This is a genomic window from Palleronia sp. THAF1 (assembly GCF_009363795.1).
In the GTDB taxonomy this organism is placed as follows: domain Bacteria; phylum Pseudomonadota; class Alphaproteobacteria; order Rhodobacterales; family Rhodobacteraceae; genus Palleronia.
Genome location: NZ_CP045420.1, coordinates 775,598 through 887,607 on the forward strand (window position 1 = coordinate 775,598; position 112,010 = coordinate 887,607).

Annotated in this window: 114 protein-coding genes, 3 tRNA genes and 2 pseudogenes (2 of these 119 running past the window's edge); 48 read left to right on the forward strand and 71 right to left on the reverse strand. The window is 62.4% G+C overall.

Annotated features, from left to right (window positions below):
• From FIU81_RS03875 to FIU81_RS03895, 5 genes are all read right to left on the reverse strand, one after another.
• Positions 1-448 carry the 5' portion of a 5-oxoprolinase subunit B family protein gene (locus FIU81_RS03875; RefSeq protein ID WP_124111970.1) on the reverse strand. 281 nt of this gene lie to the left of the window's left edge, so 448 of the gene's 729 nt are visible here — the first part of the coding sequence; the start codon lies at positions 446-448; its stop codon lies beyond the left edge, outside the window.
• Positions 449-492: 44 nt separating this feature from the next.
• Positions 493-1,155: a spermidine synthase gene (locus FIU81_RS03880; protein WP_124111971.1), complete on the reverse strand. Its 663-nt coding sequence runs from the start codon at positions 1,153-1,155 to the stop codon at positions 493-495.
• The gene (locus tag FIU81_RS03885) at positions 1,152-2,042 is read right to left on the reverse strand and encodes a DMT family transporter (RefSeq protein ID WP_124111972.1); all 891 of its coding nucleotides are present in this window, start codon (positions 2,040-2,042) and stop codon (positions 1,152-1,154) included. The genes FIU81_RS03880 and FIU81_RS03885 overlap by 4 nt, the downstream gene beginning before the upstream one ends.
• 195 nt (positions 2,043-2,237) lie before the next feature.
• A tRNA-Ala gene (locus tag FIU81_RS03890) sits at positions 2,238-2,313 on the reverse strand.
• Positions 2,314-2,404: 91 nt separating this feature from the next.
• Positions 2,405-2,734, reverse strand: coding sequence for a TIGR02300 family protein (locus tag FIU81_RS03895; protein WP_124111973.1), 330 nt, complete (start codon positions 2,732-2,734; stop codon positions 2,405-2,407).
• A gap of 125 nt (positions 2,735-2,859) precedes the next feature.
• On the opposite strand from FIU81_RS03895, the gene FIU81_RS03900 reads away from it, so the two are divergent.
• Together FIU81_RS03900 and FIU81_RS03905 are read left to right on the forward strand one after the other, a co-directional pair.
• The gene (locus FIU81_RS03900; RefSeq protein ID WP_254695986.1) at positions 2,860-3,534 is read left to right on the forward strand and encodes a M48 family metallopeptidase; all 675 of its coding nucleotides are present in this window, start codon (positions 2,860-2,862) and stop codon (positions 3,532-3,534) included.
• Positions 3,535-3,565: 31 nt separating this feature from the next.
• Complete coding sequence (locus tag FIU81_RS03905) at positions 3,566-4,234, forward strand: GntR family transcriptional regulator (RefSeq protein ID WP_124111975.1); 669 nt, start codon at positions 3,566-3,568, stop codon at positions 4,232-4,234.
• 62 nt (positions 4,235-4,296) lie between these two features.
• Here the strand turns inward: FIU81_RS03905 and FIU81_RS03910 are convergent, their stop codons facing one another.
• The 16 genes from FIU81_RS03910 to FIU81_RS03985 form a co-directional block, all read right to left on the reverse strand.
• Positions 4,297-4,710, reverse strand: coding sequence for a BLUF domain-containing protein (locus FIU81_RS03910; protein WP_124111976.1), 414 nt, complete (start codon positions 4,708-4,710; stop codon positions 4,297-4,299).
• Positions 4,711-4,842: 132 nt separating this feature from the next.
• Entirely contained in the window at positions 4,843-6,231 is a 1,389-nt protein-coding gene (gene lpdA, locus FIU81_RS03915; protein WP_124111977.1) for a dihydrolipoyl dehydrogenase, read from the reverse strand.
• Between the two features lie 24 nt (positions 6,232-6,255).
• Entirely contained in the window at positions 6,256-6,651 is a 396-nt protein-coding gene (locus FIU81_RS03920) for an MAPEG family protein (protein WP_124111978.1), read from the reverse strand.
• Positions 6,651-6,902, reverse strand: a complete 252-nt coding sequence (locus tag FIU81_RS03925) for a hypothetical protein (RefSeq protein ID WP_124111979.1) — start codon at positions 6,900-6,902, stop codon at positions 6,651-6,653. Before FIU81_RS03925 ends, FIU81_RS03920 begins: the two co-directional genes overlap by 1 nt.
• Before the next feature lie 11 nt (positions 6,903-6,913).
• Positions 6,914-7,225 (reverse strand): hypothetical protein, encoded by a 312-nt coding sequence (locus FIU81_RS03930; RefSeq protein WP_124111980.1) that lies wholly within the window; start codon positions 7,223-7,225, stop codon positions 6,914-6,916.
• Positions 7,222-7,443, reverse strand: a complete 222-nt coding sequence (locus tag FIU81_RS03935; RefSeq protein ID WP_124111981.1) for a hypothetical protein — start codon at positions 7,441-7,443, stop codon at positions 7,222-7,224. Before FIU81_RS03935 ends, FIU81_RS03930 begins: the two co-directional genes overlap by 4 nt.
• A gap of 24 nt (positions 7,444-7,467) precedes the next feature.
• Positions 7,468-9,084: a 2-oxoglutarate dehydrogenase complex dihydrolipoyllysine-residue succinyltransferase gene (odhB, locus tag FIU81_RS03940; protein WP_124111982.1), complete on the reverse strand. Its 1,617-nt coding sequence runs from the start codon at positions 9,082-9,084 to the stop codon at positions 7,468-7,470.
• A 4-nt stretch (positions 9,085-9,088) separates the two neighbouring features.
• Positions 9,089-12,058, reverse strand: a complete 2,970-nt coding sequence (locus FIU81_RS03945; protein WP_124111983.1) for a 2-oxoglutarate dehydrogenase E1 component — start codon at positions 12,056-12,058, stop codon at positions 9,089-9,091.
• A gap of 85 nt (positions 12,059-12,143) precedes the next feature.
• Positions 12,144-12,671 (reverse strand): DUF805 domain-containing protein, encoded by a 528-nt coding sequence (locus tag FIU81_RS03950; RefSeq protein ID WP_124111984.1) that lies wholly within the window; start codon positions 12,669-12,671, stop codon positions 12,144-12,146.
• A gap of 142 nt (positions 12,672-12,813) precedes the next feature.
• Positions 12,814-13,695 carry a succinate--CoA ligase subunit alpha gene (sucD, locus tag FIU81_RS03955; RefSeq protein WP_124111985.1) on the reverse strand — a complete coding sequence of 294 codons (882 nt, stop codon included), beginning with the start codon at positions 13,693-13,695 and terminating at the stop codon, positions 12,814-12,816.
• Positions 13,696-13,726: 31 nt separating this feature from the next.
• Complete coding sequence (locus tag FIU81_RS03960) at positions 13,727-14,020, reverse strand: hypothetical protein (RefSeq protein ID WP_124111986.1); 294 nt, start codon at positions 14,018-14,020, stop codon at positions 13,727-13,729.
• Positions 14,020-15,213 (reverse strand): ADP-forming succinate--CoA ligase subunit beta, encoded by a 1,194-nt coding sequence (gene sucC, locus FIU81_RS03965; protein WP_124111987.1) that lies wholly within the window; start codon positions 15,211-15,213, stop codon positions 14,020-14,022. Before sucC ends, FIU81_RS03960 begins: the two co-directional genes overlap by 1 nt.
• Before the next feature lie 131 nt (positions 15,214-15,344).
• Entirely contained in the window at positions 15,345-16,262 is a 918-nt protein-coding gene (locus FIU81_RS03970) for a hypothetical protein (RefSeq protein WP_124111988.1), read from the reverse strand.
• A gap of 105 nt (positions 16,263-16,367) precedes the next feature.
• The gene (locus FIU81_RS03975) at positions 16,368-17,198 is read right to left on the reverse strand and encodes a putative nucleotide-diphospho-sugar transferase (RefSeq protein WP_172971390.1); all 831 of its coding nucleotides are present in this window, start codon (positions 17,196-17,198) and stop codon (positions 16,368-16,370) included.
• Between the two features lie 5 nt (positions 17,199-17,203).
• Positions 17,204-18,166: a malate dehydrogenase gene (mdh, locus tag FIU81_RS03980; protein ID WP_124111990.1), complete on the reverse strand. Its 963-nt coding sequence runs from the start codon at positions 18,164-18,166 to the stop codon at positions 17,204-17,206.
• A gap of 151 nt (positions 18,167-18,317) precedes the next feature.
• Positions 18,318-19,130 carry a PRC-barrel domain-containing protein gene (locus tag FIU81_RS03985; RefSeq protein WP_124111991.1) on the reverse strand — a complete coding sequence of 271 codons (813 nt, stop codon included), beginning with the start codon at positions 19,128-19,130 and terminating at the stop codon, positions 18,318-18,320.
• Positions 19,131-19,257: 127 nt separating this feature from the next.
• On the opposite strand from FIU81_RS03985, the gene FIU81_RS03990 reads away from it, so the two are divergent.
• A complete protein-coding gene (locus FIU81_RS03990; RefSeq protein ID WP_254695987.1) occupies positions 19,258-20,013 on the forward strand; it encodes a sulfite exporter TauE/SafE family protein in 756 nt (251 codons plus the stop codon).
• Here the strand turns inward: FIU81_RS03990 and FIU81_RS03995 are convergent.
• Entirely contained in the window at positions 20,010-20,324 is a 315-nt protein-coding gene (locus FIU81_RS03995; RefSeq protein WP_124111993.1) for a hypothetical protein, read from the reverse strand. The genes FIU81_RS03990 and FIU81_RS03995 overlap by 4 nt on opposite strands.
• A gap of 183 nt (positions 20,325-20,507) precedes the next feature.
• On the opposite strand from FIU81_RS03995, the gene FIU81_RS04000 reads away from it, so the two are divergent.
• The 11 genes from FIU81_RS04000 to FIU81_RS04050 all read left to right on the forward strand — a co-directional run bounded on the left by FIU81_RS04000 (position 20,508) and on the right by FIU81_RS04050 (position 27,660).
• Entirely contained in the window at positions 20,508-21,341 is an 834-nt protein-coding gene (locus FIU81_RS04000; RefSeq protein WP_124111994.1) for an HpcH/HpaI aldolase/citrate lyase family protein, read from the forward strand.
• Complete coding sequence (locus FIU81_RS04005) at positions 21,338-21,892, forward strand: NnrU family protein (protein WP_124111995.1); 555 nt, start codon at positions 21,338-21,340, stop codon at positions 21,890-21,892. The genes FIU81_RS04000 and FIU81_RS04005 overlap by 4 nt, the downstream gene beginning before the upstream one ends.
• Positions 21,893-21,896: 4 nt before the next feature.
• Positions 21,897-22,097: a DUF1737 domain-containing protein gene (locus FIU81_RS04010; protein WP_124111996.1), complete on the forward strand. Its 201-nt coding sequence runs from the start codon at positions 21,897-21,899 to the stop codon at positions 22,095-22,097.
• Positions 22,094-23,122 (forward strand): MaoC family dehydratase, encoded by a 1,029-nt coding sequence (locus FIU81_RS04015; protein WP_124111997.1) that lies wholly within the window; start codon positions 22,094-22,096, stop codon positions 23,120-23,122. Before FIU81_RS04010 ends, FIU81_RS04015 begins: the two co-directional genes overlap by 4 nt.
• 159 nt (positions 23,123-23,281) lie before the next feature.
• On the forward strand, positions 23,282-23,665 hold the full coding sequence (gene sdhC, locus FIU81_RS04020) for a succinate dehydrogenase, cytochrome b556 subunit (protein WP_124111998.1): 384 nt from the start codon (positions 23,282-23,284) through the stop codon (positions 23,663-23,665).
• A gap of 12 nt (positions 23,666-23,677) precedes the next feature.
• Entirely contained in the window at positions 23,678-24,049 is a 372-nt protein-coding gene (locus FIU81_RS04025; protein ID WP_124111999.1) for a succinate dehydrogenase, hydrophobic membrane anchor protein, read from the forward strand.
• 13 nt (positions 24,050-24,062) lie between these two features.
• Positions 24,063-25,865, forward strand: a complete 1,803-nt coding sequence (gene sdhA / locus FIU81_RS04030; RefSeq protein WP_124112000.1) for a succinate dehydrogenase flavoprotein subunit — start codon at positions 24,063-24,065, stop codon at positions 25,863-25,865.
• Positions 25,866-25,910: 45 nt separating this feature from the next.
• A complete protein-coding gene (locus FIU81_RS04035) occupies positions 25,911-26,285 on the forward strand; it encodes a hypothetical protein (RefSeq protein WP_124112001.1) in 375 nt (124 codons plus the stop codon).
• Positions 26,273-26,554, forward strand: coding sequence for a hypothetical protein (locus FIU81_RS04040; RefSeq protein ID WP_254695988.1), 282 nt, complete (start codon positions 26,273-26,275; stop codon positions 26,552-26,554). The genes FIU81_RS04035 and FIU81_RS04040 overlap by 13 nt, the downstream gene beginning before the upstream one ends.
• Complete coding sequence (locus FIU81_RS04045) at positions 26,509-26,862, forward strand: hypothetical protein (RefSeq protein ID WP_254695989.1); 354 nt, start codon at positions 26,509-26,511, stop codon at positions 26,860-26,862. Before FIU81_RS04040 ends, FIU81_RS04045 begins: the two co-directional genes overlap by 46 nt.
• A gap of 18 nt (positions 26,863-26,880) precedes the next feature.
• Entirely contained in the window at positions 26,881-27,660 is a 780-nt protein-coding gene (locus FIU81_RS04050; protein ID WP_124112002.1) for a succinate dehydrogenase iron-sulfur subunit, read from the forward strand.
• Positions 27,661-27,732: 72 nt separating this feature from the next.
• Here FIU81_RS04050 and FIU81_RS04055 read toward each other — a convergent pair whose 3' ends face one another.
• Complete coding sequence (locus tag FIU81_RS04055; protein WP_124112003.1) at positions 27,733-28,044, reverse strand: H-NS family nucleoid-associated regulatory protein; 312 nt, start codon at positions 28,042-28,044, stop codon at positions 27,733-27,735.
• A 114-nt stretch (positions 28,045-28,158) separates the two neighbouring features.
• The gene (locus FIU81_RS04060; protein ID WP_124112004.1) at positions 28,159-30,126 is read right to left on the reverse strand and encodes a methylmalonyl-CoA mutase family protein; all 1,968 of its coding nucleotides are present in this window, start codon (positions 30,124-30,126) and stop codon (positions 28,159-28,161) included.
• Positions 30,127-30,269: 143 nt separating this feature from the next.
• On the opposite strand from FIU81_RS04060, the gene FIU81_RS04065 reads away from it, so the two are divergent.
• From FIU81_RS04065 to FIU81_RS04085, 5 genes are all read left to right on the forward strand, one after another.
• A complete protein-coding gene (locus FIU81_RS04065; RefSeq protein WP_124112005.1) occupies positions 30,270-31,652 on the forward strand; it encodes a 1-acyl-sn-glycerol-3-phosphate acyltransferase in 1,383 nt (460 codons plus the stop codon).
• Between the two features lie 108 nt (positions 31,653-31,760).
• Positions 31,761-33,035 (forward strand): crotonyl-CoA carboxylase/reductase, encoded by a 1,275-nt coding sequence (ccrA, locus tag FIU81_RS04070; protein WP_124112006.1) that lies wholly within the window; start codon positions 31,761-31,763, stop codon positions 33,033-33,035.
• A gap of 328 nt (positions 33,036-33,363) precedes the next feature.
• Positions 33,364-34,077, forward strand: coding sequence for a helix-turn-helix transcriptional regulator (locus FIU81_RS04075; protein ID WP_124112007.1), 714 nt, complete (start codon positions 33,364-33,366; stop codon positions 34,075-34,077).
• Positions 34,078-34,162: 85 nt separating this feature from the next.
• Entirely contained in the window at positions 34,163-34,741 is a 579-nt protein-coding gene (locus FIU81_RS04080; RefSeq protein WP_124112008.1) for an acyl-homoserine-lactone synthase, read from the forward strand.
• A 36-nt stretch (positions 34,742-34,777) separates the two neighbouring features.
• Positions 34,778-36,319, forward strand: a complete 1,542-nt coding sequence (locus FIU81_RS04085) for an ATP-dependent DNA helicase (protein ID WP_124112009.1) — start codon at positions 34,778-34,780, stop codon at positions 36,317-36,319.
• Here the strand turns inward: FIU81_RS04085 and FIU81_RS04090 are convergent.
• The 13 genes from FIU81_RS04090 to FIU81_RS04150 form a co-directional block, all read right to left on the reverse strand.
• Positions 36,300-37,046, reverse strand: a complete 747-nt coding sequence (locus FIU81_RS04090; protein WP_124112010.1) for a TIGR02186 family protein — start codon at positions 37,044-37,046, stop codon at positions 36,300-36,302. The genes FIU81_RS04085 and FIU81_RS04090 overlap by 20 nt on opposite strands.
• On the reverse strand, positions 37,043-37,948 hold the full coding sequence (locus FIU81_RS04095; RefSeq protein WP_124112011.1) for a sulfite exporter TauE/SafE family protein: 906 nt from the start codon (positions 37,946-37,948) through the stop codon (positions 37,043-37,045). Before FIU81_RS04095 ends, FIU81_RS04090 begins: the two co-directional genes overlap by 4 nt.
• A 69-nt stretch (positions 37,949-38,017) precedes the next feature.
• On the reverse strand, positions 38,018-38,824 hold the full coding sequence (locus tag FIU81_RS04100; RefSeq protein ID WP_172971391.1) for a purine-nucleoside phosphorylase: 807 nt from the start codon (positions 38,822-38,824) through the stop codon (positions 38,018-38,020).
• Position 38,825: 1 nt separating this feature from the next.
• Positions 38,826-39,791, reverse strand: coding sequence for an ABC transporter permease (locus FIU81_RS04105; protein WP_124112012.1), 966 nt, complete (start codon positions 39,789-39,791; stop codon positions 38,826-38,828).
• Between the two features lie 3 nt (positions 39,792-39,794).
• Positions 39,795-40,904, reverse strand: a complete 1,110-nt coding sequence (locus FIU81_RS04110) for an ABC transporter permease (RefSeq protein WP_124112013.1) — start codon at positions 40,902-40,904, stop codon at positions 39,795-39,797.
• Positions 40,904-42,490 (reverse strand): ABC transporter ATP-binding protein, encoded by a 1,587-nt coding sequence (locus FIU81_RS04115; protein WP_124112014.1) that lies wholly within the window; start codon positions 42,488-42,490, stop codon positions 40,904-40,906. Before FIU81_RS04115 ends, FIU81_RS04110 begins: the two co-directional genes overlap by 1 nt.
• 63 nt (positions 42,491-42,553) lie before the next feature.
• Positions 42,554-43,555, reverse strand: a complete 1,002-nt coding sequence (locus FIU81_RS04120; RefSeq protein WP_124112015.1) for a BMP family lipoprotein — start codon at positions 43,553-43,555, stop codon at positions 42,554-42,556.
• Between the two features lie 138 nt (positions 43,556-43,693).
• Positions 43,694-44,101 carry a GNAT family N-acetyltransferase gene (locus FIU81_RS04125; RefSeq protein ID WP_124112016.1) on the reverse strand — a complete coding sequence of 136 codons (408 nt, stop codon included), beginning with the start codon at positions 44,099-44,101 and terminating at the stop codon, positions 43,694-43,696.
• Positions 44,098-44,721, reverse strand: coding sequence for a tRNA (adenosine(37)-N6)-threonylcarbamoyltransferase complex dimerization subunit type 1 TsaB (tsaB, locus tag FIU81_RS04130; RefSeq protein ID WP_124112017.1), 624 nt, complete (start codon positions 44,719-44,721; stop codon positions 44,098-44,100). The genes FIU81_RS04125 and tsaB overlap by 4 nt, the downstream gene beginning before the upstream one ends.
• The gene (locus FIU81_RS04135) at positions 44,714-45,274 is read right to left on the reverse strand and encodes a NifU family protein (protein ID WP_124112018.1); all 561 of its coding nucleotides are present in this window, start codon (positions 45,272-45,274) and stop codon (positions 44,714-44,716) included. The genes tsaB and FIU81_RS04135 overlap by 8 nt, the downstream gene beginning before the upstream one ends.
• A gap of 70 nt (positions 45,275-45,344) precedes the next feature.
• Positions 45,345-46,061 (reverse strand): DUF1624 domain-containing protein, encoded by a 717-nt coding sequence (locus FIU81_RS04140; protein WP_124112019.1) that lies wholly within the window; start codon positions 46,059-46,061, stop codon positions 45,345-45,347.
• Positions 46,061-46,513: a universal stress protein gene (locus FIU81_RS04145; protein ID WP_124112020.1), complete on the reverse strand. Its 453-nt coding sequence runs from the start codon at positions 46,511-46,513 to the stop codon at positions 46,061-46,063. The genes FIU81_RS04140 and FIU81_RS04145 overlap by 1 nt, the downstream gene beginning before the upstream one ends.
• Positions 46,514-46,625: 112 nt before the next feature.
• Positions 46,626-47,483, reverse strand: a complete 858-nt coding sequence (locus tag FIU81_RS04150; protein WP_124112021.1) for a branched-chain amino acid aminotransferase — start codon at positions 47,481-47,483, stop codon at positions 46,626-46,628.
• A 176-nt stretch (positions 47,484-47,659) separates the two neighbouring features.
• On the opposite strand from FIU81_RS04150, the gene FIU81_RS04155 reads away from it, so the two are divergent.
• The 4 genes from FIU81_RS04155 to FIU81_RS04170 all read left to right on the forward strand — a co-directional run bounded on the left by FIU81_RS04155 (position 47,660) and on the right by FIU81_RS04170 (position 53,133).
• A complete protein-coding gene (locus FIU81_RS04155; protein WP_124112022.1) occupies positions 47,660-48,826 on the forward strand; it encodes an acetyl-CoA C-acyltransferase in 1,167 nt (388 codons plus the stop codon).
• The gene (locus FIU81_RS04160; protein WP_124112023.1) at positions 48,823-49,581 is read left to right on the forward strand and encodes an SDR family NAD(P)-dependent oxidoreductase; all 759 of its coding nucleotides are present in this window, start codon (positions 48,823-48,825) and stop codon (positions 49,579-49,581) included. Before FIU81_RS04155 ends, FIU81_RS04160 begins: the two co-directional genes overlap by 4 nt.
• On the forward strand, positions 49,578-50,774 hold the full coding sequence (locus FIU81_RS04165; protein ID WP_172971392.1) for an acyl-CoA dehydrogenase family protein: 1,197 nt from the start codon (positions 49,578-49,580) through the stop codon (positions 50,772-50,774). Before FIU81_RS04160 ends, FIU81_RS04165 begins: the two co-directional genes overlap by 4 nt.
• 127 nt (positions 50,775-50,901) lie before the next feature.
• A complete protein-coding gene (locus tag FIU81_RS04170) occupies positions 50,902-53,133 on the forward strand; it encodes a calcium-binding protein (protein ID WP_124112024.1) in 2,232 nt (743 codons plus the stop codon).
• Between the two features lie 3 nt (positions 53,134-53,136).
• On the opposite strand, the gene FIU81_RS16655 is transcribed toward FIU81_RS04170, so the two are convergent.
• The 6 genes from FIU81_RS16655 to FIU81_RS04195 all read right to left on the reverse strand — a co-directional run bounded on the left by FIU81_RS16655 (position 53,137) and on the right by FIU81_RS04195 (position 58,501).
• Complete coding sequence (locus FIU81_RS16655) at positions 53,137-53,307, reverse strand: hypothetical protein (RefSeq protein WP_172971393.1); 171 nt, start codon at positions 53,305-53,307, stop codon at positions 53,137-53,139.
• Between the two features lie 4 nt (positions 53,308-53,311).
• Positions 53,312-54,439: a YeeE/YedE family protein gene (locus FIU81_RS04175; RefSeq protein ID WP_124112025.1), complete on the reverse strand. Its 1,128-nt coding sequence runs from the start codon at positions 54,437-54,439 to the stop codon at positions 53,312-53,314.
• Between the two features lie 19 nt (positions 54,440-54,458).
• Positions 54,459-55,382: a sulfurtransferase gene (locus FIU81_RS04180; protein ID WP_124112026.1), complete on the reverse strand. Its 924-nt coding sequence runs from the start codon at positions 55,380-55,382 to the stop codon at positions 54,459-54,461.
• 188 nt (positions 55,383-55,570) lie between these two features.
• A complete protein-coding gene (locus tag FIU81_RS04185; RefSeq protein ID WP_124112027.1) occupies positions 55,571-56,347 on the reverse strand; it encodes an ATP-binding cassette domain-containing protein in 777 nt (258 codons plus the stop codon).
• Complete coding sequence (locus tag FIU81_RS04190; protein WP_254695990.1) at positions 56,344-57,408, reverse strand: ABC transporter permease; 1,065 nt, start codon at positions 57,406-57,408, stop codon at positions 56,344-56,346. Before FIU81_RS04190 ends, FIU81_RS04185 begins: the two co-directional genes overlap by 4 nt.
• Positions 57,409-57,478: 70 nt before the next feature.
• Positions 57,479-58,501: a sugar ABC transporter substrate-binding protein gene (locus FIU81_RS04195; protein ID WP_172971395.1), complete on the reverse strand. Its 1,023-nt coding sequence runs from the start codon at positions 58,499-58,501 to the stop codon at positions 57,479-57,481.
• Between the two features lie 214 nt (positions 58,502-58,715).
• On the opposite strand from FIU81_RS04195, the gene FIU81_RS04200 reads away from it, so the two are divergent.
• Positions 58,716-59,915, forward strand: coding sequence for an ROK family transcriptional regulator (locus tag FIU81_RS04200; RefSeq protein WP_124112029.1), 1,200 nt, complete (start codon positions 58,716-58,718; stop codon positions 59,913-59,915).
• Here the strand turns inward: FIU81_RS04200 and FIU81_RS04205 are convergent.
• A complete protein-coding gene (locus FIU81_RS04205) occupies positions 59,912-60,580 on the reverse strand; it encodes a GNAT family N-acetyltransferase (protein ID WP_124112030.1) in 669 nt (222 codons plus the stop codon). The genes FIU81_RS04200 and FIU81_RS04205 overlap by 4 nt on opposite strands.
• On the reverse strand, positions 60,577-61,143 hold the full coding sequence (locus FIU81_RS04210; protein ID WP_124112031.1) for a GcrA family cell cycle regulator: 567 nt from the start codon (positions 61,141-61,143) through the stop codon (positions 60,577-60,579). The genes FIU81_RS04205 and FIU81_RS04210 overlap by 4 nt, the downstream gene beginning before the upstream one ends.
• 169 nt (positions 61,144-61,312) lie before the next feature.
• Between FIU81_RS04210 and FIU81_RS04215 the strand changes: the two genes are divergently transcribed.
• The 3 genes from FIU81_RS04215 (at position 61,313) to argF (ending at position 64,426) form a co-directional block, all read left to right on the forward strand.
• The gene (locus FIU81_RS04215; protein ID WP_124112082.1) at positions 61,313-62,098 is read left to right on the forward strand and encodes an ABC transporter permease; all 786 of its coding nucleotides are present in this window, start codon (positions 61,313-61,315) and stop codon (positions 62,096-62,098) included.
• Between the two features lie 178 nt (positions 62,099-62,276).
• A complete protein-coding gene (locus FIU81_RS04220; protein WP_124112032.1) occupies positions 62,277-63,452 on the forward strand; it encodes an aspartate aminotransferase family protein in 1,176 nt (391 codons plus the stop codon).
• A 68-nt stretch (positions 63,453-63,520) separates the two neighbouring features.
• Positions 63,521-64,426, forward strand: coding sequence for an ornithine carbamoyltransferase (gene argF / locus FIU81_RS04225; protein WP_124112033.1), 906 nt, complete (start codon positions 63,521-63,523; stop codon positions 64,424-64,426).
• 189 nt (positions 64,427-64,615) lie between these two features.
• Here argF and FIU81_RS04230 read toward each other — a convergent pair whose 3' ends face one another.
• Together FIU81_RS04230 and FIU81_RS04235 are read right to left on the reverse strand one after the other, a co-directional pair.
• Complete coding sequence (locus FIU81_RS04230) at positions 64,616-67,396, reverse strand: [protein-PII] uridylyltransferase (RefSeq protein ID WP_254695991.1); 2,781 nt, start codon at positions 67,394-67,396, stop codon at positions 64,616-64,618.
• Positions 67,383-68,552 (reverse strand): penicillin-binding protein activator, encoded by a 1,170-nt coding sequence (locus tag FIU81_RS04235; protein WP_124112035.1) that lies wholly within the window; start codon positions 68,550-68,552, stop codon positions 67,383-67,385. Before FIU81_RS04235 ends, FIU81_RS04230 begins: the two co-directional genes overlap by 14 nt.
• 87 nt (positions 68,553-68,639) lie before the next feature.
• On the opposite strand from FIU81_RS04235, the gene rsmI reads away from it, so the two are divergent.
• The 3 genes from rsmI to gshB all read left to right on the forward strand — a co-directional run bounded on the left by rsmI (position 68,640) and on the right by gshB (position 71,011).
• Positions 68,640-69,494, forward strand: a complete 855-nt coding sequence (rsmI, locus tag FIU81_RS04240) for a 16S rRNA (cytidine(1402)-2'-O)-methyltransferase (RefSeq protein ID WP_254695992.1) — start codon at positions 68,640-68,642, stop codon at positions 69,492-69,494.
• On the forward strand, positions 69,491-69,997 hold the full coding sequence (locus FIU81_RS04245; protein WP_124112037.1) for a YraN family protein: 507 nt from the start codon (positions 69,491-69,493) through the stop codon (positions 69,995-69,997). Before rsmI ends, FIU81_RS04245 begins: the two co-directional genes overlap by 4 nt.
• A gap of 63 nt (positions 69,998-70,060) precedes the next feature.
• Positions 70,061-71,011 (forward strand): glutathione synthase, encoded by a 951-nt coding sequence (gshB, locus tag FIU81_RS04250; RefSeq protein ID WP_172971396.1) that lies wholly within the window; start codon positions 70,061-70,063, stop codon positions 71,009-71,011.
• Here gshB and FIU81_RS04255 read toward each other — a convergent pair.
• Positions 71,008-72,519, reverse strand: a complete 1,512-nt coding sequence (locus tag FIU81_RS04255) for a YifB family Mg chelatase-like AAA ATPase (protein WP_124112038.1) — start codon at positions 72,517-72,519, stop codon at positions 71,008-71,010. The genes gshB and FIU81_RS04255 overlap by 4 nt on opposite strands.
• A gap of 48 nt (positions 72,520-72,567) precedes the next feature.
• On the reverse strand, positions 72,568-73,251 hold the full coding sequence (locus tag FIU81_RS04260) for a glutathione S-transferase (RefSeq protein WP_124112039.1): 684 nt from the start codon (positions 73,249-73,251) through the stop codon (positions 72,568-72,570).
• A gap of 214 nt (positions 73,252-73,465) precedes the next feature.
• Between FIU81_RS04260 and FIU81_RS04265 the strand changes: the two genes are divergently transcribed.
• Genes FIU81_RS04265 through FIU81_RS04295 form a run of 7 tightly spaced genes read left to right on the forward strand, consistent with a single transcriptional unit; the run spans position 73,466 to position 80,681 of the window.
• Positions 73,466-74,344, forward strand: coding sequence for an RNA polymerase factor sigma-32 (locus tag FIU81_RS04265; RefSeq protein ID WP_124112040.1), 879 nt, complete (start codon positions 73,466-73,468; stop codon positions 74,342-74,344).
• A complete protein-coding gene (locus tag FIU81_RS04270; protein ID WP_254695993.1) occupies positions 74,341-75,144 on the forward strand; it encodes a ChaN family lipoprotein in 804 nt (267 codons plus the stop codon). The genes FIU81_RS04265 and FIU81_RS04270 overlap by 4 nt, the downstream gene beginning before the upstream one ends.
• Positions 75,145-75,186: 42 nt before the next feature.
• Positions 75,187-76,380 carry a bifunctional phosphopantothenoylcysteine decarboxylase/phosphopantothenate--cysteine ligase CoaBC gene (gene coaBC, locus FIU81_RS04275; RefSeq protein ID WP_124112041.1) on the forward strand — a complete coding sequence of 398 codons (1,194 nt, stop codon included), beginning with the start codon at positions 75,187-75,189 and terminating at the stop codon, positions 76,378-76,380.
• The gene (gene dut, locus FIU81_RS04280; protein ID WP_124112042.1) at positions 76,377-76,838 is read left to right on the forward strand and encodes a dUTP diphosphatase; all 462 of its coding nucleotides are present in this window, start codon (positions 76,377-76,379) and stop codon (positions 76,836-76,838) included. Before coaBC ends, dut begins: the two co-directional genes overlap by 4 nt.
• Complete coding sequence (locus tag FIU81_RS04285; RefSeq protein ID WP_124112043.1) at positions 76,838-77,863, forward strand: HesA/MoeB/ThiF family protein; 1,026 nt, start codon at positions 76,838-76,840, stop codon at positions 77,861-77,863. The genes dut and FIU81_RS04285 overlap by 1 nt, the downstream gene beginning before the upstream one ends.
• A gap of 48 nt (positions 77,864-77,911) precedes the next feature.
• A complete protein-coding gene (locus FIU81_RS04290; protein ID WP_124112044.1) occupies positions 77,912-79,930 on the forward strand; it encodes a M3 family metallopeptidase in 2,019 nt (672 codons plus the stop codon).
• A 4-nt stretch (positions 79,931-79,934) separates the two neighbouring features.
• Positions 79,935-80,681, forward strand: coding sequence for a hypothetical protein (locus FIU81_RS04295; protein ID WP_124112045.1), 747 nt, complete (start codon positions 79,935-79,937; stop codon positions 80,679-80,681).
• 47 nt (positions 80,682-80,728) lie between these two features.
• On the opposite strand, the gene FIU81_RS04300 is transcribed toward FIU81_RS04295, so the two are convergent.
• Complete coding sequence (locus FIU81_RS04300) at positions 80,729-82,441, reverse strand: bifunctional sulfate adenylyltransferase/adenylylsulfate kinase (protein WP_124112046.1); 1,713 nt, start codon at positions 82,439-82,441, stop codon at positions 80,729-80,731.
• 232 nt (positions 82,442-82,673) lie between these two features.
• Entirely contained in the window at positions 82,674-83,678 is a 1,005-nt protein-coding gene (gene trxB / locus FIU81_RS04305; RefSeq protein ID WP_124112047.1) for a thioredoxin-disulfide reductase, read from the reverse strand.
• A gap of 144 nt (positions 83,679-83,822) precedes the next feature.
• Between trxB and FIU81_RS04310 the strand changes: the two genes are divergently transcribed.
• On the forward strand, positions 83,823-84,323 hold the full coding sequence (locus FIU81_RS04310) for an Lrp/AsnC family transcriptional regulator (protein WP_124112048.1): 501 nt from the start codon (positions 83,823-83,825) through the stop codon (positions 84,321-84,323).
• A gap of 3 nt (positions 84,324-84,326) precedes the next feature.
• On the opposite strand, the gene FIU81_RS04315 is transcribed toward FIU81_RS04310, so the two are convergent.
• The 4 genes from FIU81_RS04315 to lgt all read right to left on the reverse strand — a co-directional run bounded on the left by FIU81_RS04315 (position 84,327) and on the right by lgt (position 88,023).
• Positions 84,327-85,037, reverse strand: a complete 711-nt coding sequence (locus FIU81_RS04315; protein ID WP_172971397.1) for a Hint domain-containing protein — start codon at positions 85,035-85,037, stop codon at positions 84,327-84,329.
• A gap of 294 nt (positions 85,038-85,331) precedes the next feature.
• Positions 85,332-86,087, reverse strand: a complete 756-nt coding sequence (pgeF, locus tag FIU81_RS04320; RefSeq protein WP_124112050.1) for a peptidoglycan editing factor PgeF — start codon at positions 86,085-86,087, stop codon at positions 85,332-85,334.
• Positions 86,084-87,142 carry a class I SAM-dependent methyltransferase gene (locus FIU81_RS04325; RefSeq protein ID WP_124112051.1) on the reverse strand — a complete coding sequence of 353 codons (1,059 nt, stop codon included), beginning with the start codon at positions 87,140-87,142 and terminating at the stop codon, positions 86,084-86,086. Before FIU81_RS04325 ends, pgeF begins: the two co-directional genes overlap by 4 nt.
• On the reverse strand, positions 87,139-88,023 hold the full coding sequence (lgt, locus tag FIU81_RS04330) for a prolipoprotein diacylglyceryl transferase (RefSeq protein ID WP_124112052.1): 885 nt from the start codon (positions 88,021-88,023) through the stop codon (positions 87,139-87,141). The genes FIU81_RS04325 and lgt overlap by 4 nt, the downstream gene beginning before the upstream one ends.
• A 91-nt stretch (positions 88,024-88,114) precedes the next feature.
• On the opposite strand from lgt, the gene FIU81_RS04335 reads away from it, so the two are divergent.
• Complete coding sequence (locus FIU81_RS04335) at positions 88,115-88,369, forward strand: accessory factor UbiK family protein (protein WP_124112053.1); 255 nt, start codon at positions 88,115-88,117, stop codon at positions 88,367-88,369.
• Here FIU81_RS04335 and lipB read toward each other — a convergent pair.
• Entirely contained in the window at positions 88,366-89,043 is a 678-nt protein-coding gene (lipB, locus tag FIU81_RS04340; protein ID WP_124112054.1) for a lipoyl(octanoyl) transferase LipB, read from the reverse strand. The genes FIU81_RS04335 and lipB overlap by 4 nt on opposite strands.
• A gap of 98 nt (positions 89,044-89,141) precedes the next feature.
• Between lipB and FIU81_RS04345 the strand changes: the two genes are divergently transcribed.
• The 6 genes and pseudogenes from FIU81_RS04345 to FIU81_RS04370 all read left to right on the forward strand — a co-directional run.
• A tRNA-Leu gene (locus tag FIU81_RS04345) sits at positions 89,142-89,227 on the forward strand.
• Between the two features lie 208 nt (positions 89,228-89,435).
• Positions 89,436-90,536, forward strand: coding sequence for an ABC transporter ATP-binding protein (locus tag FIU81_RS04350; protein ID WP_124112055.1), 1,101 nt, complete (start codon positions 89,436-89,438; stop codon positions 90,534-90,536).
• Between the two features lie 80 nt (positions 90,537-90,616).
• Entirely contained in the window at positions 90,617-91,762 is a 1,146-nt protein-coding gene (locus FIU81_RS04355; protein WP_124112056.1) for an extracellular solute-binding protein, read from the forward strand.
• A gap of 100 nt (positions 91,763-91,862) precedes the next feature.
• Positions 91,863-92,153, forward strand: a complete 291-nt coding sequence (locus FIU81_RS04360; RefSeq protein ID WP_124112057.1) for a DUF1330 domain-containing protein — start codon at positions 91,863-91,865, stop codon at positions 92,151-92,153.
• A complete protein-coding gene (locus tag FIU81_RS04365) occupies positions 92,150-93,898 on the forward strand; it encodes an ABC transporter permease (RefSeq protein ID WP_124112058.1) in 1,749 nt (582 codons plus the stop codon). The genes FIU81_RS04360 and FIU81_RS04365 overlap by 4 nt, the downstream gene beginning before the upstream one ends.
• 3 nt (positions 93,899-93,901) lie before the next feature.
• Positions 93,902-94,762, forward strand: a pseudogene (locus FIU81_RS04370) (ABC transporter permease); the annotation flags it as partial.
• Positions 94,763-94,823: 61 nt separating this feature from the next.
• Here the strand turns inward: FIU81_RS04370 and FIU81_RS04375 are convergent.
• Genes FIU81_RS04375 through FIU81_RS04410 form a run of 8 tightly spaced genes read right to left on the reverse strand, consistent with a single transcriptional unit; the run spans position 94,824 to position 101,420 of the window.
• Positions 94,824-95,132, reverse strand: coding sequence for a putative quinol monooxygenase (locus FIU81_RS04375; protein ID WP_124112060.1), 309 nt, complete (start codon positions 95,130-95,132; stop codon positions 94,824-94,826).
• 34 nt (positions 95,133-95,166) lie between these two features.
• The gene (locus tag FIU81_RS04380) at positions 95,167-96,093 is read right to left on the reverse strand and encodes an AEC family transporter (RefSeq protein ID WP_124112061.1); all 927 of its coding nucleotides are present in this window, start codon (positions 96,091-96,093) and stop codon (positions 95,167-95,169) included.
• Positions 96,090-96,887 carry an MBL fold metallo-hydrolase gene (locus FIU81_RS04385; protein ID WP_124112062.1) on the reverse strand — a complete coding sequence of 266 codons (798 nt, stop codon included), beginning with the start codon at positions 96,885-96,887 and terminating at the stop codon, positions 96,090-96,092. The genes FIU81_RS04380 and FIU81_RS04385 overlap by 4 nt, the downstream gene beginning before the upstream one ends.
• On the reverse strand, positions 96,884-97,663 hold the full coding sequence (locus FIU81_RS04390) for a TatD family hydrolase (RefSeq protein WP_124112063.1): 780 nt from the start codon (positions 97,661-97,663) through the stop codon (positions 96,884-96,886). Before FIU81_RS04390 ends, FIU81_RS04385 begins: the two co-directional genes overlap by 4 nt.
• A gap of 3 nt (positions 97,664-97,666) precedes the next feature.
• On the reverse strand, positions 97,667-98,779 hold the full coding sequence (locus FIU81_RS04395) for a DNA polymerase III subunit delta' (RefSeq protein WP_124112064.1): 1,113 nt from the start codon (positions 98,777-98,779) through the stop codon (positions 97,667-97,669).
• 10 nt (positions 98,780-98,789) lie between these two features.
• Positions 98,790-99,410, reverse strand: coding sequence for a dTMP kinase (tmk, locus tag FIU81_RS04400; RefSeq protein ID WP_124112065.1), 621 nt, complete (start codon positions 99,408-99,410; stop codon positions 98,790-98,792).
• A complete protein-coding gene (locus FIU81_RS04405; RefSeq protein ID WP_413816222.1) occupies positions 99,407-100,585 on the reverse strand; it encodes a D-alanyl-D-alanine carboxypeptidase family protein in 1,179 nt (392 codons plus the stop codon). The genes tmk and FIU81_RS04405 overlap by 4 nt, the downstream gene beginning before the upstream one ends.
• Positions 100,586-100,619: 34 nt before the next feature.
• A complete protein-coding gene (locus FIU81_RS04410) occupies positions 100,620-101,420 on the reverse strand; it encodes an SPOR domain-containing protein (RefSeq protein ID WP_124112067.1) in 801 nt (266 codons plus the stop codon).
• A 155-nt stretch (positions 101,421-101,575) separates the two neighbouring features.
• On the opposite strand from FIU81_RS04410, the gene FIU81_RS04415 reads away from it, so the two are divergent.
• The 3 genes from FIU81_RS04415 (at position 101,576) to FIU81_RS04425 (ending at position 104,573) form a co-directional block, all read left to right on the forward strand.
• Positions 101,576-101,665, forward strand: a tRNA-Ser gene (locus FIU81_RS04415).
• 191 nt (positions 101,666-101,856) lie between these two features.
• Positions 101,857-102,816, forward strand: a complete 960-nt coding sequence (locus tag FIU81_RS04420) for a DNA-methyltransferase (RefSeq protein ID WP_216644277.1) — start codon at positions 101,857-101,859, stop codon at positions 102,814-102,816.
• Entirely contained in the window at positions 102,816-104,573 is a 1,758-nt protein-coding gene (locus FIU81_RS04425) for a DGQHR domain-containing protein (RefSeq protein ID WP_124112068.1), read from the forward strand. The genes FIU81_RS04420 and FIU81_RS04425 overlap by 1 nt, the downstream gene beginning before the upstream one ends.
• Before the next feature lie 71 nt (positions 104,574-104,644).
• Here FIU81_RS04425 and FIU81_RS04430 read toward each other — a convergent pair whose 3' ends face one another.
• The 7 genes and pseudogenes from FIU81_RS04430 to ggt form a co-directional block, all read right to left on the reverse strand.
• Positions 104,645-105,193 carry a recombinase family protein gene (locus tag FIU81_RS04430; protein WP_124112069.1) on the reverse strand — a complete coding sequence of 183 codons (549 nt, stop codon included), beginning with the start codon at positions 105,191-105,193 and terminating at the stop codon, positions 104,645-104,647.
• A 644-nt stretch (positions 105,194-105,837) separates the two neighbouring features.
• The gene (locus FIU81_RS04435; protein ID WP_124112070.1) at positions 105,838-107,256 is read right to left on the reverse strand and encodes a hypothetical protein; all 1,419 of its coding nucleotides are present in this window, start codon (positions 107,254-107,256) and stop codon (positions 105,838-105,840) included.
• Between the two features lie 189 nt (positions 107,257-107,445).
• The gene (locus FIU81_RS17140) at positions 107,446-107,865 is read right to left on the reverse strand and encodes a tyrosine-type recombinase/integrase (RefSeq protein ID WP_124112086.1); all 420 of its coding nucleotides are present in this window, start codon (positions 107,863-107,865) and stop codon (positions 107,446-107,448) included.
• A 37-nt stretch (positions 107,866-107,902) separates the two neighbouring features.
• On the reverse strand, positions 107,903-108,835 hold the full coding sequence (locus tag FIU81_RS04445) for an IS5 family transposase (RefSeq protein WP_124109948.1): 933 nt from the start codon (positions 108,833-108,835) through the stop codon (positions 107,903-107,905).
• A 23-nt stretch (positions 108,836-108,858) separates the two neighbouring features.
• Positions 108,859-109,725 carry a DUF6538 domain-containing protein gene (locus FIU81_RS04450; RefSeq protein WP_172971399.1) on the reverse strand — a complete coding sequence of 289 codons (867 nt, stop codon included), beginning with the start codon at positions 109,723-109,725 and terminating at the stop codon, positions 108,859-108,861.
• A gap of 341 nt (positions 109,726-110,066) precedes the next feature.
• Positions 110,067-111,122: pseudogene (locus FIU81_RS04455) on the reverse strand (IS5 family transposase).
• A gap of 104 nt (positions 111,123-111,226) precedes the next feature.
• Positions 111,227-112,010 carry the end of a gamma-glutamyltransferase gene (gene ggt, locus FIU81_RS04460; protein ID WP_413816234.1) on the reverse strand. The gene runs 1,019 nt beyond the window's last position, so only the last 784 of its 1,803 coding nucleotides appear in the window; its start codon lies beyond the right edge, outside the window; it ends in the stop codon at positions 111,227-111,229.

Below are 112,010 nucleotides of genomic sequence, written 5' to 3' on the forward strand. Positions count from 1 at the left end.
ACTCGCCCAGATAGGCTTGCCCCGGTGCGAAGCCCAATGCCAGCGCTCGCAGGGGTTCCGCGCACAGCTCGGCGATGGCGGTCTCGGGCGAGACGCCGGCAAGGCGGGCGGCGTCGGCCAGATCGGGGCCGAAGGGGTCTTCGAAGCAAGCGGGGATGGTGAAGAGGCGGCCTCCCGTGGGCAGGGTGGCGTCGGTCCAGTCGCGGCTGTGGGCCAAGGTTTCGGCGCGCGAGGCGAGATCATCGTAGCGTGCCTGACCGGGATCGAAGGACAGGAATGCGGAGGCAAGCGAGGTTGCGACCTCGGTGACGCCCTCCCAGTTTTCCGCCCGCAATGCCGCCCCGTAGGCTAGGGCCGCCCGATTCGCGGCCTCGTCCAGTCGGTCGGAAAAGCTGACCAGCAGGCCGTCGAGGCCAAGGGGGGTAAAGCGGGGAAATGCGTCTGCCATGATCCGATGTGGGGGCGGGACGCGGGGGATGTCAACGCGCCGCGTCAGCTGCGGCGGGCCAGCCAGATCGTATGCTTTGGCCCGCGTTTCGAACGGCCTGCGCGCACGGTCTCGATCGTCACATGGAAGCCCGCATCGCCCAGCCGCCGCGTGAAGGCGCGATCGGGCGCGGCGGACCAGACCGACAGGATGCCCCCCGGCGACAGGGCGGCGTAGGCGCGCGCCAGCCCGACGGCGGAGTAAAGCGCATCATTGCCGGGGCGGGTCAGCCCGTCGGGGCCGTTGTCGACGTCGAGCAGGATAGCGTCGTAGGGGCCGTTGCGCATGGCGTCGGCGACATCGGCGATGGAAAGCGTGGTGCGCGGGTCCGACAGGCAATCGCCGAACACCAGGGCCATGGGGCCGCGCGCCCAGTCGCCCAGTTCTGGCACGATCTCGGCTTGGATGATCTGCGCGTCCGGGGCCGCGGTGCGCGCGGCGCGCAGGGTGAAGCCCATGCCCAACCCACCGATCAGAATGCGTGGGGCGGGACGGTTCAGCGCGGTCAACGTCAACGTCGCGAGCGCCTCTTCCGAGCCACCCAGACGGCTGTTCATCAACTCGTTGCCGCCAGCGATTCGAATCGAGAATTCATCGCCGCGCCGCATCAGCCGTAGAGTGTCTCCATCAGGGGCCGTGGCCGTTGCAAGCTGCTCCCAGGGAATCATGCGCTCACACTCGCGGTCCGACGCGTGGACCGGATTTCCAGAATGGCCGCTCCAATGACCAGCGTGCCGCCGGCGATCTCCAATCGGCCCAACACCTCTCCGGCCAGCAAGGCGCCCGATACCGCGCCTACAACAACTTCCGACATCAGCAGAATACCGGTACGCGTTGGCTCCAAGCGGGCCGTGGCCCACATCAAGGCAGCCATTGATGCCGCCCACCACAGTCCGCCCGCCGCCAGGCCCCATCCGGCGATTGCACCGACGTCCGGGGCTGTAGGGATCGGTGCCAAAAGCGGCGCCAGCACCAAGGCCGCTGCGCAGCCGCCAAGGGCGAAGACGAACCCCGCTTCGATGGCCGGGATGCCTTCGCTGGTGCGGATGCCGGTGGATGAGATGGACCATAGGACGCCCGAGGCCAGCGCCATCCATTCGCCCACATTGCGCGGCAGGGGCAGTTGGCCGTCCGCGCTTAGAATGATCCCGAGGCCCAGAAGCCCCATGACGATGGCGACAAGACGTGCCGGGGAATTGCGCCATCCCATGATGTAGCGGCCGATCAGGGCGCTCCACACGGGTGTCAGGAAGAACAGCAGGATAATAATCGCGACACGCCCGTACACGAAACCGATCGAGTAGAGGACGAAGGCGGCCCCACCCAGCGCGGTGAAGGCCATGGTGCGCAGGGTTGCGCGGCACAGGGTGCGGCGGCGATACAGAGCCAAGGGGCTCAGCAGCAGGGCCCCGATGGCAACGGCGACGAGCGTACCCCACGCGCCTGAAAGCCCCGCCTGTTCCAGCTGACGGACGGGCAGCCAATAAAGACCCCACATCGCGCCGGTCGCGACGACGATCAGGCTGGCAAGGGATTGCGTGTTTTCGGCTTTCATGGGGGCAGGCCGTATCGGACGGCAGACGCTGCGGAAAGCCCCTGTGGCATGATGCGTGGGTCAGGAACGACGCAGCGCGTCGTGTGTGTGCGGCGACGGCGAGCGGTGTGGGACAATTTTAACCGGGTGCCGCACACGTTTGCGGGGCAAACGCTGTCGCGCACTCATCCTTCAAATCTCTGATTTGCAAGATGTTGGTGGACCCTAGCGGGATCGAACCGCTGACCTCCTGCATGCCATGCAGGCGCTCTCCCAGCTGAGCTAAGGGCCCTTTGCACGTGCCTATGTGGCGCGTGCGGTGTCTCTAGAAGAGCCGCCGGGGGCGTTCAAGCGGAAAATCCCGCTTTCCCGGCGGCAATCTATCAGTCGTCGGACTTCTCGTCGGCGACGTCGGCAATCTCGTCCAGCGAGACGTTGTCATCGTCGTCGTCATCTTCGTCCAGCACATCGTCGGCGACCGCCAGATCGGCGTCCTCGTCATCGTCGAGCACGACGTCTTCATCGTCCTCCACCTGGTCCTTCTTGGCGTTCTTGTCCGCCTTGTCGGCCAGCATCGTGCGGTTGCTCTTGCCGGTATCCAGCGGCACGACCTCGCCGGTGTAGGGCGAGACGGGCGGATTGCGGTTGAGGTCATAGAAACGCTTGCCGGTGGTCGGGCATACGCGCTTCGTTCCCCATTCTTCCTTGGGCATGGAACCCTCTTTTTCGGTGATTTCCGGAACCTGCGTCCCCTGCCATAGCGGCTTTGGGGTGTCAAAGGCTTTCGCCAGCCGGGGGGCAACGCTAGACGAGTGATATGGGAACGGGATCGCATATAGTGAAGAGGCTGGACGGAGAGCCTCCGCTGGACATTCTGTGCCGGGTGTCTGCGCGCGCGCGGCGGATCAGCTTGCGGGTGTCATCGCTGGACGGGCGCGTGACGCTGACGCGACCCCGATTCGTGTCCGAGGCCGAGGCGCTGCGGTTTGCCGAAACGAAGGCCGATTGGCTGCGTGCGCAGACGGGGCGTGTGCCTGAAGGGCAGTCGGCTGTTCTGGACGGTACGGTGCCAGTAGGCGGCGTATCGCATGGCATCATCGAAGGGCGGCCCGGTCTGGGCGACGGCGTGCTGCGTGTGCGGACGGGGCGCGCGGTGGGACCGCAGGTGGCGGCTATTCTGCGAGAGACGGCGCGGGCGCGACTGGCCGAGGCGGTGGCCCGCCATGCGACTGCGCTGGGCCGGGTCCCGGGACGGCTGACCCTGCGCGATACGCGGTCGCGTTGGGGGTCGTGCAATCACAAGGGCGACTTGATGTTCTCGTGGCGGCTGGTGATGGCCCCGTGGGAGGTGCTGGATTATGTGGCTGCGCATGAGGTCGCGCATCTGGAGCATATGGATCACTCGGCGGCCTTCTGGGAAGCCTGTGCGCGCTTGCGGCCCGATTGGCGGAACCAGCGCGACTGGCTGCGTGCCCATGGCGCGGCGCTTCACGCGTGGCGGTTCGACGATTGACGGCTGACGGGCCAAGGCGTCAGATACGTCCATGCTGATGCAAATTCGCCCCGATCCCGTGCCCGGCGCCAAACTGGCCGCCCATGACCGCGTTTATCGCCATCTGCGCACGCGGATCATGCATGGAGAGATCGCGCCTGGCCATGCGCTGACCCTGCGAGGCATCGGGCTGGATTACGATGTGTCCATGACCCCCGCGCGAGAGGCCGTGCGGCGATTGGTGGCCGAAGGGGCCCTGTCGCTGTCGTCCTCGGGGCGTGTGACGACTCCGCTTCTGACGGCGGATCGGATCGAAGAGCTGGCCGCGTTGCGCGCGCTTCTGGAAGTCGAATTGGCCAGCCGCGCCTTGCCGCGCGCGCATTTGGCGTTGATCGACCGGATGGAAGCGCAGAACGGTCTGCTGGCCCAGACGATCGCGAAGCACGACGCAGTGGGCTACATTCGCCAGAACCTCGAATTCCACCGGATGCTGTATCTGCGGGCGCAAGCGCCTGCGATCCTTGCGATGGCAGAGACGGTCTGGCTGCAACTGGGGCCGACGATGCGCAAACTTTATGGGCGTTTGAACCGCACCAGCGTGCCCGGTGGGCATCGGCAGATCGTGGCGGCTTTGAAGGCTGGTGACGAGCCGGGCCTTCGATTGGCGGTGCGGGCGGATGTCACGCAAGGGCTGCGACTGATCCTGGCCGGCGAGAGTTAGGGGCTCTGCCCCCGCCGCCTTGCGGCTCCCCCGAGGTATTTCTGGAACGATGAAGCCGGGGGTCAGTCGGCGGCTTGCATGGTGGCCAGATCGCGCAGGGGTGGGAAGAACGCTTCGATCTCGGCGGCTGTTGCGCGGTCGACCGCACCGTCGGCGACCTGCTTCTGGGTCCAGATCCAAGAGACAGCGGGATCGTGCAGCATGGCCCATTCGCCGAACATGCGTTCCGGGATAGTGCCTTCGACGCGCATGCGCATATTCAGGTGCCGGTCATCGCGAGCGATCCGTGCCAGAGCGTCCTTCACCGCAGGCTCGGGGCCTTCTAGCCATTGCAAGTAGATGTCGGCCCGACAGATCAGCGCGCCCGAAATGTCGTCGCGGGCGTTCGCGCGCTGTGCGTCCAGCAGGATGGCATGAAGGATGCCCGTGTCGAAGCCGAAGGGCTGCGATGTGTAGATCGCGCGGTAGACGCTCATGGTCCGGCTCCTGTTGTGGCATTCCCGGAATGATATCACGCTCGTCGGGGGCGGAGCGACGGAAATCCACAAGCGCGAATTGTGCGGCGGGTCGTGTCACGCCCCCCGCATCATTCTGTTGCCCGGCCCCAATCAGGAGTGGATCGGGCCATCTCCGCAGGCGAGGGCTGCTTCGCGGACCGCTTCGGAGTAGGTCGGGTGGGCGTGGCAGGTCAGGGCCAAGTCTTCCGCTGCCGCGCCGAACTCCATCGCGACGCAGATCTCATGAATTAGGTCGCCCGCCATTGGGCCGATGATGTGCGCGCCAAGGATACGGTCGGTTTCCTTGTGGGCGAGCAGTTTGACGAAGCCGTCGGCGGCGAAGTTTGCCTTGGCGCGACCGTTGCCCATGAAGGAGAACTTGCCGACCTTGTAGGGCGTGTCGTCTTCCTTCAGCTGCTCTTCGGTACGGCCCACGTTGGCGACCTCTGGGTGGGTGTAGATGACGCCGGGGATCACGTCGTAGTTCACGTGACCCGCCTTGCCCGCAAGGACTTCGGCGACGGCCATGCCTTCGTCTTCGGCCTTGTGGGCCAGCATCGGGCCGGTGATCGCGTCGCCGATGGCGTAGATGCCGTCGATGCTTGTTTTCCAGTGATCATCGGTCGTGATCTGGCCGCGCTCATGCATGTCGGCGCCCAGATCGGACAGGCCCAGACCGTCGGTGAAGGGCTTGCGACCGGTCGCCACCAGCACGACATCGGCGTCGATTTCCGACTCCGCATCGTCCTTCTTGGACTTGTAGGTGACCTTGGCTTTCTGGCCCTTCACCTCGACGCCTTGTACGGCGGCGCCAAGGATGAACTCCATCCCCTGCTTGGCGAGGATTTTCTGGAAGGTCTTCTGCACTTCGCCGTCCATACCGGGCGTGATGGTGTCGAGATATTCGACCACCGTCACTTCGGCGCCCAGACGGGAATAGACAGAGCCCATCTCCAGCCCGATGACGCCCGCGCCGATCACGACCATCTTCTTGGGGATCTTGCTCAGGGCCAGCGCGCCGGTGGAGGAGACGACGATCTTCTCGTCGATCTCGATGCCCGGCAGGGATGATGGCTCGGAGCCCGTTGCGATGACAATGTTCTTCGCCTCGTGCACCTCGTCGCCGACCTTGACCTTGCCAGCCTTGGGGATTGATCCCCAGCCCTTGAGCCAGTCGATCTTGTTCTTCTTGAACAGGAACTCGATGCCCTTGGTGTTCTGGCCGATGGTGTCTTTCTTGTAGTCCTGCATCGCGTCCCAATCGACGGATGGCGATTTGCCCTTCAGGCCCATCTTGGCGAAGTTATGCTCAGCTTCGTGCAGCATATGTGTGGCGTGCAGCAGGGCCTTCGACGGGATGCAGCCGATGTTGAGGCAGGTGCCGCCCAGTGTGTCGCGCCCTTCGACGCAGGCGGTTTTCAGGCCAAGCTGCGCGCAGCGGATGGCGCAGACGTAGCCGCCGGGGCCGGAGCCGATGACGATGACATCGTATTGGGACATGGGGGTTCCTCGGGTGCGGATAAGTTAGAAAAGCGTCGAAACGATCATGGCGAAGGTGGCGGCGAATCCCGCCATCCAGATGAAACTGCGCCACGGCCGCCAGCCTAAAGCGTAGGCGGGGATATAGGCGATGCGGGCGATCAGGTAGATCCACGCGCAAAGGGCGGTGAAGCCGTTGGCCTGGCCGGACACGGTGACAAGCACGACCGCGCCGGTGAACAGGATCAGCCCTTCGAAGTGGTTGTCCATCGCGCGGCCGAGTCGGGACGTGCGATCCGACAGGCTGCGGCTGGGTTCGCGGTCCCGTGCGGACATGGTGTAGCCGGGGCCGAGTTCGCGGTTCGCCGGAACGGCGTAGAGGACGAATTGCACGCCCTGCAGGATCAGCGCGAGCGCGAGGACGGTGAGTTCAGCAGCCATCAGACGGTCGCCAGAAAATGGGCGTCGAGGCCGTCGATCTGGCTGGCCAACGCGGATTTCTCGGCCAACCATGCCTCGGCTCGGTCGCGGTCTGTCACGCCGTAGAGCGCCCAGACGGATTTGGGAGAATCGGCTTCTTCCCAGAGCTGCAGTTGAGACAGACCGGCGGCATCGCGGCGCTCGCGGCTCGCGGCGTGGGCATCTCGGAAGGCGCCGGCGTCGTGGGTGTCGTAGCGGATCAGAAGTTGCATGGTCGTACCTTTCAGGTGCGGCAGATCAAGGGCGCGGCAAGCAGCGTGTCTGCAAATCGCGCACCTTGCGATGCCGTCTGCGCCTCGATCTCGGCGCGGGGGCGGTTCGCCCAGCGGCAGCCGGGTTGCAGGTTGGCTTTCGCAAGGGCGATACGGGCCTCAAGGCTGCGCGGCTCTCGCGGGTCGAAGAGGAACAGATGCCAGCGTGCTCCGTTCCCTGCTGTTTCTGTGGAGGCCGTGTGCCGGACAGAGACGTTTTGCTGCGGCACCACGGGGGCGACGCAGGCGGCGAGGAAGGGAAGAAGCAGAAGCGCGCGCTTCATTCCTGAGCCTTCCGCTTCCGAAGACGCCACGCCAGAAGCAGAACAGCCAGCATCACGACGCTGTAGAAGGCGACCAACTGCCAAAGCCAGGGATGCGGCTCTGCCGACCACGACTGGTAGACGAAAGCCAGTCCGACCACCACGACAACGCGCAGCGCCCAGCGCGATAGGACGGATCGAAGATCAGAGTTTGTGAACATCGAAGTTCTCTCCATCATTCCACGCCAGGCGCGTTGCAGCCCTTACAGGTCCATCAGCAGGCGACGGGGGTCTTCCAACGCTTCTTTCACGCGGACAAGGAAGGTGACTGCGCCTTTGCCATCGACGATGCGGTGGTCGTAGGACAGGGCGAGGTACATCATCGGGCGCGCCTCGATCTTGCCGTTCACGACCATGGGGCGATCTTGGATCTTGTGCATGCCAAGGATGCCCGACTGCGGCGGGTTCAGGATGGGCGAGGACATGAGCGAGCCGTAGACGCCGCCGTTCGAGATGGTGAAGGTGCCGCCCTGCATGTCGGCCATGGACAGCTTGCCGTCGCGGGCCTTCTTGCCCATGACGCCGATCTGTTTCTCGATTTCGGCGAAGGACATCGAATCCGCATCGCGGATGACCGGCACGACAAGGCCCGTCGGCGTACCGGCGGCGATGCCCATGTGGACGAAGTTCTTGTAGACGACAGTGTCGCCGTCGATCTCTGCGTTGACCTCTGGCACTTCTTTCAGGGCGTGGCAACAGGCCTTGGTGAAGAAGGACATGAAGCCCAGCTTCACATCGTGCTTCTTCTGAAACAGGTCCTTGTACTCGTTCCGAAGGGCCATGATTTCGGTCATGTCCACCTCGTTGTAGGTGGTCAGCATGGCGGCGGTGTTCTGCGCGTCCTTCAGGCGGCGCGCGATGGTCTGGCGCAGACGCGTCATCTTGACCCGCTCTTCGCGGTCCGCATCTTCGGGCTTGGAGGCGGGGCGCGGCGCTTCCTTCTTGGGTGCCTCGGTCTTGGGAGCTGGGGCTTTCGCACCGCCGTCGAGCGCCTTTTGCACATCTTCCTTCATGATCCGGCCATCTTTGCCGGTGCCGGTCACCTGATCGGGCGAAAGGCTGTTCTCGGCCATCAGCTTCTTGGCGCTGGGTGCATCCTCGCCGTCGCCGGAAGACGTGCCGCCACCTTGCTGCGCGGGATCTTCGGTGGTTTCAGGCGTGCCTTCGTTGGCGGAATGGGCCGAACCCGTGCCGCCGCGTGTCATCACGGCCAGTTGGCCGCCCGCTTCAACGGTGTCGCCTTCCTGCGCCATGATCTTGGTCAGCACACCAGCGGCAGGGGCGGGCACTTCGACAGAGACCTTGTCGGTCTCCAGCTCGGCCAGCATCTCGTCGGCCTCGACGGTGTCGCCTTCCTTCTTGAACCATGTGGCGATGGTGGCTTCGGAGACGGATTCGCCCAGCGTGGGGACCATCACCTTGACCTCTTCGCCGCCGTCGGCACCGCCATCATTCGATCCGCCGTCATCCGCTTCTGCCGCAGGTTTTTCGGCATCTGCGCCGGAGTAGCCGCCCTGTTTTTCGCTCTCGGCCTCTTTCGGCTTCGTCTCTTCTTTCGGCTTGGTCTCTTCCGGTCCGGCGTTCCCGGCCTCGGCAATGTGGGCCAGCAGTGCGTCCACGCCGACCGTCTCGCCTTCCTCGGCCACGATCGAGTCCAGCTTGCCAGCGGCGGGAGAGGGGACTTCGACGGTGACCTTGTCGGTCTCCAGCTCACACAGCATCTCGTCCTGCTCGACCGTGTCGCCCGGTTGTTTGAACCAGGTGGCGACAGTGGCTTCGGTGACGCTTTCGCCCAGCGTGGGCACTCTGACTTCGGTCATTGGTTTATCCTTCGAGTCCCAGGGCGCTGTTCACCAGCGCCGCTTGTGTGGCTTTGTGCTGCGAGGCAAGGCCGGTGGCCGGAGAGGCCATTGCGATGCGACCGGCGTATTCGGGGCGGGTGTGCTTGGCCTTGATGCGGCCCAGCACCCATTCGATGTTCGGCTCTACGAAGGTCCAGGCGCCCTGGTTCTTCGGCTCTTCCTGACACCAGACCATCTTCGCGCCCTTGAAGCGCTCCAGCTCTTTGACAAGGCTGTGGGCCGGGAACGGGTAGAACTGCTCCAGCCGCAGGATGTAGGTGTTCGTCAGCCCTTCGGCGTCGCGCTTCTCCAGAAGGTCGTAATAGACCTTGCCCGAACACATCACGACGCGTTCGATCTGGTCGTCCGGTGCCAGTTCCAGCGTCGAGTTGCCCTGCTGGGCATCGTCCCACAGCACGCGGTGGAAGGACGATCCGGTCTGGAACTCTTCCGCGCGGCTGACGGCCATCTTGTGACGCAGTAGCGATTTCGGCGTCATCAGGATCAGCGGCTTGCGGAAACTGCGGTGCAGCTGGCGACGCAGGATGTGGAAGTAGTTGGCAGGCGTCGTGCAGTTGGCGACGATCCAGTTGTCCTGACCGCTCATCTGCAGGAAGCGTTCCAGACGGGCGGACGAGTGCTCTGGCCCTTGTCCTTCGTATCCGTGGGGCAGCAGGCAGACGAGACCGGACATGCGCAGCCACTTGGCCTCGCCGGAACTGATGAACTGGTCGAACATGATCTGCGCGCCGTTGGCAAAGTCGCCGAACTGCGCTTCCCACAGGGTCAGCGCGTTGGGTTCGGCCAGCGTGTAGCCGTATTCGAACCCTAGAACCGCATATTCCGACAGCATGGAGTCGATGACTTCATACTGGCTTTGGCCTTCGCGGATGGTGTTCAGCGGGTAGTGACGTTTCTCGGTCTTCTGATCGACCAGCGCGGAATGGCGTTGGCTGAACGTGCCGCGGCCCGAATCCTGACCCGACAGGCGTACCGGGTAGCCTTCGGTCAGCAAGGAGCCGAAAGCCAGAGCCTCGGCCGTGGCCCAGTCGAAGCCCTCGCCAGACTTGAACATCTCTTTCTTGGCTTCCAGCAGGCGACCGACCGTCTTGTGAAGGTTGAAGCCGTCGGGAACGGTCGTCAGCGCGGTGCCGATATCGGCCATGGTCTCTTCAGAGATGGCCGTCTTGCCGCGCTGGTACTTCTGGCCTTCCTTGTCCAGGTGCGACCACCGCCCGTCCAGCCAGTCGGCCTTGTTGGGGCGATACTCTTTGCCGGCCTCGAACTCCTTGGACAAATGATCCTGGAACTGGGATTTCATGTCCTCGATCTCGCCTTCGGGGATCAGCCCGTCTTTGGCGAGACGCTGGGAATAAAGCGTCAGCGTGGTCTGCTGTTTCTTGATCGTCTTGTACATCGCGGGGTTCGTGAACATGGGCTCGTCGCCCTCGTTATGGCCGAACCGGCGGTAGCAGATCATGTCGATGACCACGTCACGGCGGAACTTCTGGCGGTATTCCGTGGCAACCTTGGCGGCGTGCACGACCGCTTCGGGATCATCGGCGTTGACGTGGAAGATCGGCGCTTCGACCATCAGCGCGATGTCAGTGGGGTAGGGCGATGTGCGGCTGAAGGCGGGCGAAGTGGTAAAGCCGATCTGGTTGTTCACGACGATGTGGATCGTGCCGCCGGTGCGGTGGCCACGAATGCCCGACAGCTGCAGGCACTCGGCCACGACGCCCTGGCCTGCGAAGGCCGCGTCGCCGTGCAGCAGGATCGGCAGAACGCTGGTGCGATCCTTGTCGCCGTGCTGGTCCTGCTTGGCCCGCGCCTTGCCCAGAACAACGGGGTTCACCGCCTCCAGGTGTGACGGGTTCGCGGTCAGCGACAGGTGAACGGTGTTGTCATCGAACGAACGGTCCGAGGACGCGCCAAGGTGATACTTCACGTCGCCAGAGCCTTCGACGTCATCGGGCTTGAAGCTGCCGCCCTGAAACTCGTTGAAGATCGCCCGGTACGGCTTGCCCATCACGTTGGCCAAAACGGACAGACGGCCCCGGTGGGGCATGCCGATGACGATATCCTTCACACCCAGCGCGCCGCCGCGCTTGATGATCTGCTCCATCGCAGGGATCAGCGCCTCGCCGCCGTCCAGCCCGAACCGCTTGGTGCCCATGTACTTGACGTGAAGGAACTTTTCGAAGCCTTCGGCTTCGACCAGCTTGTTCAGGATGGCGCGGCGGCCTTCCTTGGTGAAAGAGACTTCCTTGCCGTAGCCCTCGATCCGCTCTTTCAGCCAGCCGGCCTGCTCGGGATCAGAGATGTGCATGTACTGCAGCGCGAAGGTGCCACAGTAGGTGCGCTTCACGATGTCCAGGATCTGGCGCAGCGTGGCGACTTCAAGGCCCAGCACCTTGTCGATGAAAATTTTGCGGTCCAGATCGGCCTCGGTGAAGCCGTAAGACTTGTAGTCGAGCTCTGCGTGGTAGTCCTTTTCCCGCAGGCCCAGCGGGTCGAGATCGGCGATCAGGTGGCCGCGGATGCGGTAGGCGCGGATCAGCATCAGCGCGCGCACGGCGTCCAGAACGGCATTCCGGACCTGCGTTTCGCTGACCGCCGCTCCGGTGGACTTCGCCTTCTCCGCGATCTTCTCGGCGATCTGCTTGCCGTCGGCGCCAGCTTCGGGCGCGCTGGGCCATTGGCCGTCGAGCGCATGCGTTAGCTCGTCAGCGGGCTGCGGCGGCCAATCCGGGCGCGCCCAGCTGGGGCCTGCGGCCTCTGCCATGGCGGCGTCTCCGGCCACGTCCATTTCGTCGAAGAAGGCGCGCCATTCGGCGTCGACCGATCCCGGATCCTCGGCGTAGCGCGCCTGCAGGTGCTCCAGATACTCGGCGTTGTGGCCCTGCATGAAAGAGGACGCAGCGAAGCCGTCGTTGCCAGATTGGTCAGTCATCGTGTCACCTCATGCGGGTTGGGTGCGTATGTGTTGCCGCAAGCCTGTTCGGACAATGGGCGGAAATCAAGAATGGTGGGCCTGCTCATGCCTTGCCCTCCGGCACTGGGCCGTAGGCGTTTGCGGAAGGCTCGGTCGGGCGGGCGAGCCACCAGATCACGATCAGCGGAGAGACGAAGAAGATGATCAGCGCGACTCCGATCACCAAGGCCGATCCGCCCGCGATCAAAGCGCCGAAGTCGCCGGCGAGCAGCGGGGAGAAGCCGCCCAGAAGTCCGGCGAATGTGACGATCCCGACCATGACGATCATCGGATACAGAAGGAATAGGCCAGAGCGTCCGGTGTCATGCATGCGACGCCAACCTGCAGAGAGCGACGGGATCAGTACGATCAGGCCGAACAGCGATCCGATGGGGCCGTTGTTGCTGGCGACGACTGTGCCTTCGCCGGTCGCGACGACGTCGATCCCGAAGAGTGCCTGATCGATCAGCCCGGCGGCGAAACTGCCCAGGATGATGAACAGGATGAAATACCAATATTCCCTGCGCCGGGCGCGGCCCGAAAAGATGAGGTACTTCGAAAAGCACGTCCGGACGGCGGATGCGAAGGTCATCGGCACTGGCCGCGCCAAATGCGGCACGCCCGAAGCGCTGGGCGTTCGGGCTGCGGAAACTGGTTCGATTTTATCGAGCAGCGCATGGTCTGCGTCCGTAAGTCAAGGAAGGGGGCGCCCGATCGGGCACCCCCGGTTGGTATCAGCCAATGGCCTTCAAGACGGCTTCGCCCAGACCAGCGGGGCTGTCAGCGACCACGATGCCGGCTTCCTGCATCGCGGCGATCTTGCTGTCGGCGTCGCCTTTGCCACCGGCGACGATGGCGCCAGCGTGGCCCATGCGGCGGCCCGGAGGGGCGGTGCGACCGGCAATGAAGCCTGCGGTCGGCTTCCAGCGGCCCTTTTTCTTCTCGTCGGCGAGGAACTGAGCGGCTTCTTCTTCGGCCGATCCGCCGATTTCGCCGATCATGATGATGCTGTGCGTTTCATCGTCGGCCAGGAACCATTCCAGGACGTCGATATGCTCGGTGCCCTTGATCGGATCACCGCCGATACCGACGCATGTGGATTGGCCAAGGCCCACGTCGGTGGTCTGCTTGACGGCCTCATACGTCAGGGTGCCCGAACGAGACACAACGCCGACCGATCCACGCTTGTGGATGTGGCCGGGCATGATGCCGATCTTGCAGGCGTCGGGCGTGATGACACCGGGGCAGTTCGGCCCGATGAGAACGGTCTTCGATCCATTCAGTGCGCGCTTGACCTTCATCATGTCCAGCACCGGGATGCCTTCGGTGATGCAGCAGACCAGCGGGATCTCTGCGTCAATGGCTTCAAGGATCGAGTCGGCGGCGAAGGGGGGCGGCACGTAGATCACGGACGCATTCGCGCCGGTCTTGGCGACGGCTTCGTGGCAGCTGTCAAACACCGGCAGATCAAGGTGCTGTTGCCCGCCTTTGCCCGGCGTCACGCCACCCACCATCTTGGTGCCGTAGGCAATCGCCTGTTCGGAGTGGAACGTGCCTTGGCTTCCGGTAAAGCCCTGGCAGATCACCTTGGTGTTTTCGTCAACGAGAATGGCCATGTGTGGCTCCTGTAGTCGTGTCTTGCGCGGGTCAGAAAAGCTGTTCGCTTTCGTCCGCGGCCATGTCGAGAAGGCGGACGAGCACTAGGCCCGCGCCCATCATCAAAAGGGTGCGCCCGACCGAACCGGTCAGGTTCGACGGCAGCACCTTGGCGATGCCGTCGCGGGTGATGCGCGCCGCCCGTCGTGCTCCGCTGTCACGGTGCGCGACGTCGGGCTTGTCGGGCAGCGACAGCGCGTCGGGTTCGACCCGGCGCAGCAGCAGACCCGCACCGATCAGCGCGGCACCGATCAACATCGGAGAGGTCTCGGGTGCGATGCGCATCAGCCTTTGACCGCTTTCACGATCTTCTCGGCTGCGTCGCCCAGATCGTCGGCGGCAATCACGTCAAGGCCGGAGTTCTCGATGATCTCCTTGCCCTTTCCGACGTTCGTGCCTTCCAGTCGGACAACCAACGGCACCTGCAGGCCGACTTCCTTCACGGCGGCAACGATGCCTTCCGCGATCACGTCGCAGCGCATGATGCCACCGAAGATGTTGACCAGGATACCTTTGACGTTCTGATCGCTCGTGATGATCTTGAACGCTTCGGTCACCTTTTCTTTCGTGGCGCCACCACCGACGTCCAAGAAGTTCGCAGGCTCGGAGCCCTTGAGCTTGATGATGTCCATCGTCGCCATGGCAAGGCCCGCGCCGTTAACCATGCAGCCGATTTCGCCGTCGAGCGCGATGTAGTTCAGGTCATACTTGCTGGCCTGAAGCTCTTTGGGGTCTTCTTCCGTTTCATCGCGCAGGGACGCGATGTCTTCATGGCGATACATGGCGTTGCCGTCGAAGCCGACCTTGGCGTCCAGCACCTTCAGGTTGCCTTCGGGCGTAACGATCAGCGGATTGATTTCCAGCTGTTCCATGTCCTTCTCGACGAAGGCTTGGTAGAAGATGCCCATCAGCTTGACGCACTGCTTGACCTGCTGGCCTTCAAGACCCAGCGCGAAGGCGACGCGGCGGCCATGGTAGGCCTGATAGCCGGTGGCAGGATCAACGTCGAAGGACATGATCTTGTCGGGCGTGTTCGCCGCGACCTCTTCGATGTCCATGCCGCCTTCGGTCGAGCAAACGAAGCTAATGCGGCTGGTCTGGCGGTCTACCAGAAGGGCCAGGTACAGCTCACGCGCGATGTCCGAACCGTCTTCGATGTAAATGCGGTTGACCTGCTTGCCCGAGGGGCCAGTCTGGTGCGTGACCAGCGTGCGGCCCAGCATCTTCTTGGCCTCGTCAGCGGCCTCTGCCACCGATTTGGCCAGACGAACCCCGCCCTTTTCGCCGGCGTCGGCTTCTTTGAAGCTGCCCTTGCCGCGACCGCCTGCGTGGATCTGAGCCTTCACGACCCACAGGGGGCCGTCCAACTCTCCGGCGGCTGCCTTGGCGTTTTCCGCCTTGGTGACGATACGACCGTCGCTGACCGGCGCACCGTAATCGCGCAGCAAAGCCTTGGCCTGGTATTCGTGGATATTCATCTGGGACTCCGACTGGCTCCGTTCACGACTGACGTGCCAGTTAGCTGCACCATCGGCAATGAAAAGGACGTTAAGATCGGCGGATGGGCGCTAACAAACGCATTTTGTGATCACACGCTGCGCGGCAGTGATCACAAAGGGGTGCCGTCCTTCAGGTGGATACGGATCTTTCGGCGCAGCTGCCGCAATTTCCAGTTGTCCACTTTCTCGCGATGGGCATCCAAAGCCTTCATGGCCAATGCGCCGTGCCCGCGTCGTGTCGCATCTTCGAGCATCGTCACGACCCATGGGATAGAGGCATGGCGCGCGCGCATCAGTTGGCTGAAACGCGCGGTGTCCAGCGATCCGTTCAAACCGGCTAGCGCCACTGGCTTCAGTACGTCCATCCGGTGCAGGGCGGGGGGCACCTTGTGGGTCAGGTAGGCTTGCGGCAGCAGACGCACGTTCGGCCCGGTCAGACGCGCGGCATGGGCGGCGTCCTCTGGAACGGTCGGGTCGTAGACGACCTGCACAACACTGGCCTCGGCGATCCCCTCCGCCGCATCTCGGTATGGGCCGGACCAGTCGGTGAAGCGACGCACGAAGCTGTAGCGGCCTTCGAAAGGGACCAGGTCATCGGCCAGAGAGGTCTGCGGCGCGAAGGCGAAGACCGTTGCCCCCGGGATCAACCGCGCGAAGGTCAGTGCGCCGAAGCCGCCCATGGACGCGCCATATAGACTGGTGGCGGGATATTGGGCGAACAGCCCATCGTTCGCGACCCGCTCCATTTCGGTGAAGAGGCTTGCGTCGCGGTACCAGTCCTTGCGCTTGGCCAGAACACCCAGAGCGCCCCATCCCTGCGCCCGGATCAGGGGCTCGCCGAAGATGCGGCGGGGGATCACGTCGACCGTGGCGAGGTTGTCGAACCCGATGACCAGTCGCTCCCTGCCGGGTAGATAGGCGAGCACATGATGCTCGGTCTCGCGCCAGAAGCCACCGCTGGCGTCGACGTCTTCGCGCAGCCGCTCGAACCCGGTGTCGTAGATGGGCACGTTCAGTCCGTCGGGCATCTGCGCTTTCCTTGCAAGTGCCCGGTTTCTAGCGCACCCGGCGCGTATCCGTCCATGCGTTTGCGCGCAACGGTTCAGGCGTCGCGCAAACTGACGACTGGAACGTCAACGGTGGAAGAACCGTCCACGGATCAGTGATGTCCTTGCGTGCAGAAACCCAAGAAGCCCGCGCTCGAACAGCGGCCTGACCCCGCGCGGGGTGCCGCCGAGCGTGCGGTCGGCGGCGATCAGGCGAGTCAGCTGGGCAGCGCCAGCGGGTCCCAGCAAATCGCGCGCGCTGGCCACCGGAGCCTTGTTCTTTCGAAAGCTGGCATGAAGGCGCGGCGAATGCAGGATGCGCGGAGCGGTGGTGTGGTCGGACATGACGTTCAGCGAGCGCAGTCCCATGAGGTTGTATTCTTCTGGGAGTGTGGCAATGCGCAGGTCGGAGTCGAACAGCAACCGGCGGAGCATTGGCTGGTCGCGATTGAAATCGTCGGCGCGCAAAATCGCTACGACGTGATTCCAAAACGCGACCGTTGGATCCGAGCGTAGCGTGACGATAACGCCGCTGTTGTATTGCGGGAAAGCGGCGGGCAGAGGCGCACGCCACGTTTCGGTCGCGTGCTCGGTATTGCGATAAGGATCGTGCGCCATGGCGACGTCGAACCGATCCAGAACATCAAATGCATCCGTGGGATCAGCAACGACCAGCGTGTCTGCATCCAGATAAAGCGTACGTTCGAACCGGCTGTCGCGCAGGGCCGCGAACTTCGGACGGAAGAAGTCGTCGGGCAGGGTTTGGACGCGGTCGAAGGCGTCTTCGCTAGCGTTCGGCGTGTCGGTAAAGATATCGATGAGAAGATCGGGGCAAACCGCGCGAAGGGACCGGGCGGACTGTGCCGCAAGGGCTGTATAGTCCGGCCCGGTCGTCGCGTAGATGGCGCCCCGATCCAAAGGGATTAGCTCAAAGAACTGTCGATGCCCTTGCAGGCGGTGACGAGGCCCTTGACGGCCTCGACCGAGCTGTCGAACATGGCCTGTTCGTCCTTGGTCATCTTGATTTCGACGACCTTCTCGATGCCGTTCGCTCCAATGATGGTGGGCACTCCGACGTAGAAGCCATCAAGGCCGAACTGACCGTCGCACCAAGCGGCGCAGGGCAGCAGGCGGCGCTGGTCCTTGAGGTACGATTCGGCCATCTCGATAGCGCTGGTCGCGGGGGCGTAGAAGGCCGATCCGGTTTTCAGCAGACCGACGATCTCTGCGCCGCCGTCACGCGTGCGCTGCACGATGGCGTCCAGCTTTTCCTGCGTGGTCCATCCCATCTTCACCAGATCGGGCAGCGGAATGCCGGCGACGGTGGAGTAGCGGGTCAAAGGAACCATGGTGTCGCCGTGACCGCCCAAGACGAAGGCGGTGACATCCTTCATGGACACGTCGAATTCAAGGCTCAGGAAGTGGCGGAAGCGGGCGCTGTCCAGCACACCGGCCATGCCGCAGACCTTGTTGTGGGGCAGGCCCGAAAATTCACGCAGGGCCCAGACCATCGCGTCGAGCGGGTTGGTGATGCAGATGACGAACGCGTCGGGAGCGTGGGCGGCGATGCCCTCACCGACGGATTTCATGACCTTCAGGTTGATGCCCAGCAGGTCATCGCGGCTCATGCCCGGCTTGCGCGGCACACCTGCGGTGACGATGCACACATCGGCGCCCGCGATGTCGGCGTAGTCCTGCGTGCCGGACAAGCGCGCATCGAACTTCTCGGACGGGCCGGATTCGGCGATATCGAGCGCCTTGCCTTCGGGCGTGCCCTCGGAAATGTCGAACAGGACGACATCGCCCAATTCCTTAAGGGCAGCGAGATGGGCGAGCGTTCCGCCGATCTGGCCTGCGCCGATAAGCGCGATCTTGGGTCTGGCCATGGAAATCTCCATTGGTTGCTTGGTCGCGCGGAGGGTTACGCGGGCCTCACCGCAGAGGCAAGGTCCGGATACAAAAGCGGCCGCCCCCGCTGAAGGGGGCGGCCGGAGCCGGACAAGAACGCGTCCGACACTGGATACATTCGAACGCCAATCAGTTGTTGTTGGTCTCGGCGTCGATTTCCTCACCGGCGTTTTCGGCAGCATCGCCAGCTTCTTCAGCCGCGTTGTCCATGGCTTCGCCGGTCTCTTCGGCTGCGTTCTCCATGGAATTGCCAGCATCTTCAGCGGCATTTTCGGTCGCCTGAGCCGCATCATCAGCGGCTTCGCCGGTTTCTTCGGCAGCGTTGTCCATCGCGTCGCCGGTCTCTTCAGCGGCGTTCTCCATCTCGGCGCCGGCTTCCGCAGCGGCAGCCTCGGCTTCGTTCACCACAGTGCTGTCGAATTCAGGAGCGTTTTCGATCTGCTCCTGCGTGGCGTTGATGACGAGGAAGTAGTCAGTAGCGTCGTCACCGTCCTGCACGATTTCGATCTGATCCATGTTCACCAGAACGTCACGCTCGCCGATGCCCAGAAAGCCGCCTACGCCGAGGATCGCGTAGTCGATCTGGCCGTCCTGTGCGCCCATCAGCAGGTCGTTCACTTCGCCAAGATCGTTCCACTCCTGATTCACGCCACCGGAGTCGCCCATCATGATCTCACCTTCGGTGGAGTAGATGCGCTTGCCAATGAAGTCGGATGCGAAGATTTCCAGAGCTTCCTGGTCTTCGTAGGTGCCGAACGGACCTGAATCGCCGCTCATCTGGCTATCCGAAGACATCTCTGTGTCAGACGACATTTCGGTATCCGAAGACATCTCGGTGTCGGACATCTGTCCGTCGCTGCCTTCGCTCGTGTGCGACTCGGCGAAAGCCACGCCGGAAAGCAGCATGGTTGCGATTGCGGTGGTGGAAAGAATATTCTTCATAACTCACTCCTAGACATTTTTGCGCGTCTCTCGCGCTCTGCCTGCACAATCGCCAGCCCGCTCAGTTGTTCCTGTCTCCTGCGCGAAATTTCGGCAAATAATGATCGGAACCTTTCGGAGAGCCGCCTTGGACCCCTTTTCCGTCCAGATCTACGCCGCAGCCATTCCTGCGGTTCTTGTCGCGGGTATATCGAAGGGAGGTTTCGGGTCGGGGGCCGCTTTCGCAGGTGCGGTGATCCTGGCGCTGGCCGTAGAGCCGCCGGTGGCCCTGGCCGTCATGTTGCCGCTGTTGATGGTCATGGATGTGACGGCGCTGCCCGCCTATTGGCGCAGATGGGATCCGGTGGCGGCAGTGGCGCTGTGCGCGGGGGCGGTGCCGGGTGTCATCGTGGCCGGGCTGGTGTTCCGCAGCGCCGATCCTGACACGCTGCGCATCCTGATCGGCGCGGTGGCGCTGGGGTTCGTGGCGTTTCAACTGGCGCGGCAGTCTGGGGTGCTGGACGTGTCCGGGCTGCCAGCGGGACGCGCGGCGGGCTGGTTCTGGGGTTGCGTGGCGGGGTTCACCAGCTTCGTCAGCCACGCAGGCGGGCCGCCCGCCGCCGTCTATCTGCTGTCGCGCGGCCTGACGAAAGAGACCTATCAGGCGACGACGGTCGTGGTCTTCTGGATCATCAACATGATGAAGATCGGCCCCTACGCATGGCTCGGGGCCTTTTCAGCCCAGACACTGTGGTTGGACCTGACGCTGATCCCGGTCGCTGTGGCCGGGATCGGCCTGGGTGTCTGGTTGCACCGGCGCGTGGCGTCGGAGTGGTATTTCCGTGTGACCTACGCGCTTTTGGTCGTGACGGGCACGAAACTGATCTGGGATGGGCTGGCCTAGGCCGGATCGCCCGTCAGGGCCGGCTCATCCACCGTCTCAAAATGCTCACCAGAGGCGACAAGGCAGCTGATGCCGTCGGGCCGGGTCATCACGACGGTCCAGCTTCCGCCTTCCGATGCGAAGGTTTCCACCACGAACCCATTGCCTGCCAAGCCGATGCTGCGCCGGCTTTCACCGTATTTCTTCGCAAGGTGGGCCAGCACCACGTCGCGCGGGGCGCAGCGTGCGCCTTCGGCTTTCACGGGCAGGGTCGCAAGGGCGAGGGCGATGGAAAAGACGAGCAGCGCGAGTGTTACCATATTGCGGATCATCGGCGTGGCCTCCTGGGGCATGGATCGGATCATGCTCCAAGATCGGCTAAGATAGCGTTAATCACGTAAAGCCGCCGCGCGGTGGGCCGCCGTCTGCCGCAACGCGGCGAAAACGGGCTTGCGGGATCGTGCCGGGACGTGGCACTCCACGACACATTATTACCCACTCATGCGGAGGCGCGCATGCGACCCTGGCGATCGGTTCTCTATATTCCCGGCTCTAAGGAGCGTGCGCTCGACAAGGCGCGCGGACTCGACGTCGATGCGATCATCTTCGATCTGGAGGATGCGGTCGCCGTGGCCGAGAAGGACGCCGCGCGCGAAACCCTGTCGGCGGCGCTGCGCGGTGGGGGCTACGGCAGTCGCGCGCGCATCGTGCGGATCAACGGCTTCGATACGCCGTGGGGCGCCGACGATCTGGATGCGGTGGCAGAGCTGGAGCCTGACGCGATCTTGCTGCCCAAGGTGAACAGCGCGGACGACATTCGCGCGCTGGACGGCAAGCTTCGGGGCGATACGCGCATCTGGGCGATGATGGAAACGACGCACGGCGTCTTCAATGCCGCCGAGATCGCCTTGGCTCCGAAGATGCAGGGCTTCGTTCTGGGCACCAACGATCTGGCCGCCGAGATCGGCTGCGAAACGGGCGGTGATCGATTGCCCCTGATGATGGCGATGCAGACCTGTCTGGCCGCCGCGCGCATGGGCGGAATCGCCTGTGTCGACGGCGTGTTCAACGCTTTCAAGGATGAAGGCGGTTTGCGTGCCGAATGCGAGCAGGGCCGCAGCTTGGGCATGGACGGCAAGACGCTGATCCACCCGGCGCAGGTCGCGATCTGCAACGAAGTCTTCACACCTTCGCCGGACAAGGTCGAGTTGGCGCGCCGCCAGATCGCAGCGTTCGAGGAGGCAGAGGCCAAGGGGCAGGGGGTTGCCGTTGTGGATGGCAAGATCGTCGAGAACCTGCACGTGGCAACAGCGCGCAAGACATTGGCGAAAGCGGGGGTGAACGCATGATCGTTCTAATCCTCGGCGTCGCCCTTTGGGTCGGCGCGCATCTGTTCAAACGCCTGGCCCCCGATGCGCGGGCGCGTCTGGGCAAACCGGGCAAGGGCGCGCTGGCCTTGGCGATCGTCGTTTCAATCGTTCTGATGGTCATCGGCTACCGCATGGCCGACGGCGCGGTGTTCTGGGGCCGCAGCCCCGCGATGGTGGGCATCAACAACCTGCTGATGGTCGTGGCCTTCTACATCTACGCGTCGGGCATGGCGAAGTCGCGGCGCAACTGGGTGGGGCATAAACTGCGCCACCCGCAGTTGATCGGCTTCAGCCTGTGGGCGTTCGCGCATCTGCTGGTGAACGGCGATGTGCCGTCTTTCATCCTGTTCGGCGGCCTACTGATCTGGGCGCTGGCGGAAATGACGCTGATCAATCGCGCGCAGCCCGACTGGACGCCGGTGCCTTACGGCGGGAAGAAGAAAGAGATCTCGGTCGCGGTTATTACGGTGGTGATCGTCGTGATCGTGATGCTGATCCACAATTGGCTGGGCGTGCAGCCCTGGGGGTGATGGGATGATCTACAGATTATTGACCGGCGATGATACGTCGGCCTTTTGCCATAAGGTGTCCGACGCTCTGGCGAAGGGGTGGGAGCTTTATGGCGATCCGTCCTACGCCTACGATGCGCAGGCGGGCGTCATGCGCTGCGCGCAGGCCGTGGTGAAGCATGACCACGCGCCCTATGCGCCGGACATGAAGCTGGGCGCGCAATGAGCAAGACGAACGCAGGCTACTTCTTCGAGGATTACCGCGTCGGCCAAGTGATCCGCCATGCCGTCCCCCGCACCGTGGCAGAGGGCGAGCGCGCGCTGTACCACATGCTCTACCCAGCGCGTCACGCGCTCTATTCGTCGGACGTGTTCGCCGCCGATTGCGGTTTGGAGTCCAGTCCGCTGGACGATCTGATCGCCTTTCACATCGTTTTCGGCAAAACGGTGCCGGACGTGTCGCTGAACGCCGTGGCCAACCTTGGCTACGCCGAGGGCCGATGGCTGGCCCCGGTTTGGCCGGGTGATACGTTGCGGTCCGAGTCGGAAGTGATCGGGTTGAAGCAGAACTCCAACGGTAAGTCCGGTGTCGTTTACGTGCGTACGACGGGCCTGAACCAGAATGACGAGCCGGTGCTTAGCTACGTGCGTTGGGTCATGGTGCGCAAACGCGATCTAGATGCGCCCGCGCCCGAAATGGTTGTGCCGGAGCTTGCAAAGACCGTTGCCGCAGGCGATCTGACCGTGCCGGGCGGCCTGGATTTCACCGACTACGACTTCGATCTGGCCGGAGAGCCGCACCGTTTGGGTGACTACAGGGTGGGTGAAGTCATCGACCACGTGGACGGCGTCACCATCGAGGAAGCCGAGCACATGATGGCCACGCGGTTGTGGCAGAACACTGCGAAAGTGCATTTCGACGCGACCCACCGAGAGGATGGCAAGCGCTTGATCTACGGTGGGCACGTGATTTCTATGGCCCGGGCACTGTCATTCAACGGCTTGGCCAATGCACAGATGATCGTGGCGCTGAACGGTGGCGCGCATGCCAATCCGTGCTTCGCGGGCGACACGGTGCGCGCGTGGTCCGAAGTTCTGGATATCGCTGAAACCGATGCCCCCGGCGTCGGCGCGATCCGGCTGCGGCTGGTTGCGACCAAGGGCGCGGGCGAAGGGCTACGGGGCGAGGACGGCAAATATCTGCCACATGTGCTGCTCGACCTAGATTACTGGGCGTTGATGCCGGTGTGATCACTGCGCGGTCAACTGTGATCACAATTGCCATGTTAGCGCCTGCTGCGACACCGCGCGCGGCGTGTTGCCCGTGACACGCGCTCAAAAACCTTTAACTAGATTTCAACAGAACCCCGCCACAGACGGGGCCAGCCGACAGAAAGAGGGATCGCCGCCATGGCAGACGTGAACCGGGGCAACCGCCCACTTAGCCCGCACATCGGTATCTACCGTCCGCAATTGAACTCGATCACGTCGATCATGACGCGGATCACGGGCAATGCGCTGATCGTAGGCTCGCTGCTGATCACGTGGTGGCTGGTCGCCGCCGCCGCAGGTCCGGACGCTTTCGCGACCGCCGACGCGGTGTTGACCAGCTGGTTTGGCGATCTGATCATGTTCGGCTCGCTCTGGGCGCTGTGGTACCACCTGCTGGCCGGTCTGCGGCATCTTTACTGGGACACGGGACGCGGCTTCAATCTGGACCAAGTAGCCATTCTGGGCTGGGGCGTCATCGGCGGCTCTGTCGTGCTGACCATCCTGACCGTGCTGATCGTCTGAAGGAGCGCATAGATGTCTTATACTACCGCAAGAAAGCGCGCCGTCGGACTGGGATCGGCGAAATCCGGGACCGAGCATTACTGGAAGACGATCCAGTCCTCTGTCGGTCTGTTGATCCTTGTTCCGCTGTTCATCTTTACCTTCGGCTCGATCCTTGGATCGTCGTATGAAGAGGTCATCGCCTACTATTCGCGCCCGTTCCCCGCCATCGTCGCCGCTTTGACGATCGCCGTGGGCTGGCTTCACTTCAAGAACGGCGCGCAGGTGCTGCTGGAAGACTACTTCCGCGGCATGACCTACAAGGTATCGCTGATCGTCGTTAACTGCATTTCCTACGCCGCCTTGGTCGCCGGGCTCTACGCCCTCGTCCGGCTGGCGCTGTAAGGGGGACACCAAGATGGCTGCCTACGAATACAAGACACATAACTACGACGCGATCGTCATCGGTGCGGGCGGGTCCGGCCTGCGGGCGACGCTGGGACTGGCCGAGCAAGGTCTGCGTACCGCTTGCGTGACCAAGGTGTTCCCGACCCGCTCGCACACTGTTGCGGCGCAGGGTGGCATTGCAGCCAGCCTTGGCAACATGGGCCCGGACCACTGGCAATGGCACATGTACGACACCATCAAGGGGTCGGACTGGCTGGGCGACATGGACGCGATGGAATACCTCGCGCAGGAAGCCCCCAAGGCCGTGTATGAGCTGGAGCACTATGGCGTGCCGTTCAGCCGCACCGAAGAGGGCAAGATCTACCAGCGCCCCTTTGGCGGCCACACGACGGAATTCGGCGAAGGCCCCCCGGTGCAGCGCACCTGCGCCGCCGCCGACCGCACGGGCCACGCGATCCTGCACACGCTGTACGGTCAGTCGCTGAAGCAAAAGGCCGAGTTCTTCATCGAATACTTCGCCATCGACCTTCTGATGAGCGACGACGGCGTCTGTCAGGGCGTGCTGGCCTGGTGCCTCGAAGACGGCTCCATGCATGTGTTCAACGCCAAGCAGACGGTGCTGGCGACAGGCGGCTACGGTCGCGCCTACTTCAGTGCCACCAGCGCCCACACCTGCACCGGCGACGGCGGCGGCATGGTCGCGCGCGCCGGTCTGCCCTTGCAGGACATGGAGTTCGTGCAGTTCCACCCGACCGGCATCTACGGCGCGGGCTGCCTGATCACCGAAGGCGCGCGGGGCGAGGGCGGTTACCTTACGAACTCTGAAGGCGAGCGGTTCATGGAGCGCTACGCGCCCACCTACAAGGACTTGGCCTCGCGTGATGTGGTCAGCCGCTGCATGACGATGGAAATCCGCGAAGGTCGCGGTGTCGGCAAGGACAGCGATCACATCCACCTGCACCTGAACCACCTGCCGCCCGAAGCGCTGGCAGAACGGCTGCCGGGGATTTCCGAGTCCGCCAAGATCTTCGCCGGCGTCGACGTCACGAAAGAGCCGATCCCGGTGCTGCCGACGGTCCATTATAACATGGGCGGCATTCCGACGAACTACTGGGGCGAGGTCCTGTCTCCCACCGAATCCGACCCAGACCGCGTTGTGCCCGGCCTGATGGCCGTGGGAGAGGCTGGCTGCGCTTCGGTCCATGGCGCCAATCGCCTTGGCTCCAACTCGCTGATCGACCTTGTGGTTTTCGGTCGCGCTGCTGCCATCAAGGCAGGCGAAGTCGTGGACCGTGGCGCATCGCCCGCGCCGGTGAACACCGCGCAGGTCGAAAAGGCACTGGATCGCTTCGACGGCCTGCGTCACGCCAAGGGCGAAACCCCGACCGCTGAGCTGCGTGCTCAAATGCAAAAGGCGATGCAGGACGACGCTGCCGTCTTCCGCACAGACGAGACGCTCGCGCAGGGTGTCGAGAAGATGTACGATGTCGCCGGCAAGATGGACGATATCCAAGTCACGGATCGTTCGCTGATCTGGAACACCGACCTGATGGAGACGCTGGAGCTGACGAACCTGATGCCCAACGCTCTGGCCACCATCGTGTCTGCCGAAGCGCGCAAGGAAAGCCGTGGGGCCCATGCCCACGAGGACTATCCCGACCGCGACGACGAGAACTGGCGCGTTCACACCCTGGCGCGGGTTAACGGCAAGGTCGAGCTCGACTATCGCCCCGTCCACGTGAACCCGCTGTTGGGCCACAACGAAGGCGGTATCGACCTGGACAAGATCAAGCCGAAGGCGCGCGTGTATTAACTGGCGGTCGCACGATCTGCGGCGCTAAGGGAAAGGAACGATCCGATGGTCCGACTGTCCACGATCTGTACGATTGCCACGCTGGCTGTGGCGCCGCTTGCGGCATCCGCTGGTGGCTATTCCGGCGCTCCGACCTGCGACGAACTTGCCGCTGCGGGTCAACTGCATGCAGGCGTGAGGTGCACGCGTGGCACCGGGGTCTATCAGGTCGAGGCGGCGCAGCCCGGCACGGTCGTGGACGGTGTGATGGTTCAGCGACAGGGCTTTTTCTACACCCTGTTGCGCCACGTCCCGGCGACAGAGGTCGTGCGCGGCCGTCGCTGCCCTTATCCCCATCGCGCCTCTGACTCGGTGTTCTCTGGTGGTGCCGGTTACGTGATCAAGGATACCGTGAGGGCGCGCATCGGATGCGTCTATTGATGTTTGCAGTCTCGATGGCCGCGGCTTCGGTCGCGGGGTGCGCCCGGCAATCCATGTCGCCTGAGCGGGCTGCGCTGATCTGTGCGGATCGTGCGAACCTTGCGGACCGTCCGCGCGGTCGCGTGGGGATCGGTGCGGGAAGCGGTGGCATATCCACGAATGTGGGTCTGACCGTCACGTCCGATTTCCTGCTGCGCCGTGATCCGCAGGACGTGTATGACGCGTGCTTCATCGAAAAGACTGGCTTTCCGCCGATGGCTGCACGATGAAGGCGTTGGCGATCCTTCCGGTCTTGGCCCTGTCAGCCTGCGTGGTGCCCACGACGCAAGACATTACGCGCAACGCGGCGAAGTCCACGGTGAACCGCGTCGTCGTCAGCCGTTTTCCCGGTCTGCCGGTCGAGCCGTCGATTAACTGCATCGTCGACAATGCGACGCAGGGAGAGATTCTGGGCCTTGCGTCCGACTCGGTCACTGGCCCGACAGAGGCCACGATCCAGACCGTTTTTTCCATCATCCGACGCCCGGCTACGGTGCAATGCCTTGCCACCAGAGGCGTCCCCGCCCTTTTGAACTAGTCCGAACCGGAGAGACCCATGGTCGAACTCACGCTTCCCAAGAACTCGAAGATGCGCACTGGCAAGACCTGGCCTAAGCCCGACGGTGCGACGAATCTCAAGCAATTCGATATTTACCGCTGGAACCCAGACGACGGTGAGAACCCGCGCGTCGACACGTATTTCGTCGATCTCGATGGATGCGGCCCGATGATGTTGGACGCCCTGATCAAGATCAAGAACGAGATCGATCCCACGCTGTCGTTCCGACGCTCTTGCCGCGAGGGCATTTGCGGGTCCTGTGCGATGAACATCGACGGCGTGAATACGCTGGCCTGTATCTACGGCATCGACGAGGTGTCGGGCGTGGTGAAGGTCTATCCGCTGCCGCACATGCCGGTGGTGAAGGACCTGATTCCCGACCTGTCGCATTTCTACGCCCAGCACGAATCGGTCATGCCGTGGTTGGAGACGAAATCGAATGTTCCCTCGGACGAGTGGAAGCAATCGGTGGACGATCGCAAAAAGCTCGACGGTCTGTATGAATGCGTGATGTGCGCGTGCTGTTCGACGTCTTGCCCCAGCTATTGGTGGAACGGCGACAAGTATCTTGGACCGGCGGCTTTGCTGCACGCCTATCGCTGGATCGTGGACAGCCGTGACGAGGCAACCGGAGAGCGGTTGGATGATCTGGAAGATCCGTTCAAGCTGTATCGCTGTCACACGATCATGAATTGCGCGCGGACCTGCCCGAAGGGCCTCAATCCCGCGAAGGCGATCATGGAAATCAAGAAGCTGATGATCGAACGCGCCGTCTAACGTATCAATTTGTCTCAATAAAAAACGCCGCGCTCCCTAGAGGAACGCGGCGTTTTTTGTTGGAAAGACATATCAGATTTCGAAGTCGGATGCGTCCTTGCCGTTGGCGATCGCTTCCTTGAACCACGCGGGCTGACGACCGCGGCCCGACCATGTCTGGCGCGGGTCTTCGGGATTGCGATACTTGGCTGGGTTCTTTTTGCCGGACTTCTTCTGCGTTGCGGTCAATTCATCCAGGCTGAACCCCAATTCGCGAGCCGCTTTTTCGGCGGCGGCACGCGCCTCTGCTCGGCGGCGGTCATCAAGGCTGGCGATCGCGCGGTCGACATCCGCTTTCATCGCCAGCAATTCATCGCGGGACATATCTTCTAGGTTCTTGGCCATTCCATACCTACGTTTGAACTATAGGCGCGCAATTGATGCCAAGTTTGGAAAGATTGCAATAGCTGATCGCAATCTTGATTTTTGAGGCAGCGATTACCTGCCCAAATAGACAGGTTATTGAGCCGCTACGGATTGAGGATCGGCAAGCGTAACGATATCCGCCATGATCCGGTTCATCTCGAAATCCTTTGGCGTATAGATACGTGCCACTCCTTTGCGGCGCAGCAATTCGGCATCTTCTTCCGGGATAATGCCACCGACCAGAACCGGAATGTCCATGCCCTCGGCCCGCAATCGGTCCATCAAATCGCTGACCAGTGGGATATGGCTGCCGGACAGGATTGACAGGCCCAGCACATGGGGCTGTTCCGCGCGGGCGCGTTCGACGATCTCTGCGGGGGTCAGGCGAATGCCTTCATAGCTGATCGCCATGCCGCAATCGCGGGCACGGGCGGCGATCTGTTCGGCGCCGTTGGAATGGCCGTCCAGACCGGGTTTGCCGACCATGAAGGACAGCCGCCGCCCCAGCTTGGAAGAGACCGCGTCAACCTTCTCACGCAAGTCATCCAAATCCTGAGTCCGGTTCGACATGGCGGACGCCACGCCAGTCGGTCCTCGAAATTGTCCGAAAGCTTGGCGCAACACGTCGCCCCATTCGCCCGTTGTGACGCCTGCCTTCGCAGCCTCGATCGATGGCGGCATTATGTTGGTGCCGTCCTTCGCGGCCCGGCGCAGGGATGCCAGCGCCGCCTCCACGCGGGCGTCGTCACGCTTGGTTTTCCATTTCGACAGGCGCGCCAGCTGATCCGCCTCTGCCTTGGGATCGGCGACCATGATCGCTTCTGGTCCACTGGTCAGGGGCGAAGGCTCTCCGCTTTCGTAGCGGTTCACGCCGATCACCGTAGTGGTGCCGCCTTCGATTCCACTGATCCGGTCGGCGTTGGCTTCGACCAGCCGGGATTTCATGTACTCGATGGCATTCACCGCACCGCCCATGGCGTCGATCTGCGCCAATTCAGCCAGCGCACCTTCTTTCAAATCGGCCACCTTTCGTTCGATGGCGGGGTTGCCGTCGAAGAGGTCGTCATATTCCAGAAGGTCCGTCTCGAACGCGAGGATCTGTTGCATCCGCAGAGACCATTGCTGATCCCAGGGGCGGGGCAGTCCCAAAGCTTCATTCCAAGCGGGCAATTGCACGGCACGGGCGCGCGCGTTCTTCGATAGGGTGACGGCCAGCATCTCTATCAGGATGCGGTAGACGTTATTCTCTGGTTGCTGCTCGGTCAGGCCAAGGCTGTTCACCTGCACGCCATACCGGAAGCGACGGTAGCGCGCGTCTTCGACTCCGTAGCGGTCGCGGCAGATATCGTCCCACAGGTCGACGAAGGCGCGCATCTTGCACAGTTCTGTCACGAAGCGGATGCCCGCGTTCACGAAGAAGCTGATGCGGCCGACCATTTCGGGGAAATCTTCTGGTGCCACCTTGTCCTTCAAGTCATCGAGCACGGCGGTGGCGGTGGCCAAGGCGTAGGCCAGTTCCTGCTGCGGCGTCGCGCCGGCTTCTTGCAGGTGGTAGGAACACACGTTCATCGGGTTCCATTTGGGCAGATGCTGCCGGGTGTAGGCAGCCACGTCTGTGATCATGCGCAGGCTTGGCGCGGGCGGGCAGATGTAGGTGCCGCGCGACAGGTATTCCTTGATAATGTCGTTCTGCACGGTGCCCTGCAGCGCCGAGATATCCGCGCCCTGTTCCTCTGCTACCGCGATGTAGAGCGACAGCAGCCACGGCGCCGTGGCGTTGATCGTCATCGAGGTGTTCATCTGGTCCAGCGGAATGTCTACGAAAAGCGCGCGCATGTCGCCCAGATGCGCGACCGGCACGCCGACCTTGCCGACCTCGCCCTTCGCCAATTCGTGGTCACTGTCGTAGCCGGTCTGAGTGGGCAGATCGAAGGCGACGGACAGGCCGGTCTGCCCCTTGGCCAGATTGCCGCGATATAGCGCATTGGACGCTGCGGCGGTGGAGTGGCCGGCGTAGGTGCGAAAGAGCCAGGGCTTGTCTCTTTGGGGCGTGTCGGTCATTGCGGGACTTTCCAAAACTTCGCTTTACGCTGGTCTATACGCAACAATCTTGCGTGTCCAGATGCTGCATGTGCGAAAGGGCGGCAAGGCTCGGATCATGTGAGGCTTCCCCCAAAGCGGTCTTTGCGGCAAGGCTGTCAGCCATGTTCGACACCGTGACCCTTCCTGTATGGCTTTTTGCACTGATCATCCTGTTCGCAGCGGTGACCGCGCTGAGCCATGTGTTCATCCCGCCGGTTCGCTGGTTCCTGCGGCGGCGGCTGGAGCGGGCGGTGACCCGCCTGAACGAGCGTCTGACGGTCCCGATCCACCCGCTGAAGCTGTTGCGGCGGCAGGACATGATCTTGCGTCTCTCCTACGATCCGGTGGTGCTGGAGGCCGTGGCCCAGCACGCACGGGAAGAGGGCATCCGCGAAGACGTGGCCCATTCCACCGCCAAACGCTATGCCCGCGAGATCGTGCCGTCGTTCAGCGCGACCGCCTACTTCGGCTTTGCCACGCGTGTCGCGCGCTGGCTGTCGACGCGGTTGTACGACGTGCATGTCACGCGCGCTGAAGGGGGCGAGACACGTCCAGACGAAACGGTGGTCTTCGTGATGAACCACCGCTCGAACATGGATTACGTGCTGGTGACCTATCTGGCCGCCGACCGATCCGCCCTGTCCTACGCGGTGGGCGAATGGGCGCGCATCTGGCCGATCTCGCGGCTGCTGCGGGGGATGGGGGCCTATTTTATCCGGCGCCGCTCACGCAATCCGCTCTATCGTCGGGTTCTGGCGCGTTACGTGCAGATCGCGACGGCAGGTGGCGTGGCGCAGGCGATTTTCCCCGAGGGCGGGCTAAGCCTGAACGGCGCGGTCGGCCCAGCCAAGCTGGGGTTGTTCAGCTACATCGTCGACGGCTACGTGGAAAACGGGCGCGAGATTGCCTTCGTGCCGGTGTCGCTGAACTACGACCGGGTGTTAGAGGACAACATCCTCGTCTCTGCCGACCGTGCCGGGAATCGACGCTTCCGGGGATCCTTCGTGACCGGATCGGCCTTCGTATTGCGCTGGTTGTGGCGGAGGATGACCGGCAAGGTGCGACGCTTCGGCGTGGCCGCCGTCAGCTTCGGCGCCCCCATCCGGCTCAGCGATTTCGGCGCGACGCCGGATACCAAGGCTCTGGCGCGGCAGGTCATGGGTGCGATCGCTGCGAACGTGCCGGTGTTGGCCGCGCCCATGGTGGCGGCGTCCGTGCTGGGCGGGGCCCGGACGCGCGATACGGTCGTGGCCGATGTGGCGCGGATGCGAACCGAGCTGGAGGCGCGCGGTGTCCCGGTCTGCATTCCCGAGGAGCAGACAGAGGATGCCGTGGACCGCGCGCTGTCTCTTTATGTGTTGCGCCACGTGCTGACCCTGACGGACGGGCAGATCGCGCTTTTGGATCGCAGTGAGACGATCCTGCCGTTCTACGCGGCCTCGGTACCAGAATTGAATGCTGCGGCGCAGGAAGTTCGGCCCGAACCCGACGTCACCGGGACATAAAGTTACAAAATCGGGCCTTAGGTCTATTGCAATGTTTCGCGGTCCCCCGTAATTCGGTGGGGACAATTCACGCCGCACTGCGGCGCGCGATGAAGGAGTGCGATGGCCATGGCTGCAGATACTATGACGGCAACCGCCGAGAAGGACCTTTACGACGTGGGTGAAATCCCGCCGCTGGGCCATGTGCCCGCGCAGATGCACGCCTGGGCGATCCGGCGTGAGCGGCACGGCGAGCCGGAGGAGTCGTTCCAGCTTGAAACCGTCGCGACACCGCGCCCCGACAGCCACGAGGTTCTGGTTCTCGTGATGGCCGCAGGCATCAACTACAACGGCGTCTGGGCAGGTCTTGGTATTCCAATCAGTCCGTTCGACGTGCACGGTGCGGACTTCCATATCGCCGGATCGGACGCGTCCGGGATCGTCTGGGCCGTGGGCGACAAGGTGAAGACCTGGAAGGTCGGCGACGAGGTCGTGATCCACTGCAACCAGGACGACGGCGACGACGCCGAGTGTAACGGCGGCGACCCGATGTTCTCGCCCACGCAGCGCATCTGGGGCTATGAGACGCCCGACGGCAGCTTCGCGCAGTTCACCTGCGTGCAGGCCCAGCAGCTAATGCCGCGCCCCAAGCACCTGACGTGGGAAGAATCGGCCTGCTACACGCTGACGCTGGCCACCGCCTACCGGATGCTGTTCGGCCACCACCCGCATGAGCTGAAGCCAGGCCAGAACGTGCTGGTCTGGGGTGCGTCCGGCGGTCTGGGATCCTACGCAATCCAGTTGGCGAACACCGCTGGCGCGAACGCGATTGGCGTGATCTCGGAAGAGGACAAGCGCGACTTCGTCATGGGGTTGGGCGCGAAAGGCGTTATCAACCGCAAGGACTTCAACTGCTGGGGTCAGATGCCGACGGTGAACACCGACGAATACAAGGCGTGGTTCGGCGAGGTACGCAAGTTCGGCAAGGCGATCTGGGACATTACCGGCAAGGGCATCAATGTCGACATGGTGTTCGAGCACCCCGGTGAGGCAACATTTCCTGTGTCCACCTTCGTCGTGAAGAAGGGCGGTATGGTCGTGATCTGCGCCGGCACCACCGGCTACAACCTGACAATGGACGCACGCTATGTCTGGATGCACCAAAAGCGCATCCAAGGCTCGCACTTTGCGCATCTCAAGCAGGCGGCCAGCGCCAACCAGCTGATGGTCGAACGCCGCCTCGATCCCTGCATGTCAGAAGTGTTCGAATGGGATCAGATCCCAGCGGCCCACACCAAGATGCGCAAGAACGAACACAAGCCGGGCAACATGGCCTGCCTTGTCTCGGCGCCGAAAACCGGACTGCGCACCATCGAGGACGCGATAGAGGCGCGCCGCGGCTGACGCGCCTCCTCAAAACTGAATTGAAGCGCAACGGCCCGCCCTTCGGTGGGCCGTTTTGCATTCAGCACTCCCCACATATGGTGAGGCGACTTTCAATGAGCCTGGTATAGTCTGGATTTTGAAGACGCTGAGTAAGATTTTGTTAACCTTTCCTCTGAAAGTTGTCTCATGGAACGTGAATGGATGGTGCAGGTCCTCAAGGACCTTCGGGCTTTTGCTGAACTGAACGGGATGCAGTCACTTGCTCAGAAACTCGACGAGGCAAGCGACGTGGCCGACCGGACCCTGCGGGTGACGGACGAGCCGAAAGGTATGGGACACAGGCGATATGGCGCGGAGCCGAGAAGCACTGATAGAGAAGTTAGGCGCGATCACTGATCGGCGCGCGCTTGCGGATGCCATCTCGGGTCTGACCGAAGACTTCGAGACGGATCACGTTGTCTATCACTCTGTCAGTCACATAGGCGAGGAATTTGCCGCAGCGACGTACTCGCCCGAATGGCAAGATCACTATGAGGACGCAGGCCTGACGCGGATTGATCCAGTGGTCCGAGGGTGTCTGCAAAGCTACGGCCCGGTGCACTGGGAACAACTGGATTGGGACGCTTCTGTCGCGGCCAGCATGATGTCGGACGCCATCGATGCGGGCGTTGGGAATCAAGGTCTTTCCCTTCCGATCCGGGGGCCGGACGGCCAGTTTGCCGTATTCACCCTCAGCCATCGCACCAACGATGGCGCGTGGCAGCGACAGATGCAGGACCTTATGTCCGATGCGATCCTCGTGTCGCATTTCCTGAACCAGAAGGCGCTGGAACTGGTGGATGGGGCCGGAGGTCACATCGTCGGTCAACTGTCGCCGCGGGAAAGCGATGTGCTGTCGCTTTTGGCCGTTGGGCAAACGCGCAGTCAGGCGGCTGACACCCTTGGCATCTCTCCCCATACCGCACGCGTTTATATCGAAAGCGCGCGCCGCAAGGTCGGTGCGATGAACACGTTGCACGCCGTTGCGCGTGCGCAGTCACTGGGTCTTCTGTCGCTGTAACTTCGCGTTAACCCCGGCGCGCGCCTCGTTGCCGGGGCGCTTACCCCCACACCCCCAGTCTGCCCCCATCCAAACGGGGGCAAACATGATCCACATTTTCGACGGGGCAGAGATCAATCGCCGCCCGGCACTGCGCGACGACATGTTTCGGGACCGCGCTACGCAATTCGTTGAACGCAATGGCTGGAATATCAACGTCGATGCGTCGGGTCGCGAGATCGACCAATACGACCCTCTCGGTCCAACTTATATCGTCAGTGCCGACGGTGATCGACACTTGGGTTCGCTTCGATTGCTACCCACCACGGGCCGCACGATGCTGGCAGAGATTTTCCCTGACATCGCACCCCCGAACATGGCCCGTCCCGGCTGGGTCGAATGCACGCGCTACTGTATCGCGCCGGGTGCGCCGCGCCATGTTTCGGCGGCGCTGTTCCTCGCCACGCTAGAGCTGGGTTTGCAGCGCGGGTGGCACGGCTCGCTAGGGGTCTACGACCTGCGGATGATGCGCATCTACGCCCGTCTGGGCACGCCCGGTCGGATGCTGGGACAGCGCGGCACGGGCCGGGACGCGATTTGCGTTGGCGAATGGCGGTTCTTGCCGCATCTGGTCGATGTTCTGGCACGCCGCGCTGGAGATGAGCGGATCATGCGGGCCGCCTGACCTTTCGGGCGTCGGGCGGACCCGCTAGAAGGCGGCATGACCGAGACCCTTCCCACCCTGTCAGAAGACCAAGCCCGCGCCGAAGCACGTGTCATCGACATGCTGCGTGGTGCGGGCATCGATCTGGAGGAGGGTCGGATCACGCCGCTGTCTGAGGGCAAATCACAGGTTATGGCCGTCACCGGCAAGGCGGGGTCGGGCAAGACGTTGCTGATGGCCGCGCTTTACCGCGCCATGAAAGAGGCGGGCGTCGAGATCGTGTCGGGCGACTACGAATCCCGTCGCAAGAAAGACCGGCGCACGCTGGCGATCCTTGCGCCCACGAACAAGGCGGCAAGTGTTCTGCGCAACCGTGGCGTGCCGGCGACCACGATCCACCGCATCCTCTATACGCCAGTCTATGCGCCGGAATACGAGCGTATCGCCGAATGGCTGTCCGGGCAGGGAGAGCGGCCGGAGATCGAGGTCGAAGGCCTGACCGATGAGGCGCTGGACCGCGCATATGCTGCGTTTCAACAGATGAACTCGATCCCGGCGGCACTGGCGACCGCCGGTTTGCGGGGGTCTGACTTCATTACCGGCTGGAAGCGCCGCGAAGAGCCGCTGGATATCGGGATGGTCGACGAATCGTCGATGCTGGATAAGAAACAATTCGAGGATTTGCAGGAGATTTTCCCCTCTCTGCTGCTATTCGGCGATCCGGCCCAGCTTGCCCCCGTGCAACAGTCCGGCGAAATGGTTTTCGATCGCCTGCCCGAAGGCCGCGTTGCGAACTTGTCCCGCGTTCACAGGCAAGACGCCGACAGTCCGATCCTCGATCTCGCGCACGCCTTGGCTGATCCGGACCTGACCTTCGAAGCGTTCGAGCGGATGGTGTCGGAGGCGTCCGCCAAGGATGATCGCGTCGTGACGGCAGGGCGGGTCGAGGCGGCTAAGATGGCGCGCAGCCCCGTTCTGGTCTGGCGCAACGCCACCCGCATCCGCCTGATCCACGCCTTCCGCAACGCCTATGGCGCCCCCGCCGATGCGCTGCTGCCGGGCGAGCCGCTGATTTGCGACGGAATCGAACTGCCTCTGAAGCACCGCAAGAAGCGCATCGACCTTGAAGCGCGCGGCCTGATCAAAGGCGCTCAGGTCATCTACATGGGGCCGGGATCGAAGCCCGGTTTCAGCAAGATGCACGTGGTCGGCGCCCCCGATCCGCGGGTGAACGTGGCCAGTATCGTCAAGATCGAGATGCCGGACGAGGAAGAGCCGTTCATCCCCTTCGCCGCGCGCATGGGGGCCACGTTCCTGCACGGTGCGGCTTGCACGATCCACAAGGCGCAAGGCTCACAATGGCCAGAGGTTCAGGTCTTCGCAGACGATATCCGCATCGCCGCGCGCATGGGCCGGAACGAGGCTGGACAGCCCTTGTGGAAGAGGCTGGCCTATGTGGCGATCACGCGCGCCGAGGAACGGTTGTTCTGGGTCCAGCGCGCCATGCTCGCCCGCCCGACAGAGGCGCTGACCACCGACGATCTGCCCAGCACGCCGCAGCCGCTGAAGCTGGAAACCTCTAGTTCTGAAGATACCTGAACGCCGCCGACGCGCTCCACCCGGCCGCGATGGCGATGGCCAGCGACATCAGCGCGTAAAGCAGCGCCTGCTCATGCGCCATGCCGTACAGGAATTTCTCCAGCCCGACCTTCTCGACGTAGATCGTTTCTGACGCCTGCGACACGACTTGTCCGTCGCGCGTCAAAAACAGGCGCGCGGTGTAAATTCCGTCCACAAGGTTGGCAGGGAGTTCAACAGAGGTGTCGAACAGCGTGTCTTGTCGCAGGGTCACGGCATTCTGGTTCACTTGATAGAGGTCCGCCTCTTCGCGGATGCGGACCACGGCATCGGTGAAATTGGACCCGTCCTGGACCCCAAGACCGACTGACCGGATGGCCCGGTTGATGGTGATGCCGTGGCGCAGGTCAGCGGTTTGCGTCAGCACAAGGCTTAGCGGGCCGGTGGTGTTCACTGCATAAAAGCTTGGGGCCGCGTCGATCCTGACGCCTTCGGTGTTGATCCAGATCGGTCCGACGCGGGACTTGCGGCGCACCGTCAGCGGCGTTTTCGGACCTTCGACGGTGATGATGATGTTCAGGTCGCCCGGACCCAATGGGCCAGTGCGCTTGATCGCGCCGAAGATCAGGATCTCGGACCCGTCGAAATTGGCGCTGATATTGATGCGGCTTGTGGAAAGCCCGGCCACGAGGTCCTGCGCCTTTGCGGGCAGGGCCAGCGCCATCAGAAGAAGCACCCAGCGGATCATGCGGCACCGATGGAATAAAGCTCGGCCGGGCGCAGCAGCAGATCCAGACCCAGCTTGCCGCAGACCGCCAGCACAAGGATTGCGAGCGCGATGCGCAACTGTTCAGCGCGCAGATAGGTGCCCAGCTTTGCCCCGAATTGCGCGCCGACCACGCCGCCGACGATCAGCATGACGGCAAGCAACAGGTCCACCGTGTAGTTGGTGGTAGCGTGCAGGATCGTGGTAAAGGCGGTGACGAAGATGATCTGGAACAGCGAGGTGCCGATGACGACCTTGGTGGGCATCCCCAATAGATAGATCATCGCAGGCACCATGATGAACCCGCCGCCGACGCCCATGATCGCCGCCAATACGCCGACCAGAAGGCCGACCAATAGCGGCGGAAACACCGAGATATACAGGCCCGAGGTGCGGAACTTCATCTTCACCGGCAGCGCATGGACCCAGTTGTGCTTGCGCCGCGGCGCGCGTTTGCCGGACCGGGTATTGCGGATTGCGTTCAGGCTTTCCACGAACATCAGGGCGCCGATGATCCCCAGGAACAGCACATAGGATAGACGCACCAGAAGATCGACCTGGCCGAGCTCTCGCAGCAGGTTGAACACCCAGATGCCAAGGGCAGCGCCGATCAGGCCGCCGACCAGCAGCACGGTTCCCATGCGGAAATCCACGGTCTTGCGGCGCACATGCGCCAGCAGCGCGGAAAAGGACGCGGCGACGATCTGGCTGGCAGAGGTGGCAACGGCGACGGCAGGCGGGATGCCTACGAAGAACAGCAGTGGCGTGATCAGGAACCCGCCGCCCACGCCGAACAGCCCCGACAGCAGACCTACGACACCGCCCAGTCCCAGCAGAAGGAACAGGTTCACCGACACCTCGGCGATGGGCAGGTAGACTTGCACCGGCGCGTACCTCTGTTCAGTTGCCCGCCGCCAGCCCATCGGCCTCGTTTGCGGGGTAGTCAAGCCACGCTACAACGCGGGCAGCGCCGCGCGAAGGATCGTTTCCAGCTTGTTCGCCCCCAGCGGGGCCATTTCCTTGGTGTGCGCATGGCCGATCTGCTCGTCCGACATGCCGGCGGCCATGTTCGTGATCGCCGAAATCGCGGCAACCCGAAGGCCAAGGAACCGCGCCAAGATCACCTCTGGCACCGTCGACATGCCGACCGCATCCGCGCCCAGCATCTTGATCGCTCGGATCTCGGCGGGCGTTTCGAACGAGGGGCCAGAATACCACGCGTAGACGCCTTCGTGCAGGTCGGTGCCGGTGTCCTTCGCGGCCTGCGCGAGCGTCGCGCGCAAAGTCGGATCGTAGGCGTCCGTCATCGGTACGAAACGATCGTCCGTCGGCTCTCCGATCAGGGGGTTCAGGCCAGAGAAATTGATGTGATCCGTCAGCAGCATGACGGACCCGGTAGGCATATCGGGCTGCATCGACCCAGCGGCGTTCGTAGCCAGCAGGGTCTTAGCGCCAAGGGCAGCCAACACTTCCAGCGGAAACCGCATCGCGGCGGCGTTGCCCTGCTCGTAGTAATGCGCGCGGCCGCCCAGAACGGCGACGCGCCGCCCCTCCAGCGTCCCGAGAACCAGCTTCGGCGTATGCCCAGAAACACCAGCGTGCGGAAAGCCGGTTAGGTCGTCATAGGGGATTGCGGTGCCGTCGACCTTTTCGGACAGGTGCCCAAGGCCCGAGCCTAGGATCATCCCGAACTCGACCGGCGCGCTGCCCGCACGCTCTTGGATGGTTTGCGCGAGATCGCGCGCCGCTTGACTGATCATGCTAGCGCTCCTTCACGTAGGGTTCGCCGCCCGCGCGGGGCGGCGTGGCACGGCCCACGAAACCCGCCAAAATCACGACTGTCAGGATGTAGGGCAGGGCAAGGACGAAAGCATTGGGGATTTCGATGATGCCGAAATCGAGAGTCGAATAGCGGTTCGATACGGCCTGCAGGAACCCGAACAGAAGGCAGGCGAACAACGCATACCAAGGGCGCCATTTCGCGAAGATCAGCGCCGCCAAAGCGATGAACCCACGTCCTGCCGTCATGTCGCGGGTGAACCCGGCGGCCAGTCCGGTGGCAAGATATGCGCCCGCCAAGCCGCACAATAGCCCGCAGATCAGCACCGCTGCATAGCGCAACCGCACCACCGACACGCCTGCCGTATCCACCGCGCCGGGGTTCTCGCCCACCGCGCGCAGACGTAGGCCGAAGCGGGTGCGGAACAGCACCCACCACGTCGCAGGAACGGCCAGCAGGCCGACGTAGACAAGGATCGTATGCCCCGACAGCGCGTCGGCGTAGAACGGTCCGATGATGGGGATACTGGCGATCTGGTCGGCAAACGGCAGGTCCACCGGGCCGAAGCGTGATGCTCCGAAGAGCGATGGCGTGCGGCTGCCTTGGTTGAACCAATCCTGCGCAATCAGCACGGTCATGCCTGCGGCCAGGAAGTTGATCGCAACGCCGGAAATCAGTTGGTCCCCACGGAAGGTGATCGACGCGACGCCGTGGATCAACGCAAAGACCATCGAGGCTGCAATCCCGGCACCGAGGCCCAGCCAAACGTTACCCGTCTGCGCCGCGACGGCGGCCGAAAAGAACGCCGCAACCAGCATCTTCCCCTCAAGGCCGATGTCGAAGACGCCTGCGCGCTCACTGAACAGCCCGGCAAGGCAGGCTAGCAGTAGCGGCGTGGCGAGGCGGATCGTCGAGTCGAGGATCGGGATGATGTCGATGAAACCCATGATCTACTCCGCCGCCACGCCGGGTTTGGGCTGCTTTCGGAACCGCAGAAAGGCGCTTTCCAGCGGACGCCGCACCATGCCGTCGAGTGCTCCGGTGAACAGGATCACGAGCGCTTGGATCACCACAACCATCTCACGCGGGACGCTGGTTTCAAATTCCAGTTCTGCTCCGCCCTGATACAGCGCGCCGAACAGGATCGCGGCGATCAGCACGCCCACCGGGTGCGAACGGCCCATGAGTGCCACGGCGATACCCACGAAACCCGCGCCGAGCACGTTGTCCTGAATCAACCGCTCCTGCTCTCCCATCACCGCGTTGATCGCCATCAATCCGGCCAGCGCGCCGGAGATCAGCATGGCGATCATTGTTATCTTGGTGGGGGAAATTCCGGCGTATCGTGCTGCGGGTTCAGAATGACCGAAGGCGCGGATCTCATAGCCAAGCCGGGTGCGCCAGAGCAGCAGCCATAGGCCCCAACATGCGAAAAGTGCAACTATGAAGCTGATGTTCAGGGGGGTGCGCGCGAAGGAAAGCCCGAAAAGTCCAAATACCGCCTGCGCGTCCGGCAGCCGTGCGCCTTCTGGGAATCGAGCGGTTTCGGGCGCCATGGACCCCGGAACCTTCAGCGTTTCCACCAGTAGATAGACCAGCAGCGCAGACGCGATGAAGTTGAACATGATTGTGGTGATAACGATGTGGCTGCCGCGCTTGGCCTGCAAGTAGGCCGGGATCGCGGCCCAGGCTGCACCGAACACCGCTCCGCCCACGATCGCCGCGGGCAGGGCTAGTGTCCAATGCGGCCACGGCACCATCAGGCAGACCAGCGCCACGCCAAGGCTGCCCAGTTGCGCCTGACCCTCTCCGCCAATGTTGAACAAGCGTGCGTGGAAGGCGATGGCGACGGCGAGCCCTGTGAAGACGAAGTTCGTCGCGTAATACAGGGTATAACCCCAGCCGTAGGTCGAGCCTACGGCCCCGTTCACCATGATCTGCAACGCGTTCAACGGGTTCTCGCCGATGAAGGCGACGACGATGCCCGATACGATCAGCGCGAGTGCCAGGTTGATCGCGGGGATCAGCGCGATGTCGGCCCATTTCGGTAGCTTATCCATTAGCCCACCTTCCCGCTGGCACCCGCCAGGTTCGACTCGATCTCTTCCACGGAATGGTCGGTGTCCGTATCCGTGATCCCGGCCATCAATAGTCCCAGTTCGCGTTCGTTCGTTTGGTCGGGCAGACGTTCGCCCATGATCCGCCCGTCGAACATCACCGCGATCCGGTCGGACAGAGAGAAGATCTCGTCCAGTTCGACAGACACCAGCAAGATCGCCTTGCCCTGATCGCGCAGGGCGACGATCTGCTCGTGGATGAACTCGATCGCACCGATATCGACGCCGCGCGTGGGCTGACCAACCAAAAGCAGGTCGGGCTCCCTCTCCAACTCGCGGGCGATGACGATCTTCTGCTGGTTGCCGCCAGAGAAGTTCTTGGCGGTCTGCCAGCAATCCGTCGGGCGGACGTCGAATTTCTCTATCTTGGCGCGCGCGTCTTCGCGCAATGCGTCGTTGTTCATAAGGATGCCGCGGTTGTAGCGCGCGTCATCGTGGTAGCCGAAGCCGACGTTTTCCCAAGCGTGGAAGTCCATGATCAGGCCTTCACGCTGGCGATCTTCCGGCACATGGCCGATGCCGCGCTTGCGGCGGGTGCGGGCGTCGGATTTCAGACCGGTAAGGTCCAGAGGCTCGCCGTTCAGCAATACCTCGCCTTTGCCCTCGCGCATGCCGCCTAGCACTTCGAGCAACTCGGACTGCCCGTTTCCGGCCACGCCCGCGACGCCCAGGATTTCGCCGGCTTTGACCTTTAGCGATATTCCCCGCAGCCGCTGGACGCCGGATGCGTCCGTTACTTGCAGATTTCGAACATCAAGGACCGTGTCGCCAGTCCGTGCCGCGGCCTTGTCGACGCGCAGCAGAACCTTGCGACCGACCATCAGCTCGGCCAGATCCTCTGGGCTGGTTTCGGCGGTCTTCACCGTAGCCGTCATCTCGCCGCGGCGCATGACGGATACGCTGTCTGTGACGTCCATGATCTCGCGCAGCTTGTGGGTGATCAGAATGACCGTCTTGCCTTCGGATTTCAGCCCTTCAAGGATTCGGAAGAGGTGGTCGGCTTCGGTCGGCGTCAGCACGCCGGTCGGTTCGTCCAGGATCAGGATGTCGGCGCGGCGATAGAGCGCTTTCAGGATCTCCACCCGCTGCTGCATGCCGACGCCGAGGTTCTCGATCTTGGCGTCCGGGTCAACGTGCAGCTCATATTCTTCGGATAGCTGCTTCAGCAGGGTGCGCGCCTTGGCGAGCGATGTGTTCAGCAACGCGCCTTCTTCGGCACCCAGCACGATGTTTTCGAGAACGGTAAAGTTCTGCACCAGCTTGAAATGCTGGAACACCATTCCGATACCGGCGCGGATCGCCGCTTGGCTGTCGGTGATTTCTACCTTCTTGCCGCGCACGAAAACCTCGCCCGCGTCAGCTTTGTAGAAGCCGTACAGAATAGACATCAGCGTGGACTTGCCCGCGCCGTTCTCGCCGATGATGCCGTGGATCGTGCCCGGCATCACCGCAAGATCGATGTCTTTATTCGCCTTTACGGGGCCAAAAGACTTCGAGATGCCTTTGAGTTCGATGGCCGGTGCGGTCATGCGCGCCTCATCAAATGGAATGGCGGGCCCCGGATGGGACCCGCCGGTCATGCTATTGCCAGATCAGAACGTGATAGCGGGGCAGCTGTCGTCAGAGGTATAGTCGTGAACCTCCAGCTCACCCGAGATGATCGCGGCGCGCGCTTCGTCCACGGCGGCCATCATCTCTTCGGTGACCATGTCCTCGTTGAACTCGTCCATCGCGACGGCGACGCCTTCGGACTCCAGGCCAAGCACCTGAATGCCGGTCTCAAAGGTGCCTTCCTCGGCGGATTGGAAGGCGTCGTAAACGGCGTTGTCCACGCGCTTGACCATCGAGGTCAGCATCGTGCCGGGGAACATGTAGTTCTGGTTGGCATCGACGCCGATCGCCATGATCTCTTCGTCTGCAGCGGCCTGCAGGACACCGACGCCGGTGCCGCCCGCGGCGGCGTAGACCACGTCAGAGCCTTGGCTGATCTGGCTGCGCGTCAGTTCGGCGCCCTTCACAGGATCGTTCCACGCGGCGGGGGTGGTGCCGGTCATGTTGGCGATGACTTCGACGTCGTCACCGACGGACTTCGCACCCTGCGCATAGCCGCAGGCGAACTTGCGGATCAGGGGCACGTCCATGCCACCGACGAAGGACACGGTGTTCGACTCGCTGGCCATCGCGGCCATCAGACCGACCAGATAGCTGCCCTCGTGCTCGGAAAAGACGATGGACTGCACGTTCGGTTGATCGACGACCATATCGACGATGGTGAAGTTGGTGTCCGGATAGTCGGGCGCGACCTGCTCCAGCGTCGAGGCGTTGGCAAAGCCCAGAACCACGACGGGATTCGCTCCGCGCTCGGCCATGCGGCGCATCGTCTGCTCGCGCTGCGCCTCGGACGCCAGCTCGGTTTCCATGTACTCGCCGCCAGTCTCTTCGACCCAGCGCTGGGCGCCGGTGTAGGCGGATTCGTTGAATGATTTGTCGAACTTGCCGCCAAGATCGATGATCAGGCCAGGCTCTGCGAGGGCTGCGGTTGCGCTGATCGCGGTGATCGCGGTGGCGGCCATGAGTTTGCGGGTAACGGTCATCGGGGTCTCCCTGAATGTAGGTTCGAGGCGCTTCGGCCCCTTGTCGATGTGCCGATAAGGAAGGAGGCAGCCCAAGGAATCAAGGGAGGTCGCGGGGGAAAGCGCGCGATTGACGGGCGCGCGCCCGATTTTCAGGCGCTAAATCGTGCAGGCCATGGTGATCGCGTCCTGTGGCGGGCGGCTTTCCGTATAGTAAGCGCGGCGCAGGCCGGTCTGTGTGTATCCCGTTGCGGTATATAGCGCACGGGCGGCGTGGTTCTCTGCGGCAACCTCCAGATGGCAAATCGTGGCGTTCTGGTTGCGCAGTGCTTGGTGAAAGGCCGTCAGGATCGCGCGGGCGTGGCCCTGCCGCTGATGGTTTGGGTGGACCGCGATGGTGAGCAATTCTGCTTCATCCAGAGTAATGCGGCCAATTGCAAAGCCTTGGGGGCGCGTGATCTCTATCGCGCCGGGCATCAGGCGGAGCGCGCCGATCTCATGCGCCTGCCACGGACGCGGCACCTGCATCGCGGCAGCGTGGATCGCGGCGAGGTCGGCGTTGGTCATACGACAGGGGGAACAGGGCGCGCCGGGGCGGCGTCTGGCGCGCGGATGTATAGGGGCGCGGGGCGGGGGCCTTCGACGCGGTCGGCAGCGACCAAGGCGATGGCGTCGGGTAGCGGGTGTGCGGGGTCTGCGGCAAGGCCATCGCATGCTGCGGCGAGCGTATCCGCCGCGAAGCCGATGCAGCGCGCGCCACGCGGCAGGTCGGGAAGCGCGTCGAGATTTGCCAGGATCGGTTCTTTGTCGTCGATCCCTAGATAGACCTTGCCAGCCCGCGCATCGACGGATGTGACGACGGGACCGTTCGTCCCGTGCGTCAAGGCTTCCAGCGACGACACGCCGATGGCGGGGATACGCAGCCCCAGCGCCAGTCCGCGAGCTGCGGCGACCGAAATACGGATGCCGGTGAAATTGCCCGGCCCGATGCCGACGCCGATGCGGGTCAGGTCTGACCAGTCGAGGTCTGCATCGCGCAGCACCTCTTGCAACAGCGGGATCAGCCGTTCGGCCTGACCGCGTGTCATGTCCTCATGCGCTTGCGCAACGATCCGACCGCCCGACAGCAAAGCGGCCGCGCAATGCGCGGCCGATGTGTCGAAGGCGAGGATCGTTTCGTCAGGCAACCGGGCGTACTTCCACGACTTCGGGGATGTAGTGGCGCAGCAGGTTCTCGATCCCCATCTTCAGCGTCAGCGTGGAAGACGGGCAACCGGCGCAGGCGCCCTGCATGTGCAGGTAGACGACGCCCTTGTCGAAGCCGTGGAACGTGATGTCACCGCCGTCCTGTGCCACGGCGGGGCGCACGCGGCTGTCGAGCAATTCCTTGATCTGGCCGACGATTTCGCCGTCCGGTCCGGTGTGCTCGGCGTGGCCACCGGCTTGCTGAGCCTCACCGGCCATGACGGGTTGACCGGACTGGAAATGCTCCATGATCGCACCAAGGATGGCGGGCTTCACGTGGTCCCAATCGACCGAGTCGGCCTTGGTTACGGTCACGAAATCGGTGCCGAAGAAAACGCCGGTGGTGCCGTCGACCGCGAAGATGCGGGCGGCAAGGGGTGAGGTGTCGGCCGTCTCGGCACTGGGGAAATCGGCAGTTCCGGCGTCCAGCACGGTCTGGCCGGGCAGGAACTTCAGCGTTGCCGGATTTGGCGTGGATTCGGTCTGGATGAACATGCGCGGCGCTCCTGAGTGGGTAGTGCCGATATGCGAAGGGCGGGCCCGGGTGTCAAGGTTTGGAACGATTCTAAACTAGCCCGAGACGGGTGGCGGCGATCAGCAATCCGAACAGGATCGGTTGGTGCAACAGGTAGATGATCAGGCTGTGCCGTCCCATCCGCGCCAACAGGTCCGTCGCCATGGCGCTGCGCGGCAGCGGCAGGACACGCCGCGCGGCCACACCCAGCAGGACCGGAGCGAACCAAGGGAAGATCGGCTCGTAATCGAAGGTGGGGCCGGGCGTTGGGTCAAGGCCGATGGGGTAAAGGAGGGGGCTGGAAAAGACCTCTGACTGCCAGACTTGTGGCAGGATCAGGATGACGGCGGCGGTCAGGACGATGGCCCAGGTCGGCGCGCGCAGAAACGGCAGGGCCAGCACCGAGAACAGCGCGATGGCGTGCAGAATACCGAACCAAACGGGGTAGGGCATCGCGGCCCATGTGCCGACCGTGACCAGCGCCGCAGCACCCGCGACCATGGCCAGACGGCGCAGGAAGGCATCGCGGTTCACGCCGCTGGTGCTGGCCAAGGCCAGCGACAGCCCGGCGAGGAACAGGAACGAGCCTGCGATGGAAATGGCGAAGGCCCGCCAGTGCGGTGCACCGCCGACATTCCACGGGGTCAGTCCGAACAACGACAGATCGAAGCAGAAGTGGTAGACGATCATCGCGCAAAGGGCGATGCCGCGCGCCCGGTCGATCCAGGCGACGCGCTGCGGTGCTGTGGCCGCCATCGGGGCTGCCATCAGGTGATCGCCTCCAGCTCGTCCTTCGACAAGCCGCCTGGCACGATTGTCAGGGGAATGGGCAGCCCGCCCGCCCCCTTCGACAGGTGGCTGACCAGAGGGCCGGGGCCGCCGTCGTCGCCCGCGCCGAGAACCAGCACGCCGATTTCGGGATCGTCCTTGATCTGCGCCATGATCTGGGCGACCGACTCGCCTTCGCGGATTACCAGCTCTGGATCGACGCTCTGACGGTCGCGCATCCACTTGGCGAAGACCTCATAGTGGGCCTCGATCCGCTCACGCGCCTCTTCGCGCATCAGGGTGCCGACACCCAGCCAATGGTTGAACTCTTCGGGCGGAATCACCGACAGGATCGTGACGCTGCCACCCGTCTTTGCCGCACGCATAGCCGCATAACGCATGGCGTTCAGACATTCGCGGCTGTCGTCGAGGATCACAAGGAACTTGCGCATTTCGAGGCCTCCTACGGGGCGATGATGTTGGAGGGGGCCGCCTGTGTCCAGTAGCGGGCGAGGGGCCAGCCACTCGCGCTCCCTGAGGTATTTGCCGAACGATGAAGGGGCGTCAGGTCGCGCGCGCCCAGTCCCAGTAAAGCTTGCGGGCGCGGGATGCGACGGGACCGGGCCGGTAGGTCACATCGTCGAAGGCCGTGACTGGCGTGATCTTGGACATGTTGCCGGTGATGAAGACTTCATCGGCGGCACGGACCTGATCGAAGGTGATGACGTCTTCGCGCACGTCGTGCCCGTCGCGGCGCAGCAGGTCGATGTGGCGCGCACGGGTAATGCCCGCAAGGAAGGTGCCGTTGGGGATTGGCGTGCGGACCACGCCGTCCTTGACGATGAAGACATTGGCGGTGGCCGTTTCGGCCACGTTGCCCACCGGGTCGGCGACCAGAGCGTTGCCGAAGCCCTTGTCCTGGGCCTCGCGCAGCATTCGCGCGTTGTTGGGGTAGAGGCAGCCCGCTTTCGCGTTGGTCACGTTCGTCTCCAACGTGGGGCGGTGGAAACGGGTGGTCGTCAGCGTCGTGGTCGCGTCGTCCGGGGCCAGCGCAATGCATTCAAGCGAGACGGCGAAGGCCGTGGTGGACCCGGGGCCGATTGCGCCGGGGCCACCGTCGACGGCCCAGTACATCGGTCGGATGTAGATGGCGGCGTCGTCTGGATAGAGCGCGAGGCCCTCGTGGATCAGTTTCACCATCGCGTCGCTATCGACCGTCGGCGATAGGCCCAAGGCCGTTGCAGACTGGTTCAAGCGCGCGCAGTGCAGGTCCAGATCGGGGGCGACGCCGTGGGCGTAGCGCGCCCCGTCGAACACGTTTGAACCGAGCCATGCCCCGTGATCCGCCGCCCGGATGAGGGGCGGATCGCCCTCGTGCCAGGTGCCGTTATGATAGGTGCGGATGTGCGTTCCGATGGCCATGGGGATCTCCTTTGCGCCGGACGTAACCATGGGGCGCGGGCGTGGTCCAGCTTTGAAGGACTGGACGTGCTAGGGTCGCCGGCCGGCTTCAGAGCGTCTTGGCATGTGCGCCGACGCGGCCCCTTTTCACTTCGGAGCGCTATGGTTAGCCTTCGCTCAAAGCGGAGGATTCAGATATGGCAGCAGACGATCCGATCGTGATCGCGGGCGCCGCGCGCACGCCGATGGGCGGCTTCATGGGGGCACTGTCAGGCGTGTCGGCCCCCGATCTGGGCGCCGTCGCGATCCGCGCGGCGCTGGAGCGGGCGGGCGTTGCGCCCGGCAAGGTGGACGAGGCGATCATGGGCTGCGTGCTGCCCGCCGGATTGGGACAGGCCCCTGCGCGGCAGGCGGCATTGGGCGCGGGACTGCCAGAGTCGGTGCCCTGCGCCACGCTGAACAAGGTCTGCGGGTCGGGCATGAAGGCGGCGATGATGGCGCATGACGCGCTGGCCGTGGGAAGCGCCGATCTGGTCGTCGCGGGCGGCATGGAGTCGATGTCGAACGCGCCCTACCTGATGCAGAAGGCCCGGCGCGGTTTTCGCGCGGGCCACCAGCAGGTGATGGACCACATGTTCCTCGACGGTTTGGAGGACGCGTATGACAAGGGTCGCGCCATGGGCACCTTCGCCGAGGATTGTGCCGAGGCCTACCAGTTCACCCGCGATGCGCAGGACGCCTACGCCATCGAGTCTCTGAACCGTGCCAAACGCGCGATCGACGCGGGCGCTTTTGATGCCGAGACGGTGGCCGTGGGCGATGTCGCGCTAGACGAACAGCCCGGCCGCGCCAAGCCAGAGAAGATCCCGCAGCTCAAGCCCGCCTTTCGCGAGGGCGGAACGGTGACAGCGGCGAACAGCTCTTCGATCAGCGACGGGGCGGCGGCACTGGTTTTGACGCGGATGAGCGTGGCGGAACGCGAGGGGCTGACGCCCTTGGCTGCCATTAGGGGCCATGCGGGTCACGCGCAGGCGCCGAATCTTTTTACCACCGCGCCCATCGACGCCGTGCGCAAGCTGATGGATCGCACGGGCTGGGCGACTGGCGACGTGGATCTGTGGGAGGTGAACGAGGCTTTCGCCGTCGTTGCGATGGCGGCGATGCGAGACCTGGACCTGGACCACGACAGGCTGAACGTGAACGGCGGGGCCTGCGCGCTGGGCCATCCCATCGGCTGCTCGGGCGCGCGGATCATCGTGACCTTATTGCACGCGATGGCTGCTCGGGATGCGCGGAAGGGTGTCGCCGCGATCTGCATCGGCGGTGGCGAAGCGACGGCCATCGCGGTGGAGCGTCTGACATGAGGATCGACGGACAGGCGGCGATCGTCACAGGCGGTGCGTCGGGCCTTGGGGGCGCGACGGCGGCGCGGCTGGCAGAGCAGGGTGCCAAGGTGGCGATCTTCGACATGGATGCCGAGCGCGGTCAGGCCCATGCCGATGCCATCGGTGCGGCGTTCATTGCCGTCAATGTGACGGATGAGGCGGCAGTGGGTGAGGCCATCGCACAGGCCGAAGAGGCCCACGGAATCGCGCGGATCGTCGTGAATTGTGCTGGCATCGGCCCGCCGGGCAAGGTGGTGGACCGCGAAGGCGCGCCGCTGTCGCTGGCCGCATTCCGCAAGGTGATCGACATCAACCTGATCGGCACGTTCAACGTGCTCAGCCAAGCCGCCGCGCGCATGGTCGGCACGCGGGAGGGCGATGAAGGGGGTGTCATCATCAACACCGCCTCTGTCGCGGCCTTCGACGGGCAGATCGGCCAACCGGCCTACGCCGCATCAAAGGGGGGCGTGGTCAGCATGACCCTGCCCATCGCGCGCGAGTTCGCCCGCCACGGCATCCGCGTCATGGCCATTGCCCCCGGCCTTTTTCTGACACCCCTGCTGGAATCTCTGCCGCAAGAAGCGCAGGATAGCCTTGGCGCGCAGGTGCCCTATCCGAACCGGCTAGGCGACCCTGACGAATTCGCGATGCTTGTGCAGTCCATTACCGAGAACCCCATGCTGAACGGAGAGGTCATACGCCTCGACGGAGCGATAAGGATGGCCCCGAAATGACCCCACTCGACCAGATTACCGGCCTGTCGGATCAGGCGCGCGACATTGCCGACCGGGTAGAACACTTCGTGCGAAACACCGTCATCCCGATGGAGAAGGACGCGCGTCAGGATGGGCATGGCCCGTCGGACGAACTGGTGGATGAGATCCGTGATCTAGCCCGCGATCAGGGCCTTCTGACGCCGCACATCAAGGACGACGGCACGCCGTTCACACACCGCGAGACGACGGCGATTCTGATCCGTTCTGGCCTGTCCACGCTGGGGATGCTGGGCCTGAACACCTCTGCCCCCGACGAGGGCAACATCTACCTGCTGCACAAGGTCGGCTCGCCTGAACTCAAAGAGCGGTTCCTCAAGCCAATGGTGGACGGGCGCGCACGCTCTGCCTTCTTCATGACCGAACCGGCCGATTGGGGCGGGGCAGGCTCTGACCCGATGATGATGAAGACGACCTGCAAGGCCGATGGCAACCACTGGGTCGTGAACGGGCGTAAGACCTACATCACCGGCGTCGATGGGGCGAAGGTCGGCATCGTCATGGCGAAGGCCGAAGAAGGCGCCTGCATGTTCTTGGTGGACCTGCCGGACCCCGCGATCAAGATCGTGCGCAAGCTGGATACCATCGACAGCAGCTTGCCCGGTGGCCACTGCGAGATCGAGATCGACAACCTTCGCATCCCCGCGGATCAGATGCTGGGAGAGCCGGGAGAGGGGTTCAAATATGCGCAGGTCCGTCTGGCCCCTGCACGCCTGACCCACTGCATGCGCTGGCTGGGGGCCTGCTATCGCAGTCAGGAAATCGCAACGAATTATACCTGCCGACGCCACGCTTTCGGCAAGCCGCTGATCGAGCACGAAGGCGTTGGTTTCCAACTGGCCGAGAATAGGATCGATCTGCAGCAAGCCGAATTGATGACCTTCTGGTGCGCCGATGTGCTGGACCGGGGCGAGCGTGGCACGACCGAGTCGTCGATGACCAAGGTCGCCGTCAGCGAGGCGCTGATGCGTGTGGCTGACCGCTGCGTGCAGGTGATGGGAGGGCAAGGAGTGACCGGCGACACGCCCGTCGAACGCATCTTCCGCGAGATCCGCGCCTTCCGGATCTACGATGGTCCGACAGAGGTTCATAAGTGGTCTCTGTCGAAGAAGATCCAGCGCGACTGGCAGAAGATGCAGGATTCGACGACCTGAATTGTAGGGACGTGTTTACTATTCTAATATGTTTACCTTCTAAAAATATGCTATTTTACAAAGGCTTAGGGATCTAAATCCGAGTCCGAGCCTTAAAGGTGAATTTGCAAACGCATTTATCCGGCGCTTGTCTGCCTCAATCGGGGCACGGCTTGGCTTTGCGCGCCTGCGACTCTGCATCTCGAAGCAGTTCCGGGATCGCGACGTGCAGATCATCAGTCACCTCCAGACGTTCCATACGCGCCACACGTTCGATCTGAACGTCCGTTTGTGCGAAGGCTCCGGCGGGATTGTCGCATGGTCGCCGACCCAAAATTTCGCGCTTACGCTGCGGTCCAACGATACCACTCAGGCGACGGTCGATGCCGACACGCTGTTCAGCTTCCGTATCGACGGTGACCGCAAGCGCATCGACAATGCGGATGTTGACCGGCTGATGCAAACCACCGGCACATCCAACACGTCAGAGACCTTCTACGACCGCGAGGCCGGGACGCTCTACAGCGCGATAGAGATCGTGTCGGTCACGCTGAACGGCCAAAGCTACGTGATCGCCGCCGATGGGGCGGCAGGGGCGATCACGACCTATGAAGTCACCTCAACGGGCGGTTGGACCACGCGTGAAACCATCCGAGACGACGCATCCAGTGGCTTCAGCGGCGTGTCGGCGATGGCAACGGTCGAAATGGCCGATGCGGCTTACGTCGTGACGGCGTCAGCTTCAGAAAATGCGATCTCGGTCTTCGGGCTGACTGAAGGCGGTGCGTTGGCGCCTGTGTCGACGCTGTCGATGGCAGACGGTCTGCCAATCGCCAACCCGAACGACGTGCAGATCGTGCAGGGCGCGGGGGGTACGTTCATCATCGTTGCTGCTGCTGGGTCAGACTCGCTGACGGCGCTAAAGCTCAACGCCCAGGGCGGCATCAGCTTCACCGATCAGATCATGGACAGCCAAGACACCCGCTTCGATGCGACGGTCGCGATGGATTGGATCACCCGTGACGGGCGCATCTTCGGCGCGGTGGCCGGGGCCGATGGGGGCGTCAGCGTGATTGAACTGCTACCATCGGGCCGCTTCATAGTGCTGTCGACGATAGAGGATACGACAGAAATCGGCCTCACCGGAGTGACGGACCTTCTGTTGCAGGTGACGGCCACGGGTCTGGAACTGACCACCATCAGCGCCAGTGAAGAAAGCCTGTCGACCTTCGCGATCACCGTCTCCGGTGGTATCGTGCAGGTGCAGGGCGGAAAGGCCGAGGGCACCAACGCGGATGACCTGTTGTTCGGCGGCGACGGGAGCGACAGTCTTGTCGGAAACGGCGGCGCGGACGTGCTGGTGGACGGCGCGGGCGTGGACACCATGCGCGGCGGCGCTGGCAGCGATCTGTTTGTGCTGGACGCGGATGGAGAGATTGATCGCATCTACGACTTCAACACTGAAGAGGATCGGCTCGACCTGTCGGCCTGGGGCATGCTGTATTCCGTGGATCAATTGACGATAAAGGGACGCTCGAACGGTGCGCTGATCTACTTCGGCGATGAAATCCTGCACATCGTCAGCCACGATGGTCGCCGCCTGTCGGCGCTCGATTTCTTCGACGCGATGATATTGAACGCTCAGCACGTCACCGTCTGGGAGCCGTTGAGCGATGGGCCGGAAGACGTGCAGGGCCTAGATATGACGGGTACGGCGGGCGCGGACACGCTGGTGGGAGGTTCGGGTGACGACACTGTCACTGCCTTGGGCGGCGACGATATCATCTTCGTCACCGGCGGGGATGACAGCATCGACGGAGGTGCAGGCCGGGACACGTTGACGGCGCAGGACGTCCAATTTGGGGTGACGCTGCAACTGGGCGCAGGCATTGCCGGGGTCGAAGATCTGATCGGCTCGGGTTTCGACGATCAACTGACCGGTGATAGCGTCGGCAACCTGCTCGATGGTGGGGCCGGGAACGATGTGCTGAACGGTGGCGGCGGCGCGGATACGCTGATCGGCGGTGCCGGAGCAGACGCATTCGATGGCGGGGCCGGGATCGACTGGGTCAGCTACGCGGATCAGACAGCGGACCTGTCTGCCGATCTGTCCGGGACCACGCCGGGCACTGGTGTGGCGGCAGGCGACACCTTCGTGTTCGTCGAAAACTTGCTTGGGGGCAGCGGCAATGACACGTTGATCGGAAACGGTGCGGACAATGAATTGATCGGCGGTGCAGGCGACGATCTTCTTCAAGGGGGTTCGGGTGACGACACTTTGATCGGTGGCGAAGGCGACGACGTTCTCGATGGCGGGGAGGGCGACGATTTGATCATTGCCGGTGACGTCGATCCAGCGATCCTTGAGCTATTCCTTTAGTCGCTACCGCGTCGGCAGTGCCGCGCAATGCGCTCCGCTGGCTACCGACCCTGACCCAAGCGCCAGAAGGGGAGGTTGGGCGTAGATGTCGGGAGGCTCGGACGCGGCCAGGTCGAAGGCCAGTAGACCGACCATCAGGACGGCGACGATCGAAGCGGTCAGTTTGCGTGTCACAACGCTATCCTCCCAATCCAAGGCGCGGGCGCAGCTTTACACCGACGGCAGAGCCAAGGAACGCTGCGCCGAACCAGGCCCAACCGTGTAGCGATCCGGTGGAGATGCCGGAGAAGAAGGCCCCGACGTTGCAGCCGAACGCCAACCGCGAGGAATAACCCAACGCGAAGCCCGCGACGATGGCCGTGATCCACGACTTCAGCGGGTAGGACGGCAGCTTTGCCCCGAAGCCCGCGCGCCAGGCTGTCACGATGAACGCGCCGCCGATGATGCCGATGTTGGTGAGTGACGTCACATCCGTCAGCAGGCTTTGTGCGATGCGGTCCTGGTTCGACGGCAAAGACCAGAAGGCCGATGCGTCTGTCGATGCGCCGATGGCCGTGGCACCCTTCGCGGCCCACAAGCCAAGTCCATAGACCACGCCCCAAGGCTGGCCCGCGACGATCAGGTTCAGGATCGCGAAAGCCGCCAGCAGGGCTGCGGCGATCACGTAGCGCTTGGGAATCGATCGGTATTCCCGGGGGGCCAACCACAGCACGAACAGTGCGACGGCGAGCAGTCCGACCAGCGTGATCGCCAGCCCGGATGTGCCTTCCAGCGCCACTACGGGCAGCGCGCCAAGATTCGTCCACCACACCAGATTGAACGCCCCTGCGAAGGAGCCGAGCGCGAAGAATGGCAGCGCAAGCAGCCCGATGGGATTGCCGGAGCCTGCATTCACCAAGGTGCCCGATCCGCAGCCCATCACCAGCTGCATCGCCGCGCCGAAGACGAAGGCGCCCCCGACCATGGCGAAACCGATGGGGGCGTGGGCGCCCAACAACTCATCGCCCGCCGTCGCCAGCAGCGGAAACGCGACGACCGCGACCAATCCGATAGACAGCAGGTGCCCTAAAAGCCCATCGGGATTGCGGTCCACGATCATGCGTCGCCACGGACCCGCAAAGCCGAAGCGCAGGCCTTCCAGCGTGATGCCGAAGCCCATGCCGATCAGGATCAGCACGCCATAACGCGCGCCCGCCAGCGCGGCGACGGCTAGCGCGAAGGCCAACGCCGCCCCGATCAGGGCGGCGCGAGTCAGCGTCGATGCAGATTGCGATGCGGGCGGGGCCGCGGTCTCGATATTGGCCATCGCGCGGCCCTTTCGTCGCTTAGAATATACCGGTGACCTGACGCCATAGCATCGTCAGTGGGCCGGGGACGTTCATCATCTCGCCGCCCGCATTGGACCAGCCGACGACGCTTTCAGGATACAGCTTCACATCCTCAAGGCCAGCCAGTTCCGATAGGGCGAACCAGTTGGTCGCCGCCCAGTGGCCGGTGTTGCAGAACGAAATGATGCTGTCCGCGTCACTGAGCCCTTCAGCGCTGGCCAAAGATTGCGCAGCCGAGGCGTCGATGATCGTCGGGCCGTCAGAGAACCAGCTTGCGTGCTCGAAGTATTCCGACTGGGGCAGGGTGCCCGGCTTGGCGGCAGCCGCGTGCGCGTCTTTACCTGCCCAGAAGCTTTCGGGCCGCGCGTCCAGCAAGAGGCCGTCGCCGTCGATGCTGGCCTGCACGTCTTCACGGCTGGCGGTCCACTGGTCGTTCCAGGTGACCTCCATGTCGCTAGTGTCGATCTGCGGCGCGGTGTCGGTCAGGTCGAATCCGGCCTCTTCCCAAGCGGCAAGGCCGCCGTTCAGGATCGAGATGTCCTGGAACCCGCTGGACTTCAGCGTCCAATAAACGCGTGCGGCCGCCCCGAAATCGGTGACGCTTTCGCCCGCATAGCTGACGACGATGCGGTCATCGGCCTCAAGGCCCAGATCACGGTAGACCTGTTGCAGATCTTCAACCGGGACAAGTTGACCGGGGTTTTCGGCGGGGCCACGGAACAGGCCGTAGGGAGCATTCGCAGCGCCATTGAGGTGACCGCCCGCGAAGGCGTCTTCCGCGCGAATGTCCAGCACGCGCACATCGTCCAGCGTGCCGTTCAGCTCTTCGGCAGAGACAAGCGGACCGCTTTGCGCGGCGGCGAAAGTTGCGGTGGCAGCGACGAGCGTCGCACCGAGAAGGGGGGTAGCGAAATTGCGCATGGGTCTGACCTCCGGTAATCCAAGCCTGTCATCTGGACGAAATTCGTTCCGATGCAAGACCCGGTTGCGGGAGGCGGGCGGAAAAACGTTCCGCAGTAGGATAATCCGCGGAACGTTTGTCTTGAGAGAACCGGTCAGAGCGGGCAACGGACCCATCGCCGATTACCGCGCTGAAACTCCGTCCCTGATTACGCCGCGACCGGCTCTGGCTCTTTCGCGCCGGTCATGTAGGCCACCGCGTCGGACATGGTGTGCTCTTTCGGGTCGAGCACGCACAGGCGTTTGCCCAATCGGTGAACGTGGATGCGATCCGCAACCTCGAACACGTGGGGCATGTTGTGGCTGATCAAGATGATCGGAATGCCTCGGCTACGCACGTCCTGAATGAGTTCCAGCACACGGCGGCTTTCCTTCACGCCGAGGGCGGCGGTCGGCTCGTCAAGAATGATGACTTTCGATCCAAAGGCGGCTGCGCGGGCCACGGCCACGCCTTGGCGCTGACCGCCCGAAAGCGTCTCGACCGCCTGATCGATGTTCTGGATCGTCATCAGTCCCAGGTCGCTTAGCTTTTGCCGCGCAAAATCCCGCATCGCCGCCTTGTCCAGCTGACGGAACACTTTGCCCATGATACCCGGTTTGCGGATCTCGCGCCCCATGAACATGTTGTCGGCGATGGACAGGGCAGGAGACATGGCCAGCGTTTGATACACCGTCTCGATCCCTGCCTCGCGCGCTGCGATAGGACCGTCGAAGCGGATGCGCTCACCGTTCAGGAAGATCTCTCCCGCATCGGGTTGCACCGCGCCGGACAGCGCCTTGATCAGCGACGACTTGCCCGCGCCGTTGTCGCCGATGACGGCAAGGACTTCGCCCGGATACAACTCGAAGTCGCAGTGATCGAGCGCGGTGACGCGTCCATAGCGCTTCACCAGGTTTTTTGCGGACAGGATGGGTTGCTGGGTCATGCCGATACCTTTCTGATCCACTGGTCCACCGCGACGGCGGCGATGATAAGCGCGCCGATCAGCAGATACGTCCATTGCGCGTCCGCGCCTGCCATGCGCAGGCCCATTTCGAACACGCCGACGATCAGCGCGCCAAGGAACATGCCGACGATGGTGCCGCGCCCGCCGAATAGGGAAATGCCTCCAATGACGACCGCCGTGATGGCCTGAATGTTTCCCAGCACGCCGGTAGAGGCGGACGGCGAGACCGACCCGAAACGTCCGATCATCACCCAGCCCGCGATGGCGCAGAAGAAACCCGCCAGCGCGTAGACCTGGATGATCTGTTTCGAGGTGTTCACTCCAGCAAGTTGCGCCGCTTCCAGGTCATCGCCGATGGCGTAGACGTGTCTTCCCCAAGCGGTGGCGCGCAGGATGTAGGCCACCACGGCCACCAGCACGAGCAGCAGGACCACCGCGAAGGTCACGCGCGCGCCGAAGATTTCGAACCGCGATCCCCAGAACAGCAGGCTGGGCGCCTCTGCTTGTAGGTCCTGGTTCCGGATCGTCTCGTTCGCGGAGAAGATGTAGTTGGTGGCAAGGAAAATCTGCCACGTGCCCAGAGTCGTGATGAAGGGCGGGATCCGCAGTTTCGCGACAAGGATGCCGTTCAACGCGCCCATCAAAGTGCCTGCCATCAAGCCCAAGGCGATGGCAGCGGTGGGCGGGACGCCGTAGCGGAAGGTCAGTTGCCCCATAAGCACCGAGCTTAGAACCGCCATGGCGCCGACCGACAGGTCGATCCCGGCGGTCAGGATGATCAGGCCTTGCGCGATGCCAAGGATGCCGACGATGCCGATCTGCTGGAAGATTACCGACAGCGTGCTGACGCGCCAGAAGTTGGGGTTCAGGAAGCCGAACACGATGACGGCCACGACCAGCACCAGAAGCGGTACGATGGCCGGATGCGAATGCAGCGCCGAATGCAGACGGCCGAAGATACCGGTATGTTCCTGCTCGAACTCGGCCAGCGAGTCCGCCTTGCCGCCCCGGGTGTTCTGTTCGTAATCGCTATCGGTCACTGGTTCCCTCCTCCCAAAGATTGAAGGGGCGGCGTAATAGCCGCCCCTCCGGTCGTCTCGGCTTAGGCGATTAGCCCCAGCATAGCTCCAGACCTTCTTCGACCGAGATCGACTCGACGCCGTCGACCGGCGCATCCGTCACCAGACGGACGCCGGTGTCGGTGAAGTCCTTGCCTTCGGTCGGCTCGGGGACGGTGCCGTCTTCTGCGAAGGCCGCGATGGCCTCGATGCCCAGCGATGCCATATCCAGCGGGTACTGCTGCGCGGTGGCGCCGATCACGCCTTCGGCGACGTTCTGGACGCCGGGGCAGCCACCGTCGACGGACACGATCAGGGCGTCATTGCCCATGTCCTGAAGCGCGCCGTAGGCACCGGCGGCGGCAGGCTCGTTGATGGTGTAGACGACGTTGATGTCGGGGTCCTGCGCCAGCAGGTTTTCCATCGCGGTGCGTCCGCCTTCCTCGTTACCGGCGGTCACATCGTTGCCGACGATACGGTCGTCGTCTTCATCGCCGTTCACGTTGGGATCGGCCAGATCGATGCCAAAGCCCGACAGGAAGCCTTGGTCGCGCAGCACGCCGACGGTGGGCTGGCTGACGGCCAGGTCCAGCAGGGCGATCTTGGCGTTGGCGGCTTCGTCGCCCAGCGTGGCGGCAGCCCACTGACCGATCAGTTCGCCGGCCAGGAAGTTGTCGGTCGCGAAGGTGGCGTGGGCGGCGTCGATCGGGTTCAGCGGCGTGTCGAGTGCGATCACCAGCAGACCCGCTTCCTTCGCGGCTTCGACCGACGGCACGATGGCAGAGGTGTCGGAGGCGGTGATCAGGATGCCCGAGGCACCGTCGGCGATGCAGGTCTCAATGGCGGCGACCTGCGTTTCGTTGTCACCGTCGACCTTGCCGGCAAAGGTTTTCAGCTCGATGCCCAGTTCGTCTGCCTTGGCCTGCGCACCTTCCTTCATCTTCACGAAAAAGGGATTGGTGTCCGTCTTGGTGATGAGGCAGGCGGAGGTGCCTTCGTGCGCGGCAGCGTTTGCCATGGAACCGAAGGCAACAAGTGCGGTTGCGCCCAGAAGAGCGGTTTTCAAGTAAGTCATGGTTTCCTCCCAAAGAATGATCCGGGCGGGTTGGCCCCGCCACAAGCCGACTGTGTCGTCGTGCCGCCGTTAACGCAATCAAAGATACGAACGAGGGTCAAGGCAATAAATCATCTTTGTTTAACAACCAGGGGGGTTGCCAAGGTCAGGTTTGTAAAGTTGATTTACTTATTAGTCGCGACAATTGGAAGCGCACCCATCTGAGGCACAGTGAATGAACAAGTCCCATCTTAGTAATGGATCCCAGGATACCGCCACCGCTTTGATGCGTGGAACGAACCAGACTGGTGTGCGCGACCACAACGAGCGTCTTGTGATGTCGATCCTGCGCCGCGATGGCGCGCTGTCGAAAGCAGAGATCGCGCGTTTGACAGGTCTGTCCGCGCAGACCGTTTCGGTTATCATGCGAGAGCTGGAAGCCGAAGAAATGCTGGTCCGGGGCGCGCCTCGACGCGGCAAGGTAGGCCAGCCGTCCGTTCCCATGAGCCTGAACCCGGACGGCGCGTATTTCCACGGCCTGTTGGTCGGGCGTCGCTGGGTCGATCATGTACTTGTCGATATGAACGGAGAGATTCGTAGCAAGACGCGGAAATCCTACGAAAAGCCGGATTTCGACGACGTCCTGGCGTTCTGCCAGACTGCAATTGACGAGTCGGTTCAAGAGTTGCCGGAAGAACGGCGATCGCGGGTGCAGGGCGTCGGCCTCGCCATACCTTTCGGCATCTGGGAGTGGGCGGATGCCTTCGGCGCGGCGCAGGAAGACCTGATGGATTGGCGCGACCGGGATTTCGCGACCGAACTCGGTCAGATGATCGGAACGGACGTCATCGTCCAGAACGATGCGTCAGCCGCCTGCGGGGCCGAGCTTGTCTTCGGCACCTCGCCCGATCTGCCCGACCTCTTCATGCATATGTTCATCGGTTACTTCATCGGTGGCGGTCTGGTAATCGACAATCGCCTGTATACCGGTCCGTCCGGCAACGCAGGCGCCATCGGGTCGATGCCGGTGATCAATGCCAGCGGCAAGGTTGCGCAGTTGCTGGACCTTGCGTCGCTTCATGGTTTGTCCAGCCGGGTGATCGCCGCCGACAAGGACCAAAGCTACATGTTCGAAAGCCCGCTGGAGTGGGGGCAACTGGAAGATGAAGTTTCGGACTGGATCGCGGAGCTCGCGCCAGCCTTGGCGCAGGCCATCGCGACGACAGTCTCCTTGATCGACGTGCCGGTCGTGATGATCGACGGTCACTTGCCTGATACCGTGCGCCACCGGATCGTCGACGCGGTAGAACGCGCGATGAAGGACACGGATTTCGCCGGTCTTGAGCGCCCGCAAATCCGCGCGGGAACCATCGGACCGGATGCACGGTCTTTGGGCGCCGCTTCCTTGCCATTGGCCGCGAAATTCTTGGTCTAACCAAGGTGGCGCGCTTCTAGCTTACGCAACTGCCGACCCTGCACGTCGAAGTTCGCAGGGTCGAGCCACGCCTCGTATTGCGGCCGCAAGACGCCCCAGTCTTCGTCCGTCATCGCGAACCAAGCGGTGTCGCGGCTTTCGCCTTTGACGACCATGTGGTTGCGGAAAATACCCTCGAACGCGAAGCCGAAGCGCAGGGCGGCCGAGCGCGAGGGCGCGTTCGCCGCGTTGCACTTCCACTCGAACCGCCGGTAGCCCAGATCGAAAATCTGCCGGGCGGCCAGATACAGCGCCTCGGTCGCGACGCGGCTGCGCGCCATGCCGGGGCCCCAGTGGATATGGCCGATCTCGGCGGTGCCATGCTCCGGCGTGATACGCAACAGGGATTGCCGTCCGACAGCCCGGCCGGTGGCGCGGTCGATCACGGCGAAGAACAGCGGATCGCTGCTTGCCGCCGCCCACGCCAGCCAGTCACCGAAGGCGAGGCGCGTGTCGGGCACCAAATCCGGCAGAAAGCGGTGCCGCGCTTCTGCATCCCCCGTCGTCGCGGCGTCGAACAGATCGTCGCCATGCCGCGCAGGATCGATCGGTTCAAGCCGGGCGTAAGCCCCGCCCGCCTCTGCCCGGTCGGGCAGGGGGCGCGGGGTCCAGCCCGACAGGTTCACCGGCGGCGGTCGCGGCGTGCGGACATGGGTTGGAACGCAACGCCCACGTGGGCCTCGCAGTAGGGCTTGCCGGCCTGAACGCCCAGACCGCAGAACCAGAAATTCTCGCCCGCCGGGTCACCGATGGGCCATTTGCAGGTCCGCTCGGTCAGCTCCATCAGGGACAGTTTCTTCGATCCCTTCTCGACCTCACGCACAGTCTCCAGCGCTTCGGCGCTGATCTCGTTCGCGGACGGCTGCGGCGGCAACGGCTGACCGGCGGGCACGATCTGGCGGCGGGCCGGAACCGGAGCGGCCTCTTCCTCTTCCTCGTCGTCGTCCTCTGCAGCAACCTCGACGGCTGGTGCGGCCTCGATCACCGGCTCGGGCTCGGGCGAGGCGGCAGCAGCGGCTGCCGTTTCGACCTCGGCGTCGGTGGGGCGGTTCGACAGGCCAAGGCGGTGCACCTTGCCGATCACGGCGTTGCGGGTCACGCCGCCCAGCTCTTTCGCGATCTGGCTGGCGGACTGGCCTTCGTTCCACATCTTCTTCAGCGTCTCGACGCGCTCGTCGGTCCAGGACATATGGCTTCCTTCGGGGCAGGGCGACGCGCACGCCGCTTGAGAAATTCGTCAGGGTCCTATTCTAGTCACCCGACCGCCCGATACAACCTTTCACCGGAGAACCCATATGACCGATACCACAGACGGATCGGGCAAAAGCGCCGCGATCCATGCCCGCGGCGACGGACAAATGGGTGTGCGCCGCTTCGGCGCGTGGAACTGGATGGGTCTGCGCACCCTGGCCGAGCGGGAGTGCCGCCGCTTCCTGGCGATCTGGGCGCAGACCGTCATGGGGCCGCTAATCAACGCCGGGTTGTTCCTCGCCGTCTTCGCCATCGCCATCGGCCCAACGCGCGGAGACATCATGGGTGTGGCCTACGTGCAGTTTATGGCGCCGGGCCTGATGATGATGACGGTGATCCAGAACAGCTTCGGCAACACCTCGTCGTCCCTGCTGGCCGCCAAGGTCGGCGGCAACATCGTCGACACGCTGATGCCACCGCTGTCGCCGTTAGAGATCACGCTGGGCTATCTGGCGGGCGGCATCGCGCGCGGGTTGTTGGTGGCGGTGGTCATCGCCGCCGTCATGGTGCTGGTCCTTCGGACCGGCCTGGCGCACCCCTTCGTGCTGCTGGCCTATATCGTGGTCGGCGCGGCGATGATGGGCGCGCTGGGGATCCTTGCGGGCATCTGGGCCAACAAGTTCGACCAGATGGGCGCGATCAACAACTTCATCATCACGCCGCTGTCGTTCCTGTCAGGCACCTTCTACTCGATCCAGGCACTGCCCGCGCCGCTGACCGCAGCCAGCCATTTCAACCCGTTCTTCTACCTGATCGACGGCGCGCGTTACGGCACGTTGGGGGTGTCCGACGCCTCTCCGCTGCTGGGCTTCACGGTCTGTCTGGTCGTAACGCTGGCGCTGTGCGTGCTGGCGTGGACATGGTTCCGCTCAGGCTACCGCTTGAAATCATGATGGACAGGCGCGCGGCGGTGACGTAACGACACCGCCATGATACGCCGCATCGCATCCCTTCGACGCCGACGCTGACCCTTCCGGGTCGCGCTTGCCTGCGCGTGCCATCCCTCCACCGATTGACAGGCCAGCGGCAACTTGCCACGCATTGGCCTTCGCGTTTCCCAAGGACAAAGCCATGATTCCCGCGATCCTTCCGACGTACAACCGCGCTCCCCTGACATTCGTCAAAGGCGAAGGCACCTGGCTGTGGACGGATGAAGGCACGCGATACCTGGACCTGGGCGCGGGCATCGCCGTCAACGCGCTGGGCCATGCGCACCCCGAATTGGTCAAGGCGCTGACGGATCAGGCGGCGCAGCTGTGGCACGTGTCGAACCTGTATGACATCCCGCTGCAGCAACGGTTGGCCGATCTGTTGGTCGACAACAGCTTCGCGGACACGGTGTTCTTCACGAACTCCGGTACCGAATCCTGTGAGCTGGCGCTTAAGATGGCCCGTAAATACTGGGCGGCGAAGGGTCAGGATCGGACGCAGATAATCACCTTTTCCGGCTCTTTCCACGGCCGCTCCACCGGGGCTATCGCCGCAGCGGGGTCCGAGAAGATGACGGCGGGCTTCGGCCCTCTCATGCCCGGCTTCACCCACCTGCAATGGGGTGACCACGACGCCCTGCGCGCCGCACTGACCGACCAGACCGCCGCTGTGCTGGTCGAGCCGATCCAGGGCGAGGGTGGCATCCGCACAATGCCCGACGCCTGCCTCAAGGGGCTGCGGGACCTGTGCGATCAGACCGGTGCGCTGATGATTCTGGATGAAGTGCAGTGCGGCATGGGCCGGACTGGCAAGCTTTTCGCGCACGAATGGGCGGGCGTGACGCCGGACATCATGATGGTCGCGAAAGGGATCGGCGGGGGTTTCCCCCTTGGCGCGGTCATGGCCACCGAGAACGCCGCACAGGGCATGACGGCGGGCACCCACGGCTCTACCTACGGCGGCAACCCTTTGGCCTGTGCCGTGGGCGCACGCGTGATGGAGTTGATGACAGACCCCGCGTTCCTTCCCCGCGTCGATCAGGCGGGGGGGCGGTTGCGGCAGGGGCTGGAAGGCCTCGTCGCCAGCCATCCCACGATCTTCGCCGCCGTACGCGGGCAAGGGTTGATGCTAGGCCTCGAATGCCGGGCCACGAATACAGAGATCGTGGCTCAGGGGTATGCTCAGCACATCCTGACGGTCCCTGCCGCCGAAAACGTCGTGCGATTGCTGCCGCCGCTGACCATCGCCGACGACGAAATCGCAGAGGCTTTGAATCGCCTCGACGCCGCCGCCGTGGCCCTTGAAAAAGCGGCATAGCTTCATCGTTCTAAAAATACCTCGGGGTCCGGGGCAGCGCCCCGGATTTCGGCCAAATCGGACAATCCATGACCCATTTCCTAGACATTCACAAAACCGACACCGCCGACCTGCGCGCCATCATCGACGCCGCGCGCGCCATGAAGGACAGCCGGAACGGATGCCCCAAGGCCGCGCCCGATGACGAACAGCCCTTGGCCGGGCACATGGTCGCGCTGATCTTCGAAAAGCCATCCACCCGCACGCGCGTCAGCTTCGACGTGGGCGTGCGGCAGATGGGCGGGCAGACGCTGGTTTTGTCGGGTGCCGACATGCAGCTTGGACATGGCGAGACCATCGCCGACACCGCCCGCGTCATGTCGCGCTACGTCGATCTCATCATGATCCGCACGTTCGAAGAAGCGACCCTGTTGGAGATGGCCGAACACGCCACGGTGCCGGTCATCAACGGTCTGACCAATCGCACGCATCCCTGCCAGATCATGGCCGATATTATGACGTATGAGGAACATCGCGGCCCCATCGCAGGCAAGAAGGTCGTGTGGTCCGGCGACGGAAACAACGTCTTCGCCAGCTTCGCCCATGCCGCGCAGCAGTTCGGGTTCGACCTGACCTTCACCGGCCCAAAGCCGCTGGATCCGGAGCCGGAGCTGCACGATCTGATCACCATCGAACGCGACCCGCAGAAGGCCGTCGAAGGCGCGGACCTTGTCGTCACCGACACATGGGTGTCCATGCACGACCCCCAATCCGCCCGCGAACGCCGCCATAACCAACTGCGCGGCTACCAGGTCAACGCCGAGCTGATGGCCCGCGCAAACGAGGGCGCGCTGTTCATGCACTGCCTACCTGCCCACCGCGACGACGAGGTCACGTCAGAGGTCATGGACGGCCCGGCGTCCGTCATCTGGGACGAGGCCGAGAACCGGCTGCACGCCCAGAAAGCGATCATGCGGCATTGTCTGGGGAAGTAGAAAGACCCTAGCGGCGGAGCCAAGAACGAAGGGCAGTGCCCTGGTCCGAGGGGTGGGCGTAAGCGCCCGCCCCGTGGGGGCGGATCGGGCGCTGCCCGGTGGTGCCCACCGGGCGGGACTTGAATTCGACTTGCCGCCTGCAATGATCCGAGGCAGATCTGAAACTAATTCATCCGCGCCAAAACAGTCTTACCCCCGCGCCCGCTTCGCCCCCGCGTCGATCGCCTCGCGCAGCTTCTTCTCCAGCGCCTTCTGCTTGGACTCGGTGTAGATCTTCAGGCCGAACATGTCCTTCACGTAGAACGTATCTACGACCTGCGCGCCGTAGGTGGCGATGACTGCACTCGCGATAGAGATGTTCGAGGCCGCCAGCACCCGCGTCAGGTCGTGCAGCAGGCCGGGGCGGTCACGTGTGTCGACCTCGATGATGGTGTAGATCTCGGACCCTTCGTTGTCGAAGGCGATGCTGGTCGGCACGCGGAAGTCGCGCTCGCGCTTCTTCATCTTGTCGCGGCTTTCCATCGCGTCGCGGGCGATCACTTCGCCCTTCAGCGTCTGGTCGATCATCTTCTTCAGACGTTCGTGGCGATAGGGGTCGTAAGGATGACCGTCGGCGTCCTGCACCCAGAAGACCGCCGTCGCATAGCCGTCCTTCGACGTGTAGGTCCGCGCATCCACCGTGTTCGCCCCCACCAGCGCTAGCGCACCGGCCAGCCGGGTGAAGATGCCCGGATGATCCACCATGGCAAAGCACACGCGGGTGGCGTCGCGGTCCACGTCGTCGGTGATGTCGATGCGGATCTGGTTGTCCTCGATCCCGCGCAGCAGCGTGGCGAAAGCGGTGTGCGAGGCGATGCCAAGGCCCTGCCAATAGGGCGGATAGTGGCGTGCCGTTTCCGTACGGACATCCTTGGCAGGCCAATCCGACAGGGCGGCGCGCAAAGCCGCCTTGGCCTCGTTTCCCCGGTTCTCGCGGTTCAGCGCTTCCAGCCCGTTCTCCAAGGCGAACGCCGTCTCGCGGTGCAGCGTGCGCAGAAGTTGGGCTTTCCAGTTGTTCCAGGTGCCGGGACCAACGCCGCGAATGTCACAAACGGTCAGCACCGTCAGCAGGTCCAGCCGCTTCTTGGTGCGCACCGCCTTGGCGAAATCGCGAATCGTGCGGGGGTCCGACAGGTCGCGCTTTTGCGCCATGTCGGACATCAGCAGGTGATAGCGCACCAGCCATTCCACCGTCTCGGTATCGTTGCGCGACATGCCGAGGCGCGGGCAGACCTTTCGGGCGATCCGCGCGCCGAGCACCGCGTGATCCTCGTCCCGCCCCTTGCCAATGTCATGCAACAGCAAAGCGGTATACAGCACCTTGCGGGGCAGCCCCTTCACGATGTCAGTGGACAGTGGCAGATCGTCCGAATGCGCACCCGCCTCGATCTCGGCCAGTGTGCGGATGCACTGGATGGTGTGCTCGTCCACCGTGTAATGGTGATACATGTTGAACTGCATCATCGCGACGATGGGTTCGAACTCTGGCAGGAAGGCGGCCAGCACGCCCAACTCGTTCATCCGGCGCAGCGCGCGGTCGGGGTTCCCGTGCTTCAACAACAGGTCGTAGAAGATGCGGATGGCTTCGGGGTCGCGGCGCACCTCGTCGTCGATCCGCTTCAAATTCGCCGCGATAAGACGCATCGCGTCGGGGTGCAGCAACAGTCCGGTGCGCAGCGCCTCGTCGAAGATGTGCAGCAGCGTCACGGGCTTGGCCAGCGCAGCGTCCGGGTCTTCGAACGCCAGCCGCCCCTGCTTCATCGCATAGCCGGGCCGCGCGCGCTTGCGGCGGCGGAAGAAGCCCACCAGCGCAGGCTCGCGCTTCTTGTGGTCCGCCTCCAGCGCGGTCAGCAGGATGCGCGTCAACTCACCCACGCGGGTGGCATGGCGGAAGTAGTCCTGCATGAAGATCTCGACCGCGCGGCGGCCTTTGCCGTCCGCGTAGCCCATGCGCTCGGCCACACCGACCTGCATGTCGAAGGTCAGCTGATCCTGCCCGCGCCCCGCGATCAGGTGGAGATGGCACCGCACGGCCAGCAGGAAGCTTTCGGCCTTCACGAAGCTTTCGAACTCGTCCGCGGTGTAGGTGCCTTTTTCCACCAGATCGGCCACATCGGGCACGTGGTTCACGTATTTCGCGATCCAGAACAGCGTTTGCAGATCGCGTAACCCGCCCTTGCCCTCTTTCACGTTCGGCTCGACCACGTAGCGCTGGCCACCCTGCTTGGTGTGACGCGTGCTGCGCTCGTCCAGCTTGGCGGTGATGAACTCTGCCTCGGTCCCGGTGAACAGGTCGCGCCACAGGGTGGTGTCCAGATCGTCGGCGACAGTCTCTTCGCCGCACAGAAAGCGGTTCTCCAGAAGGGCGGTGCGGATCGTAATGTCTTCTCGCCCCAGCCGAACGCATTCGGGGATGGTGCGGGACGCGTGGCCGACCTTCATCTTCAGGTCCCACAGAACATACAGCATCGTCTCGATCACGCTTTGCGCGCGGTCCGTCAGCTTGCGGGGACTCAGGAACAGCAAGTCCACGTCCGAGAATGGCGCCATCTCCGCGCGCCCGTAGCCCCCGACGGCGAACACGGCGAGCGGCTCTGTGCCGTCGAACGGGTCGGGGTGCAGGTGTTGAGACACGATGGCGAACGCCGTCTCGACCAGCCGATCGGTCAGCCAGGAATAGGCGGACACCGTGGCGCGTGCCTCAAGCGGGGCGTCGGTGAAGGCGGCGGCGATGGCCTTTCGCCCGCTGTCCTGCGCCGCGCGAAGATGCGAGACCAGCGCCTGCTGCAAGGCGTCGGGATCGTCCACGCCTGCCTCTGCATGGATCGCGGCGCGGATGGCGGGCGCATCAAATAGAACCGCCGCCGGAACGATCAGCTCCGGCGGCAGGCGGTGTCCGTCGTCTGGGCCTTGCGCCTTAGAAACCGGCACGACCAAAGCCGTTCGGGGCCGGATCCAGGATCACGACCTGACCGTTTTGCACCTGTGCCACGGCCAATGCACGCTCGTTCGTACCATTGGCGCGCAGACGGAACGGGCCGGATGCACCTTGGAAGCCCGCGTTCTGCGTCAGCGCAGAGGCCGACAGCGCGTCGTTCCGGCCAGAAGCGACAAGGCTACCGATCGCCTGTACCGCGTCGAAGGCAAGACCCGCCAGCGGATGCGGGGCCGCGCCATAGGCCGCGCGATACTGGCTTTCGAACGCGGCACTGGCGTTTTGGTTGGGCAGGGCGAACAGCCCACCCTGAAGCCCCGGCAATTCCAAGGCTTGCGGCAGCGCGTTCCAACGCGTCAGGCCCAGATATTGGGTTTGCGCCGGGCTGACACCGTTTTCGGGCAGGGTGGTCGCGATCAATGGCAGGTCGCTATCGACATTGGCGGTCAGGAAAACGGCGGAGGCGCCGGATGCGGTGATCGCCTGCGCGATGCGCGGACCCGCGCTACTGATGCCCTGTTGGGACAGCGGATAGGACTGAACCGTGGCGACCGGCAGACCGGCGGAACTGGCGGCGCGCGCAATGGCGTCGCGTCCGGCGATGCCGCTCACATCCTCGGAGTGAACGATGGCCACCGAACTGCGACCCTGACGCTTGGCGAAGGTCGCCAGACGGGTCGCCGTGTTGTCGAAGGTCTGGCCCAGAACGAAGACGTTGCCGCCCGCGACCGCGACGTTGTTGGAAAACGACAGCACGTTGATGTTTTGGCCGGACACGACGGGCGTGATGGCACTGATGGATTGCGAGAACAGCGGCCCCACGATGATCTGCGCGCCCTCGGACACGGCGCGCGTGGCGGCTGCGTTCGCACCCGATGGCGTGCCGGCGGTGTCATAGACCCGAAGATCAATCTGCGCACCCTGCACCGATCCAGCGGCCAACCGCGCGGCATTTTCAAGCGAAGCCGCGACAGCGCCAGCGCCCCCGTCCGAGCGCGGCACCAGAAGCGCCACCGGCACGGGCTGCGAGCGATCAACCTGCGGACCGGACGCCCCGCCAGAGTTGACGCCGGGGATGGTCACACAGGCGGAAAGGGTTGCAACAAGCGCCAGAGCAGCCGGCTTGCGAAGAGCGGTGAGAAAGGCGAACATCGGGCGATCCCTGCAGAAAAATGGATAGCCCGGTTCTATGGAAGCCCACCGCCCCTGTAAATCGAAAGCGGGCCGGAGGCGGGGGATTTGAGCGGTCTCGCGCCCGGCCTTCACCTTGTGGCCACGCCCATCGGCACCGCGCGCGACATCACGCTGCGTGCGCTCGACACGTTGCGCGATGCGGATGTCTTGGCCGCAGAGGACACGCGCACCTTGCGCCATTTGATGGAAATCCACGGCATCCCGCTGAATGGGCGGACCGTCATCGCCTACCACGATCACAACGGCGCCCGGGTGCGGCCACGCTTGTTGCAGGCCATGGCAGAGGGGAAATCGGTGGCCTATGCGTCGGATGCAGGCACACCGTTGGTGGCCGATCCCGGCTTCGATTTGGCCCGCGCTGCGCGGGAAGAGGGGCTCGGCGTGACGGCAGCCCCTGGCGCATCGGCGGTGCTGGCGGCCTTGAGCCTTGCTGGCCTGCCGACCGATCGGTTCTTGTTCGCGGGCTTCCTGCCCGCCCAGAAAGGCGCCCGCCGCGCGGTGCTGTCAGAGTTGGGTCAGGTGCCTGCGACGGTGGTTTTCTTCGAGTCGGCGAAGCGATGTTCACCAAGTCTTAGGGAAATACTGGAATTATGGGGGGATAGGCAGGCAAGCTTGTGCCGGGAACTGACGAAGCGATTCGAAGAAGTGCGCACCGGATCGCTATCGGAATTGATTGCCGGTGTGGATGCCGACCCGCCGCGTGGTGAGATCGTGCTCGTCATCGACCGCGACCGCGCGGAAGTCGGCGCAGATAGGGTAGAAGACGCGTTGAGACAGGCTTTGAAAACGATGAGTGTGAAGGACGCGGCAAAGGTCGTCTCCGAGGCCGTCGGCGCGCCGCGCCGCGACATCTATCAGATGGCTCTGGACCTGTCCCGACAAGGGAGCGATGGCGCATGACCTTTGCAGTTGATCAGCTTTGCTTCGATTTGGCGCTGGCTGACGCCCCGGTGCCGGAGCGTCGAATCCGCAAGGGGCGGTCTGCTACTGCAACAACGGGGCAGAAGTCCTTCCGGCTTGAATCACCCGTGCATTCGCGGGCCGCACGTCAGGCACGAGGTGCCGTTTCTTATCAAGCCGGTCTGGCGGCCGAAGACCAGGTCGCGCGCGCATATACGCGCAAGGGTGCGGATCTGATCGCAGAGCGTTGGCGCGGCAAGGGTGGTGAGATCGATCTTGTTCTGCGGGATCGAACCGGCTTGATCTTCGTCGAAGTGAAGCGCGCGCGCACCCATGATGCTGCCGTGGCTCGGGTCACGGCCCAGCAAGTCGCCCGCCTGTATGCTGCCGCCGAAGAATACGTGGGCACGACCCATCCCGGCCAAATGCCCGATATGCGGTTCGACGTAGCGACAGTCGACGCGACGGGCGAAATCGCGATCCGACCCAACGCCTTCGCTTGATCGCGCCTTGTCGCCACCGCGTTCGAGCGGCATGTAATGGGAAACCCATACCCGGAGTTCACCATGCCGCTGACCGTCGCCTTCCAGATGGACCCGATCCAGAACGTCGATATCGATGCCGACAGCAGCTTTAGGTTGGCAGAAGCGGCCCAGGCTCGGGGGCACCGGCTTTTCGTCTATACACCGGATCAGCTGACTTGGGCAGAAGGCGTGATGCGAGCGCGTGGGCAGACATTGTCCGTGCGCCGCGAAAAAGGCGATCACGCGACCCTGGGTCCCGCCGAGGACCTTTTTCTATCGGATATGGACGTCATCTGGCTGCGGCAGGACCCGCCGTTCGACATGGGATATATCACGACGACCCATCTTTTGGATCGGATCGCCGACACCACGCTCGTCGTCAACGATCCGACGTGGGTACGAAATTACCCCGAAAAGCTGCTCGTTCTTCAGTTCCCCGACCTGATCCCGCCCACGTTGATTTCGCGCGATCTGGAGCAGTTGCGCGCCTTCAAGGCAGAGCACGGCGACGTCATCGTCAAGCCGCTTTACGGTAACGGCGGCGCAGGCGTTTTCCGGCTGCGCGCCGAGGACGGCAACCTTGCTTCGCTGCATGAGCTGTTTGCTGGCATCAACAACGAGCCGCTGATCGCCCAGAAGTTTCTGCCGGCCGTCTCGAAGGGCGACAAGCGGATCATCTTGGTTGATGGAGAGCCCGTCGGCGCCATCAATCGGGTTCCTCAGAAAGGCGAGACGCGGTCGAACATGCATGTGGGCGGCACGGCTAAGAAGGCCGAGCTGACAGATCGCGACCGTGAGATTTGCGCCGCCATCGGCCCGCTTCTGCGCGAGAAGGGCCAAGTGTTCGTCGGCATCGATGTGATCGGTGACTACCTGACCGAGATCAACCTGACCTCTCCCACCGGTATCCAAGAGATGGAGCGGTTCGACGGAACGGACATCGCAGGGCGCATCTGGGAGGCCATCGAAGCGCGGATCGACGCGCGCGGCTAGGTCTTGGTCGACACCAATCGGTAGCTCAACGCCTCGGCGATGTGCGGGGCGCCGACGTGCGCGTCGCCGTCAAGATCCGCGATCGTCCGTGCCACCCGCAGGACCCGGTGGTAGCCGCGCGCGGTCAGTCCGAAACGGTCGGCGGCTTTCAGCAGCATTTCTTTGCCTTCCGCATCGGGCGCCGCGGCTTCGTCGAGCAAAGCGCCCGCCATGTCCGCGTTCACCGTGACCTTCGGATGCGCTGCAAAGCGTTGTGCCTGAACATCCCGCGCCGCCGCTACCCTTGCTGCGACCGTGACTGAACTATCGCCCGCTGGAGGCAGATCGAGGTCTGCGAATGACACGGGCGGCACCTCTACCCGCAGATCGAATCGATCCATCAATGGACCCGAGATGCGGCCCAGGTAGTCGTCTCCGCAGATCGGTGCGCGCGCGCAGGCGCGTGCGGGTTCTGTCATGTAGCCGCACCGGCAGGGGTTCGCGGCGGCGATCAGCAGAAAGCGGCAGGGGTAGCGGACGTGGGCATTGGCGCGCGCGATCACGACCTCGCCCGACTCGATGGGCTGGCGCAGGGTCTCCAAGACGGGACGCGCGAATTCGGGAAACTCGTCCATGAACAGTACGCCGTTGTGAGCCATGCTGATCTGGCCGGGCTTGGCCCGCTTGCCGCCGCCAACGATCGCGGCCATCGACGCGGTGTGGTGAGGCTCTTGGAAGGGCCTCTGTCGGGTCAGCCCACCCTCGTCGATAAGCCCCGCGAGCGAGTGGATCATCGAAGTTTCCAGCGCTTCCCGCGGAGAGAGGGGCGGCAAGAGCCCCGGCAGCCGCCGCGCCAGCATGGATTTTCCCGAACCCGGTGTACCGATGTACAGCACGTGGTGCCGACCGGCGGCGGCAATCTCCAGCGCGCGTTTACCGCGCTCCTGTCCGCGTACGTCGCGCAGGTCGGGGATGTCTTGAGCAGGTGTCACCTCTCCGGGTTCGGCAGGGATCAAGGGCGTCTGGCCGGTGAAGTGCGCAATCGCGTCGCGTAGGCTGGCGGGGGCAAGGACGCGTGCGTCGCCGACCCAGGCGGCCTCTGCCCCGCAGGCTTTGGGGCACATCAGGGCGCGGTGCTCGGTGGCGGCGTGCATCGCCGAGGGCAGGGCTCCCAGCACCGGAAGGATCGAACCGTCCAGCGACAGTTCCCCCAATGCTGTGACGCCCTCGACCGCTTCGTGCGGCAAAATTTCGATGGCGGCCAGCAACGCTAGTGCGATGGGCAAGTCGAAGTGAGAACCTTCCTTTGGCAGATCGGCAGGCGACAGGTTCACCACGATACGCTTCGACGGTAGCGCGATGGACAGGGCCGACAGGGCCGCGCGGACCCGGTCGCGCGCCTCTGAAACGGCCTTGTCGGGAAGTCCGACGATGGCAAAAGCGGGCAGACCGGGCGCGACGGCGCATTGCACCTCGACCTCTCGGGTGTCTGTGCCTTCGAAGGCGACGGTATAGGCGCGGGCGGTCATGGTTAACCGCTACCCGCGTGGGGCTTTAAGAAAGGTTAACGATCGCAGCTATTCTGGACCGGGCCATGCCACGCGCGGGTAGTTGCGGTGGTACACGGTCTCGTGCCGATCCTCGCCTTTGTTCAGTCCCAAAGCACGCCACCGCATAAACGCCGGATCGGAAAGGTGCTGCGCGACGTAGGCCGCCGCGCGATCCCCGACCAATAGGCCATAGCCCGCGACGCGCGCCGCGACGGGCGCAAAAAACGCGTCGGCCACGGAATAGTCGCCCGCGAGCCACGGCCCTCCGGATCTGTCCAACGCGTCCGCCCAGATTTCTTCCAAGAGGGCCAGATCGGCGGCCAATGCGTCGTCCACAGGAACGTCGCTGTAGGCCACGCGCAGGGCCATGGGGCATTGGTTGCGCAGCGCGACAAAGCCTGCGTGCATTTCTGATGCCAGCGACCGTGCCAGACCACGCAACACTGGTTCACACGGCCAAAGCGCCGCGTCCGGAAAGCGATCCGCCAATTCCTCTGCGATGGCGAGACTTTCGCGCACTTCCGTCCCGTCATCGCACAGCAGGAACGGCACGGTGCGCGCTGGTGGGTGGCCGATCTGCTCGGTCAGCGTTGGTTCGGAGTAGAAAGTGACCCACTCGATCCGGACGGGCAGGTCGAAACGATCGATCAGAAGGCCGATGCGCATGGACCAGGATGAATAGGCGGGCTCGGCCAGCGTCAGGGTGTGCATGGGCTGAAAATACTGCGATTCGAGCATACAGGTCCAATTCCGTTTTGTGACGCGCCTTATGTCTCGCGGGGATGGCGCTAGGACGGATTATTCCCATTGCAACGATTTGTTGGGAACTTTCGTGCGGGACGCCGCCTTAGTGTTTCGAAAGCGCAAGACAAGACGCTGTAAATGCACTGCTTGCGAATGGCCGAACCAGTCTGGGGAGACACACATGGCTTTCGACGGATTTTCAGATCAAACGCTGTCGCGCCGCGCTATGCAGGCCGAATTGCTGGACGCAGAAACCGAGCTGCGACTGGCCTATGCGTGGCGGGATGAGCGTGACGAAGCCGCGTTGCACCGCCTGATCACCGCTTACATGCGTCTCGCCATTTCCATGGCCGCCAAGTTCAAGCGCTACGGCGCGCCGATGAACGACTTGATCCAAGAGGCCGGTCTTGGCCTTATGAAGGCCGCTGATAAGTTCGATCCCGACCGGGGCGTGCGTTTTTCGACCTACGCGGTCTGGTGGATCAAGGCGTCGATCCAAGATTACGTCATGCGGAATTGGTCCATGGTGCGGACCGGCTCGACCAGCAGTCAAAAGTCACTGTTTTTCAACATGCGCCGCGTTCAGGCCCGGTTGGAGCGTGAAGCCGCCGCTTCGGGCGAGCGTCTGGACCGCCACAAGATGCGTGAGATGATTTCTAAGGAAGTCGGCGTGCCGCTGCATGACGTCGAGATGATGGAAGGCCGTCTGGCCGGGTCCGATTTCTCGCTGAACGCCACTCAATCGACCGAGGACGAAGGCCGCCAGTGGATCGACGCCTTGGAGGACGACAGTGCGCAGGCAGATGAGACCGTCACTCATGCCAAGGACACCGACACGCTACGGCTGTGGCTCGTCGAGGCGATGGGCCAGTTGAACGAGCGTGAGCGGTTCATCGTGCGAGAGCGCAAGCTGCGCGAACAACCCCGTACGCTTGAAAGCCTTGGTACCGAGCTCGGCCTGTCGAAAGAGCGGGTGCGTCAGCTGGAGGCAGCCGCCTTTGGCAAGATGCGCAAAGCGCTTGAAACGCAGTCATCAGAGGTCCACAACTTCTTGGTGTGAGACATACAACCACAATTTCCCTCGTGATCGGTGCCGCCTTCTGGGCGGCGTCGTCCGTTCTGGCCGCTTCGGTCGACGCCGTGCCTTTGGACGCGGCTGTTGTCGTGATGGGCGAAGCGCATGACAACCCAACCCACCATTTGAACCAAGCCGCATGGATCGAGCGCATGCAGCCCGCCGCCGTTGTCTTCGAGATGCTACCGGCAGAGCTTGGTCCCGTCGCGACGAAAGGCGCTGGCGACGCAGCTGACGTGCTGGGCTCGGCCCTGCGCTGGGAAGAGCGTGGCTGGCCCGATTTCGCCATCTATGCACCTGTGTTCGACGCCGCGGCGGGCGCGATGATCGTCGGCGGCGAGGCACCGCGCGAAACAGTTGCGGCTGCGGCGAACGGGGGCGCTTGGGCGGCGTTCGGAGCCGAAGACAGCTTCGGCCTGTCTGCCGATCTGCCCGCGCCGGAACTGGAGGCGCGCGCCGCCTTGCAAGACGCAGCCCATTGCGGGCTGCTGCCCCAAGAAATGCTGCCCGGCATGGTCGAAGCACAACGCCTACGCGATGCATGGCTGGCGCAGGCGGTACTGGACGCGCTGAGCGAGACCGGCGGCCCGGTCGCTGTCATCACCGGCAACGGGCACGCCCGCACCGATTGGGGCGTGCCGGCCTTGCTGGCGGCCGCACGGCCCGAATTACCGGTAATCTCCGTCGGACAATTCGCTGAACCCGACGGCGCCGCGCCCTACGATCATATCGTGGTCAGCCCGGACACCGACACGGATGGGGACCCCTGTGCGGCACTTCGGTAAGCACGGTTGCCGCCCTGTGGCTGCGGCCCTAGGGTCCGGCGCATGTTGAATGGCAAGCGTATCCTTCTGATCGTCGGCGGCGGCATCGCGGCCTACAAGGTGCTCGACCTGATCCGCCGCATCGGACGGGCAGGGGGGCATGTCACCCCGGTCTTGACCCGCGCGGGGTCCGAGTTCGTGACGCCGCTATCGCTGTCCGCTCTGGCCGGCGAAAAGGTCTATACCGACTTATGGGACCTGACGGACGAGGCCGAAATGGGCCACATCCAACTGTCCCGCGTCGCCGATCTGGTGGTCGTCGCCCCAGCAACCGCCGATTTGATGGCCAAGATGGCGCAGGGCCATGCCGACGATCTGGCTTCGACCCTGCTGCTGGCGACCGACACGCCGGTGATGATCGCGCCCGCGATGAACGTGCGGATGTGGGAACACGCGGCAACCCAGCGCAATCTGGTCACGCTCAAGGCCGACGGCATCGCGGTGGTCGGCCCGGACGTGGGCGACATGGCCTGCGGTGAGCATGGGCCGGGTCGGATGGCCGAACCCGAGGCGATCCTCGATTCGATCACGGCACGCCTGTCCCATGGCCCGATGAAGGGGAAGCACATCCTGATCACCAGCGGTCCGACGCATGAGCCGATCGACCCGGTGCGCTACATCGCCAACCGCTCTTCGGGTGCGCAGGGCACCGCTATCGCCCGCGCCGCCGTTGCGGCGGGCGCGCGCGTGACCTTCGTGACCGGCCCTGCCGATGTGGCCCCGCCAGAGGGCTGCACGGTGGTGCGCGTCGAAACGGCCACGCAAATGCGCGACGCCGCACTGGCCGCCCTGCCTGCCGATGTCGCGATCTTCGCCGCCGCCGTTGCCGACTGGCGCGTCACCTCGGCGTCAGATCGCAAGATGAAAAAGCAGGACGGCGCGCTGCCGTCGCTGGAACTGGCCGAGAACCCCGACATCTTGGCCGCCGTCGCTGGTCGCACGATGGACCGCCCGCCGCTGGTCGTGGGCTTCGCTGCCGAAACCGACGATGTGGTCGAAAACGCCCGTGCCAAACGGATCCGTAAGGGCTGCGATTGGATCGTGGCGAATGACGTGTCGCCCGTCACCGGCATCATGGGCGGGTCAGAGAATGCGGTACTGCTGATCACCGCAGAGGGCGAGGAAACGTGGGAGCGTATGGGCAAGGATGCCGTCGCCGTGCGGCTGATCGAGCGGATCGCGACGGCGCTGGCATGACCGTCCTGATCAAACGCTTGCCGGACGCGGACCCTGACGTGCCGCTACCCGCCTACGCCAGCGCGGGTGCCGCTGGAGCAGACCTGCGTGCGAACTTTCCCGCCGCGAACCGCGCAGAGGGGTTGTCCTTGCAGCCGATGGAACGCGCCGCGGTGCCCACGGGCCTGTCCGTCGCGCTGCCCGAAGGGTGGGAAATGCAGATCCGCCCTCGCTCTGGCCTTGCGCTGAAACACGGGATGACCGTCGCCAACGCGCCCGGCACCGTGGATGCCGATTACCGGGGCGAGGTCGCTGTGCTTTTGGTGAACCTTGGCGCCGAGCCGGTGCACATCGCCCACGGCGACCGTATCGCGCAGGCCGTCTTCGCGCCTGCGCCGCAGGTCTCGTTCGATCTGGTGGACACACTTCCCGACACCGCACGCGGCACCGCTGGGTTCGGGTCGACGGGACGCGGCTAATGGTGCTGGCGCTGATCCTTGGCGGTCTGGCCTGGTTCGCATCCGGCCGTGTCGGCTGGCCGCTGCAGGCGCGGCTGATCGCGCTGGGCTTGCTTTATATCGTCGTCATGTTGCTGTCCGTGTTGTTGCCCGGACGCTCTCCCTTCGGCGGATCGTTGGGCGAATGGCTGGTGGTCGGCGGCCTCGTCGCACTGATCCTCGCCTACCGGGAGGGCCTGCGCCGCCTGCGCTCCCGCGTCCGCCCCGAAAACCGACCCGTGGAAACCGCTCCGGGCGACTTCGCCCCCGGCGAGCTGGACCGCTACGCCCGCCACGTCGTGCTGCGAGAGATTGGCGGCGGTGGTCAGCGGCAATTGAAGGAGGCGCGCGTTCTTGTTGTAGGGGCGGGGGGGCTTGGGTCTCCGGCCTTGCTCTATCTCGCCGCAGCGGGCGTCGGCACCATCGGTGTGATCGACGACGACACGGTCGATGCCACGAACCTGCAGCGACAGGTCATCCACACCGACAAGCGCATCGGCCAGCCCAAGGTATTCTCGGCAGAGGCGGCGATGAAGGCGATCAACCCCAATGTCACCGTGCGCCCCTATAACCGCCACCTGACGGCAGAGATCGCGGGTGACCTCGTGGCAGACTTCGATCTGGTGTTGGATGGCTGTGACGATCTGGACACCCGCTACGTACTGAACGCCGCCTGCCTTGCGGCCCGCGTTCCGCTGATTTCCGGCGCACTGTCGCAATGGGAGGGGCAGATCACCACCTATGCTCCATGGGAGGGCACGCCCTGCTACGCCTGTGTCTTTCCCGAAAAGCCCGCGGCCGGTCTTGCGCCAAGCTGCGCCGAGGCGGGCGTGCTTGGGCCACTGCCCGGCGTCGTCGGGTCGATGATGGCCGTCGAAGTGGTGAAGGAAATAACCGGCGCAGGGCAGGGGCATCGGGGCCGTTTGGCGATCCACGATGCGCTTTGGGGAGAGCATCGGACGATTGCGCTGAAGAAGCGCGCGGATTGCCCGGTGTGCGGTGGATAGACATGCCTTCGGCGAAGGTATTTTTGGAACGATGAAGAGGATGACGCGATGACCAACCCGCTTTTGCAGACATGGGATACGCCCTTCGGACTGCCGCCGTTCGAGACCATCGAGGATGCGCACTTCATGCCTGCGGTGGAAGCGACGCTGGACACGGCGCGCGCCAACATCGCCGCCATCGCTGACAGCGAAGAGCCTGCGACGTTTGAGAACACCATCGTCGCGCTGGAACGCGCCGACGAGGATCTCAGCCGGGTTCTGGGCGTGTTTTACAACATGGCCGGTGCGGATTCGAACCCCGAGCGCGAGCGCCTGAGCCGGGAGTTCTCTCCGATGCTGTCGGCCTACGGGTCCGACATCGCGATGAACGAGGCCTTGTTCGCGCGGATCGAAGCCGTCTGGGCCGAACGCGAGACGCTGGATCTGACCGACGAAGAACAGCGCCTGCTGTTCCTGACCCGCCGCCAGTTCGTGCGCGCAGGCGCAGAGCTTGAGGGGATCGCCAAGGATCGCCTTCGCAGCGTGACCGAGCGCCTGTCGGGCCTGGGTGTCTCTTTCACCCAGAACCTGCTCGCTGATGAGCGTGAGTGGTACATGGAACTGGCCGAAACCGATCTGGAGGGTCTGCCCGACTTCCTGATCGACGCCGCCCGCAGCGCTGGCGAAGATAAGGGTGCGTCCGGTCCGGTCATCACCCTGTCGCGCTCACTTATTGTGCCGTTCCTGCAATTCTCGCCCCGTCGCGACCTGCGCGAACAGGCCTATGCCGCGTGGTCCGCGCGCGGCATGAACGGCGGCGATACTGACAACCGCGCTATTGCCGCCGAAATTCTGGCGCTGCGTGAAGAACGCGCGGGCCTTCTGGGCTACGACGATTTCGCCTCGTTCAAGCTGGAAACAGAGATGGCGAAGTCTCCCGCGGCCGTCCGCGAATTGCTGATGAAAGTTTGGGAGCCTGCGCGCACGAAGGCCGAAGAAGACGGTGCGCGCCTGGCCGCCATGATGCACAACGACGGCACGAACGGCGATTTGGAGCCGTGGGACTGGCGCTATTATTCCGAAAAGCGCCGGCAGGAAGAGCACGACCTCGATGAGACGGCGCTGAAACCTTACCTGCAACTCGACCGGATGATCGAAGCCGCCTTCGACTGTGCCAATCGGTTGTTCGGATTGGAGTTCAAGCCGCTGGACGTCAAGCTTTACCATCCAGATGTGCGTGCGTGGGAAGTCACGCGGAATGGCGAACACATGGCCGTTTTCGTCGGCGACTATTTCGCGCGTGAGTCCAAGCGGTCGGGCGCGTGGTGTTCGGCCATGCGCAGCCAGCGCGAGGGCGTTCGGCCTATCGTGGTCAACGTGTGCAATTTTGCCAAGCCGCCAAAGGGGCGCCCGGCGCTTTTATCCTATGACGACGCGCGCACGCTGTTCCATGAAATGGGCCACGGGTTGCACCAGATGCTGTCGGACGTCCGCTTCGAGTCCATGTCCGGCACCAGCGTCGCGCGCGATTTCGTCGAACTGCCCAGCCAGTTGTTCGAGCATTGGCTGGAGGTGCCGGAGGTGTTGACGACCTACGCCACCCATGCGGAGACGGGTGAGCCGATGCCCGACGACATGCGCGACCGCCTGCTTGCGGCGTCCACCTATGACATGGGCTTCCAGACGGTTGAGTATCTGGGCTCGGCCATCGTCGATCTGGAATTCCACGCAGGCGAAGCGCCCGAAGATCCCATGGCGATGCAGGCCGAGGTGTTGGAAGAGATCGGGATGCCCAAGGCCGTGGGCATGCGCCACGCGACGCCACACTTCGCCCATATCTTTTCCGGCGACGGCTATTCGTCTGGCTATTACAGCTACATGTGGTCCGAAGTCATGGACGCAGATGCCTTCGCGGCCTTCCTTGAAGCGGGCGGCCCGTTCGATGCCGATGTCGCGAAAAGCCTGGAGCGGAACATCCTGTCGGCCGGCGGCACACAGGAAGCCGACGCCGCTTACATCGCCTTCCGCGGCCAGATGCCGACGGTGGATGCGTTGCTGAAGGGCCGTGGTCTGGACCTACTGGAGTAATGAGATGAAGCACATAGTCGCTGCCATAGAAACTTTAAAACAGAACAAAGCGATTACGATAACGGCCGGGATACTAACAGTTTCGCTGACTTTCTTAAGCTTCTTCGATGCCCTTAGCAGTCCTTTTTCGTTAGCGGCGATGCTATTAAGCTATCTCCTTATCTTACTTATCGTTTGCGCAATCAATCTTCGGTTTAAGCAGGCGATTGAAGAAAAATATGCCTCGAGGGCTAACAAAATATTTACCGAGGCTCACAGCTCCATTTTGCGGAAAGTGGAGGAGAAAGACGAAGAAATAAGATACCTGCACCCGGTTGCAACCAAACAGGCGCACCTTCAAATTCTGTTGGTGAGATCAAACTGGTATGAGGCGAAGATCGAAGAGCTGCACAATTTAGAGAAAAATTGGCATCAAGCCGCAGAGCGATACAAGGATCAGACTAAATGGGTAAGCGAGGGTCACATCTGCGAAGCACGCGGTTATCTCGGATCGAACCTCGCAGGGATGGAAGAACGTATTGATCGTCTTTGCTCCGACAGACGTTTGGGGTCTGATCGCGCCCGGGAAGTTCGGGAATGCGGCTATGCGCCTTTGCCCGCAGACAGGCAGGACCCTGAGATCGCACCGGTCTATCGGGTTCATGCTTGCTTGGGCCAAATCCGGCTTCTCCGGAAGAGACTTGACGGTCGTTACATGGAACTAACGGCAAAGATTGAAGAATGCCTGTCTGAAATTTCGAAAAATTCATAGACGGAAGGGGCGGCAACTATCCCGCCCCCGTCGATTCAATCGACGTTTTAGCCCGCGATTAGACCCATCGCTTCCAGCTTCAGAAGAACCTGATGGGCGCAGTGATCGACATCCACGCTGGTGGTGTCCAGACGCAGCTCGGGGTCCTTGGGCTCGTCATAGGGGTCAGAAATTCCGGTGAATTCCTTGATCTTGCCCTCACGTGCCAGCTTGTACAGGCCCTTGCGATCCCGCGCTTCGCATTCCTCGATCGGGGTGGCGACATGTATTTCGCAGAAGGCGCCGAAGGCCTCGACGTCTTCACGCACCGCACGCCGGGTGGCAGCGTAGGGTGCGATGGGCGCGCAGATCGCGATGCCGCCGTTCTTGGTGATTTCGGACGCGACATAGCCGATACGGCGGATGTTCAGGTCGCGGTGCTCTTTGCTGAAGCCCAACTCGGACGACAGGTTCTTGCGCACGATATCACCGTCGAGCAGCGTGACCGGACGCCCACCCATTTCCATCAGCTTGACCATCAGCGCATTGGCGATCGTGGATTTGCCCGAGCCGGAGAAGCCCGTGAAGAAGACGGTAAAGCCCTGCTTGGAGCGCGGCGGCGACGTCCGGCGCAGTTCCTTGACGACCTCGGGGAAAGAGAACCACTCGGGAATTTCCAGACCTTCGCGCAGGCGGCGACGGAGTTCGGTGCCAGAGATGTTCAGGATCGTGACTTTGTCCTTGTCCTCGATCTCGTCCATCGGCTCGTATTGTGCGCGTTCTTGGACCCAAACCATGTGTTTGAAGTCCACCATCTCGATGCCCATCTCGTCCTGATGCGTGCGGAACAGGTCCTGCGCATCGTAGGCACCATAGAAATCTTCACCGGCAGAGTTCTTGCCCGGACCGGCGTGGTCACGACCGACAATGAAGTGCGTGCAACCGTAGTTCTTGCGGATCAGACCGTGCCACACGGCTTCCCGCGGGCCAGCCATCCGCATCGCCAGCGGCAACAGTGACATGGTGGTGGTGGCGGCGGGATACTTGTCGAGCACCGCCTCGTAGCAGCGCACGCGGGTAAAGTGATCCACGTCGCCCGGCTTGGTCATGCCGACGACCGGGTGGATCAGCAGGTTGGCCTGCGCTTCCTTCGCGGCGCGGAACGTCAGTTCCTGGTGTGCGCGGTGCAGCGGGTTGCGGGTCTGGAAGGCGACGACGCGACGCCAGCCCATCTTGCGGAAATAGGCGCGCAGCTCGTTGGGGGTGTCGCGACGGGCGCGGAAATCGTAGTGAATAGGCTGCTGGATGCCCGTGATCGGTCCGCCCAGATATACCTTGCCCGCATGATTGTGCAGGTAGTTCACCGCGGGGTGTGCATCATCATCGGCACCGAAGACCTTTTCGGCCTCGCGCGCCTTGTTCGGCACCCATTTGTCGGTGACGGTCATCGTGGCCAGGATCACGCCTTCCTGATCGCGCAGCGCAATGTCTTGGCCCGGCTCGACGGTCTCCGCAAAGGCCTCGGACACGTCCAGCGTGATCGGCATGGGCCACAGGCTACCGTCGGCCAGGCGCATGTTCTCGACAACACCATCGTAATCCGCCTCGCCAAGGAACCCCTTCAGCGGCGCGAAGCCGCCATTCATCAACAGTTCCAGATCGCAGATCTGGCGCGGGCTAAGGTCGTGGCTCGTCAACTCCCCAGCTTCGGTCTTCAGCTTTTGCGCACTGTCGTACGAGACGTACAGTTCCGGGACGGGGGCGAAATCTCTTTGGGTCATGGGCCTGCCTGCATACAAATGTCCCGCGGCCCTTAACGCGAGTTGCGCCGCTGCGGCAAGATGGCAGCGTCACAAAGGCGATTTCACCGTATCATGTGGCGAATTTTCAAAAAATCGGAGCGAAACGGGAAACTATAATGGGGGACCCACCGTGTCTGTTCAATGGTCGGTCCCCCACAAGCCGGCCGGTGCGTCAGGGCTTGGACAACCCCCTTGTTCGGGCCCTGACGCGTTACTGCGCTGGCTCGACTTTCGCGCCGTAGCCCAGGGGCTCGCTCACGTCCTTGCCCTCCGTCTCGCCATTTTCGGCCAACCAACGTTCGGCTTCCAGCGCTGCCATGCACCCCATGCCGGCGCTGGTGACGGCCTGGCGATAGACGTGATCGGTCAGGTCGCCAGCGGCGAAGACACCGGGAACAGAGGTTTCGGTCGTGCCGGGTTTTGTGACGACGTAGCCGCCCATGTGGGTCTCAAGCTGGTCCTTGACCAGATCGGACGCCGGTGCGTGTCCGATGGCGATGAACACCCCTGAAACTTGCACTTTTCGCACATCGCCGGTTTCGGTGTTTTTGATGTTGATGCCCTCGACACCCTTCGGGCTGTCCGCGCCGTAAACACTGTCTAGCTGATGATTCCAGATCACTTCGACCTTCGGATGCTCCAGCAGGCGCTTTTGCAGGATCTTTTCCGCGCGCAACTCATCACGACGATGCACGAGCGTCACCTTGCTGGCAAAGTTGGTCAGGAACAGCGCCTCTTCGACGGCCGTGTTGCCACCGCCGATCACCGCGACCTCTTGCCCACGGTAGAAAAAACCATCGCAGGTGGCGCAGGCCGAAACGCCGAAGCCCTTGAACGCTTCCTCGGAGGGCAGACCCAACCATTTCGCCTGAGCGCCCGTCGCAAGAATCATCGCGTCGGCGGTGTATGTCGTGCCGCTGTCGGCAACGGCGGTGAAGGGCCGCTTTGACAGATCGACGGAATTGATGTGGTCCGACACGATCTCGGCGCCCATCGCATTCGCATGCGCTTCCATCCGCACCATCAGGTCCGGCCCCATGATCGAGGTATCGCCAGGCCAGTTTTCCACGTCGGTTGTAATGGTCAGCTGGCCACCGGGCTGGATGCCCTGAACCAGAACGGGCTCTAGCATTGCGCGCGCGGCATAGACGGCGGCGGTATAGCCAGCGGGGCCAGAGCCCACGATCAGCAGTTTGACATGACGGTGCGTGCTCATGGCGGTCTCCTTGCATCGGTCAGGGTGATATGGGGCGTCGCGCGCCGTTCCGAAACCCCGGAATAATCTTGCGCTACCGTGAAACATTATTGCGCACATTGCCTCTCAGGCGTAAGGTCCGCACAAATTCACGAGAGAGAACCGATGCCTGGACAACGACTCGATGCCATAGATCGCAAGATTCTGTCCGAGCTGCAACGCGACGGACGCATGACCAACGTAGAATTGGCCAAACGCGTCGGAATATCTGCCCCACCCTGCCTGCGCCGGGTGCGGACGCTCGAAGAACAGGGCTTCATCCGCGGCTACCATGCACAGGTTGATGTACGCCAATTGGGCTTTGAGGTGCAGGTCTTCGCCATGGTTGGCCTGCAAAGCCAGGCCGAAGCCGATCTCGCCGCGTTCGAAGAGCGGTGCCGCAACTGGCCGCTGGTTCGCGAATGCCACATGCTGAACGGAGAGGTCGATTTCGTCCTGAAGTGCGTGGCGCCCGATCTGTCGAGCTTCCAAGGCTTCCTGACCTCGGAATTATTGACCGCGCCGAACGTCGGCAGCGTCAAGACCTCGCTTGTGATCCGCGCCGCCAAGGACACGCCGGGCGTGCCGTTCGACATCTTGGAACAACGGCTAACGAAGCAGGCTTAAGGGTCAGGCGACGTGCGTGATCTTCGCAAGAATGTCGCCCTGCAACCGCTCTAGCGCCAGAACGCCGAAGTCTGACGGATGCGTCAGGTGCGGGAACATGGACATATACAGCCGTTCCTGCCCATGCGGCAAAGCACGATCCAGCTTGCCGGGATGCACGCTTTCCACTTCGACACCGTTGGCGGTAAAGGTCGTGTGACGCGCAAAACCTATGTGAAAAACCTGCACGCTGGACATCGGATTGATCCGGATGACGGCTTCCCCGTCCGCCAGCGATGCGACCGGCACCAACGCGGCATCGGCTCCGATCAGCGTGCGCAGTGCCGTGCGGCGCGAGACCAGTCGCGCAGCGGGACCAAGCAGCAGGTCAGGTGCGGGGCGACTGGGGCCAAGGCTGTCTGCGGCAATACGATAGAGCGCTAGATTACGGTGAGTCGGCGCGATGACACGGCTGCCCTTCCACAATAATGGTTCGACGCCGCGATCTGTGATGACGCGGTCGCCGGGCAGAAGGTCTTCGATCGCACAGGGGCCATCGGGCGTCATCACAAGTCCGCCACGGGCGATGGCGGTGAACGCTTCGGTGAAAAGCGACGTCGACGGAGCCGCAACGGTGCGATCCTCGATAATGCCGTTCGGCTCCAGCCATGTGATGTCGTAGCGCGTATCGCGGGGTATGGCTTCCGACTCCTCCAGTATCGGAACAATGGGCATCATCCCCCTTCGGACCGTCCATGGGCGGCGCGAGGGCGGGAAGGCACGATTTGGCGTGTGATCGTTGGGCATGATCAGCTTGCTTTCGCAAGCCGGACCGGACGCTCGCCACGTTGAAATGGCAGCGCGGGCTGCGGTTTGGCAGCTTGGGCGATGGCAGCAGCAATCCAGCGGCGTGTGGTCATGGGCGGGTCCAGTGCGGGCAGTGTTTCTGTCCTGCACAAGGTGCCGCTGGAATCGGGCGACCGCGTGACGGGTCACGGGCGTTTCAGGGGCCTTGTTGCGCCCTTGTCGTCAATCGACCCGGATGACCGAGATCAACCGCCCGTAATCGGCCTCTCGCGCGTGGGTCGCGCGGCGGTAGGAAAAGAAGCGATTCGCGTCGTGGTAGGTGCAGTGCCGTATCCATTCCGCACCGCCGACACCCGCCTGACGCAAGGCGTGCAGCCCATAGCCCGGTAGATCGAAATGCAACCTATCGCCCTGTCCTTGCGCAAAGAAGCGCGGCGCGTCGGGTTCGTCCATAGCGAAGTCGTCCAGCATCTCGGGGCCGACCTCGTAATTGGCCTGGCTGATCGAGGGGCCGATGGCCGCGTTTATCCGGGTTCGATCCGCTCCCAGGCGCTCCATCGCGTCGATGGTGTTCGCGATGACGCCTGCCAGCGCGCCTTTCCAGCCCGCGTGGGTCGCGGCCACCACGCCGGCGTCCGGGTCGGCGAATAGGATCGGCATGCAATCGGCGGTCAGGATACCGAGCGCGATACCGGGCGCGGCGGTCACCATTGCGTCGGCTTCCACGGGCGCGCTGCCCGGTTCGATCACGGCCACCCGGTCGGAATGCACCTGCTGCACCGTGTGCAAGGCTTCGGGATCTACCCCCATCGCATCGGCGACGCGGGCGCGGTTGATGCGCACGATGTCGGCCTGATCGGAGGAGCCGTTGCCGCAGTTCAGGCCCTGAAACACGCCAGAGGACGCACCACCCTGACGGGTGAAGAAGCCATGGCGCACAGGCTCCAGCAGGTCGGATGTCAGGGGGGTCAGCGTCACAACCTTGGCTCCAGTCCCGGCGGCGGCCCGGCCGTATCGTGGAGGGCCATTACCTTGAATAGCTCACCCATTTCATCGGGGTGGGTCAAGCGGCGGTGGGCGGCAACGTGGTTTTCAAGCGCGGCGCCGGTCAGATTCTGGGCGAGCGCCGTCGCGCGGGCGGTGATGCCAAGCCGTTCCAGCCAGACACCTTGGGGCACGGTCGCGCTGGCGGGGCAGGAGGCGGCCGTGGCGAGCGCTTCGAAATCGACGTGGGCCGTCAGGTCAGCGGCACCGGGGTCAATCAGCGGATTTGTATTTTTGTGATCTTTGACAGCCTGGAAAGTGTCCCCAACCGGCGAATCCTGTCCATAATCGAACAACAGCGCCACGCCGCCGTGGCTGGCGATCCGCTCTCCCAGCACCTGCGCGATGGACTGAGCCGCAGCGCATGTTTCGACCGTGTCGCCGGGCTGGGTTGCCTGACGTCGCGCCTCTAACCGTGGCACGGGCCCGATCTCTGACAGCGCGAAACGCAAGTCACCGTCAGCCGCGTCCACCAACCGCTCTCTCCACCCGTCACCATCCCGCAGGAACTGGCGAATAGGCAGGGCGTCGAAGAACTCGTTGGCCACAAGGAACAGCGGCAGATCGGGCAGATCATCCACGCCGCCGACCCATTCCGCAGTGGGAACAGCCCGCGACTGTGCCGCACGCAGGCGATCGGATGCCTCGACCAGCACAACCCTAACGGCTGCGTGGAAGCCTGGCACACGGCGTGTCGCGCGCAGAAGGTCGATCATCAGCGTCCCGCGCCCCGGCCCAAGCTCTGCCAGACAGAACGGCGCGGGCGACCCGCGATCCAGCCACGCCTGCGCAAGGGCAAGCCCCACAAGCTCTCCGAACATCTGGCTGATCTCGGGCGCTGTAATGAAATCACCTTGGGCGCCCAGCGGATCGTGGGTGGTATAATAGCCATGGACGGGATGAAGCAGGCAGGCCGTCATGTAGTCGGCCACCGTCATTGGCCCGTTCAGCGCGATCTGTCGCAGCAGGATATCACGCAGCGCCGTCACCGGGATCGCGCGTTCAGGATCAGGGCCGCCCCGACGGCCAGCATCGGCAGCGACAACAGTTGCCCCATCGACAATCCTGCTCCGCCGATCTGCACCACGTAGCCCATCGGATTGTCGGGCGTGATGAATTGCGGATCGGCCTGCCGCACGAGCTCGACCAGCATCCGCGAGACCGCATAGCCGATGAGGAAGATGCCGCATATCTGGCCCGGGCGCTTCAACCAGCCGCGCCGGAAGGCAAGGAAGACGATCACCGCCAGCAGTAAAACGCCTTCCAGCGCGGCTTCATAGAGTTGCGATGGGTGGCGCGCGCACATACCGACGGCAACGCCAGCGCAGTCTTGCGCAGCCTGCCCGGGGAAGATCACGCCCCACGGCGCATCCGTCGGGCGCCCCCAAAGCTCTGCGTTGATGAAGTTCGCGAGTCGTCCCGTCAGCAGGCCCGGTGGTGTGCCGATGCTCATCAAATCCAGCATCGACAGCAGGGAGATCCCTTTGCGCCACGCGAAGACCAGCCCGCCCAGCGTGACGCCCAGCATTCCGCCGTGAAACGACATACCCCCCTGCCAGACCATCGCGATTTCCAGCGGGTTCGCCAGATAATAGGCAGGCTGGTAGAACAGGCAGTAGCCCACGCGCCCGCCGATGATGATGCCAAGGATGATCGTCGTCATCAGCTCTTCCACGTCTTTGGCCGTGAAGGGACTGCTGTCGTTCGGCCAAAGTGTGGGCCGCACCGCCGCTGCCGTGGCCAGTCGCCAGCCGATCAGGATACCGACGATATAGGCCAGCGCATACCAGCGCAGGGAAAAGGCGAAGTCCCCCAAGCGGATCGTGAAGATCTCGGGCGAGATGTCGGGAAAGGGGATGGCCATCAACATGAGCGCGAGAAAGCCCGACGCGGGGGAAACGTCAACCTTGAGATCGCGGGGGCCAGCCGCCATATCGGGTGCAACCGCAAAGGAGCCAGACATGCAAAGCCGTAACAAGGTGTTCGACGACCTGTCACAACTGATGACAAACGCGATGGGCGTAGCGCAGGGCGCGCGCACCGAAGCAGAGACCGCCATGAAGGGCATGGTCGACCGTTTCCTCGCTGACCGCGACTTCGTGACCCGCGAGGAGTTCGATGCCGTGCGGACGATGGCCCAGAAGGCCCGCGAAGAGAACGCATCGCTGAAGGCCCGAATCGAGGCGCTGGAAGCAAAGCACGCGGGCGACGTCTAGTCGCCGAACACCTCTGTGAAGGTTTCGCGCAGGGCGACGTCCACGTCGTCCAGCGTGACCGGCAGGCCCAAGTCCACAAGGCTGGTAACGCCGTGGTCCGTGATGCCGCAGGGGACGATTCCGTCGAAGTGGGACAGGTCCGGCTCGACGTTGATGGATATGCCGTGCATCGACACCCAGCGTTTCAGGCGCACACCGATGGCGGCGATCTTGTCTTCTGATGGGGCGCCATCCGCCGCCGTGGGCTTTTCGGGCCGCACGACCCAGACGCCGACGCGGCCTGTCCGGATTTCGCCCACCACGTTGAAGCGGTCCAGTGTCGCGATCACCCAAGCCTCTAGCTGCGCCACGAAGAGGCGCACGTCTCGGCCCCGCGCGCTGACGTCCAGCATCACATAGACCACCCGCTGCCCCGGCCCGTGATATGTATATTGCCCACCGCGCCGCGTCTCATGCACCTCGAATCGGTCGGGATCGGTCAGATCCTCTGCACGTGCAGAGGTGCCGGCGGTGTACAAAGGCGGATGCTCCAACAGCCAGATCAGTTCCGGCGCGCCATCCTCGCGTATCGCGGCGGCGCGGGCTTCCATCTCTGCCACCGCATCGGCGTAGGGAACGGGGCTGTCGGAAATGCGCCACTCGGGCGCGGGAAGGGGGCGATCACGGTCTGTCATGGCAAACCTCATGCCACGGGCGCGCCGCAGAAAAAATCGCTTTTCAACCCGCAGGGCCTTCGTTACACCGCGCGCACCCGGCCCTTGCGGGGGTCAGGGCGGTCGTGGCGGAATGGTAGACGCGCAGCGTTGAGGTCGCTGTGGGGTAACACCCGTGAAGGTTCAAGTCCTTTCGACCGCACCACCGCAAGGCCGGGTCTCTCATACTTGAAGTTATCGCGAGATTCGCAGGCCATTAGACTGCCTGCGTCTGCTAAACTGCCCAAATCGCCCGCTAATCCTGCTTCTTGCGGAATTGCGCGACGGTCGACTTGCATAACGCCCGTCCCTTTGCTTTGGTTCACGCCAACGATTGCAGAAAAAAGCGATCGACCGAAAATGGGGAGACTGCGGTGCTGGACACCCGAAGCGGCAATGCGTTCGTTGAATTCGATCGCGTGCAAAAAAGCTACGACGGCGAAACGCTGGTCGTGAAAGATCTGAACCTTTCCATCGGCAAGGGCGAGTTCCTGACGATGCTTGGGCCATCGGGATCGGGCAAGACGACCTGCCTGATGATGCTGGCTGGGTTCGAAACGGCGACCCACGGCGAAATCCGGCTTGATGGGTCCGAGATCAACAACATCCCCCCGCATAAGCGTGGCATCGGCATGGTGTTTCAGAACTACGCCCTGTTCCCGCATATGACGGTGGCCGAAAACCTCTCATTCCCGCTGGAGGTCCGCAAGATCGGCAAGTCCGAGCGCGAAGAGAAGATCAAGCGCGCTTTGGGCATGGTGCAGATGGGCGACTTCGGCGGCCGCCGCCCCGCCCAGCTTTCGGGCGGTCAGCAGCAGCGGATCGCATTGGCCCGCGCGCTGGTGTTCGAGCCCGAGCTTGTGCTGATGGATGAACCCCTTGGCGCGCTCGACAAGCAGTTGCGCGAGACCTTGCAGTTCGAGATCACGCGCCTGGCCCACGATCTGGGCATCACCGTGGTCTACGTGACGCACGACCAGACCGAAGCGCTGACCATGTCCGACCGCGTTGCGGTGTTTGACGACGGTCGCATCCAGCAGCTTGCCCCGCCGGATGAGCTTTACGAACGGCCGGAAAATAGCTTCGTCGCCCAGTTCATCGGTGAAAACAACACGCTGCAAGGCGTTGTGACCAAGCTGGGCAAGGACCAGTGCGTCGTTAAACTGGACGGAACGGGCGAAGAGATCGACGCCCTGCCCGTCAATGTTTCCAAGGAAGGCGACCGCACGCTGGTGTCGATCCGCCCCGAACGGGTGGAGTTCAATCCCGAATTGGGACCGGATGCGCACACGCTCGACGCCGAAGTGCTCGAATTCATCTACATGGGAGACGTCTTCCGCACCCGCCTGAAAGTGGCCGGTCGGGACGACTTCATCGTGAAGACCCGCAACCGCGCCGATCAGGTGCGCCTGACACCAGGCGACAAGATCAAGATCGGCTGGTTGCCACAGGATTGCCGCGCGCTCGATTCCTGACGCGCGGTATCAACCCTTGCGTCTCTGCCCGGAGCCGAGGGGAAAACTCTTCAAGGGCTACGTTAACAAGGAGAATCTACGTGAAACTCAAGACATCCCTTCTATCCACCGCAGCGCTGTGCATCGCGACCGGCGCCTTCGCCGAAGCGCACAGCGAGATGACGGAAAGCCCCGTCGCCGGTGAGCCGATGGCCAACGAAATGACCGTCGTCTCCTGGGGTGGTGCCTACCAGGCCAGCCAGGACAACGCCTACGTCAAGCCCTACGTCGAGATGAATTCCGACGTGTCCGTGACATGGGACGAATCCTCTGCCGAGGCCGTCGCCAAGCTGCGCGCCATGAACGAGGCCGGTAACATCACCTGGGATCTGGTCGACGTGGTGGCATCCGATGCCATTCGTCTGTGTGACGAAGGCCTGGCCATGGAAGTCGACCACGACGAAATCCTCGCTCCGGCGCCCGACGGCACCGATGCTTCCGACGACTTCGGCGACCTGATCGTGTCCGACTGCTTCATCCCGCAGATCGTGTATTCGACCACCGTCGGCTACCGCACCGACGTCGAAGACTTCAACGGCACCCCGGAAGACATCTGCGCCATCTGGGACACCGAGAACTTCCCCGGCCAGCGTTCGCTGGAAAAGCGCCCCATCGGCAACCTCGAGTGGGCCCTGCTGTGTGACGGTGTCGCCAAGGAAGACATCTACGACGTGCTGGAAACCGAAGAAGGTCAGGACCAGGCGTTCGCCAAGCTCGACGAGATCAAGGACAACGTCGTGTGGTGGTCCGCGGGTGCCGACACGCCCCAGCTGCTCGCCGATGGCGAAGTCGTCATGGGTTCGACCTACAACGGTCGTCTGTTCAGCCTGATCGCCGAGCAGGACCAGCCCGTTGCGATGCTTTGGGACGCGCAGGTCTTCGACCTTGACGGTTGGATCATCCCCGCCGGTCTGGACGACGAAGCGCTGAACCGCGTGAAGGACTTCCTGTGGTTCGCCACGGATACCCAGCGTCTGGCCGACCAGTCCAAGTACATCTCTTACGGTCCCGCCCGTGAGTCGTCCGCGCCGATGGTGTCGACGCACGCCGAGCTGGGCATCGAGATGGCACCGCACATGCCGACCGATCCGGCCAACGCGGAAAACACCTTCCTCTACAACTACGAATGGTGGGCCGACTACCGTGACGATCTGGACGCCAAGTTCCAGGCGTGGCTCGCACAGTAATAGCGGCGCTTGAATAACGGGGCAGGGCGGGTCGATCCCGCCCTGCTTCTTAAAACGAAGGCCCGACAGAAGGCCGACACTTATTCGACGGGGATCCGACATGCCAAAAGGCTACATCATCGGTCATATCAAGGTGACGGACCCCGAGGGGTATCCAGAATACGTCCGCCGCGACACGCCAATCCTTGAAAGCCACGGCGCGCGTTTCATCGTTCGCGGAGGCCAATCCGAGACGCCCGAAGGCGTCGAGATGGGCCGCCACGTCGTGATTGAATTCGACAGCTATGAGGCCGCGAAAGCCGCCTACAACGATCCGGATTATCAAGAGGTTGCGGACATTCGCCGCAGATGCGCCGAGTCGACGATCATCCTGGTGGAGGGCGCGGAATGAGCAGCGCAACAGACGCCGACGCCTTTACAGGCGCCACCCCCGACAACGCGATCCGCGACGCCGACCGCGCCGAAGGTGGCCCGGTCCTGGCCGCCGATGGACGCCCGCTGAAAGCATCCCTGTCCCGCTCGCTGCGTCGTTCGAAGCTGCGCGCCCTGATGCTGATCGCACCGCTTCTGATCTTTATCCTCGTCACCTTCATTGCCCCCATCGCGGACATGCTGTTCCGCTCGGTCGAGAACGACATCGTCAGCCAGACCCTGCCGCGCACCGTCGTGTCGCTGGAAGAGTGGGACGGTACCGGCGAGCCGTCCGAGGAAACCTACCGCGCCTTGGCCGCCGATCTGATGGTGGCGACAGAGCTGAAAAACCATACCCGCCTTGGTAGCCGCTTGAATTACGAGACGACGGGCATGTCGTCGCTGTTCCGCAAGACCGGGCGCAACGCGGATGAGTTCGGCGAAGTCCCGATGGAGCAATTCTTCGACCTGAACGAGGCTTGGGAAGACCCTGCCGTCTGGGTTTCGATGATGGCCGATCCGGCGTGGGTCGAACGGCAGGCCGACTGGGCCGAGCGCAAGGCCGAAGTCGAAGCCGCGCAAGACGCCGCCGAGACCCGCGAAGAACAGCGCGCGCTGGAGTTCACGGAAGTCGAACCGCCGTTCCGAATTGCGTCCGCCGCGCAAGAAGCGCTACCGCGCACGGCCCGCGCCTACCTGCAATTCGGTCAGACGATCCAAAGCGTGGATGAAGACAGCCCGACCGAAGAAGAACCCTGGGCCATCGTTTACCAAGCCCTCTATGAAGATCTTGAGAACGGCGCGACCGGAGCGGGTCTGGGGCAGGATGAATTGCTGTCCGAAGCCGCAGCTGCCGTCGGAGATTTCGAGGTCCTGCCCGCCCGTGAATTCTTCGTGGAAGAGGTGGACGACGACTGGGCCGATAATCAGGTCTGGGGCACGATCAAGGCGTTTTCATCGCCCTATACGGCTGGCTATTTCCTGTCGTCCGTCGACTATCGCCTGACCCCGCAGGGTGTAGAACAAGCACCCGACGATCAAAAAATCTATGGACTGTTGTTCCAGCGCACGATGTTCATGTCACTGACGATCATGTTCAGCTGCATCCTGCTGGGCTACCCCATCGCGTTCCTGCTTTCGAACCTGCCGCTGCGCACGTCGAACCTGCTGCTGATCCTTGTGTTGCTGCCGTTCTGGACCTCGCTTCTTGTCCGGACGTCCGCATGGAAGGTGTTGCTGCAACAGCAGGGTGTCATCAACGACATCCTCGTCTGGATCGGTCTGGTGGGTGATGGTGATCGGCTTCAGCTGATCAACAATCAGGCCGGCACGATCATCGCGATGACGCATATCCTGCTGCCGTTCATGATCTTGCCGCTTTACTCGGTGATGAAGACGATCCCGCCCTATTACGTGCGTGCCGCCAAGTCGTTGGGCGCCACGAACTGGACGGCCTTCTGGCGGGTCTACTTCCCGCAGTCCGTGCCGGGCATCGGCGCGGGCTGTATCCTCGTGTTCATTCTGTCGATCGGCTACTATATCACGCCCGAAATCGTCGGAGGCACGACCGGCACGTTCATCTCGAACCGGATCGCCTATCACATCTCCAGCTCTTTGAATTGGGGTTTGGCGGCGGCGCTGGGGACCATCCTGCTCGCCGTGGTTCTGCTGCTTTACTACGTCTACGACCGCATCGTCGGCATCGACAACGTCAGCCTGGGTTAAGGGAGAAACACCATGGAACTGCCCCCCTATGCCACGCTGGGCCAGAAGATCTGGCACTACACGTTCCTGACGATCTGCGGGCTGATCTTCTTCTTCCTGATCGCGCCGATCCTGACGATCATCCCGCTGTCGTTCAACGCAGAGAACTTCTTTACTTTCACGCCGGGCATGCTGGCGCTGGATCCGGACGCTTACAGCCTGAAGCACTACCAGGACTTCTTCACCAACAGCCAATGGCAGGCGGCAATGTGGAACTCGATCCAGATCGCGCCAGTGGCGACGCTGCTGTCGGTGTCGCTGGGGACGTTGGCCGCCGTTGGCCTGTCACAGTCACATGTGCCATTCCGGCGGGCGATCATGGCGATCCTGATCTCTCCGATGATCGTGCCGCTGATCATTTCGGCAGCGGGCATGTACTTCTTCTACAGCCGCATCGGCCTGCAGGGCACCTACATCGGCGTCGTTCTGGCGCACGCCGCACTTGGCATTCCCTTCGTCATCATCACCGTGACGGCGACTCTGGTGGGCTTCGACAACTCGCTCACGCGCGCATCGGCCAACCTTGGGGCAGGCCCCGTGCGAACGTTCTTCAAGGTGCAGATGCCTTTGATCCTGCCGGGCGTGATTTCGGGCGGTCTATTCGCCTTCATTACGTCTTTCGACGAGGTGGTCGTGGTGCTGTTCGTGGGCTCTGCCGGTCAGAAGACCCTGCCGTGGCAGATGTTCATCGGCCTACGAGAGCAGATCAGCCCGACGATCCTTGCGGTCGCCACCATCCTTGTCGTGTTGTCGATCATGCTGCTGACAGGTGTGGAACTGCTGCGCCGCCGGTCCGAGCGTCTGCGGGGTATGTCACCCGGCTGACCAGTGGCATCGTTGTTTGGAAAAGCCCGATCTCTGAAACAGAGGTCGGGCCTTTTTTTATTCAAGCATCCGCCGCATCGCCGCCGCCGATGCGCTCCAAAATTGTGATGTCCTGATGCTCGATCAGTGCCCCGGCTTTGGCAAGACCGTTCGTAATATGATCGGCGGCAAGATGCGCTTCCAGATCCTCGCGGCTTTCCCACTCTTCCATGAAGACGAAACGACGCGGATCGTCCTGTGCGCGATTAAGCGCGTAGCTGACGCAACCCTTGTCCTTCATCGTCGGTGCGATGACGGACTTGAACAGCTCTTCCAGCTCGGCTTCATGGCCCTTTTTCGCTGTGAAAACGGCGGTGACGAATGTGCGCATGTCTCATCCTCCCTGATGACCCCTTACAAGGTAGTCAGGGCAGCACAATTAACCACAACCAGATCGACAGAAGCGATACGGCTGTTCCGATCAGCACGCCCGACGCGGCAGAGCGTTGGGCGGTACCGTAGATGCTGGCGAAGATGTAGGTGTTGACCCCCGGCGCCATGGCCGCTGTCAGCACGACGGCGCGAAGCTGATCCACCGATAGGCCGAACAGGAGCGATACGCCGTAGCCAATGGCCGGGTGCAGCACCAAGGAGGCCGCGCAGATCATGCCGATGATGCGGACATCGCCCTCGGGTTTGTAACGATACAGGATGCCGCCCAAGCCGAACAGGGCGGCGGGCAGGGCGGCGCGGATGATCAGGTCCAGCGCGTCGCCGATGACGCGCGGGATCGGCATGCCGGTCAGATTCACGATAAAGCCAAGTGCGATGCCGATGACCAGCGCGTTGTGAAACATCGCGCTCACGACCTTGCGGGGCAGTCCGGCCATGGGCTCTCCACGGGCGCGGACCATCTCCATGACAGTGACGCCGAGAAGGTAGCAGAACGGCGCGTGGACGGCGATGATCGCGTAGTTGAAGCGCAGCGCATCGGTGCCGAAGGCGCGTTCGGCAATGGGCAGGCCCAGCAGGACAGAGTTGCTGAACAGACCGCAAAAGCCGATGGCGACCGAGTCCTCCCAAGTCCGCCCCAGCGCGCGCGCGCCGAATAGGCCGAAGATGAAGCCGGACGTTGCGCCCAGATAGAAGGCCAGCAGCATCGGGACAGAAAATTCAGCGCCAAGGTCGATTTCCGCGATGGCGCGAAACAGCAGGCAGGGGATTGCAAAGCCTTGGGTGAATCGCATCAGCCCGTCGACCGCGCTATCCGCAAAGAGGCCCCGCCACACGGCCAAGTATCCTGCCCCGATCACAATGAAGACGGGCAGGATGACGTCGAGAAGCGCGGTCATGCGTCGTCCAGCGTCAGGACCATCATGTCATAGGCGGGTTCGATATGATCGGGCGTCTCGGCACGCACGGTCTCATAGTCCAGATCGTTGTGCATGTTGGTCAGCACGGCGCGCTTGGGCTGCGCGCGGGCGATCCACTCCAGCGTGTTGTCCAGATGCGAATGGCTTGGGTGAGGGCTACGGCGCAAAGCGTCAACGACCCAGATATCCAGGTTTTCCAGCGCCTTCCACGTTGTGTCGGGCAGCGCGCCCGCGTCCGGCAAATAGGCCAACCCGCCGATGCGAAAGCCGAGAGCATCGATATTTCCGTGGTGTGCGATGAAGGGCGTCAGGGTGATGTCGCCCCCCTTGCCAGTGATCGTCACCGGCCCGTTGATCGCGTTCATCTGCAGGATCGGCGGGTAGTCCGAACCCTTTGGCGTCTCGAACACGTAGCTGAACCGCTGCAACAGGTCCGCGCGCGTCGTGTCGTCAGCCCAAACCTTCACGCGCTCGCGGGTGTTGATGACGATCATGCGCAGGTCGTCGATGCCGTGGCAGTGGTCCGCGTGGGAATGGGTGAAGACCACGCCATCGACGGCGCCGATGCCAGCGTCCAGAAGTTGTTCGCGCAGGTCCGGCGAGGCGTCGATCAGAACGCGGGTGGTGCCTTCGGGCTCGATCCGTTCCACCAGCATAGAGCAGCGGCGGCGGCGGTTCTTCGGGTTCGCGGGATCGCACGCACCCCAATGCCCACCGATTCGCGGCACACCACCGGACGAGCCGCAGCCAAGAATAGTGAATCGCAGGCTCATGCGGCTTTCCGGAACAGGCGCGCGAAATTCTCTTCGGTCTGCTTGGCGAAGTCCTCATAGGACAGGCCGAAGGTCTCGGCCGCGGCGCGGGCCGTGTGGGCGACGAAAGCCGGTTCGTTGCGCTTGCCGCGATGGGGCGGGGGGGCAAGGTAGGGGCTGTCGGTCTCGACAAGGATGCGATCCAGCGGTGCGGCGGCGAAGATATCGCGCAATTCGCTGGATTTCTTGAAGGCGGTGATGCCGGACATGGACAGGTAGAACCCGAGGCCAAGCGCCGTTTGCGCCAGTGCCGCGCTAGACGAAAAGCAATGCATCACGCAATCGAATGCGCCGTTGGCGTGCTCTTCGGTCAGGATCCGCGCCATGTCTTCGTCGGCATCGCGCGAATGGATGATCAAGGGTAGGCCGGATTGGCGGCAGGCCTCCATATGGATGCGCAGGCTGTCCTGCTGCGCGTCCATTGAATTGCGCGAATAGTGATAATCCAGACCCGTTTCACCGATTCCGACCATCTTGGGATGCGCGGTAAGTGCAAGAATCTCGTCCACGCTGACCATTGGCTCGTCGCCCGCGCTCATCGGATGTGTCCCGGCTGCCCAATAGACAGGGGCGTGCGCTTCGGCGATGGCGCGCACTTGGTCGGCTTGCCGCAGCTTGGTGCAAATCGTCACCATGCGGTGCACGCCGGCCTCTGCCGCGCGCGCGACGAATTCGGCTTGCGCGCCGTCGAAGTCCGGGAAGTCCAGGTGGCAATGGCTGTCGGTGATCGGAGTCATGGTTCAGCCGCGCACTGTGGCGCGGCCCGTGTTGTTGATCATCAGGCCGCTATCTAGGACCAGGGATGACGGGTCAAGGTTGACTGCCCGCCCATGCGCGATCCGGGCCGAGACCTCGGCGGCCAGTTCCGCCCACGCGCGTCCTGCGTTTGCATCGGGGGCAAGGCGGGCGAGCACATCGGCCTCTCCCCGCGCGGCTTCCGCATCGGGGGGAAGGCCCGCGCCCTGGCGGGCCAGGCGCGACAGCAGCAGGTCGAGCAGGCGCGCCAAGGCGTCCATCTTCCCGCGTCCTGCCGCGCCGTTCAGGCCGGTCGTCAGCTTTAGCAGGCGTTGGCGGTCGATTTCCGGAACGCCGCCCGCAAGCGCAACGAGATCGGCGTAAAGCTTCGGGCCATCCTCTTGCAGCAGCCGTGCTGCCTCTCCGACCGAACCAGAGGCGAGTTGCGACAGGCTGGCCGCGTCCACGGACGGCTCCAGTCCCGCTTGTTCGATGGCAGCGCCCAGGTCGGTAGCGTTCAGCGGTTGCAGGGCAAGGGTGCGGCAGCGCGAACGGATCGTGGGAAGCAGACGGGCAGGGGCGTGGGCGATCAGCAGGAAGGTTGTGCGGGCAGGGGGTTCTTCGACCAGCTTCAGGATCGCGTTGGCAGCCTGCGGGTTCAGTTGATCGGCAGCGTCCACAATGACCACGCGCTGCCCGCCATCCGTTGCCGACATATGCAGGAAATCGCGCAGGCCGCGTGCCACATCGACGGTGATGTCACGCCGTTCGGTGCCGGTGGGCGACAGGGTCGGCCGCATCAGGAACAGCGACGGCTCGGACAGCGCACGGGTGCGGGCGGTGACCGGGTGATCGGGTGGTAGATCGAGCGTGTCTGACCCGCCGAACATGCCACCGCGTTCTGGTCCCGCGATCAGAAAGCGCGCGATACGCCACGCGAGCGTCGCCTTGCCGATACCGCGCGGGCCGGTCAGCAGCCACGCGTGGTGCATCCGGTCGTCGTTCCATGCCTCTAAAACCGTGCGCTCGGGCGCGGCGTGGCCGAACAGCTGCTCGGTGTGGCGCGGGTGGGGCACGCCTTCGACGCGGTCCGGCTCGTATGGGGTGTCGTCGCTCATTCCGGCAGCCCTAGCACGCAGCGGGCAGCGCGGCGACCACATCGGCGGCCACGACATCCGGTGCGCGATCGCCGTCGATGACCGCGATGCGGTCTGTGGCGGCGGCAAGGTCCAGAAAGCCCTGCCGCATCCGGGCCTGCATATCGACGCCGAAGGATTCGAACCGTTCTTCCTTCCCCTGCCGACTCAGTGCGCGGCGCAGGCCGGTTTCGGGGTCCATGTCGATCAGGAAGGTCCGGTCTGGCTCAATCCCGATGACAGCGTCGTGCAGCGTATCGACAAGGCCGCGCAGATCGCCGCGGGTTAGGCCTTGGTAAACACGAGTGGAGTCGGCAAAGCGGTCGCAGATCACTACGGCACCGCGCGCGACAGCGGGACGGATCAGCCGTTCAAGATGGTCACGACGGGCGGCGGTGAAGAGCAGTAGTTCGGTGGTGGCGGACCAGCGGTCGGGATCGCCCTCCAGCACCAGCCTCCGGATTTCCTCGGCCCCGTTGGAACCGCCCGGCTCACGCGTCAGCACGACCTCGCGGCCTTGGGCGGACAGGTGCTCGGCCAGCATCCGGGCCTGCGTGGATTTGCCCGACCCGTCGATCCCCTCAAAGCTCAGGAACAGGCTTGGCGCGCTCACTCTGCGGCGGGCTCTGCGGTTTCGGGGTCGGCCTCGTCACTTTCCATCGCGCGGGCCAGCAGTACGTTCGCGGCCGTCTTCATGCGCGGCATGAAGCCGCCTTTCGCGACGGCAGAGGCTGCGACCAGCGGCACCTCGGTGTCCGGCAGACCAGCGATCTTGATGAGCAGCGTACCCACTTCGGCACCCTCGGCGATCGGCGCGCGCAGCGGACTGTCGAAACGTGCTTCTGCAATGACGTTGTCTTGCTCCAGCGCCGGAATCAGCATGGTGCGGCCGTCACCGGCGACCAGATCGACGGTGCTCTGCTGCCCAAGCCATACGTCCGCGGTGGCGATGGAACGACCTTCTTGAACGATCTCACGCTCTACGAATTGGCGGAAGGCCCAGTTGACGATCCGCTCGGATTCCTCACGCCGCGCGCGCTCGCTATCAAGGCCGGTGATGACGAAAACGATGCGCCGGTCTCCCTGCGCGGCAGAGCCGACAAGGCCGTAACCAGCCTCGGAGGTGTGGCCGGTCTTCAGCCCGTCCGCACCGATGCCAAGGCCCAACAGCGGGTTGCGGTTCGTGGTGTTGGCCGGCGCGCGGTTGTCAAAAGCGAACTCTTTCTGCGCGAAATAGCCGTAGTAGTCGGGGAATTCGTTGATCAGCCGCTCGGCCAGAATACCCAAGTCCTGCATCGACATGCGCTGGTCCGGATGCGGCCAGCCCGATGCGTTGGCGAAGGTCGAATTCATCATCCCAAGATCGCGGGCGCGGTCGGTCATCTGGCGGGCAAAGGCCTCTTCCGTACCGGCCAGCCCTTCGGCGACCACGACGCAGGCGTCGTTGCCGGACATGACGATGATGCCTTGGATCAGTTCTTCCACCGTGGGACGGTCACGTTCGTTCAGGAACATGGTCGAACCGCCCATGGCCTTGGCCTTCGACGATACGCCGAAGCGTGTGTCCATCTGCACGCGACCGTCTTTCAGCGCCTCGAACAGCATGTTCAGGGTCATCAATTTGGACATGGACGCAGGCGGCAGCGGCACATCGGCGTTCTTGGACAGAAGAACTGTGCCGGTCGAGATGTCCTTGACGTAGGCGCCGGTGGCGTTGGTATCGAAACCCTGCGCGTGCAGGCCGATGGTGGTGGCCAGCAGGATCAGGGCGGATCGTAAAAATGTCATGGCTGGTGCTCCCATGGTGTTCAGCGGCAGCCTATCAGCCCGAAACGAAATACGCATCCGAGAAGCCAAGCCCCTTCACGGTTTCGAGATCGGCCGCCCGCGCGCCCGAGTTCGCCGCCGGGCCAACGGTGACGCGGAAGAAGGTTTTCCCGGCGGTGCGCTGTTCGTTGATCGTTGGCGTCAGACCCGCGCTGCGCAGGGCGGTCGCGGTGTTTTCGGCGTTTCGCTCTACGCTGAAGATACCGATCTGAATGAACGGTTTGGACAGGCTACTGCTCTGCGTGCTGACCGAGGCCGGGGCGCTGACCGGGGCCGGCGCCACGGGCGGTTCGGAAGAGGCCAGCGGCGTGTCGTTATCGAGAGATGCGGTTTCCACCGGCGGGGGGGTCCCCAGTCCTGTCGAAGCAGCCGGTGTTGCGCCGTTCGATTGCTCTTCACGGCGCAGCGCCGTGACGTTCAGTTGCGACGGCGTACCGGCCTGCATCTGAAGCGCTTCTGCCGCATCCGAGCTGACCTGGAGCGCAGGGCCCGGCAGATCGCCGTCCCGCCGGAACAGCGCGCCGATGACGAACTGTCCGTTGGCCTCGTTGCGGATGATGACGCGCTCTGGCTCGTCCGTGTCTGGATGCGCGACCCAGACACCACCCAAGGATGGCCGCCCGTCCCAAACGCCCGCGTCGGCAACCTGAAACACCTCTGGCGCCTCGACGTCGCGCTCAACAAGTCGCTGGGTCGTGGCCCCGCGCACGGTGTCGCTGCCATCCTCATTCCCACCGCCGACGCAGCCCGTCATAAGCGCTGCGACGGCGCAAATCGTGATAAGGCGTGTGCCCATGTTCGTGCCTCTAACCGCTCTGATCCGCGCCTGTGCCGACGCTGTTGTCCCGAGCTTACTCCAGCGCGGAGCATCTGAAAAGCGCGCGCATTCCGCCTCGGCGTTCTTCCACCGTCTTTTCAACCACGCGCGATGGCGTTATCGGTGCCCGCACCGGAGGTTTGGCAGAGTGGTCGAATGCGGCGGTCTTGAAAACCGTTGGGCGTGAGAGCGTCCCGTGGGTTCGAATCCCACAGCCTCCGCCACTCAAAGAATACAATCGTAAGTTACTGAATTGATTGAGTAATTCTATCTCGCAGCAGGCTTTACCACCCACGCTTACCACCCACGACAAGAGGTTTTCTGAGAGCAGTTCAAGCTTGGTAGCAGATAGTTCTCCGAGCATCGCATGTCGGCTTTGACTAAATGTGGTGCTACCTGCTAGCGATTGATCAGTATGGATGTGGGTTCACAAGATATGACAGTACTGTCTCAGCCGGAAACATATATGCCCACCTACTTAGTTGGTGACGCTTCGGACCATCTGCGGAATATCTCCGATGAAACTGTTGATTTGATTGTCTCCTCTCCACCTTACAATATCGGTAAAAGCTACGAGAAGCAGAGCCGACTTACGCTTGAAGAATACCTGCTATGGCAAACTGATGTTTTGAAGGAGCTTGCCCGCACCCTCAAACCAACAGGTAGCCTATGCTGGCAAGCCGGTACCTACGTAAATGCAGGAAATTTGCTTCCCTTAGACATTCCCTTCTATAGCATAATAAATTCGCTGGGCTTGCAGCTTCGCAATAGGATCGTTTGGCGCTTCAATTTTGGTCTCAATAGCGATAGGCGCTTTTCCGGAAGATATGAGACAGTTCTGTGGTTCACTAAATCCGACAGGTACAAATTCAATTTAGATCCTGTGCGTATTCCGCAGTTATATCCGGGCAAGCGACATTCCGCCTCTCATCGGGAAAAATCGGGCAAGCTAAGCGGAAACCCGAAAGGTAAAAATCCCTCTGACGTTTGGGAGTTCGATGCTAAGAAGGATTTCTTAGAGAATCCAATTTGGGACTTTCCAAATGTCAAAAATAACCATCCTGAAAAAGAAGATCATCCGTGTCAGTTCCCAATCGAGCTGGCCGAAAGATGCGTTCTAGCGTTTACAGACGAAAATGATCTTGTTCTTGATCCATTTGTTGGAACAGGATCGACTGCTTTAGCCGCGCAGAAGCAGAAGCGAAGGTCAATTGGGATCGACAAAGAGAAGAGCTTCGTGGATATATCTAAGAGTAGGTCTGAAAAGATTTGTGACGGCACTCTTCGTATTCGTCCAATCGGAAAGCCGATTGCTAGGCCTTCTCAGAGCGCCAAGGTCGCTCGGATCCCCGCAGAGTGGAAGGAAATAGAATAATGGCTTCGACGGCGAGGAAAATTACGACACGAAAGCCAAAGAAGCGAAAGAAGCTATCTGAAGAAGAGCGGAGGCGGAATAGAATTGAAAGTTCGCATAAGAGAACGGTTCGTACCACCTTTGCAAATGCTGGATTTGTTCGAATTGCATGTGTTTGTGATAAAGAGTTTACATTCAATCATGTTACGTCGGATTTCGATGACTGCTTCGTTCACGAAAACATCGTAATTCTGACGGAGTACACGACCTCCGCAGAGAGCAAGGTTGGCGATCATATCAAAGGGAAACAGGGTGTCTATAACGAGGTCCTCAAAGATCCTGCAGCCTTTGTAAAATTCTTAAAGCTTACGTTTCCTGAGATTTCCAAGAATCTGCATGGTAGATTCAAAGATCACCACATGAAAGTGAAGATATTGTACTGCTCTTTGAATTCGGTGAAGCAGCAGCATAAAAGTCTTGTTCCGGATGTGACCTTTTTCGATTACCACATAGCAAAGTACTTCGAAACTGTTTCCAAAGCGACGCGATCCTCGTCACGATTTGAGGTTTTGGCCTTTCTCGGCCTTCAGAACTCCGATGTTGGAAACGCCGCATTGAGCTTTTCGGGGAACAAGCAATCCCAGAGCTTTCATTGCTCTATACTTCCAGAAACTCATTCTAATTTCGGCCAAGGCTTTAAGGTTGTCTCTTTTTACGCTAGTCCGTCCGCAATTTTGGAACGGGCCCATGTTTTGAGGCGATATGGTTGGAGAAAGGGTGAAAGCGCCTATCAACGATTAATTAGTGTCAAGAAAATTCAAGATATTCGAAGGTACTTGCTTGGCGAAAAACGTGTTTTTGTGAATAATATTATCGCAACTTTGCCAGCGGAGACAAAGCTTCTCGATGGGGAAGGCGATACCGTTAAGCCTGAGCTCATTCAGGAAACCAAGCCAGGAACCATACAGTTACCGCAAGAATTCAACACTGTAGGATTGATCGACGGTCAGCATCGGGTCTATTCGTATCATGAGGGTGGACTGAAAGAAGAAATGATTCGGGAGATGCGTGAGCAGCAGAACCTTCTAGTCACAGGAATAATCTTCCCCAAGGGGATGAGTGAAACCGATAAGCTGAAGTTTGAAGCGAAGTTATTTCTTGAGATAAACTCTAATCAGATGTCTGCCAAGTCAGAGATCAAGCAGGAAATCACCAGTATTCTTGATCCATTCTCCCCTGACTCCGTATCCCGAATAGTCATCGGAAAGCTGAATGACTCATCTGGCCCGCTCCAAGATGCTTTTCAGCAGTTCGATTTTCAGAAAGACAGGATGAAAACGTCGAGCGTTGTCAGCTTTGCATTGAAGCCGCTGGTAGCACCTTCGGGACCGCTCTTTCCGCGGGCGAGTGGAGAAATTCAGGAAAAGTTCAAGGCCAAGAGCGACGATGGCTTGCGCGACTATACTGACTTCTGCTGTAGCGAGATAAACAAGATATTCTCTGCGGTGAAAAAGAACTTGGCAGATGAGAAGTGGACTTCTGATCGAAAGGTCGAAGACCGGTTCTTGACCACGAGAAATGTGAACTCAATCATCGCAGCGTTGCGGAACTTGGTAAGAGACACAGAGCCGCTCTCATTCGATCAGTATGACAATGCGCTGTCTACGTTCGGAAGTTTCGATAGCAGCAGTTTCGGATCGTCGCGTTACAATGCAATGGGTGAGAGTATTTACTTAAAGTTTCTACGTCCAGTGGCCAACTTGGCTCCCCGACGATGAACTTTGCGTGTTGTCTTGGTGGGCGATAGCACACAATGGATCCGGAGAGCACAGTAGACCACCCTCATCGCTTATCTAGTGCTGGTGATCAGTCGATACACTGACGTTCTCGCGATACCTAAGCGCTGGGCGATCTGTGTGGCTCCAAGCCCTTCAGCCTTGAGTCTCTGCACCTCAGCCGCATCAATCTTCGGTTTCCTGCCCTTGTAGACGCCAGCCTTCTTTGCCTTGGTTATCCCTTCCATTTGACGCTCTTTCCTGAGGTTCGTCTCGAACTCGGAGAAGACCCCAAGCATCTGGAAGAACGCCTTGCCAGCGGCTGTGCTGGTGTCCACGGGCTGTTCGGTAGCTTTGAGGGCAACTTGGCGCTCCTGAAGGCTCTCAGCGAGTGTCTGAAGGTCTGAGACCGAACGGGCCAGCCTGTCGATCCGTGTGACGATAAGCTCATCGCCGGGGCGGAGGAAGTCTAGGAGCGTATTGAGCTCGTGGCGTCCCTTTCGGCTAGTGCCACTGACCTTCTCTTCTCTGATGATCTCGCATCCAGCCGCCTTCAGGGCTTCTCTCTGAAGCTCCAAGCTCTGTCCGGTGGAAGAGACCCGTGCATATCCATACGTTGCCATGTCGTTTGTCCTTTTTGGTTCTAGACCCTGATACAAAGCTGTTCCGAAAACCAAAAACCGACCCTAATGAAACGCGCTGGGCGTCTCACTGGATCGGTTCGTTTGGGTATACTCATTCGGAACACCGTAGAGCGCCTATCGCGCCACTCGGATTTGATGAGGGGGCTTTGGGTCGTTTCAGCGCCGTTTGGAAGGGGGTGGGGGTTTGAGAAGACCAGTTCAAAAAAGAGGGAGGCTTTACTCTTTTTATTATCCCTTTCGAGCGACCTCCTCAAAAGCTGTAAACGGGCAAAACGCTTGCTTAAACGGTGTTTAGCATCCGTGAGCGGCTTGGATGGCCCTGAGAGGCTCTTAGCGACTCACTCAGGGCCTTTGTGTGGTGCTTCTTGGGGAGGGTAAGTGATGGGATGCAAGTGCGCTCATACGGCGCTCTGAGAGCCCCTATGGAGGTGACCCATCTAGGACTTGGTAAGTCAGTGGATACCCTTACGGGGCGCAGTAAGCCTTTTGGGTGGTCTTGGGGTTTTTCTGTCGTCACCCAGAGAGCCAGAGATACTCATATTTGATATTAGATATATGAGACAAAGGGTATCCTGTGTGGTTCCTTAAGTTCCCAAGGCACCCAAACCCACCCACAGTCAGCTTTATACGACTTTCGGAGAAACCCCGATTATGTTCTCGAACGCATTGATGATAGCATCTTTAGCTACGGCGAAGGCGGATCTCGGAACAATCAAACTATCATGTACCGGCAAACTAGGAATGCCTTGTTCCCACAGGTTCTGCATAGCCTTCAAGAGCGCCTCAGCTTCAAGATACTGAACGATACCCCATCCTGTGGTGCTCTCCTCCAACCGTTCGAGAAATGGCAAAGCCTCCACAATGGCTACCCAGACCTCCGTCACCGGAGGAACCTGAGTCCTATGACCATCGTAACATTCGGCTAGCTCACTCTTCGTCTCTGGCTTCCATCTTTTAGGAGGGCCACACTTACCAAGGGCGACAAGCATAGCCGCCTTGATGACCTTCCTCCGATATCCTTCGATTGCGTAAGGATCGCTTGGAAGCGGTTCATTTACTCCGAGAAGGTGGTGGATAATCGTTGGGTGGCTTGCCTTAACGTCAACCTCAACAGTGGCTTCACCGTCGATTATGATCTTTGCTCTCTCAGAGCTACTCAATTTTTGGTAGCTGTCTGCTCCGAGAGCGAAGAACCTACCTCCAGTCTTGTAATCGCATTTGCCATCGCCGTTGGCCCGAAAAACTCTTCTAAGTTGGGGGCGGCGGGCAAAGCTGAACGTATGTTGGGAGAGGTCAAAGTTGAGCCGGTCAACGATCTCTTTATGACGCCTATGTTCAGCCGATGTGCGATGAATTAATATGCCATCGCTGGTCTTGACCACAAGGGAATCAAAGTCGCTAGGTTCAACGTCGTAGTGGTCCCAAAGAGTCTGAGGTGTGATATCTGACTCTCGACACAATCGCACCAGCTGTGGAGTCGCTCGGAATCTCGTAGCTCTTTTTATTATTTGGTCCGTCGGTCCCTCAAAGTCCTCTGTATACTGGAAGCCGGGGCGCTCTTCTATCAAACCCATCACTTGCCAAGTACGTCGTATCCTTTCGAACAACTTTTTTGTAGTTCTGGTGGGCTCAAAGTTTCGCCCAACGGGTCTAAAGATGAAACCTGCAGACGCGATGTGGCCTTGTCCTAGTATTAAATCGCATGTGAAAGATTCTATTGTGCGATACAGGCCTTCCCGATCTTTTGGCTTCGGCTTTCGAGATTTTAGTTTATTTTCGAGTTCAAACTCGATTGTTCTATCAAGCATCATGCTGATAAGTTCTCTGGCGGTATCGCTTACAGCAGTGGCGTTCAGTTCGGCACGGGATGCCTCTTCCAAGACTGAGCCGATATCCTGCGCATCTATGGTTGTGAAAGGTTGCAGTTGGTCCGCAGTGATAGAGAAAGCCGAACTTGCCTTCGTGTGGCTCCGCGACCAATCGCTGAAGATAGTTGCTGTGTCGGGTTTCACATGGCTGAAGTTGGTAATCGTCGGTTGCATATTTGATCCTTCGAACGAAAGAAGCCGCCCGAACGTCTGTCCGAGCGGCTGGTTGGAATTTGTGACGAAGGGAGCTGCCTAAAGTGCGCTAACTTGGCAAAGAGGGTTCCCTTTCGTCATACGCGTCCACTTAAAGGTACGCCGAAGAATAGGTGAAAAAGGTGATTAGCGACGCCCCTGCGCAATCTTCTATGAGTAGCTGATCAGGTTAATCGCCTCTAACCTGCTGTTGAGGTTCGTGCCTCCGGAGTAAAGGCCGTAGGTCATCGTGTTCTTCTGGTGACCTAAAATATCAGCGCTAATGTTTTCGGGCACTCCAGCTTGCTCAAGTAAGGTCGCAACAGTTTTTCTAATACTGTGAAAAACCTTAGATGGGCCGTGTCCTTGATCTATCTTCAGCCTACCAAACCTCTTTCCGATAGCGTCTGAGCGAGTCCCGTGCTTTGTCGCCACAAGCCCAGACAGAAGGAAGTCATCGTTTTGAGATTCGAGAAGCCTTGAAATCGTGCTTTTCAGTTCGTTGTGTATTGGAATTATACGGTTCCCAGCGGGAGTTTTGCTTTCTCGGTAAGTTATACTGTCGCCTGATATGGGCTCTGTTGCACAAATCCACTGCTGAGCGGCCTTCCCCTTTCCCCGGACGGGCTCATTCTACGGCTTCAGTGACAGGAATGCCGAGCGCGGTGAAGCCGTTCAGGACGGCCACACGGACTTGGAACTCCGCAACCTGCCGGTCGAAGTCGCGCGCCATGAGGCGCTGACCCAGCAGTTTGACACAGTGCATCTTTGTCTCGACGCGGCTTCGGCGGTGGTAGCCGCTCCATCGTCGCCAGATGGTTCGGCCGAAGCGTTTCGATGCGCGTAGGGCTTCGTTGCGGGCGGCCGCCCCGGGGCTGTCGGGCTTCCAGGGCTTGCCATTCCTCCGAGGCGGAATGATCGCAGCAGCGCCACGAGCAGCGATGGCATCGTGGCACTTGCGGGTGTCGAAGGCTCCGTCAGCGGTGACGCTGGCGATCTCCTGATCAGGCGGTATCTGGTCGAGTAGCTCGGGCAGCATGGGCGCATCGCCCACAACGCTTGTGGTGAACTCGGCGGCGCGGATTTCCAGTGTTTGCTCGTCAATACCGATGTGGATCTTGCGCCAGACCCGACGCTTCGTGCCACCGTGCTTGCGTGCATTCCACTCCCCTTCGCCCTCGACCTTGATCCCGGTGCTGTCGATCAAGAGGTGCAGCGGCCCTTGTGAGCCACGATAGGGTATGTTGACCTTCAGGGACCTCTGGCGCCGCGACAGCGTGCTGAAGTTGGGCACCGCCCAGTTAAGGTCGATCAGCCGCAGGAGGCTTTCGACGAACCCTGTCGTTTGCCGCAGCGCCATGCCGAACAGCACCTTCATGGTCAGGCAGGTCTGGATCGCGGCATCGCTATAGTCAGGCTGTCGACCGCGTTTGCCGGTCGGCGCAGCCTCCCAGATCATGGCTGGATCGAACCAGATCGTCAGCGAGCCGCGGCGCTTGAGCGCTGCGTTATAGGAAGGCCAGTTCTTGGTCTTGTAGGCGGGGGGTGTGGGTCTGCTCATGCCCTCGGGCTACCACGCTGGATTCACAAGATGAATCCCTCACCGGATTTGTGCAACAGAGCCCCTGATATGTCACTATGTCTTACTGAGCAGATTTCCTCGATTCGCATCCCTGTCCACATTCCAATAGTGATCAGGTCTGCCAACTTTGTATCCCCTTTCTGGGCCGCCTTGTCCCTGAGTTGTACGACCTCTGCCGGACTAAAGGGTTGTCGTTTCTCTTTCTTATCTGCCTTTGAGCTATTCGCTTTTGTTGGCGCGGCCTCAGAGAATGGGTCGGTTTCGCTGGACACAAAGTCTTTGCGGGCAAGGAACTTCCAGTACATTCTGCAAGCTGAAAGAATTCTCCGGATGGTACTCGGACTGAGCCCCTCAGTTTCCTGAAGTTCGTCAACCCAAGCATTTACAGACTTTTTCGTAACGTCTGCCGTCATGGGGAAGCGCTGTGCTAGTCGATTTATGTCTGCTTTTTGCATCGCCTTCGTTTTCGACGTGTTTGTTGATGTCGATATCCAGTCGGGTAGGGCGATCATCAGGGGGGTGTTCTGTCCTAGTACGATGTCTTGGATCAGTCTAACGGAGCTCCCCGTCGCTTCGGTGGCGGCAACGTGAGGAAGTACATCAATCAGGGTCTCCCGCTCTTGGGGCCCAGCACGACGCAAGTCTTCACGCCACTCCAGCGCTAGCGATTTGATGCGCTCTAGTTCGTCATCTGAGCCGTAGCGGGCCGCTTCAATAATTTGCTTCCATTTAGCGATGACGGGTCGGACCCTGACCTCTGCAGTCGAGAGGCTTTCAGTACGTAAGCTTTCTTTGAATCGGGCCTTACCTATCCGCGTGCGAACATCTTTCGGGACATCAAGCGCTGCGTACCAACGGCGACGCAGCATTATCAGATATCGTGGGTTTGAGGTTCGAGCCATGTTTTACCACCTACGTTTACCACCCACACTTCGTTCACATCCCTCCTATTTTCAAGCCTATAAAGGGGATTTTACTCGCTGTCGGAGTATCCCACAGCCTCCGCCACTTAGTCTCAATCCACACTTCTATTCCTTTCATAACTTCAGTCACTTACGAGTATCTCGTCGAGAGGAGGTCCTGGTTTCTCTTGATCTGCAACCCATTCTGCTACCCATAAGTCTGATTGTGCCATGTTGAACGTCATCCTTAGCGGGACTCTGTTGCGCAAATCGGGTGACGGCCAAGGTTCCCCTTTCCCCAGATACACTTATCCCACGGCCTCTGTGACGGGTATGCCAAGCGCGGTGAATCCGGTCATGACGGCAACACGGAGCTGAAGCTCGGCAACCTGACGGTCAGGGTCTTGTGCCATCAGCTTTTGCCCCAGCAGTTTCATGCAGTGCATCTTGGTTTCGGCACGACTTCGGCGGTGGTATCCACTCCATTTCCGCCAAAGCGCCCGGCCGAGGTATTTCGACGCCCGCAGCGCTTCGTTGCGCGCAATCGCGCCTGCGGTGTCGGGTTTTAAGGGCTTGGCGTTCTTGCGGAGCGAGACGACGGCATTGGCACCTCGGTCGGCCCCTCTCGTGCATGTAAACATGCACTGCCGGGCAGTGGATGGCATCATGGTACTTGCGCGTATCGTAGGCGCCGGCGGCGTTCGCAGGCTCACCGCTGCCGATCTCCTGCTCGGGCGGGATCTGATTCAGCAGTTCTGGCAGAATGGGCGCATCACCAATGTCGCTGCTGGTGAACTCGACTGCCCGGATTTCCAGTGTCTTTTCGTAGATACCGAGGTGAACCTTGCCACACGCGGCGTTTCGAGCCACCGTGCTTGCGCGCATTCCACTCGCCTTCGCCCTCTACCTTTATCCCAGTGCTGTCCACTGCCCGGCAGTGCATCACGCAGTGATGTACTGCCCGGCAGTGCATCACGCAGTGATGTCACGGGAGGGGATCAGCAGGTGTAGCGGCCCCTCAGAACCACGATACGGAATGTTCACGGCGAGAGACTTCTGGCGGCGTGAAAGCGTGCTGAAATCCGGCACCGACCAGCCCAATCCACTCAATCGCAGGAGACTTTCCACGAAGCCGGTCGTCTGCCTGAGCGCCATGCCGAACAGCACCTTCATCGTCAGGCAGGGTTTGATCGCGGCGTCACTATAGATGGGCTGTCGGCCCCGCTTGCCGGTCGGCTTGGCCTCCCACGTCATCTCGGGATCGAACCAGATCGTCAGCGAAGTCGCGAAGCGACGCGCTTCAGCGCTTCGTTATAGGCCCGCCAATTCTTGATCTTGTAAGTCGGGGGTGTTGGTCTGCTCATGCCATCCAGTAATCATGCTGGATTCACCAAATGAAGCCCTTACCCGATTTGCGCAACAGAGCCCTTGATCAAGCTCGATCTTTAACGATTCAGGCCACTTCGACCTACTCACCCAAAGCGATCCCTTCCCGTCGGGGATCGGCTCCACCGGACAGCGTGTCGGAAATCGCGATTGCGTGGAGGCCCGAGTTCAGGTCGCGGGTGTTGACCTCGAATCCCATGTCTGACAGCGCCGTCTCCAGATCTGTGGCGCTCGTTTCTTCCTCCAGCCCGAAAGTGCCGAAGCGGTTGACCAGATGCGGCATTTCCACCGCCTGTTGAACATCCATACCCCAGTCGAGGTGAGCGATGATCGCCTGGGTCACGTAGCCGATGATGCGGCTGCCGCCCGGAGAGCCGATCACCAGCCGCGGGCTGTCGTCCTGCATCACGATGGTCGGCGCCATCGAGGACCGCGGGCGTTTGCCGGGCTCGACCCGATTTGCGATGGGAGAGCCGTCGTCGTGAGTGCTGAACGAGAAATCCGTCAGTTCGTTGTTCAGAAGAAACCCCCGCACCACCAAGCGTGAGCCGAAGCCGTTTTCGATGGTCGTCGTCATCGACAGCGCATTTCCGTAGGGGTCGACGATGGAAATGTGCGAGGTTGAGGGCAATTCGATCGAATTGTCGTCGCCCCAGAGCATCGCATGGTCCCAGCCGGGCGTTCCGGGGGCAACCTCTGGCAGGGCGTCGTCACCACCGAGGAGAGTCGCGCGCTTGTCCAGGTAGCGCGCGTCGGTCAGCCCCTTGGTCGGCATCGGGACGTAGTCGCTGTCGGCCATGTAGCGGCCGCGATCTGCGAAGGCGAGGCGCGAAGCGTCGCCGATCAGCCGCCATGCCTCTGCGCTG

Excerpts from the sequence above, each read along its gene's own strand:
- FIU81_RS04365 (WP_124112058.1), top strand. The coding sequence starts at position 92,150 with ATGAGCAGCGCAACAGACGCCGACGCCTTTACAGGCGCCACCCCCGAC.
- FIU81_RS04385 (WP_124112062.1), bottom strand. The coding sequence starts at position 96,887 with ATGAGCCTGCGATTCACTATTCTTGGCTGCGGCTCGTCCGGTGGTGTG.
- FIU81_RS03885 (WP_124111972.1), bottom strand. The coding sequence starts at position 2,042 with ATGAAAGCCGAAAACACGCAATCCCTTGCCAGCCTGATCGTCGTCGCG.
- odhB (WP_124111982.1), bottom strand. The coding sequence starts at position 9,084 with ATGACCGAAGTCAGAGTGCCCACGCTGGGCGAAAGCGTCACCGAAGCC.
- FIU81_RS03950 (WP_124111984.1), bottom strand. The coding sequence starts at position 12,671 with ATGACCTTCGCATCCGCCGTCCGGACGTGCTTTTCGAAGTACCTCATC.
- FIU81_RS04335 (WP_124112053.1), top strand. The coding sequence starts at position 88,115 with ATGCAAAGCCGTAACAAGGTGTTCGACGACCTGTCACAACTGATGACA.
- FIU81_RS04085 (WP_124112009.1), top strand. The coding sequence starts at position 34,778 with ATGACCGAGACCCTTCCCACCCTGTCAGAAGACCAAGCCCGCGCCGAA.
- FIU81_RS04445 (WP_124109948.1), bottom strand. The coding sequence starts at position 108,835 with ATGAGCAGACCCACACCCCCCGCCTACAAGACCAAGAACTGGCCTTCC.
- FIU81_RS03925 (WP_124111979.1), bottom strand. The coding sequence starts at position 6,902 with ATGCAACTTCTGATCCGCTACGACACCCACGACGCCGGCGCCTTCCGA.
- FIU81_RS04055 (WP_124112003.1), bottom strand. The coding sequence starts at position 28,044 with ATGGCCAAGAACCTAGAAGATATGTCCCGCGATGAATTGCTGGCGATG.
- FIU81_RS04255 (WP_124112038.1), bottom strand. The coding sequence starts at position 72,519 with ATGACCGCCCGCGCCTATACCGTCGCCTTCGAAGGCACAGACACCCGA.
- FIU81_RS04380 (WP_124112061.1), bottom strand. The coding sequence starts at position 96,093 with ATGACCGCGCTTCTCGACGTCATCCTGCCCGTCTTCATTGTGATCGGG.
- FIU81_RS04310 (WP_124112048.1), top strand. The coding sequence starts at position 83,823 with ATGCCTGGACAACGACTCGATGCCATAGATCGCAAGATTCTGTCCGAG.
- coaBC (WP_124112041.1), top strand. The coding sequence starts at position 75,187 with ATGTTGAATGGCAAGCGTATCCTTCTGATCGTCGGCGGCGGCATCGCG.
- FIU81_RS03905 (WP_124111975.1), top strand. The coding sequence starts at position 3,566 with ATGCTGATGCAAATTCGCCCCGATCCCGTGCCCGGCGCCAAACTGGCC.
- FIU81_RS04315 (WP_172971397.1), bottom strand. The coding sequence starts at position 85,037 with ATGCCCATTGTTCCGATACTGGAGGAGTCGGAAGCCATACCCCGCGAT.
- FIU81_RS04435 (WP_124112070.1), bottom strand. The coding sequence starts at position 107,256 with ATGCAACCGACGATTACCAACTTCAGCCATGTGAAACCCGACACAGCA.
- FIU81_RS04210 (WP_124112031.1), bottom strand. The coding sequence starts at position 61,143 with ATGTCCTGGACCGACGAGCGCGTCGAGACGCTGAAGAAGATGTGGAAC.
- FIU81_RS04420 (WP_216644277.1), top strand. The coding sequence starts at position 101,857 with ATGGATGTGGGTTCACAAGATATGACAGTACTGTCTCAGCCGGAAACA.
- FIU81_RS04285 (WP_124112043.1), top strand. The coding sequence starts at position 76,838 with ATGGTGCTGGCGCTGATCCTTGGCGGTCTGGCCTGGTTCGCATCCGGC.
- ccrA (WP_124112006.1), top strand. The coding sequence starts at position 31,761 with ATGGCTGCAGATACTATGACGGCAACCGCCGAGAAGGACCTTTACGAC.
- FIU81_RS04220 (WP_124112032.1), top strand. The coding sequence starts at position 62,277 with ATGATTCCCGCGATCCTTCCGACGTACAACCGCGCTCCCCTGACATTC.
- FIU81_RS04160 (WP_124112023.1), top strand. The coding sequence starts at position 48,823 with ATGAGGATCGACGGACAGGCGGCGATCGTCACAGGCGGTGCGTCGGGC.
- FIU81_RS03895 (WP_124111973.1), bottom strand. The coding sequence starts at position 2,734 with ATGCCCAAGGAAGAATGGGGAACGAAGCGCGTATGCCCGACCACCGGC.
- FIU81_RS04065 (WP_124112005.1), top strand. The coding sequence starts at position 30,270 with ATGTTCGACACCGTGACCCTTCCTGTATGGCTTTTTGCACTGATCATC.
- FIU81_RS04035 (WP_124112001.1), top strand. The coding sequence starts at position 25,911 with ATGGTCCGACTGTCCACGATCTGTACGATTGCCACGCTGGCTGTGGCG.
- FIU81_RS03935 (WP_124111981.1), bottom strand. The coding sequence starts at position 7,443 with ATGATGGAGAGAACTTCGATGTTCACAAACTCTGATCTTCGATCCGTC.
- FIU81_RS04430 (WP_124112069.1), bottom strand. The coding sequence starts at position 105,193 with ATGGCAACGTATGGATATGCACGGGTCTCTTCCACCGGACAGAGCTTG.
- FIU81_RS04405 (WP_413816222.1), bottom strand. The coding sequence starts at position 100,585 with ATGACATTTTTACGATCCGCCCTGATCCTGCTGGCCACCACCATCGGC.
- FIU81_RS04145 (WP_124112020.1), bottom strand. The coding sequence starts at position 46,513 with ATGCGCAAGTTCCTTGTGATCCTCGACGACAGCCGCGAATGTCTGAAC.
- sucD (WP_124111985.1), bottom strand. The coding sequence starts at position 13,695 with ATGGCCATTCTCGTTGACGAAAACACCAAGGTGATCTGCCAGGGCTTT.
- lgt (WP_124112052.1), bottom strand. The coding sequence starts at position 88,023 with ATGTTGATGGCCATCCCCTTTCCCGACATCTCGCCCGAGATCTTCACG.
- FIU81_RS04165 (WP_172971392.1), top strand. The coding sequence starts at position 49,578 with ATGACCCCACTCGACCAGATTACCGGCCTGTCGGATCAGGCGCGCGAC.
- gshB (WP_172971396.1), top strand. The coding sequence starts at position 70,061 with ATGCCGCTGACCGTCGCCTTCCAGATGGACCCGATCCAGAACGTCGAT.
- FIU81_RS03945 (WP_124111983.1), bottom strand. The coding sequence starts at position 12,058 with ATGACTGACCAATCTGGCAACGACGGCTTCGCTGCGTCCTCTTTCATG.
- FIU81_RS04000 (WP_124111994.1), top strand. The coding sequence starts at position 20,508 with ATGCGACCCTGGCGATCGGTTCTCTATATTCCCGGCTCTAAGGAGCGT.
- mdh (WP_124111990.1), bottom strand. The coding sequence starts at position 18,166 with ATGGCCAGACCCAAGATCGCGCTTATCGGCGCAGGCCAGATCGGCGGA.
- FIU81_RS04195 (WP_172971395.1), bottom strand. The coding sequence starts at position 58,501 with ATGACTTACTTGAAAACCGCTCTTCTGGGCGCAACCGCACTTGTTGCC.
- FIU81_RS04005 (WP_124111995.1), top strand. The coding sequence starts at position 21,338 with ATGATCGTTCTAATCCTCGGCGTCGCCCTTTGGGTCGGCGCGCATCTG.
- FIU81_RS04300 (WP_124112046.1), bottom strand. The coding sequence starts at position 82,441 with ATGACCCAAAGAGATTTCGCCCCCGTCCCGGAACTGTACGTCTCGTAC.
- FIU81_RS04265 (WP_124112040.1), top strand. The coding sequence starts at position 73,466 with ATGGCTTTCGACGGATTTTCAGATCAAACGCTGTCGCGCCGCGCTATG.
- sdhC (WP_124111998.1), top strand. The coding sequence starts at position 23,282 with ATGGCAGACGTGAACCGGGGCAACCGCCCACTTAGCCCGCACATCGGT.
- FIU81_RS04375 (WP_124112060.1), bottom strand. The coding sequence starts at position 95,132 with ATGCGCACATTCGTCACCGCCGTTTTCACAGCGAAAAAGGGCCATGAA.
- FIU81_RS04010 (WP_124111996.1), top strand. The coding sequence starts at position 21,897 with ATGATCTACAGATTATTGACCGGCGATGATACGTCGGCCTTTTGCCAT.
- sdhA (WP_124112000.1), top strand. The coding sequence starts at position 24,063 with ATGGCTGCCTACGAATACAAGACACATAACTACGACGCGATCGTCATC.
- FIU81_RS04150 (WP_124112021.1), bottom strand. The coding sequence starts at position 47,483 with ATGGCCATCGGAACGCACATCCGCACCTATCATAACGGCACCTGGCAC.
- FIU81_RS03995 (WP_124111993.1), bottom strand. The coding sequence starts at position 20,324 with ATGATCCGCAATATGGTAACACTCGCGCTGCTCGTCTTTTCCATCGCC.
- FIU81_RS04450 (WP_172971399.1), bottom strand. The coding sequence starts at position 109,725 with ATGCTGCGTCGCCGTTGGTACGCAGCGCTTGATGTCCCGAAAGATGTT.
- FIU81_RS04245 (WP_124112037.1), top strand. The coding sequence starts at position 69,491 with ATGACCTTTGCAGTTGATCAGCTTTGCTTCGATTTGGCGCTGGCTGAC.
- FIU81_RS04075 (WP_124112007.1), top strand. The coding sequence starts at position 33,364 with ATGGCGCGGAGCCGAGAAGCACTGATAGAGAAGTTAGGCGCGATCACT.
- dut (WP_124112042.1), top strand. The coding sequence starts at position 76,377 with ATGACCGTCCTGATCAAACGCTTGCCGGACGCGGACCCTGACGTGCCG.
- FIU81_RS04260 (WP_124112039.1), bottom strand. The coding sequence starts at position 73,251 with ATGCACACCCTGACGCTGGCCGAGCCCGCCTATTCATCCTGGTCCATG.
- FIU81_RS04110 (WP_124112013.1), bottom strand. The coding sequence starts at position 40,904 with ATGGATAAGCTACCGAAATGGGCCGACATCGCGCTGATCCCCGCGATC.
- FIU81_RS04200 (WP_124112029.1), top strand. The coding sequence starts at position 58,716 with ATGAACAAGTCCCATCTTAGTAATGGATCCCAGGATACCGCCACCGCT.
- FIU81_RS03970 (WP_124111988.1), bottom strand. The coding sequence starts at position 16,262 with ATGCCCGACGGACTGAACGTGCCCATCTACGACACCGGGTTCGAGCGG.
- lipB (WP_124112054.1), bottom strand. The coding sequence starts at position 89,043 with ATGACAGACCGTGATCGCCCCCTTCCCGCGCCCGAGTGGCGCATTTCC.
- FIU81_RS04290 (WP_124112044.1), top strand. The coding sequence starts at position 77,912 with ATGACCAACCCGCTTTTGCAGACATGGGATACGCCCTTCGGACTGCCG.
- FIU81_RS04090 (WP_124112010.1), bottom strand. The coding sequence starts at position 37,046 with ATGATCCGCTGGGTGCTTCTTCTGATGGCGCTGGCCCTGCCCGCAAAG.
- FIU81_RS04115 (WP_124112014.1), bottom strand. The coding sequence starts at position 42,490 with ATGACCGCACCGGCCATCGAACTCAAAGGCATCTCGAAGTCTTTTGGC.
- FIU81_RS03930 (WP_124111980.1), bottom strand. The coding sequence starts at position 7,225 with ATGAAGCGCGCGCTTCTGCTTCTTCCCTTCCTCGCCGCCTGCGTCGCC.
- FIU81_RS04360 (WP_124112057.1), top strand. The coding sequence starts at position 91,863 with ATGCCAAAAGGCTACATCATCGGTCATATCAAGGTGACGGACCCCGAG.
- FIU81_RS04175 (WP_124112025.1), bottom strand. The coding sequence starts at position 54,439 with ATGGCCAATATCGAGACCGCGGCCCCGCCCGCATCGCAATCTGCATCG.
- FIU81_RS04140 (WP_124112019.1), bottom strand. The coding sequence starts at position 46,061 with ATGGCAGCCCCGATGGCGGCCACAGCACCGCAGCGCGTCGCCTGGATC.
- FIU81_RS04395 (WP_124112064.1), bottom strand. The coding sequence starts at position 98,779 with ATGAGCGACGACACCCCATACGAGCCGGACCGCGTCGAAGGCGTGCCC.
- FIU81_RS03880 (WP_124111971.1), bottom strand. The coding sequence starts at position 1,155 with ATGATTCCCTGGGAGCAGCTTGCAACGGCCACGGCCCCTGATGGAGAC.
- FIU81_RS04050 (WP_124112002.1), top strand. The coding sequence starts at position 26,881 with ATGGTCGAACTCACGCTTCCCAAGAACTCGAAGATGCGCACTGGCAAG.
- FIU81_RS04105 (WP_124112012.1), bottom strand. The coding sequence starts at position 39,791 with ATGGGTTTCATCGACATCATCCCGATCCTCGACTCGACGATCCGCCTC.
- FIU81_RS04120 (WP_124112015.1), bottom strand. The coding sequence starts at position 43,555 with ATGACCGTTACCCGCAAACTCATGGCCGCCACCGCGATCACCGCGATC.
- lpdA (WP_124111977.1), bottom strand. The coding sequence starts at position 6,231 with ATGTCCCAATACGATGTCATCGTCATCGGCTCCGGCCCCGGCGGCTAC.
- FIU81_RS04135 (WP_124112018.1), bottom strand. The coding sequence starts at position 45,274 with ATGTTCATCCAGACCGAATCCACGCCAAATCCGGCAACGCTGAAGTTC.
- FIU81_RS04040 (WP_254695988.1), top strand. The coding sequence starts at position 26,273 with ATGCGTCTATTGATGTTTGCAGTCTCGATGGCCGCGGCTTCGGTCGCG.
- FIU81_RS04125 (WP_124112016.1), bottom strand. The coding sequence starts at position 44,101 with ATGACCAACGCCGACCTCGCCGCGATCCACGCTGCCGCGATGCAGGTG.
- FIU81_RS03910 (WP_124111976.1), bottom strand. The coding sequence starts at position 4,710 with ATGAGCGTCTACCGCGCGATCTACACATCGCAGCCCTTCGGCTTCGAC.
- FIU81_RS03985 (WP_124111991.1), bottom strand. The coding sequence starts at position 19,130 with ATGAAGAATATTCTTTCCACCACCGCAATCGCAACCATGCTGCTTTCC.
- FIU81_RS04025 (WP_124111999.1), top strand. The coding sequence starts at position 23,678 with ATGTCTTATACTACCGCAAGAAAGCGCGCCGTCGGACTGGGATCGGCG.
- FIU81_RS04215 (WP_124112082.1), top strand. The coding sequence starts at position 61,313 with ATGGGTGTGCGCCGCTTCGGCGCGTGGAACTGGATGGGTCTGCGCACC.
- FIU81_RS04235 (WP_124112035.1), bottom strand. The coding sequence starts at position 68,552 with ATGTTCGCCTTTCTCACCGCTCTTCGCAAGCCGGCTGCTCTGGCGCTT.
- FIU81_RS04180 (WP_124112026.1), bottom strand. The coding sequence starts at position 55,382 with ATGCGCAATTTCGCTACCCCCCTTCTCGGTGCGACGCTCGTCGCTGCC.
- trxB (WP_124112047.1), bottom strand. The coding sequence starts at position 83,678 with ATGAGCACGCACCGTCATGTCAAACTGCTGATCGTGGGCTCTGGCCCC.
- FIU81_RS03920 (WP_124111978.1), bottom strand. The coding sequence starts at position 6,651 with ATGGCTGCTGAACTCACCGTCCTCGCGCTCGCGCTGATCCTGCAGGGC.
- sucC (WP_124111987.1), bottom strand. The coding sequence starts at position 15,213 with ATGAATATCCACGAATACCAGGCCAAGGCTTTGCTGCGCGATTACGGT.
- FIU81_RS04015 (WP_124111997.1), top strand. The coding sequence starts at position 22,094 with ATGAGCAAGACGAACGCAGGCTACTTCTTCGAGGATTACCGCGTCGGC.
- FIU81_RS03960 (WP_124111986.1), bottom strand. The coding sequence starts at position 14,020 with ATGCGCATCGCACCCGAGACCTCTCCGATGTTGATCGGTGCCGCGCTG.
- FIU81_RS04060 (WP_124112004.1), bottom strand. The coding sequence starts at position 30,126 with ATGACCGACACGCCCCAAAGAGACAAGCCCTGGCTCTTTCGCACCTAC.
- FIU81_RS04390 (WP_124112063.1), bottom strand. The coding sequence starts at position 97,663 with ATGACTCCGATCACCGACAGCCATTGCCACCTGGACTTCCCGGACTTC.
- FIU81_RS04410 (WP_124112067.1), bottom strand. The coding sequence starts at position 101,420 with ATGGGCACACGCCTTATCACGATTTGCGCCGTCGCAGCGCTTATGACG.
- FIU81_RS04185 (WP_124112027.1), bottom strand. The coding sequence starts at position 56,347 with ATGACCCAGCAACCCATCCTGTCCGCAAAAAACCTGGTGAAGCGCTAT.
- FIU81_RS04295 (WP_124112045.1), top strand. The coding sequence starts at position 79,935 with ATGAAGCACATAGTCGCTGCCATAGAAACTTTAAAACAGAACAAAGCG.
- argF (WP_124112033.1), top strand. The coding sequence starts at position 63,521 with ATGACCCATTTCCTAGACATTCACAAAACCGACACCGCCGACCTGCGC.
- FIU81_RS04425 (WP_124112068.1), top strand. The coding sequence starts at position 102,816 with ATGGCTTCGACGGCGAGGAAAATTACGACACGAAAGCCAAAGAAGCGA.
- FIU81_RS04155 (WP_124112022.1), top strand. The coding sequence starts at position 47,660 with ATGGCAGCAGACGATCCGATCGTGATCGCGGGCGCCGCGCGCACGCCG.
- FIU81_RS04100 (WP_172971391.1), bottom strand. The coding sequence starts at position 38,824 with ATGATCAGTCAAGCGGCGCGCGATCTCGCGCAAACCATCCAAGAGCGT.
- FIU81_RS04080 (WP_124112008.1), top strand. The coding sequence starts at position 34,163 with ATGATCCACATTTTCGACGGGGCAGAGATCAATCGCCGCCCGGCACTG.